At 59.2% G+C, this 115343-nt stretch carries 103 protein-coding genes, 1 tRNA gene and 4 pseudogenes (1 of these 108 running past the window's edge); 34 read left to right on the forward strand and 74 right to left on the reverse strand.

Annotated elements, in window-relative coordinates:
* On the forward strand, positions 1-190 hold a 190-nt coding region (locus BMS17_RS30330; protein WP_175648956.1), incomplete at its 5' end, for an integrase core domain-containing protein.
* A 106-nt stretch (positions 191-296) separates the two neighbouring features.
* On the forward strand, positions 297-767 hold the full coding sequence (locus tag BMS17_RS07270; RefSeq protein WP_077430689.1) for a GyrI-like domain-containing protein: 471 nt from the start codon (positions 297-299) through the stop codon (positions 765-767).
* A 712-nt stretch (positions 768-1479) separates the two neighbouring features.
* Here BMS17_RS07270 and BMS17_RS07275 read toward each other — a convergent pair.
* From BMS17_RS07275 to BMS17_RS07310, 7 genes and pseudogenes are all read right to left on the reverse strand, one after another.
* Positions 1480-1791, reverse strand: a complete 312-nt coding sequence (locus BMS17_RS07275; protein WP_218191581.1) for a hypothetical protein — start codon at positions 1789-1791, stop codon at positions 1480-1482.
* On the reverse strand, positions 1791-4190 hold the full coding sequence (locus BMS17_RS07280) for a hemagglutinin repeat-containing protein (protein WP_077430690.1): 2400 nt from the start codon (positions 4188-4190) through the stop codon (positions 1791-1793). Before BMS17_RS07280 ends, BMS17_RS07275 begins: the two co-directional genes overlap by 1 nt.
* Positions 4191-4221: 31 nt before the next feature.
* Positions 4222-4758 carry a hypothetical protein gene (locus BMS17_RS07285; RefSeq protein ID WP_077430691.1) on the reverse strand — a complete coding sequence of 179 codons (537 nt, stop codon included), beginning with the start codon at positions 4756-4758 and terminating at the stop codon, positions 4222-4224.
* 241 nt (positions 4759-4999) lie between these two features.
* Positions 5000-5620: a hypothetical protein gene (locus tag BMS17_RS07290; protein ID WP_046033347.1), complete on the reverse strand. Its 621-nt coding sequence runs from the start codon at positions 5618-5620 to the stop codon at positions 5000-5002.
* A 381-nt stretch (positions 5621-6001) separates the two neighbouring features.
* Positions 6002-6400: a hypothetical protein gene (locus BMS17_RS07295; RefSeq protein WP_046033346.1), complete on the reverse strand. Its 399-nt coding sequence runs from the start codon at positions 6398-6400 to the stop codon at positions 6002-6004.
* Positions 6401-8421: 2021 nt separating this feature from the next.
* Positions 8422-9121, reverse strand: a pseudogene (locus BMS17_RS30900) (hemagglutinin repeat-containing protein); the annotation flags it as partial.
* Entirely contained in the window at positions 9103-9363 is a 261-nt protein-coding gene (locus BMS17_RS07310) for a hypothetical protein (protein ID WP_046033345.1), read from the reverse strand. The gene BMS17_RS07310 and the pseudogene BMS17_RS30900, both read right to left, overlap by 19 nt.
* 248 nt (positions 9364-9611) lie before the next feature.
* Between BMS17_RS07310 and BMS17_RS07315 the strand changes: the two genes are divergently transcribed.
* Positions 9612-9887, forward strand: coding sequence for a hypothetical protein (locus tag BMS17_RS07315; protein ID WP_046033344.1), 276 nt, complete (start codon positions 9612-9614; stop codon positions 9885-9887).
* Between the two features lie 69 nt (positions 9888-9956).
* Here the strand turns inward: BMS17_RS07315 and BMS17_RS07320 are convergent, their stop codons facing one another.
* Positions 9957-11303, reverse strand: coding sequence for a DEAD/DEAH box helicase (locus BMS17_RS07320; protein ID WP_046033343.1), 1347 nt, complete (start codon positions 11301-11303; stop codon positions 9957-9959).
* A 192-nt stretch (positions 11304-11495) separates the two neighbouring features.
* Between BMS17_RS07320 and BMS17_RS07325 the strand changes: the two genes are divergently transcribed.
* Entirely contained in the window at positions 11496-12794 is a 1299-nt protein-coding gene (locus BMS17_RS07325) for a mechanosensitive ion channel family protein (protein ID WP_046033342.1), read from the forward strand.
* Between the two features lie 137 nt (positions 12795-12931).
* On the opposite strand, the gene BMS17_RS07330 is transcribed toward BMS17_RS07325, so the two are convergent.
* Positions 12932-13576, reverse strand: coding sequence for a hydrolase (locus BMS17_RS07330; protein ID WP_046033341.1), 645 nt, complete (start codon positions 13574-13576; stop codon positions 12932-12934).
* Positions 13577-13734: 158 nt separating this feature from the next.
* Between BMS17_RS07330 and BMS17_RS07335 the strand changes: the two genes are divergently transcribed.
* Entirely contained in the window at positions 13735-14622 is an 888-nt protein-coding gene (locus tag BMS17_RS07335) for a LysR family transcriptional regulator (RefSeq protein ID WP_046033340.1), read from the forward strand.
* A 45-nt stretch (positions 14623-14667) separates the two neighbouring features.
* Here the strand turns inward: BMS17_RS07335 and BMS17_RS07340 are convergent, their stop codons facing one another.
* From BMS17_RS07340 to BMS17_RS07355, 4 genes are all read right to left on the reverse strand, one after another.
* Positions 14668-15180 carry a MepB family protein gene (locus BMS17_RS07340; protein ID WP_046033339.1) on the reverse strand — a complete coding sequence of 171 codons (513 nt, stop codon included), beginning with the start codon at positions 15178-15180 and terminating at the stop codon, positions 14668-14670.
* Complete coding sequence (locus BMS17_RS07345; protein WP_046033338.1) at positions 15177-16055, reverse strand: carboxylate/amino acid/amine transporter; 879 nt, start codon at positions 16053-16055, stop codon at positions 15177-15179. The genes BMS17_RS07340 and BMS17_RS07345 overlap by 4 nt, the downstream gene beginning before the upstream one ends.
* Before the next feature lie 348 nt (positions 16056-16403).
* A complete protein-coding gene (locus BMS17_RS07350) occupies positions 16404-17003 on the reverse strand; it encodes an FMN-dependent NADH-azoreductase (RefSeq protein ID WP_077430694.1) in 600 nt (199 codons plus the stop codon).
* A gap of 231 nt (positions 17004-17234) precedes the next feature.
* The gene (locus BMS17_RS07355; protein WP_046033336.1) at positions 17235-17564 is read right to left on the reverse strand and encodes a hypothetical protein; all 330 of its coding nucleotides are present in this window, start codon (positions 17562-17564) and stop codon (positions 17235-17237) included.
* Positions 17565-17612: 48 nt separating this feature from the next.
* Between BMS17_RS07355 and BMS17_RS07360 the strand changes: the two genes are divergently transcribed.
* From BMS17_RS07360 to aqpZ, 5 genes and pseudogenes are all read left to right on the forward strand, one after another.
* Positions 17613-18536, forward strand: coding sequence for a LysR family transcriptional regulator (locus BMS17_RS07360; RefSeq protein ID WP_046033335.1), 924 nt, complete (start codon positions 17613-17615; stop codon positions 18534-18536).
* A 14-nt stretch (positions 18537-18550) separates the two neighbouring features.
* Positions 18551-19356, forward strand: a pseudogene (locus BMS17_RS07365) (alpha/beta fold hydrolase).
* 3 nt (positions 19357-19359) lie between these two features.
* Positions 19360-19917 carry a peptidylprolyl isomerase gene (locus BMS17_RS07370; RefSeq protein ID WP_046033333.1) on the forward strand — a complete coding sequence of 186 codons (558 nt, stop codon included), beginning with the start codon at positions 19360-19362 and terminating at the stop codon, positions 19915-19917.
* A gap of 93 nt (positions 19918-20010) precedes the next feature.
* Complete coding sequence (locus BMS17_RS07375; protein ID WP_077430696.1) at positions 20011-21843, forward strand: ABC transporter ATP-binding protein; 1833 nt, start codon at positions 20011-20013, stop codon at positions 21841-21843.
* 252 nt (positions 21844-22095) lie between these two features.
* A complete protein-coding gene (gene aqpZ / locus BMS17_RS07380) occupies positions 22096-22794 on the forward strand; it encodes an aquaporin Z (protein ID WP_046033331.1) in 699 nt (232 codons plus the stop codon).
* A 15-nt stretch (positions 22795-22809) separates the two neighbouring features.
* Here the strand turns inward: aqpZ and BMS17_RS07385 are convergent, their stop codons facing one another.
* Positions 22810-23934, reverse strand: a complete 1125-nt coding sequence (locus tag BMS17_RS07385) for a GNAT family N-acetyltransferase (protein ID WP_077430697.1) — start codon at positions 23932-23934, stop codon at positions 22810-22812.
* A gap of 281 nt (positions 23935-24215) precedes the next feature.
* Here BMS17_RS07385 and BMS17_RS07390 point away from each other — a divergent pair, with 281 nt between their 5' ends.
* Entirely contained in the window at positions 24216-25547 is a 1332-nt protein-coding gene (locus tag BMS17_RS07390; RefSeq protein ID WP_046033329.1) for a putative porin, read from the forward strand.
* A 134-nt stretch (positions 25548-25681) separates the two neighbouring features.
* Here the strand turns inward: BMS17_RS07390 and BMS17_RS07395 are convergent, their stop codons facing one another.
* From BMS17_RS07395 to aceK, 5 genes are all read right to left on the reverse strand, one after another.
* Positions 25682-25918: an anti-sigma factor gene (locus tag BMS17_RS07395; RefSeq protein ID WP_046033328.1), complete on the reverse strand. Its 237-nt coding sequence runs from the start codon at positions 25916-25918 to the stop codon at positions 25682-25684.
* Positions 25912-26526, reverse strand: a complete 615-nt coding sequence (locus BMS17_RS07400) for an RNA polymerase sigma factor (protein ID WP_046033327.1) — start codon at positions 26524-26526, stop codon at positions 25912-25914. Before BMS17_RS07400 ends, BMS17_RS07395 begins: the two co-directional genes overlap by 7 nt.
* Positions 26527-26676: 150 nt before the next feature.
* Positions 26677-27798 carry a beta-ketoacyl-ACP synthase III gene (locus BMS17_RS07405; protein ID WP_046033326.1) on the reverse strand — a complete coding sequence of 374 codons (1122 nt, stop codon included), beginning with the start codon at positions 27796-27798 and terminating at the stop codon, positions 26677-26679.
* Positions 27799-28111: 313 nt separating this feature from the next.
* Positions 28112-32023, reverse strand: a complete 3912-nt coding sequence (gene hrpA / locus BMS17_RS07410; protein ID WP_077430698.1) for an ATP-dependent RNA helicase HrpA — start codon at positions 32021-32023, stop codon at positions 28112-28114.
* Between the two features lie 460 nt (positions 32024-32483).
* Positions 32484-34202, reverse strand: a complete 1719-nt coding sequence (gene aceK / locus BMS17_RS07415; protein ID WP_046033324.1) for a bifunctional isocitrate dehydrogenase kinase/phosphatase — start codon at positions 34200-34202, stop codon at positions 32484-32486.
* A 157-nt stretch (positions 34203-34359) separates the two neighbouring features.
* Here aceK and BMS17_RS07420 point away from each other — a divergent pair, with 157 nt between their 5' ends.
* Entirely contained in the window at positions 34360-35253 is an 894-nt protein-coding gene (locus tag BMS17_RS07420; RefSeq protein ID WP_046033323.1) for a DMT family transporter, read from the forward strand.
* A gap of 131 nt (positions 35254-35384) precedes the next feature.
* Here BMS17_RS07420 and BMS17_RS07425 read toward each other — a convergent pair whose 3' ends face one another.
* From BMS17_RS07425 to BMS17_RS07450, 6 genes are all read right to left on the reverse strand, one after another.
* Positions 35385-36965, reverse strand: a complete 1581-nt coding sequence (locus BMS17_RS07425; RefSeq protein WP_077430699.1) for an aldehyde dehydrogenase (NADP(+)) — start codon at positions 36963-36965, stop codon at positions 35385-35387.
* A 21-nt stretch (positions 36966-36986) separates the two neighbouring features.
* Complete coding sequence (araD1, locus tag BMS17_RS07430) at positions 36987-37982, reverse strand: AraD1 family protein (RefSeq protein WP_077430700.1); 996 nt, start codon at positions 37980-37982, stop codon at positions 36987-36989.
* A 52-nt stretch (positions 37983-38034) separates the two neighbouring features.
* The gene (locus BMS17_RS07435) at positions 38035-39210 is read right to left on the reverse strand and encodes an L-rhamnonate dehydratase (RefSeq protein ID WP_046033320.1); all 1176 of its coding nucleotides are present in this window, start codon (positions 39208-39210) and stop codon (positions 38035-38037) included.
* A gap of 341 nt (positions 39211-39551) precedes the next feature.
* Complete coding sequence (locus BMS17_RS07440) at positions 39552-40556, reverse strand: 4-hydroxythreonine-4-phosphate dehydrogenase PdxA (protein WP_077430701.1); 1005 nt, start codon at positions 40554-40556, stop codon at positions 39552-39554.
* Positions 40553-41509 (reverse strand): amidohydrolase, encoded by a 957-nt coding sequence (locus BMS17_RS07445; protein ID WP_046033318.1) that lies wholly within the window; start codon positions 41507-41509, stop codon positions 40553-40555. The genes BMS17_RS07440 and BMS17_RS07445 overlap by 4 nt, the downstream gene beginning before the upstream one ends.
* Positions 41502-42842: an MFS transporter gene (locus BMS17_RS07450; protein WP_077430702.1), complete on the reverse strand. Its 1341-nt coding sequence runs from the start codon at positions 42840-42842 to the stop codon at positions 41502-41504. Before BMS17_RS07450 ends, BMS17_RS07445 begins: the two co-directional genes overlap by 8 nt.
* Before the next feature lie 381 nt (positions 42843-43223).
* Here BMS17_RS07450 and BMS17_RS07455 point away from each other — a divergent pair, with 381 nt between their 5' ends.
* The 4 genes from BMS17_RS07455 to BMS17_RS07470 all read left to right on the forward strand — a co-directional run bounded on the left by BMS17_RS07455 (position 43224) and on the right by BMS17_RS07470 (position 47365).
* Entirely contained in the window at positions 43224-44240 is a 1017-nt protein-coding gene (locus BMS17_RS07455; protein ID WP_046033316.1) for a tripartite tricarboxylate transporter substrate binding protein, read from the forward strand.
* 53 nt (positions 44241-44293) lie between these two features.
* Positions 44294-44827: a tripartite tricarboxylate transporter TctB family protein gene (locus BMS17_RS07460; RefSeq protein ID WP_077430703.1), complete on the forward strand. Its 534-nt coding sequence runs from the start codon at positions 44294-44296 to the stop codon at positions 44825-44827.
* Positions 44824-46353, forward strand: a complete 1530-nt coding sequence (locus BMS17_RS07465; RefSeq protein ID WP_077430704.1) for a tripartite tricarboxylate transporter permease — start codon at positions 44824-44826, stop codon at positions 46351-46353. The genes BMS17_RS07460 and BMS17_RS07465 overlap by 4 nt, the downstream gene beginning before the upstream one ends.
* Before the next feature lie 70 nt (positions 46354-46423).
* Positions 46424-47365, forward strand: a complete 942-nt coding sequence (locus BMS17_RS07470; protein ID WP_046033313.1) for a LysR family transcriptional regulator — start codon at positions 46424-46426, stop codon at positions 47363-47365.
* A 36-nt stretch (positions 47366-47401) separates the two neighbouring features.
* Here BMS17_RS07470 and BMS17_RS07475 read toward each other — a convergent pair whose 3' ends face one another.
* The 3 genes from BMS17_RS07475 to cysK form a co-directional block, all read right to left on the reverse strand.
* Entirely contained in the window at positions 47402-48265 is an 864-nt protein-coding gene (locus BMS17_RS07475) for a DMT family transporter (RefSeq protein WP_046033312.1), read from the reverse strand.
* 475 nt (positions 48266-48740) lie between these two features.
* Positions 48741-49679, reverse strand: a complete 939-nt coding sequence (locus BMS17_RS07480; RefSeq protein ID WP_077430705.1) for an aspartyl/asparaginyl beta-hydroxylase domain-containing protein — start codon at positions 49677-49679, stop codon at positions 48741-48743.
* A 216-nt stretch (positions 49680-49895) separates the two neighbouring features.
* Entirely contained in the window at positions 49896-50870 is a 975-nt protein-coding gene (cysK, locus tag BMS17_RS07485) for a cysteine synthase A (RefSeq protein ID WP_046033310.1), read from the reverse strand.
* Positions 50871-50999: 129 nt separating this feature from the next.
* Between cysK and BMS17_RS07490 the strand changes: the two genes are divergently transcribed.
* Positions 51000-52076: a DUF748 domain-containing protein gene (locus tag BMS17_RS07490; RefSeq protein ID WP_046033309.1), complete on the forward strand. Its 1077-nt coding sequence runs from the start codon at positions 51000-51002 to the stop codon at positions 52074-52076.
* Here BMS17_RS07490 and BMS17_RS07495 read toward each other — a convergent pair.
* On the reverse strand, positions 52073-52576 hold the full coding sequence (locus BMS17_RS07495; protein WP_077430706.1) for a DUF2442 domain-containing protein: 504 nt from the start codon (positions 52574-52576) through the stop codon (positions 52073-52075). The two genes, BMS17_RS07490 and BMS17_RS07495, sit on opposite strands and share 4 nt — an antisense overlap.
* Positions 52564-52795, reverse strand: a pseudogene (locus BMS17_RS07500) (DUF4160 domain-containing protein). Before BMS17_RS07500 ends, BMS17_RS07495 begins: the two are co-directional and overlap by 13 nt.
* A 202-nt stretch (positions 52796-52997) precedes the next feature.
* On the opposite strand from BMS17_RS07500, the gene BMS17_RS07505 reads away from it, so the two are divergent.
* Both BMS17_RS07505 and BMS17_RS07510 read left to right on the forward strand, forming a co-directional pair.
* Positions 52998-53843, forward strand: a complete 846-nt coding sequence (locus BMS17_RS07505; protein ID WP_046033307.1) for a MoxR family ATPase — start codon at positions 52998-53000, stop codon at positions 53841-53843.
* Positions 53844-53855: 12 nt separating this feature from the next.
* The gene (locus BMS17_RS07510) at positions 53856-55034 is read left to right on the forward strand and encodes a VWA domain-containing protein (protein ID WP_027925858.1); all 1179 of its coding nucleotides are present in this window, start codon (positions 53856-53858) and stop codon (positions 55032-55034) included.
* A 120-nt stretch (positions 55035-55154) separates the two neighbouring features.
* On the opposite strand, the gene BMS17_RS07515 is transcribed toward BMS17_RS07510, so the two are convergent.
* From BMS17_RS07515 to BMS17_RS07530, 4 genes are read right to left on the reverse strand one after another with little or no spacing between them, the layout of a single operon-like run.
* Positions 55155-56081 carry a biotin-dependent carboxyltransferase family protein gene (locus tag BMS17_RS07515; RefSeq protein ID WP_046033306.1) on the reverse strand — a complete coding sequence of 309 codons (927 nt, stop codon included), beginning with the start codon at positions 56079-56081 and terminating at the stop codon, positions 55155-55157.
* Positions 56078-56782 carry an allophanate hydrolase subunit 1 gene (locus BMS17_RS07520; RefSeq protein ID WP_046033305.1) on the reverse strand — a complete coding sequence of 235 codons (705 nt, stop codon included), beginning with the start codon at positions 56780-56782 and terminating at the stop codon, positions 56078-56080. The genes BMS17_RS07515 and BMS17_RS07520 overlap by 4 nt, the downstream gene beginning before the upstream one ends.
* Positions 56779-57531 (reverse strand): 5-oxoprolinase subunit PxpA, encoded by a 753-nt coding sequence (locus tag BMS17_RS07525; RefSeq protein ID WP_046033304.1) that lies wholly within the window; start codon positions 57529-57531, stop codon positions 56779-56781. The genes BMS17_RS07520 and BMS17_RS07525 overlap by 4 nt, the downstream gene beginning before the upstream one ends.
* Positions 57532-57575: 44 nt before the next feature.
* Entirely contained in the window at positions 57576-58862 is a 1287-nt protein-coding gene (locus tag BMS17_RS07530) for an MFS transporter (protein ID WP_046033303.1), read from the reverse strand.
* A 146-nt stretch (positions 58863-59008) separates the two neighbouring features.
* Between BMS17_RS07530 and BMS17_RS07535 the strand changes: the two genes are divergently transcribed.
* The gene (locus BMS17_RS07535) at positions 59009-59932 is read left to right on the forward strand and encodes a LysR family transcriptional regulator (RefSeq protein ID WP_046033302.1); all 924 of its coding nucleotides are present in this window, start codon (positions 59009-59011) and stop codon (positions 59930-59932) included.
* Positions 59933-60075: 143 nt separating this feature from the next.
* Here BMS17_RS07535 and BMS17_RS07540 read toward each other — a convergent pair whose 3' ends face one another.
* From BMS17_RS07540 to BMS17_RS07550, 3 genes are read right to left on the reverse strand one after another with little or no spacing between them, the layout of a single operon-like run.
* Positions 60076-60618: a DUF2937 family protein gene (locus BMS17_RS07540; protein ID WP_077430707.1), complete on the reverse strand. Its 543-nt coding sequence runs from the start codon at positions 60616-60618 to the stop codon at positions 60076-60078.
* Positions 60619-60629: 11 nt separating this feature from the next.
* Positions 60630-61406, reverse strand: a complete 777-nt coding sequence (locus BMS17_RS07545) for a class II glutamine amidotransferase (protein WP_034150022.1) — start codon at positions 61404-61406, stop codon at positions 60630-60632.
* Between the two features lie 33 nt (positions 61407-61439).
* On the reverse strand, positions 61440-61937 hold the full coding sequence (locus BMS17_RS07550; protein ID WP_046033300.1) for a hypothetical protein: 498 nt from the start codon (positions 61935-61937) through the stop codon (positions 61440-61442).
* Positions 61938-62039: 102 nt separating this feature from the next.
* Here BMS17_RS07550 and BMS17_RS07555 point away from each other — a divergent pair, with 102 nt between their 5' ends.
* Positions 62040-64094, forward strand: a complete 2055-nt coding sequence (locus tag BMS17_RS07555) for a S9 family peptidase (protein ID WP_046033299.1) — start codon at positions 62040-62042, stop codon at positions 64092-64094.
* 152 nt (positions 64095-64246) lie between these two features.
* The gene (locus BMS17_RS07560; RefSeq protein ID WP_046033298.1) at positions 64247-64720 is read left to right on the forward strand and encodes a cyclic nucleotide-binding domain-containing protein; all 474 of its coding nucleotides are present in this window, start codon (positions 64247-64249) and stop codon (positions 64718-64720) included.
* Here the strand turns inward: BMS17_RS07560 and BMS17_RS07565 are convergent.
* On the reverse strand, positions 64717-65007 hold the full coding sequence (locus tag BMS17_RS07565; RefSeq protein WP_046033297.1) for a hypothetical protein: 291 nt from the start codon (positions 65005-65007) through the stop codon (positions 64717-64719). The genes BMS17_RS07560 and BMS17_RS07565 overlap by 4 nt on opposite strands.
* A 95-nt stretch (positions 65008-65102) precedes the next feature.
* Between BMS17_RS07565 and BMS17_RS07570 the strand changes: the two genes are divergently transcribed.
* From BMS17_RS07570 to BMS17_RS07585, 4 genes are all read left to right on the forward strand, one after another.
* The gene (locus tag BMS17_RS07570; protein WP_046033296.1) at positions 65103-65789 is read left to right on the forward strand and encodes a spermidine synthase; all 687 of its coding nucleotides are present in this window, start codon (positions 65103-65105) and stop codon (positions 65787-65789) included.
* Positions 65790-65837: 48 nt separating this feature from the next.
* On the forward strand, positions 65838-66209 hold the full coding sequence (locus BMS17_RS07575; RefSeq protein WP_007944009.1) for a YajD family HNH nuclease: 372 nt from the start codon (positions 65838-65840) through the stop codon (positions 66207-66209).
* A 188-nt stretch (positions 66210-66397) separates the two neighbouring features.
* Positions 66398-66868 carry an RNA methyltransferase gene (locus BMS17_RS07580; protein WP_046033295.1) on the forward strand — a complete coding sequence of 157 codons (471 nt, stop codon included), beginning with the start codon at positions 66398-66400 and terminating at the stop codon, positions 66866-66868.
* 92 nt (positions 66869-66960) lie between these two features.
* Positions 66961-67338, forward strand: a complete 378-nt coding sequence (locus BMS17_RS07585) for a DUF2892 domain-containing protein (protein WP_046033294.1) — start codon at positions 66961-66963, stop codon at positions 67336-67338.
* 101 nt (positions 67339-67439) lie between these two features.
* On the opposite strand, the gene BMS17_RS07590 is transcribed toward BMS17_RS07585, so the two are convergent.
* Both BMS17_RS07590 and BMS17_RS07595 read right to left on the reverse strand, forming a co-directional pair.
* Positions 67440-68669, reverse strand: a complete 1230-nt coding sequence (locus BMS17_RS07590; RefSeq protein ID WP_077430708.1) for a hypothetical protein — start codon at positions 68667-68669, stop codon at positions 67440-67442.
* Between the two features lie 37 nt (positions 68670-68706).
* The gene (locus tag BMS17_RS07595) at positions 68707-69156 is read right to left on the reverse strand and encodes a YcgN family cysteine cluster protein (RefSeq protein WP_007944020.1); all 450 of its coding nucleotides are present in this window, start codon (positions 69154-69156) and stop codon (positions 68707-68709) included.
* A 167-nt stretch (positions 69157-69323) separates the two neighbouring features.
* Between BMS17_RS07595 and BMS17_RS07600 the strand changes: the two genes are divergently transcribed.
* Complete coding sequence (locus BMS17_RS07600) at positions 69324-69917, forward strand: nitroreductase family protein (RefSeq protein ID WP_046033292.1); 594 nt, start codon at positions 69324-69326, stop codon at positions 69915-69917.
* Positions 69918-70012: 95 nt separating this feature from the next.
* Positions 70013-70333: pseudogene (locus BMS17_RS07605) on the forward strand (transposase); the annotation flags it as partial.
* 271 nt (positions 70334-70604) lie between these two features.
* Here BMS17_RS07605 and BMS17_RS07610 read toward each other — a convergent pair.
* The 6 genes from BMS17_RS07610 to BMS17_RS07635 form a co-directional block, all read right to left on the reverse strand.
* Positions 70605-71537: a D-2-hydroxyacid dehydrogenase gene (locus tag BMS17_RS07610; RefSeq protein WP_046029622.1), complete on the reverse strand. Its 933-nt coding sequence runs from the start codon at positions 71535-71537 to the stop codon at positions 70605-70607.
* A 120-nt stretch (positions 71538-71657) separates the two neighbouring features.
* On the reverse strand, positions 71658-71951 hold the full coding sequence (locus BMS17_RS07615) for a YcgL domain-containing protein (protein WP_046029619.1): 294 nt from the start codon (positions 71949-71951) through the stop codon (positions 71658-71660).
* Complete coding sequence (gene rnd / locus BMS17_RS07620; protein ID WP_046029617.1) at positions 71948-73081, reverse strand: ribonuclease D; 1134 nt, start codon at positions 73079-73081, stop codon at positions 71948-71950. Before rnd ends, BMS17_RS07615 begins: the two co-directional genes overlap by 4 nt.
* Before the next feature lie 123 nt (positions 73082-73204).
* Positions 73205-73867 (reverse strand): class I SAM-dependent methyltransferase, encoded by a 663-nt coding sequence (locus BMS17_RS07625; protein WP_046029614.1) that lies wholly within the window; start codon positions 73865-73867, stop codon positions 73205-73207.
* 70 nt (positions 73868-73937) lie between these two features.
* Complete coding sequence (locus tag BMS17_RS07630) at positions 73938-75587, reverse strand: phosphoethanolamine transferase (RefSeq protein WP_077430710.1); 1650 nt, start codon at positions 75585-75587, stop codon at positions 73938-73940.
* A 155-nt stretch (positions 75588-75742) separates the two neighbouring features.
* Positions 75743-77125, reverse strand: coding sequence for a glutamine synthetase family protein (locus BMS17_RS07635; RefSeq protein WP_077430711.1), 1383 nt, complete (start codon positions 77123-77125; stop codon positions 75743-75745).
* Between the two features lie 413 nt (positions 77126-77538).
* Here BMS17_RS07635 and BMS17_RS07640 point away from each other — a divergent pair, with 413 nt between their 5' ends.
* Positions 77539-78474, forward strand: coding sequence for a LysR family transcriptional regulator (locus BMS17_RS07640; RefSeq protein ID WP_077430712.1), 936 nt, complete (start codon positions 77539-77541; stop codon positions 78472-78474).
* Between the two features lie 3 nt (positions 78475-78477).
* Here BMS17_RS07640 and BMS17_RS07645 read toward each other — a convergent pair whose 3' ends face one another.
* From BMS17_RS07645 to BMS17_RS07670, 6 genes are all read right to left on the reverse strand, one after another.
* Positions 78478-78843: a 5-carboxymethyl-2-hydroxymuconate Delta-isomerase gene (locus BMS17_RS07645; RefSeq protein WP_046029609.1), complete on the reverse strand. Its 366-nt coding sequence runs from the start codon at positions 78841-78843 to the stop codon at positions 78478-78480.
* Between the two features lie 75 nt (positions 78844-78918).
* Positions 78919-79845: a LysR substrate-binding domain-containing protein gene (locus BMS17_RS07650; protein WP_046029608.1), complete on the reverse strand. Its 927-nt coding sequence runs from the start codon at positions 79843-79845 to the stop codon at positions 78919-78921.
* Between the two features lie 72 nt (positions 79846-79917).
* Complete coding sequence (locus BMS17_RS07655; protein WP_077430713.1) at positions 79918-82044, reverse strand: DUF6311 domain-containing protein; 2127 nt, start codon at positions 82042-82044, stop codon at positions 79918-79920.
* Positions 82041-82427: a GtrA family protein gene (locus tag BMS17_RS07660; RefSeq protein ID WP_046029605.1), complete on the reverse strand. Its 387-nt coding sequence runs from the start codon at positions 82425-82427 to the stop codon at positions 82041-82043. The genes BMS17_RS07655 and BMS17_RS07660 overlap by 4 nt, the downstream gene beginning before the upstream one ends.
* Positions 82424-83134, reverse strand: a complete 711-nt coding sequence (locus tag BMS17_RS07665) for a bifunctional 2-polyprenyl-6-hydroxyphenol methylase/3-demethylubiquinol 3-O-methyltransferase UbiG (protein ID WP_046029602.1) — start codon at positions 83132-83134, stop codon at positions 82424-82426. Before BMS17_RS07665 ends, BMS17_RS07660 begins: the two co-directional genes overlap by 4 nt.
* Before the next feature lie 3 nt (positions 83135-83137).
* On the reverse strand, positions 83138-84088 hold the full coding sequence (locus BMS17_RS07670; RefSeq protein ID WP_046029599.1) for a glycosyltransferase family 2 protein: 951 nt from the start codon (positions 84086-84088) through the stop codon (positions 83138-83140).
* A gap of 294 nt (positions 84089-84382) precedes the next feature.
* Between BMS17_RS07670 and BMS17_RS07675 the strand changes: the two genes are divergently transcribed.
* Positions 84383-84574, forward strand: a complete 192-nt coding sequence (locus BMS17_RS07675) for a DUF1508 domain-containing protein (RefSeq protein ID WP_046029596.1) — start codon at positions 84383-84385, stop codon at positions 84572-84574.
* A gap of 185 nt (positions 84575-84759) precedes the next feature.
* On the opposite strand, the gene BMS17_RS07680 is transcribed toward BMS17_RS07675, so the two are convergent.
* From BMS17_RS07680 to BMS17_RS07745, 14 genes are all read right to left on the reverse strand, one after another.
* Positions 84760-85464: an NAD(P)H-dependent oxidoreductase gene (locus BMS17_RS07680; RefSeq protein ID WP_046029594.1), complete on the reverse strand. Its 705-nt coding sequence runs from the start codon at positions 85462-85464 to the stop codon at positions 84760-84762.
* 65 nt (positions 85465-85529) lie between these two features.
* The gene (locus BMS17_RS07685; RefSeq protein ID WP_046029591.1) at positions 85530-86945 is read right to left on the reverse strand and encodes an aldehyde dehydrogenase family protein; all 1416 of its coding nucleotides are present in this window, start codon (positions 86943-86945) and stop codon (positions 85530-85532) included.
* A complete protein-coding gene (locus BMS17_RS07690; RefSeq protein WP_077430714.1) occupies positions 86938-88128 on the reverse strand; it encodes a pyridoxal phosphate-dependent aminotransferase in 1191 nt (396 codons plus the stop codon). Before BMS17_RS07690 ends, BMS17_RS07685 begins: the two co-directional genes overlap by 8 nt.
* A gap of 27 nt (positions 88129-88155) precedes the next feature.
* A complete protein-coding gene (locus tag BMS17_RS07695) occupies positions 88156-89763 on the reverse strand; it encodes a 5-guanidino-2-oxopentanoate decarboxylase (RefSeq protein WP_077430715.1) in 1608 nt (535 codons plus the stop codon).
* 10 nt (positions 89764-89773) lie between these two features.
* Entirely contained in the window at positions 89774-91873 is a 2100-nt protein-coding gene (locus BMS17_RS07700; RefSeq protein WP_077430716.1) for an acetate--CoA ligase family protein, read from the reverse strand.
* Positions 91874-91891: 18 nt separating this feature from the next.
* Positions 91892-93052, reverse strand: coding sequence for an acyl-CoA dehydrogenase family protein (locus tag BMS17_RS07705; protein WP_077430717.1), 1161 nt, complete (start codon positions 93050-93052; stop codon positions 91892-91894).
* Positions 93053-93093: 41 nt separating this feature from the next.
* Positions 93094-93885 (reverse strand): enoyl-CoA hydratase/isomerase family protein, encoded by a 792-nt coding sequence (locus BMS17_RS07710; protein WP_077430718.1) that lies wholly within the window; start codon positions 93883-93885, stop codon positions 93094-93096.
* 348 nt (positions 93886-94233) lie between these two features.
* Positions 94234-95646: an amino acid permease gene (locus BMS17_RS07715; RefSeq protein ID WP_077430719.1), complete on the reverse strand. Its 1413-nt coding sequence runs from the start codon at positions 95644-95646 to the stop codon at positions 94234-94236.
* Between the two features lie 193 nt (positions 95647-95839).
* Positions 95840-98101: an ATP-binding protein gene (locus tag BMS17_RS07720; RefSeq protein ID WP_077430720.1), complete on the reverse strand. Its 2262-nt coding sequence runs from the start codon at positions 98099-98101 to the stop codon at positions 95840-95842.
* A complete protein-coding gene (locus BMS17_RS07725) occupies positions 98098-98871 on the reverse strand; it encodes an ABC transporter substrate-binding protein (RefSeq protein ID WP_077430721.1) in 774 nt (257 codons plus the stop codon). Before BMS17_RS07725 ends, BMS17_RS07720 begins: the two co-directional genes overlap by 4 nt.
* 5 nt (positions 98872-98876) lie before the next feature.
* Positions 98877-99593 (reverse strand): response regulator, encoded by a 717-nt coding sequence (locus BMS17_RS07730; RefSeq protein WP_077430722.1) that lies wholly within the window; start codon positions 99591-99593, stop codon positions 98877-98879.
* 92 nt (positions 99594-99685) lie between these two features.
* Complete coding sequence (locus tag BMS17_RS07735; protein WP_077430723.1) at positions 99686-100333, reverse strand: TetR family transcriptional regulator C-terminal domain-containing protein; 648 nt, start codon at positions 100331-100333, stop codon at positions 99686-99688.
* A 247-nt stretch (positions 100334-100580) separates the two neighbouring features.
* The gene (locus BMS17_RS07740; RefSeq protein ID WP_046029563.1) at positions 100581-101363 is read right to left on the reverse strand and encodes a class II aldolase/adducin family protein; all 783 of its coding nucleotides are present in this window, start codon (positions 101361-101363) and stop codon (positions 100581-100583) included.
* A gap of 73 nt (positions 101364-101436) precedes the next feature.
* Positions 101437-102486 (reverse strand): ABC transporter substrate-binding protein, encoded by a 1050-nt coding sequence (locus tag BMS17_RS07745; RefSeq protein WP_046029562.1) that lies wholly within the window; start codon positions 102484-102486, stop codon positions 101437-101439.
* Positions 102487-102702: 216 nt separating this feature from the next.
* On the opposite strand from BMS17_RS07745, the gene BMS17_RS07750 reads away from it, so the two are divergent.
* Both BMS17_RS07750 and BMS17_RS07755 read left to right on the forward strand, forming a co-directional pair.
* Entirely contained in the window at positions 102703-104664 is a 1962-nt protein-coding gene (locus BMS17_RS07750; protein WP_046029559.1) for an FAD-dependent oxidoreductase, read from the forward strand.
* Between the two features lie 66 nt (positions 104665-104730).
* On the forward strand, positions 104731-105330 hold the full coding sequence (locus BMS17_RS07755; RefSeq protein WP_109787420.1) for a cupin domain-containing protein: 600 nt from the start codon (positions 104731-104733) through the stop codon (positions 105328-105330).
* Between the two features lie 21 nt (positions 105331-105351).
* Here BMS17_RS07755 and BMS17_RS07760 read toward each other — a convergent pair whose 3' ends face one another.
* The 8 genes from BMS17_RS07760 to dapA all read right to left on the reverse strand — a co-directional run bounded on the left by BMS17_RS07760 (position 105352) and on the right by dapA (position 114352).
* Positions 105352-105684: a hypothetical protein gene (locus tag BMS17_RS07760; protein ID WP_046029554.1), complete on the reverse strand. Its 333-nt coding sequence runs from the start codon at positions 105682-105684 to the stop codon at positions 105352-105354.
* 380 nt (positions 105685-106064) lie between these two features.
* Positions 106065-107654, reverse strand: coding sequence for a PAS domain-containing methyl-accepting chemotaxis protein (locus BMS17_RS07770; protein ID WP_077430725.1), 1590 nt, complete (start codon positions 107652-107654; stop codon positions 106065-106067).
* Positions 107655-107699: 45 nt separating this feature from the next.
* Positions 107700-109919: an EAL domain-containing protein gene (locus BMS17_RS07775; protein WP_077430726.1), complete on the reverse strand. Its 2220-nt coding sequence runs from the start codon at positions 109917-109919 to the stop codon at positions 107700-107702.
* 742 nt (positions 109920-110661) lie between these two features.
* Positions 110662-110751: transfer RNA gene (locus tag BMS17_RS07785), tRNA-Ser, on the reverse strand.
* Between the two features lie 84 nt (positions 110752-110835).
* On the reverse strand, positions 110836-111549 hold the full coding sequence (gene purC / locus BMS17_RS07790; protein ID WP_007944067.1) for a phosphoribosylaminoimidazolesuccinocarboxamide synthase: 714 nt from the start codon (positions 111547-111549) through the stop codon (positions 110836-110838).
* Positions 111550-111577: 28 nt separating this feature from the next.
* Positions 111578-112336, reverse strand: coding sequence for an MBL fold metallo-hydrolase (locus tag BMS17_RS07795; RefSeq protein ID WP_077430728.1), 759 nt, complete (start codon positions 112334-112336; stop codon positions 111578-111580).
* A 4-nt stretch (positions 112337-112340) separates the two neighbouring features.
* On the reverse strand, positions 112341-113456 hold the full coding sequence (gene bamC / locus BMS17_RS07800; protein WP_077430729.1) for an outer membrane protein assembly factor BamC: 1116 nt from the start codon (positions 113454-113456) through the stop codon (positions 112341-112343).
* A gap of 17 nt (positions 113457-113473) precedes the next feature.
* Positions 113474-114352 carry a 4-hydroxy-tetrahydrodipicolinate synthase gene (gene dapA, locus BMS17_RS07805; RefSeq protein WP_007979774.1) on the reverse strand — a complete coding sequence of 293 codons (879 nt, stop codon included), beginning with the start codon at positions 114350-114352 and terminating at the stop codon, positions 113474-113476.
* A 328-nt stretch (positions 114353-114680) separates the two neighbouring features.
* Between dapA and BMS17_RS07815 the strand changes: the two genes are divergently transcribed.
* Entirely contained in the window at positions 114681-115241 is a 561-nt protein-coding gene (locus BMS17_RS07815; RefSeq protein WP_027925530.1) for a glycine cleavage system protein R, read from the forward strand.
* Between the two features lie 10 nt (positions 115242-115251).
* A protein-coding gene (locus BMS17_RS07820) for a peroxiredoxin (RefSeq protein WP_046029517.1) crosses the window boundary here: on the forward strand, positions 115252-115343 show its 5' portion. Its footprint extends 382 nt past the window's final position; 92 of the gene's 474 nt are visible here — the first part of the coding sequence; it begins with the start codon at positions 115252-115254; its stop codon lies off the right edge, out of view.

Consider the following 115343-nt stretch of genomic DNA (forward strand, 5'->3'; position numbering starts at 1 on the left):
CTGGGATAATGCGCCGACAGAACGCTTTTTCGGCACGCTCAAGTCAGAGTGGGTGCCTCGTGGCGGTTACAGCCTGATCGAGGAAGCCAAAACCGATATCGTGCGCTTCTTCATGTACTACAACCGCACCAGACTCCATAGCTATAACGACTACCTGTCGCCAATAGCCATGGAGCAAAAAGCGGCATAAACACCGTAATCGGTGTCCGAGATTACTTGACCAGTTCAGCTTGCTCGCGATGAGGCCCGCCCAGCCACCGCCCCCTCAAACGAACCAGACTCCAAGGCCCCAGACAATGAACGTCACCTTGAAAACCCTCCCCCCAGCACGCGTCGCCTACCTGCGCTACACCGGCCCCTACGGCCCGGAAATCGGCACCTTCTGGCGCGAAACCGTCGCCCCGTGGATGATCGAAAACAACCTGCTCAACCGCGTGCGCTACGGCATGGGCCACGACGACCCAAGCACCACACTTGCGCAATACTGCCGCTACGACGCCTGCGTCGAAGTACCCGCCGACTTCGAACCGAAATACCCGTTCGCCGTCACCAATCTGCCCGGCGGCCGCTATGCCGTCGCCCACTTCAAAGGCCCGGCCAGTGAAATTCCGGCGGCATGGGGTGAGTTGTGCGGGCAATGGATGCCGGAAAGCGGATTGGCCTACGACCAGCGTCCGGGTTTCGAGCGGTACCCGGTGGAGGCTTCTTACGATGAGAGCACTGGCGTGATGGAAATGGATATGTGCATTGCCGTAAAAGACCAGTAACCCATAATCCACTGTGGGATCGAGCCTGCTCGCAATGACGGATTAACATCCGTCCCTTATCTATTACGTTTCAGGCAGGCTCATCACCGGAATGCGCTGTTGAGCTTGGGTAATGTCGTAAACATGCTGTTCACAGCGCTCACTGACGGACTGAAACTCCACCAGATACACCTTACTGCTTTCTGGAGTGAATGAACTTTTCAGTGGGCCGCAACGATAAGTACTTCCTATGCTCTCGCCACTCGCGTAACCCGAGACTTTAAAAAGTTCATTTAAATCGGCTTGCGTCTCCGGTCATCCAAACAAATAAATCCGTCCCGTTTACCCCCTTTTCCGTCCAACACATCAGCATTTTCAGACGATGGGAACCGACAGTGGAAAGTGCTTGAGCGAGCGTGCGTAAGAATCGAATGGTCTGCATGGGATCGGGATCTTGTTTTTGTGTGGTGCAATACAAGCTGCCGACCCATGCAGGTCTCTTAAATCCCCAACCTCTTGATTTCTCGTAGGAAAAATCGGTGATTTCTCAGAATCCGTCCCCTTTCCGAACTTCTCCAGGGGTTCCACCCTCAACCGGTTAACCCGCCTTAATCAGAACAATAGTAACGGGACAGATTTATTCTCCTGGCCATTGCTCCATACCAAACAATAAATCCGTCCCCTTTCCGCTTTACCACTTCCCTTTCCGCTTTTCCGGTCTCTCTTGCATCCATTACTTCAAAAGTAAACTTGGTTCCGCCCTTCCCGTTGCCAAATCAACTTCATACATTCCGCCATCCCACCTATACCCTTGAAGCCGACCACCGACACAAATGATCTTAGTAAACGGCCCACCATTAGAATCAAAATCTGAAGTTACCTGCCAAACAACATTCCCTTCACGATCAATCAGAAAAATATTTCTTGCACACTCAACACTCCCGAAAACACCATCTTGACCAAGCCGATCAAACAGAATGACGCTTAGCTCAGTTGAGAGCTCAATGATTTGGGAAGCCACGCTTTTATCGATATATTGGCTCATTATAACGGCCTCGGAACACCAAAATTAGTACTTGGAATCTGATCTAGCAGCTGATACTGAACTCCGCCTTTATTGTTCACGCCAAACTCTGGCTGAGCAGCGACACGCCCAACCTGCATATTGGTTCCCATAGGAACATTAACATCTGCAATCTGAGTCGGGATTTTTGGCAAAGCCAAATGCTGCTGAATTTCCAAAGGGGTCATTCCTGAAATCTCATCAGCTCGAACAAGGAATGCTCCTTGGGGGTTGTCCATAGTAGAAACCCGTACAAACTGAATATCAGTATTCGTTGTAAAGGTTCTGACCTGTGAACCCACATCATATGGTGGGTTCCAGCCTCGTGCGACAAACGGGGCATTTGCCTGATCGGCACTGATCGCTCGCACATTAATAATCGAGCGGTTGGGTAAAAAAGTCCCATTGATAGTATCCAGGTTTTTCGTGGTATTGATTTCAATCGTCGCAACGCGCTCGCCAAGATCAGCACCCTCCTTGACAAGCATCTTACTCAAGGTTTTGCTCGATACCTCAATCCCTATTTTTGCCAGGGTCAGCCCTGCTTTAGCTGCCCCACCGACACCGGTTACCACACTCCCCACGGTGTAAATCAACAGGCCCAAATCGCGTCCCAATTGGACCGCCTGATCATCCCCACCGGTTTCAAACGCGAGCTTCATCCGGTCAATACTGGCCAATAAGCTATCCGTCGCCGCATCGCCTAACTTGGCGCGCACGGCCGGATCACTGACTGCTGACGCGAGACCACTCAAACCATCGATGGGATGAGCCAGGAATTGCGCCATGCCTTCAATGTCTTGCATGCCCCCCTCAGAGAGGCCCTGCCTAAGCCCACCAACGGTGAGAATATCTTGCTTAGCAGAGACACCGATCCATTTGGCATAGACCAATGCTTGGGCTATCAATCCCTTGCTCTTGGCTTCTTCCAACTCCTTTTGCATCTGTACAATTTGTTGCGTCGCCAACCAATTGTTATCGACGTTCGCCGTAGCCGCGTTGTTAGCAGTTGCCGCCCCATTCGGGTTGCTCATTGCCGCAATGCCGGTCACCAGGCTGGTGATAATGTTGCGTTTGGCCTCTCGCTCTATGGCGGTTTCATTCGGGTCGGAGTCTGCGAACAGTCCCGCCAGCAAGCTAGCGGCAGAACCTCCCAAAGCACCGGCCGAGCAACTCTGATTACTGGCCGCCGCGCCGGCACAGCCGAGAATCGCATGGAGTGCCGCGTGTTCAGGACTTCCTTCTTTCAGGCCCTTTTTCACCAGTTCGCCGATGTACGCCGAGCCTTGCTGCTGAACGAAGTTGACCACCATGTTCTGCGCAAACTGGGCGCCGCTGCCGGCGACATTGCCGCTGATACCCGCGACCAAGGCGGTTGCAATTTGCCGGTAGGTGCCACCCGCGCCCCAGTTTTCATCGATGTTCTTGATCTCCTCCTTTAGCGCCTGATAATTCTGAAGGTGCTTGCGCTGATCGGCCTCAGACGCTCCGACCGCAATCATCAGCAGCCTTTCCTTCTCAGCCTGCTCCTTCAAGCGGTCTATTTCCCGCGCACGACTCTCAATGTACTGAGATACGTTCTGCACAAACTTGCCGACAATCTCGAAATCCACGCCGATCTCTTGTTCGTCAAAGATCGGTTTGAGTTTGTGAGTGCCGTCACGATCGCTGGAGACATCGGTATTGATCGCGGCAATGGCTTGCTCGGCCGTCTGACCGGTCAACTCCTGCTGCTTGACGGTATTGGTGATGGTGACGGCTGCGCCACTGATCCCGCTGCGGGTGGTGCTGCGGGAGCTATCATGTTGCTGGGCGATGCCGCCGCTGACGCTGCTGGTGCCAACACAGAACGGTGGAACGCACAGACTCACCCCAATGTTGGCGCTCGACTGCTGCGATTTGTAGGTGCTGGTGTCCTGCAAGCTTTCGATATTGAGGTCGCCGCCCACCTTGACCTTGACCGTCTCACCGCTGGCGACCGCGCCCTTGATGTTGGTGTCACCGCCACTTTGCAGGTTCAGCGTATGGCCGGACTTGATCGACGTATTGATTTGGGTGACATCATCGCCGTCTGCGCTACCGCGTCCCTTGTTGGCGGCAAGCTCAAAGGTGATGCCATTGCTTTCACCAAAGCCGAAACCAATACCGGCGCTCCAGCCGCTGTTGCTGTTGCTGCTTTCCTGATGCGCCGTATTTTGCGCGGACAATAAATTGATTGCGCCGTCGGCCTTGAGGGATACATCGCCCCCGCCTTCGATCCGGCTTCCGACCACATTGATATCGCTATCAGCACCGGCTCCCATGGAGACGATGTTGATGTTGCCTCCGGCAATCACTCCGCTGCCGACAACGTTTCGACTCGGAAAGAGGACCGGACATATTTTCTACCAAAATAAATCAGCTCCCTATCTGTTATGTTTCAGGCAGGCTCATCACCGGAATACGCTGTTGAGTTTGGGTAATGTCGTAAACATGCTGTTCACAACGCCCGCTAACGAACTGAAACTCAACCAGATACACCTTGCTTCTTTCTGGAGTGAACGAGTTTTTCAGTGGGCCGCAACGATAGGTACTTCCTATGCTCTCGCCACTCGCGTAACCCGAGACTTTAAACGGCTCATTGGAGTCGGCTTGCGTCTCCAACTGCGGGAAGTGTTTAAGAGTTGTGCTGTTGGCCACTTCGTTGAGCTTGGCAATCCAGCCGAACACCTTTTCCTGTCCCGAATCCACCACGGTTCCAAGCACCTCGGCACGCTGATCGGGATCCGCTGCGCGGCTGATCGCGAACTCTACAGGGTAGGTGCTGCCCGATGCTTTCATGATAACTTTGGCGTGCTGCGCATCGACAGTCACTGTGTTTTGGTGCAGCTGGATGCCGTCCTTCCACGGGCTGGATAAAGAGACCCTAGCGTTGGAATGGCAGCCTGGCAATATCAGAACCAACGTCACTGTGGGAGCGAGCCTGCTCGCGAAGACTGACTACCATTCAACACAAATACCAGCAGACGCATCGCTTTCTCGAGCAAGCTCGCAACCACGATGGTGTAGTGATTATTGGCTCTATTCATTAACTGACAACAACCTGGCATACGCCCTACAGACCAAGAAAATAAATCCCCTTTTCCTTCTATTCAACCCGTAGGCGGGAGTTTGCTCTCGCTCCTACAGGTCCAAAGTCATACTGACCGGGTCACTTGATCAAGTCTGGCCGAGTGGACTTGAGCATCGCTGCGCTGACCGTGCCTTGAACCGAGCAGGTGATCATACCTTTGCTGGTCTTGGTCACGTCTTGCGAAGCAGGTTCTACCATCAATATCCGTTCTGCCGTATCGGTCACCAACTTGCCTGCATTGTCATCGCCGTTTTCCGGTACCCAGCCTGACTGCTTGTGCGACCAGATTTGCGCGCGGGCGTAAATCCCGTTGGCGCTCTCCAAGTTGCTACCCGGTACTTTATTCAACTGTGCGTAAAGCTCATCGGGCGCCTGCTGTGTATAGAACCCCCAGCCAATGATGCGCGAGCCCATCAGATTCTGGTCTTCCGCAAAAAAGCCGGTCAACGCAACGCCGTTGAGAGTGACCGGCGTGTCGAACACCCAGCGCTGCCCCATTTCGGTTTTGGTTCCGCCACTCAACGTAATCTTCCCGTTGTCCAGCGCACTGGAAATGCGTTCCTTGAGACCGGGCTGATTTACCACTGCTAGGGAGTTTTCGTCACAGGCGAGAAATGTTTGCAGTGCAGGCGAGACGGCGAAGCTGCTGGTGCAAGTAACCAGCGCTGCGAAAGGGATGAGCAGGTAATTCCATTTCATTGAGTTACTCCTAGCCTCAAAACGATGATCGTCTATACGGCACAGTGGGAACAAGCGAGTCTTAGTGTGAAGGGTGACTGCGTGGAGCCGGTGGTGGAAGGGGCAAGTTTTTTCCCTGTTAAGCGGCCAGCGGTTGCCGGCACACGTCTTTGAGGCTTCCAGTTATCACCAGTGTGTCGGCAAGGGAGGTGAAGACATGAGTAAGCGCACATTAAACCTCCTCCACAAATAGATTCGGGTAGCTGTGATGTTGGACTAAAAGGGGACACCCGCCGGTCTCAAGTCAAGGCTAAAACCAAAAATAAAAATAAAAACAAAAACAAACCCTCCTCCCTTTTCTTTTCACTACAGTCAAATATCTTCCTTAGGTAGATCACCAATTTACGAAGCAAAAAACAAACCATTTTCATCGATCCAAATCACACCCGGAATTTCATAAAAATAAATCGTCAATTCGCCATCGCACTCAGACACTACTCCTTCCGGCCAACTTTCCTTTAAACAAGATACGATCTGTTTTGCGTCCAAATCCCAGTGAGACCTTTTATCATCAATAGAAAATTTCGGATGCGGATTATCTGGAGAGATGTAGCAATCAGCACCTGGCTTAATGAACTTTATTTTCCCATTAACGAGCAGATATTCAATCATGTAAAAAAAGGCATCTTTTTGCTGATCAAAAGTCAAACCAGGATTCCATGAACCAATTGCGCTAAAAAGAGCGGACAACCACAAACCAAACGAATCGCGCTCTATTTCCTTAACAAATTTAATATTCATTACGGGTTTCCTATAAGAAATTTTATTTCTGGATTGTATGTAGTACCTGCCGCTGCCTTAGGGATGTCAATAGTCCAAGCAGGACCAGTTTGACCGGATGATGACGAGAAATTTCGTAGAGTAAAATTCCCCTCAGGAGTACTAACAACATATATATCACCCTTCCCAGAAATAGTACGAGGAGGAGGCAAGGAGGTGGATCCTGTTAACTCCGAAAAATACTGCTTAATTTCCACATCAGTCGCACCGGAGAATATTTTAGCATTGCCTGAGTTTGGAAGCTCAATGAGAGAGCGGTTTCCAATTTGAATACCACTTCTAGCGCTGGCAGAGCTAAATAGCTCCGCTAATTCCGTGCGGCGATTTATGTATGGAATGCCTTTTGCTTCATCGATCACTTGTGGTGGCGAATCGCCCTCTTTCGGAGGCATGACGCCATCCTTCGGCGGTGTTACATCGATTTTCGGCGGAGTAACCGTTGTCGGTGGATCAAGCACTGGCACATCCGAATCCCGCACAACGCCCTGCAAATTACTAATCTTGGTTTTGATGACATTGATATCAAACGACGCGCCCATTTTTTTGACGGTGTTGACGGAGACGTCGATCCCCATTTCCGAAAGTCTCAACGCGCTGGCTGCAGAACTGCTCCCCCCGCCAAGCATGAGCTGTGCGACAAGCGCAATCACCTGTCCCATTTGGTTGCCGAGGTTTTCCGCATTGGCATCGCCACCTTCGACGACTGCTTTTGCAATCTGATCAAGTTGTGACTTGAGCGCTGCAGCGACTGCATCACCTAACAACGCTCTAGCTTCCTTGGAGGATGCAAACTCCACGGCGGCATCAAAACTTCGCTCCGGGTCGGCCATGAGCGAAACGGCACTGTCCAGAGTCCCTAAGCCCGCACCGGCCATTCCGTCCGTGAAACCTTTGAGAACACCCGAACCGGTCAGTAAATCCTGGCGCAAAGAAGTGATCTGCCACTTCCCAGCGATAGCCAGTTTTTTGAGGATATTGGGTTCTGCATCAATTTCTTTCTTTGCCTGAACATATTGCTGCGTCGCCAACCAGTTGTTATCGACGTTCGCCGTCGCCGCGTTGTTCGCGGTAGCCGCACCGTTCGGGTTGCTCATGGCCGCAATACCGGTCACCAGGCTGGTGATGATGTTGCGTTTGGCTTCACGCTCTACAGCGGTTTCGTTCGGATCGGAGTCTGCGAACAGCCCCGCCAGTAAGCTGGCGGCCGAACCACCCAAGGCGCCGGCCGAGCAACTCTGGTTGCTGGCAGCAGCGCCGGCACAGCCAAGAATCGCATGCAGGGCCGCGTGTTCAGGGCTACCTTCCTTCAAGCCCTTTTTCACCAGTTCGCCGATGTACGCCGAGCCTTGCTGCTGGACGTAGTTGACCACCATGTTTTGCGCGAACTGGGCGCCGCTGCCGGCCACATTGCCACTGATACCAGCAACCAGCGCTGTTGCGATTTGTCGGTAGGTGCCGCCTGCGCCCCAGTTATCGCCGATTTCCTTGATCTGCTGAGTGAGCGCCCGATAATTTTCGAGGTGCTTTATTCGAACGTCGTCATTCGAATTCCTATCAATCGAGGCAGCCAGTTCCTGATCGGCCAGTTTCTTCTTGGTATCAATTTCCCGCGCGCGACTCTCAATGTACTGCGATACGTTCTGCACAAACTTGCCAACAATCTCAAAGTCCACGCCGATTTCTTGCGCGTCGAAGATCGGTTTGAGTTCGTTAGTGCCGTCACGATCGCTGGAGACATTGGTATTGATCGCGGCAATRGCTTGCTCGGCCGTCTGACCGGTCAACTCCTGCTGCTTGACGGTATTGGTGATGGTGACGGCTGCGCCACTGATCCCGCTGCGGGTGGTGCTGCGGGAGCTATCRCCGGCGAACAGGACGATCGGTGTTGTTGAGCTCACGCCGTTCTTACTGGCAACGACGGGACCACCTCTATTGGCCGTCGCGCTGGCATTACCGTTTGCATCACGGCCCATGTCGCCGCCGTAACCGCCGCTGAGGTTGATGCTGCTGGCGTCGTAATCAGCCTTGTTTTTGATATCGGAAGTGGTCAGTGTCCCGGTGCTCAGGGTGTTTTGGCCGTCGGCAACCGCTTTGTCGGTACTGGCGATGATCGCCCCGACCAGATCGGTATTGCCGGTAACCTCAACCTGGAAACCGCCATCACCGGCCTTGATGCCCGATTGTTCACTGACACTGGCGTAATCGCTTTGCATGTGTTGCTGGGCGATGCCGCCGCTGACGCTGCTGGTGCCAACACAGAACGGTGGAACGCACAGACTCACCCCAATGTTGGCGCTCGACTGCTGCGATTTGTAGGTGCTGGTGTCCTGCAAGCTTTCGATATTGAGGTCGCCGCCCACCTTGACCTTGACCGTCTCACCGCTGGCGACCGCGCCCTTGATGTTGGTGTCACCGCCACTTTGCAGGTTCAGCGTATGGCCGGACTTGNTGTTGCTGGGCGATGCCGCCGCTGACGCTGCTGGTGCCAACACAGAACGGTGGAACGCACAGACTCACCCCAATGTTGGCGCTCGACTGCTGCGATTTGTAGGTGCTGGTGTCCTGCAAGCTTTCGATATTGAGGTCGCCGCCCACCTTGACCTTGACCGTCTCACCGCTGGCGACCGCGCCCTTGATGTTGGTGTCACCGCCACTTTGCAGGTTCAGCGTATGGCCGGACTTGGCTGTACGGGTTTGGCTTCCTTGCCGGGCAATTCCTTGAGTTCTTCGAGACGCCGGCGCTGCTCTTCGAGCAGGCGATCCTGACGTTCGCGGATGAGATCCGTATCACCTGGGGTGGTGACAGCATTAGCAAAATTCAGCGGAGAAAGGCACAGCAAAGCCAGGCACAACCTCGCCACAAGGGCGGGTGAGTACATGTTCGATCCCTCGAAACGGAAGGTGATGGCAAAATAGTGGCGCACTATTAGTGAGCCATCATCCTGACGTCAAATAATGGATCCATTCGAAAAGTATGGGGGACGAACGGTAGAGGTAAAATCGGGCGCTTCCGACCGGTATGCAGGATGTTTCTTGATGCCATGAAGAAAAGTGACGGCCAGAGTGACGGCATTTCCGAATGCGTATTTGTCCTACAGAAGCAACGGTATGAACTTTCCGAACAGTGCAGCCTCAACCGTTTAACCGCCCAACACGGATACCGAGGCCCCCCATGAAAACCCTTCTGACGCTAACTTTCGCCACCACCCTCGCCTGCGCCCTCCCCGTTTGGGCCTGCACCCCCGAGGAAGCCACCGCCAAACGCGAGCAACTGGCTCAGGAAGTGGCCAGGCTCACCGAGCAGAATCCGGCCAAAGCCAAAGAGATCAACGACGAGTTGCAGAAGATGGACCTGGGCACAGCCGCCAAGGATTTGCCGGATAAATGCCAGTTGATTGATCAGCGTTTGAAGGAGTTGCAGACAGCGGACAAGAAAGCCGAGAGCTGATCGGTCGAGGAATTTCGAGCATAAAAAAACCGGACATCCGTCCGGTTTTTTTTGGGTCACGACAACGGCTTATTCAGCAGCCGGCGCTTCCGGCTTGCGGCGCTTGAGCGGCGCCATGCCGTCCTTGCTGACCAGCGACAGGGCGTCGGTCTTCGGGCGGTTGGCGATTTTGCGCTTGGTCGGGGCCTTGGCGCCGGTTTTTTTCTTGTCGCCTTTGGCGTCGACTTTTTTCTTCTTCACGCCAACGGCTTTGCCCGAGGCCTTGACCTTTTTCGGTCCGCCGTAGGTGCCTTTGACTTCCTTGATGGTGCGGCGCTCGAAGCTCTGCTTGAGGTAGCGCTCGATGCTCGACATCAGGTTCCAGTCGCCGTGGCAGATCAGCGAGATCGCCAGGCCTTCATTGCCAGCGCGGCCGGTACGACCGATACGGTGAACGTATTCGTCGCCGCTGCGTGGCATGTCGAAGTTGATCACCAGGTCCAGGCCTTCGACGTCGAGGCCGCGAGCGGCAACGTCGGTGGCGACGAGGATTTTCACGCCGCCCTGCTTCAGGCGGTCGATGGCCAGTTTGCGGTCTTTCTGGTCTTTATCGCCGTGCAACACGAACGCTTTGTATTCCTGCGCCACCAGACGACCGTAGATGCGGTCGGCCATGGCCCGGGTGTTGGTGAACACGATGGCCTTCTGATAGGTCTCGTTGGCCAACAGCCAGTTGAGGATCTGCTCTTTATGCACGTTGTGGTCAGCGGTGATGATCTGCTGACGGGTAGTCGCGTTCAGGTCGCTGACGTTGTTGACCTGCAAGTGCTCAGGGTTGTTCAGCACTTTGGCGACCATGTCGCGTAGGCCCGAACCGCCGGTGGTGGCGGAGAACAGCATGGTCTGCTGACGGTTGGTGCACTCCTCCACCAGACGCTGCACGTCTTCGGCAAAGCCCATGTCGAGCATGCGGTCGGCTTCGTCGAGCACCAGCACTTCCACTTCTTTCAAGTCGAGGTTACCGGCGTTCAGTTGCTCGATCATCCGGCCTGGCGTGCCGATCAGGATGTCCGGCACCTTGCGCAGCATGGCAGCCTGGACCTTGAAGTCTTCACCGCCGGTGATCAGGCCGGATTTGATGAACGTGAACTGCGCGAAGCGCTCGACTTCCTTGATGGTCTGCTGAGCCAGCTCGCGGGTCGGCAGCAGGATCAGGGTCTTGATGCTGACGCGGACTTTCGCCGGGCCGATCAGACGGTTGAGGATCGGCAAAACGAAAGCAGCGGTTTTGCCGCTACCGGTTTGCGCTGTCACCCGCAGGTCACGCCCTTGGAGCGCCAGCGGAATAGCCGCTGCTTGCACTGGCGTTGGCTCGACAAATTTAAGCTCGGCCACGGCTTTGAGCAGGCGTTCGTGCAGGGCGAATTGGGAAAACACGGGTGCTACCTCGAAGAAATACAAAAAAACAGCTGCATAGGGTAACGGTTTCGAGCGCTCAGGCCGAGTTTCTTTATACAAACGACAGTAAACAGTGGCTTTTTGTTGCCTGATTTGTCTTCAAATGTCATCCCAAGTGTCTTAAATGCTCTAATCGCCCCATCGCGTCCTACAGGAAAATCGTTTTAGCCCATGGATATCAAACAGCTCTGGCTCAACGCCCAAGACCTCTGGGGGGCCCTTGATCAGCACCCGCTCCTGCATTCAAGCCTGGGATTGGTGTTGTTACTGGTCATTGCGCTAGTCCTCGGACGAGTGGCGCGCTTCCTCATTCTTCACGCCACCAAAATGCTGGGGCGTCAGCCAGCGCTGCACTGGATCAACGACTTTCTGCACAACAAGGTGTTTCATCGCCTGGCCCAGATAACGCCGTCGCTGGTGATTCAGTTCGGCCTGCACCTGGTGCCGGAGTTGAGCAAGACCAGCCAGAACTTCCTCGGCAATGTGGCGCTGTCCTTCACCATTCTGTTCCTGCTGCTGGCGTTCAGCGCCCTGCTCAGCGCCCTGCTGGACATCTACGCGCGCACCCAATACGCCCGCACCCGCTCGATCAAAGGCTACGTGCAACTGGCGCAGATGGTTTTGTACGTGCTGGGCGCGATCATCATTGTCGCCACCCTGATCGACCGTTCGCCGCTGTTGCTGCTCTCGGGTCTGGGCGCCATGTCGGCGGTGATTCTGTTGGTCTACAAGGACACCCTGCTGTCGTTCGTGGCCAGCGTGCAATTGACCAGCAACGACATGCTGCGGGTGGGCGACTGGATCGAGATGCCACAAGTCGGCGCTGACGGTGACGTGGTCGATATCACGCTGCACACGGTAAAGGTGCAGAACTTCGACAAGACCATTGTGTCGATCCCGACCTGGCGCCTGATGTCCGAATCGTTCAAGAACTGGCGCGGCATGCAGCAATCCGGGGGGCGACGGATCAAGCGCAGCCTGTTCATCGACGCCAGTGGCGTGCGTTTCATCCGCGATGATGAAGAGCTGAAGTTGTCGCAAGTGCATTTGCTGACCGATTACATCGGCCGCAAACAGGCAGAACTCAAAGCCTGGAATGAAGCACAGGGCAATGTGGCGGCCATGGCGGCCAACCGGCGGCGGATGACCAACATCGGCACCTTCCGCGCTTACGCATTGGCGTATTTGAAAAGTCACCCGGGGATCCAGCCAGACATGACGTGCATGGTCCGCCAGATGCAGGCCACTGCGCAGGGAATCCCACTGGAAATCTACTGCTTCACCCGCACCACGGCGTGGGCCGATTACGAGCGGATTCAGGGGGATATTTTCGATTACTTGCTGGCGGTGCTGCCGGAGTTTGGCTTGAGTCTTTATCAGCAGCCGAGTGGTGGGGATTTACGTGCCGGGTTGTTGCCCGCAATGCTGGGCGCAAGCCACATCCCCGGACCCGAAAAACACATCATGTAAACACCACAGAACCCAATGTGGGAGCGGGCTTGCTCGCGAAGGCGGTGTGTCAGTCAATGTAGATGTCGACTGACACTTCGCCTTCGCGAGCAAGCCCGCTCCCACAGGGGTTTGCATTTGTTTCCAAGGTTGGCGGGTTACTTGACCTGACGCTGCGGCGCCTTGTGCACCATGGTGTAAGCGTAATCCACGCCCATGCCATACGCACCGCTGTGTTCCAGCACCAGGCCCATCACGGCTTCGTAAGTGTCTTTGTGTGCCCAATCGCGCTGGTACTCAAGCAGTACCTGTTGCCAGGTCACCGGCACCGCACCGGCCTGAATCATCCGCTGCACCGACATGTCGTGCGCTTCCTTGGTGGTGCCGCCGGAAGCATCCGTGACGATGTACACCTCGTAGCCTTCTGCCAACGCTTCCAGTGCCGGGAAGGTCAGGCAGACCTCGGTCCACAGCGCCGCAATGATCAGTTTTTTACGGCCGGTGGCTTTCACTGCATCAACCAGCGCCTTGTCTTCCCAGGAGTTCATCGAGGTGCGCTCGATCGGCTTCTGATCCGGGTGAACAGCCAGCAACTCAGGCCAGATGTAACCGCTGAAGCTTTCAGTTTCGACCGAGGTGTAGATGGTCGGAACGTTGAAGATCTTCGCAGCCTTGGCCAGACCGATTGTGTTGTTCTTCAGGGTCTGACGGTCGATCGACTGCACGCCGAACGCCATTTGTGGCTGGTGGTCGATCAGGATCAGGGCGGTGTTGGTTGGGTTGAGCAGTTCACGGATAGACATGGCGCGTTCCTTTTGATGTCGATATTCAGGTGAGTAATGAGTGAGTCGACCTTGCCGTCAGAGGCTTTGTTGTCGGCTTGGATGTCACTTTAGGGGCTAGCCACAAAAGGGACAATTACCTAAAATCGAGAATCATTGATTCTAAAATAGGGACAATCATGGATCGCATCGAATGCATGCGCGCCTTCGTCGTCACGGTCGGCGAGAACGGCTTCGCCGCCGCTGCCCGGGCAATGGATGTGCCGCGATCAAAAGTCAGCAAACAGATTCAGGCGTTGGAGGAAGCCATCGGCGTGCAACTGTTGCAGCGCACCACCCGCAGCCTGCACCTGACCGAGGCGGGCGCCGAGTACTTCGACGCGGCACGCGAGGTGCTGGCGTCGCTGGACGAGGCTGAACAGCGAGCGCGTAATGGCATTGGCGAATTGCGCGGGGTGTTGCGGGTCAATGCGCCGATGTCCTTCGGCTTGCGCCGGCTGGGGCCGCTGATTCCGCTGTTTCATGAACAGCACCCGAACATCGAACTGCAACTGGTATTGAGCGACCAGCAAGTGGACCCGGTACGCGGTGGTTTCGACGTGACCATCCGCATCGCCAGCCTGCCGGATTCGACGATGATTGCCCGGCAACTGGCACCGGCACCACGAATCATGGTGGCGTCCCCGGCTTATCTGGCACGTGCCGGTATACCGCAGACCCCGCAAGACCTGCGCGCCCATCAGTGCCTCAACTACGGGTACCTGCAAAGTGGCGTCAGCTTGCAGCTGTGCAATGGCACGGAAACTCAACGGGTCAACGTGACCGGCCCCTTGCATGCCAACAATGGCGACTTGCTCGCTCAGGCGGCCGAGGCTGGAATGGGCATCGCTCTGCTACCCAACTTTATCGTCGAGGATGCGCTGGCCGCTGGCCGCCTGGTGCCGGTGATGTGTGAATGGCAGGCGCCCGCGATCACGATCAACGCGGTGTACCCTTCGGCACGTCGAGTCCCGCAGAAGACCCGGACGTTTATTGAGTTTCTGGTGACGCAGCTGGCGGAGAAATAACGCAGATTCCCTGTGGGAGCTGGCTCGCCCCCACAGGGCAAGTGTCTATTTTCCGAAGAGTCGGCGCACCTGCTCCGCGTCGGCGCTACCGTTCTGCTCAAGCGCGACGAAATACGTCAGCTGCCATTGCTGCGTCTTGATCGCCTGTTTTGCGACGGGCCTGGCCCAGGGCGGGTAGACACGAATTGCGCGTTTGCCACCGTTACCGTCAATCGACATGACCCCTTTGGCGACCAGAATCTTCTGATCGAACACGAACTGCCCGCGGAGCGTGTCATCAGCAACGCTCACCACCACAAAGGCGACGCCATCGCCGGTGTCGAACGGTGCAATCTCGCTGGTCGACGTCGGCCGCTTCCATAGCGTAACGAACTGGCCAATCTTGGTTGGCGTGGTTTTCGCCACACGGAAGACCACTCCCTGATGATCGAGGCCAAGGCGACAGGCTCCGTACTCGGTACTCTCCAGCTCGCGTTGAGCCTGCTGCGTCAATGCCATGCCTGCTGGCTTGTACATCTGCTCAATGGCGGCGGCTAGTTCGTGTGGAAGGTCCGTCACGGTCGCTCCCGCATCGCCTGAATGTCTTGTCTGATGCCCAACCGGCTGACCCACACCGCCAGCAAAATCACCGATCCTCCGAGAAACAACCGACCCAGCTCTTCATGCTGATTCCAGATCAGCAGATTGATCAACAACCCCACCGGCACGTGCAGGTTGTTCATCACCGCCAGCGTCCCGCCATTCACCAGGCAGGCGCCCTTGTTCCACCAATACAAACCCAACGCCGTCGAGACCAGGCCGAGGAACACCAGCACGCCCCATTGCAGCGGCGCTTCGGGCAGGAAGTTTTGTTTGCCAAACAGCAGGAATGCCGGCAATGCCACCGCCAATGCCCCCAGGTAGAAGTAACCGAATCGCCGGTAATGCGGCAGATCGCTCGGATGGCGGGCCACCAGATGTTTGTAAAGCACCTGGCCGGCAGCGTAGGTGAAGTTGGCCAGTTGCAGCAGCAAGAACCCCATGAAGAAATCCGGGTTGATCCGGTCGTAGCGAATCACCGCTGCGCCCATCACCGCCACCACTGCGGCAATCAACGCCCACGGATTGAAACGCCGGTTCAGCGCGTCTTCGATCAAGGTCACGTGCAATGGTGTGAGGATGGTGAACAGCAACACTTCCGGCACGGTCAGTACCCGGAAGCTCAGGTACAGGCACACGTACGTCACGCCGAACTGCAACGCGCCGATCAGCAGCATGCCGCGCATGAACGCAGGCTCCACCGAACGCCAGCGCGTCAGTGGAATGAACACCAGCCCCGCTAGCACTACGCGCACCAGTACTGCGAAATAACTGTCGACGTGACCGGCCAGGTATTCGCCGATCAAACTGAAGGAAAACGCCTGGATCAGCGTGACAAAAAGTAGATAGCCCATGCTCGCCTCATTTCGAATGGCGGCGACGATAGCGGGTTTTTCCCATCACAGCGAATCGTCAGGCAACACACAGCCCTGTAGGAGCTGAGCTTGCTCGCGATGAGGGTGCCACATTCAACATGGATGTCGGCGGGTACACCGCTATCGCGAGCAAGCTCAGCTCCTACAGGGTTATGTGTGTGTGCCCATCAAATCGCAGGCAAAAAAAAGCCCGATCTCGCTAAAGCGTTCAATCGGGCGACAGCACTCAGGAGCAAAAAGTGCAAAGGGAGGTTCGATGCGCGTAAAGCCGTGAAGGGGTTGCGCCAGGTCACTAGACCATCCAGTGATTATCTGGCGATTAAAGGATCAGGCGACCTGAGAAAGCTTGGCGTTGGCCTGGTTCAAGCCCTTCTCCTGGAAGTCGCCGCCCAGGTTCATGCCTTCGGCGTGAATGAAGGTCACGTCGTGGATGCCGATGAAGCCCATGACCTGACGCAGGTACGGTTCCTGGTGATCCGCGGTGCTGCCTGCATAAATCCCGCCGCGAGCGGTCAGCACGTAGGTACGCTTGCCGCTGAGCAAACCTTGCGGGCCGGTCTCGGTGTATTTGAAGGTCACGCCGGCACGCAACACATGGTCGAGCCAGGCTTTGAGCGTGCTGGGAATAGCGAAGTTGTACATCGGTGCGGCCATGACCAGCACATCGGCGGCCAGCAGTTCATCGGTCAACTCGTTGGAGCGTTCCAGTGATGCCTGTTCGATGTCGCTACGTTGCTCAGCCGGTTTCATCCAGCCGCCCAACAGGTTGATGTCCAGGTGCGGCACCGGGTTGACGGCCAGGTCACGAACAGTGATCTGGTCAGCCGGATGGGCGACTTTCCACTGGCTGATGAAGGTCTGGGTCAGCTGACGGGAAACCGAGTCTTGCTGGCGGGCGCTGCTTTCGATGATCAGAACGCGTGACATAGGTTGTAGGCTCCATCTGAGAATGCTGTAAGTCGATGGAGCGAAGATTAAACAGAGTCAAATCGATGAAAAAGCGCAAATAACTGCTATAACCCATCAATTAATTCGTTTATAAGCTGAGCACGCCCTTGTAGGAGCTGAGCTTGCTCGCGATAGCGGTGTGTCAGCCGACATCAAATTAAATGACACACCGCTATCGCGAGCAAGCTCAGCTCCTACAAGAGATTGCAGTCATTTCGGGGTGCAGGTCAGCTCGATACGCAGCTTGATAATGCTGCGGGTGAACTTCGCGGTGGCGTTTTTATGTTTGCCGGCAGGCACATCGATCGTGCGCGTACGCGGTGCTTCCGGGCCATTGCTGAAAACCGCCTTGCAGGTAGCATCGACGTCGCCGTAGTTAGCCACCCGGATGGAGCCGATGTCGTTATCCGTATCGAAGGTCTCGTAATCGATCTTCAAGCCGTTGAGTTTTTTCTGCACATCGATCGGATAAGCAAACGCCGTCAGCGGCAGCATCGCCAGCAGCACACAACCCGATACCACACAGCAAAGCTTTTTCATTCAGCAGTCTCCAAAAGGGCTGCCAGCTTAGGACAAGAGGAGCCATTCATGAAAGCGCCCCGCGTGACCCTTGATCAATGGCGAACATTGCAAGCCGTGGTCGACCACGGTGGTTTCGCCCAGGCCGCCGAAGCGCTGCACCGTTCGCAATCGTCGGTAAGCTACACCGTGGCCCGCATGCAAGACCAGCTCGGCGTGCCGCTGTTGCGCATTGACGGTCGCAAAGCGGTGCTGACCGAAGCCGGCGGCGTGTTGCTGCGTCGCTCCCGGCAACTGGTGAAACAGGCCAGTCAGCTCGAAGACCTGGCCCATCATATGGAGCAAGGCTGGGAAGCCGAAGTGCGGCTGGTGGTCGACGCGGCATACCCAAGCGCCCGCCTCGTCCGCGCCTTGACCGCGTTCATGCCGCAAAGCCGCGGCTGCCGGGTTCGCCTGCGTGAAGAGGTGCTTTCGGGCGTGGAGGAAGTTTTGCTCGAAGGTGTGGCCGACCTGGCGATCACGGGATTGAGCATCCCGGGTTATCTGGGAGCGGAGTTGAGCGACGTAGAATTCGTCGCAGTGGCCCATCCCGAACATGCGCTGCACCGCCTCAACCGTGAGTTGAATTTCCAGGACCTGGAAAGCCAGATGCAAGTGGTGATCCGCGACTCCGGTCGGCAACAACCGCGCGACGTCGGCTGGCTTGGAGCCGAACAGCGCTGGACCGTCGGCAGCCTGGCCACCGCCGCGACGTTTGTCAGCAGCGGCCTGGGGTTCGCCTGGCTGCCTCGGCACATGATCGAACGAGAACTCAAGGAAGGCACGCTCAAGCTGCTACCGTTGGATCAGGGCGGCAGCCGCAACCCGAGTTTTTACCTGTATTCGAACAAGGACAAACCCTTGGGGCCGGCGACGCAGATTCTCATTGAACTGCTGCGCACCTTCGACACCGCACCGCTGGACGCGCCTTTCGCCGCCCCTGAACAAGCCTGATAAGGAGTATCTGCATGGCCTATTTCGAACATGAAGGTTGCAACCTGCACTACGAGGAATATGGCCATGGCACGCCGTTGCTGCTGGTCCACGGCCTGGGTTCCAGCACGCTGGACTGGGAAATGCAGATCCCTGCACTGTCTGCGCGCTACCGGGTGATCGTCCCGGATGTGCGTGGCCACGGTCGCTCCGACAAGCCCCGCGAGCGCTACAGTATTGCCGGTTTCAGCGCTGACCTGATCGCGCTGATCGAACATTTGAACCTCGGCCCGGTGCACTACGTGGGGCTGTCGATGGGCGGCATGATCGGTTTTCAACTGGCCGTGGATCAACCGCAATTACTCAAGAGCCTGACCATCGTGAATAGTGCGCCACAGGTCAAATTACGCAGTCGCGACGATTATTGGCAGTGGTTCAAACGCTGGAGCCTGATGCGCGTCCTCAGTTTGGGTACCATCGGCAAAGCCCTCGGCGACAAGCTGTTTCCGAAACCGGAACAGGCGGACCTGCGACAAAAAATGGCCGCGCGCTGGGCAAAAAACGACAAACATGCTTATCTCGCCAGCTTCGATGCCATTGTTGGCTGGGGAGTCCAGGAACGACTTTCGAGGGTCTCCTGTCCAACCCTCATCGTCAGTGCCGACCGTGATTACACCCCGGTTGCACTGAAGGAAACCTATGTAAAACTGCTGCCCGATGCGCGGCTGGTGGTGATCGCCGATTCGCGCCACGCCACCCCGCTGGACCAGCCCGAACACTTCAACCACACACTGCTCGAGTTTCTCACCGCAGTCGACACCACCCCACTCAGGATCACTGACCCATGCTGAAAAAAATCGCCCTCGTCGCCGGCTCCGTGCTGTTTGCTGCCAACCTGATGGCTGCGACGCCTGCCAAGGCGCCGCACGTTCTGCTGGAAACCACCAACGGCCAGATTGAAATCGAACTGGACCCGGTCAAGGCGCCGATCAGTACCAAGAACTTTCTTGATTACGTCGACAGCGGCTTCTACAACAACACGATTTTCCACCGTGTGATTCCTGGATTCATGGTCCAGGGCGGCGGGTTCACCCAACAAATGCAACAAAAAGAAACCAAGGACGCGATCAAGAACGAACACAAGAACGGTCTGGTCAACGTTCGTGGCACCTTGTCCATGGCACGCACCTCGGCGCCTGATTCGGCCACCAGCCAGTTCTTCATCAACGTCAAGGACAACGATTTCCTTGATCAGGGCGATGGCTACGCAGTGTTCGGCAAAGTGGTCAAAGGCATGGACGTGGTCGACATCATCGTCAACTCGCCGACCACTGTACGTGGTGGCATGAAAGACGTGCCGGCCGACCCGGTCCTCATCAAGTCGGCCAAGCGCATCGACTGAGACTAAGCTGGACAGGGATGTCAGAGCCGTTGCCGGTTTTGCCGGCAACGCTCAAACCGTTTAAAGGAGAGCCCGTTTACGGGCGAGAAACTGATGCTTTATCGCCGTTTTGAACAACTGATCGACGTGTTTCGCGACGCCCCGACGGCCGCTCCGCCGGATCGCGTTCTCCCTTTTTATACCTACTACCTCAAGCAGGTCTGGCCAAGCTTCGCCGCCCTGCTGATCGTCGGCCTGTTCGGCGCACTGATCGAAGTGGCGCTGTTCAGCTACCTGAGCCGCATCATCGACCTCGCCCAAGGCACGCCCGGTGCCGACTTCTTCAAGGAACACGGCATTGAACTGGCCTGGATGGCCGTGGTGGCGCTGATCCTGCGCCCGGTGTTCGTTGGCCTGCATGACTTGCTGGTGCACCAGACCCTGAGCCCCAGCATGACCAGCATGATCCGCTGGCAGAACCACAGTTATGTGCTCAAACAGAGCCTCAATTTCTTCCAGAACGACTTCGCCGGGCGCATCGCCCAGCGCATCATGCAGACCGGCAACTCGCTGCGCGATTCGGCCGTGCAAGCGGTGGATGCGCTCTGGCACGTGCTGATCTATGCGATCAGTTCGCTGGTGTTGTTTGCCGAAGCCGACTGGCGCTTGATGATCCCGTTGCTGAGCTGGATCGCGGCGTACATGGGCGCGCTCTGTTACTTCGTGCCACGGGTCAAGGATCGTTCGGTGGTCGCCTCCGATGCACGCTCCAAACTCATGGGGCGGATCGTCGACGGCTACACCAACATCACCACGCTGAAACTGTTCGCCCACACCAACTTCGAACAGCAGTACGCCAAGGAAGCCATCGAAGAACAGACGGTGAAGGCCCAACTGGCCGGTCGCGTGGTCACCAGCATGGACGTGGTCATCACCAGCATGAACGGCTTACTGATCGTCACCACCACCGGCCTGGCGCTGTGGCTGTGGACGCAGTCGCTGATCTCCGTGGGCGCGATTGCCCTGGCCACTGGTCTGGTGATCCGCATCGTCAACATGTCCGGCTGGATCATGTGGGTGGTCACGGGCATCTTCGAAAACATCGGCATGGTCCAGGACGGTTTGCAGACCATCTCGCAACCGGTCAGCGTGACCGATCGGGATGAGGCCAAACCGCTGGCCGTCGCCCGTGGCGAAGTGCGTTTCGAGCACGTGGATTTCCACTACGGCAAGAAGAGCGGGATCATCGGCGACCTCAACCTGAGCATCAAGGCCGGTGAAAAGATCGGCCTGATCGGGCCCTCCGGTGCCGGGAAATCGACCTTGGTCAACCTGCTGCTGCGTCTGTATGACGTGGAGGGCGGGCGAATCCTTATCGATGGCCAGAACATTGCCGATGTCGGCCAGGAAAGCCTGCGCGAGCGTATCGGCATGATCACCCAGGACACGTCGCTGTTGCACCGTTCGATCCGTGACAACTTGCTGTACGGCAAACCCGACGCCACCGACGCAGAGCTCTGGGACGCGGTCCACAAGGCCCGCGCCGACGAGTTCATCCCCTTGCTGTCCGATGCCGAAGGCCGCACCGGCTTCGATGCGCATGTCGGTGAACGCGGGGTGAAACTCTCCGGGGGTCAGCGCCAGCGTATTGCGATTGCTCGCGTGCTGCTCAAGGATGCGCCGATCCTGATCATGGACGAGGCCACGTCGGCACTGGATTCGGAGGTGGAAGCAGCGATCCAGGAAAGCCTGGAAACCCTGATGCAGGGCAAAACCGTGATTGCCATCGCTCACCGACTTTCGACCATCGCCCGGATGGACCGGCTAGTGGTTCTGGAAAACGGCAAGATTGCCGAAACCGGCACCCACGCCGAACTGCTGGCCCATGGCGGGTTGTATGCACGGTTGTGGCAGCACCAGACCGGAGGCTTTGTCGGCATCGATTGAGTCTTGTTCTCACCACAGATCCTGTCTGATCGTTCCCTCGCTCTGCGTGGGAATGCAGCCGGTGACGCTCCGCGTCACTGGACGCAGAGCGTCCCTTGAAGCATTCCCACGCAGAGCGTGGGAACGATCGGCCCTCGGCTACCTGCTGGAATTCTCTTGAAACCCTGCTGTACTCAGCCAAGGTTCTGGTGATGGTTCTGCAGTCCATCTGCTGGATGCGATAGGCAGTAAAACCTCGAAAGGGCACGCTCTATGTCTCTATTCAAACGTTCAGCGACAGAGTTGGTTGGTACGTTCTGGCTGGTGTTGGGGGGGTGTGGCAGTGCGGTGCTGGCCGCCGCTTTCCCGGAGGTGGGGATCGGTTTGCTGGGGGTGTCCCTGGCGTTTGGGTTGACGGTGCTGACCATGGCGTTCGCTATTGGCCATATCTCCGGTTGTCACCTTAACCCGGCCGTGTCATTGGGGTTGGTAGTCGGTGGACGCTTTCCCGCCAAGGAGCTGCCGGCGTACATCATTGCGCAGGTCATCGGCGGGATAATTGCAGCCGCATTACTGTACTTCATTGCCAGCGGCAAACCCGGTTTCGACCTGGCCGGTGGCCTGGCATCCAACGGTTATGGCGAACATTCTCCTGGCGGCTATGCCATGGCGGCAGGGTTTGTCTGTGAACTGGTGATGACGACGATGTTCATCCTGATCATCCTCGGCGCCACCGACAAACGCGCCCCCGCGGGACTGGCCCCCATCGCCATCGGCCTGGGGCTGACCCTCATCCACCTGATCTCGATCCCGGTCACCAACACCTCGGTCAACCCGGCGCGCAGTACTGGCCCGGCACTGATCGTCGGCGGCTGGGCGATTCAACAACTGTGGATGTTCTGGGTGGCGCCACTGCTGGGCGCGATAGTCGGCGGTGTGCTCTATCGGTGGCTGGGCAAGGAAGACACTTAAGGCCTGGGACGAGGATCAGTCTTGCCGATAAGGCAAGGCGGTCCTCGCCTCCTCGGCATACGCCAACACCCCAACGCGTTCTTGCTGCAGGAAGTCTTTGACCGCTGCTTTCAGGCCGGGATGGCGCAAGTAATGCCAGGAATGCGTGATCACCGGTTCAAACCCGCGAATCAGTTTGTGCTCGCCTTGGGCACCGGCATCAAAACGCTGAAAACCGTTGGCAATCGCATAATCCATACCTTGATAGAAACAGGTCTCGAAATGCAGTCGATCAAACTCGGCCAGACAGCCCCAATAACGACCGTAAAAACTGTCGCCCCCCACCAGACTGAACGCCATGGCCACCGGTCTTGAGCCCTGTTTGGCCAACACCACCCGAATCGATTCCGGCATGCGCTCGGCCAGCAGGCTGAAGAATTCGCGCGTCAAGTAAGGCCTTTGTCGACGTACCGCATAGGTATTGGCATAGCAGGCGTAGACGAAATCCCACTGCGCCTGATCCAGTTGCCGCCCCTCAAGCCATTCGAACGCAATCCCCTGCCCCGCTACCTGTTCACGTTCTTTGCGCATCTGCTTGCGCTTGCGTGAACTCAGGACGTCGAGGAAGTCCTGAAAGTCCCGATAGCCGCGATTTTGCCAGTGGTACTGACAGCCTATTCGCTGCAACCAGCCGGGTTGTTCGGCCAGTGCCGCGTCCGTAAACGCATCGGTGAAATTGATGTGCGCGCTGGAGAGTTCTTCAATCTCCAGATACCCCGGCAAGCTCTTGAGTAACTCGAAACCGTCCTCGACGCTGGCCGCCAGCAGCCGTGGCCCGCTGACCGGGCTGAAGGGCACGGCGGTCAATAATTTGGGGTAATAGTCGATGCCAGCTCGCTCACAGGCATCGGCCCAGGCGTGATCGAACACGTACTCGCCGTAAGAATGCCACTTGCGGTAACTGGGCAGCGCGGCGATCAGCCGATCACCTTCCATGTGCAACAAATGCTCGGGCTGCCAGCCGGAATGCGGCCCCAGACTGCCACTGTCTTCCAGCGCACTGAGAAAGGCGTGGCGCAGAAATGGCTGATTCTCAGGCACCAGGGTGTCCCAGGCCTGGGGTGCGATTTCAGACAGATTTTCCAAACGTTGCAGCGGCATCAACTTCCTCTCCACTTCTTGCGTGAAAGCCTCGCGAGTATCGCTTATCGCCACCGGTTGCACACACGCGTTTCGCCGACAAACGTCCGAAGAAAAAGTTCAAACAGCCTTTTTATCGTCATCTAGACGCCATCACTTCGCCACTGCTTTGTCATAAACCATCGCGATACTGGCGCCTGTTTTTATAGCGCCGGGTTATACCCGGCCACTGTTTTCCGTCCATCAATGGTCGGTTGTGCCCTGGATGGCTCAGTCATCCACTCTCATCTTCGGAGATTGATATGCGTCTTGCTTCCACGAAAACTGCGGCGGCCCTGTGTGGCGGGCTGTTGCTGGCCATGAGCGTTTCGGCCAGCGCCGCAGTCGACGCCAAACTGCTCGACATGCTCAAGGCAAACGGCTCGATTACCACTGCGCAGTACAGTGAACTGCAAGCTGAACTGGCCCGGGATCAGAAAGATCAGCAAATCGCCCGTCAGGCTCAGCAAGAGACCAACGAGCAGATCGCAGCAACCGCGAAGAAAACCACTGAACTGAGCACCTTCGACCAGAAACTGGCGTGGGCTGCCAAGACCCAATTCAAGGGCGACGTGCGCTTCCGTGAGGAAACCGTGCACAACGATGGCGTTCCAAACAACAAAGACCAGGATCGCCAGCGCATTCGTGCCCGCCTGGGTGCCTACAGCGAAATCAACCCGCAAGTCGACACCGGCATCCGTATCGCCACCGGCAACAACGACGATGCCCGTTCCACCAACCAGGACCTGAACAACTACTTCGACAAGAAGTCGATCTGGCTGGACCAGGGTTACGTCGACTACCACCCTGACGCCATCAAGAACCTGCACCTGGTTGGCGGCAAGATGCCACAGCAATGGGTGAGCATGGGCGACATCATCTGGGATAGCGACATCAACCCGGAAGGCCTGGCTGCGACCTACAAATACCCGCTGAGCGGCAGCACCGAGTTGTTCGGTAGCGCCGGTCACTACACCCTCAAGGACAACGTCGACGGTGAAGGCGTGCAGTTCAAGCATGACCTGCGTCTGTACGCCGGCCAGTTGGGTGCACGCTTCGCCATCACCGACAGCATGAAAATGACGTTGGGCGGCAGCATCTACTCGTATGACAACGACAGCAACAGTGCTTGCCCGACCACCGGCACCGTCACCGCGCCGTGCGCACTGGCCGTCAATGGCAACAGCCCGGGCGAAACGTTCAAGCTGTATGAAGGTTTTGGTCAGCTCGACTTCACCAACCTGCCAGTACCGCTTTCGTTGTACGGTCAGTACGTCAACAACAAAGACGCGAGCAACGATCAGGACACTGGCTGGTTGGCCGGCGTCAAGTCCAAGTTCTACGGCTTCGCAGTGGACTACAACTACCGCGACGTCCAACAGAACTCTGTGGTGGGTGCCTTCACCGACTCCGACTTCGCCAACGGCTACACCGGTTCGCGCGGCAGCAAGCTGAAAGTGAGCTACGAGTTGGACAAGAACTTCAACCTCGGCGCCACGTACTTCATGGCTAACTCCGACTACACCAACGCCAGCATCAAGAAGACCGACTCCGACATCAACACCCTGCAGCTGGATGCTGAAGCGAAGTTCTGATTTACCCCGCTACACGACCCGGGCAAGGAAGCCCGGGCCGCTTTTACAGTCTGGCGTGGATGGATTGATCCCCATCATCCGTTCGGTTCATCCACGCGAGCCTGTTTCTTGATCCGCGCGATAAATATCCTCTGCTACGGATTGTCCTTGCGACGCTCGGCAGCGAGACGTTCAGCCAGTGCATCGACGTCTGGTACCGTTTCTTCCGGCATGGCACGCAACGTCGCCTGCATCAGCCGCATCTGACGAATGAACCGCCGGCAATTACGGCAGAACATCAGATGATGGCGAACCATCAACTTCTCGCGAAAGCTCAACTGACCGTCGAGATAATCGCTGGAACGTGCCACTTGTTCCTTGCAGGTCAACATTCCCCTGTCTCCTCAAAATGCTCCACGGTCGCAAATACCTTCAACCGTGCCCGATGCAGCAGCACGCGAACATTGGAGAGCGAGATTTCCAAAAGATTACAGATCTCTTCAAGCTCCAGGCCCTGACGCTCGCGCAGTGACAATACGCTGCGTTGCAGTTCCGACAGGCTGAGCAACGTATGCTCCAGGCATTCGCGCAGCTCGTTTTCGGTCAGCAGTGCTTCCGGGGTGTCCTGGTGCCAGGCAAACGGCGCCACCAGCCAATGACCATCGCCAGACGAGAAACGATCGTCATCAATGGTCCCGTGGGGTGACGGTAGATCATCAAGCAACACCTCGCGGCGATTTTGCTTGTAGCGACCTTTGGCCGCGTTGGCGGTGATGGTCAGCAACCAGGTCTTGAGGCTCGAACGCCCTTCAAACTTGCTCAGGTTGCGCACCACCGACAGCCACGCATCCTGCACTATTTCGTCGGCATGCCGACTGCCGACAATGGCATACGCCACCGCGCGCATGGCGCTCTGGTAGGTGCTGACCAGCTCTTTGAAAGCGCGTTGTTCCCCTGCCAGCAATCGTTCCAGCAATTGCGTGTCATCAGCCGCCATCAAACAGTTTCCTTGTTCTGAACTCGAATTTGACTACAACAGGACGTCACCCAAAGGTTGTCCTGCTGTCATTTCCGAAAGTTACAGCGTCCTGACGGTTTCGAATGTAGGAAATTTCATTACAGCTCAAGGAAAAGGAACACAAACTCTCGCTTAACGCTTACGCAGCAGCACGCTGCCAATCGAGTAACCGGCGCCAAACGAACTGAGCACCGCCAGGGAACCGGCAGGCAGATCATCCTGGTTCTTGTGAAACGCAATCACGGAACCGGCGGAACTGGTGTTCGCGTAAGTGTCGAGAATCACCGGTGCTTCTTCTTCGGTGGCCTCGCGACCCAGCAGTTTCTTGACGATCAGGTGGTTCATGCTGAGGTTGGCCTGGTGCAGCCAGAAGCGCTTCACGTCGCTGACGTTAAGCTGGTTTTCTTCCAGGTGCGTAGCGATCAACTCGGCAACCATTGGGCAAACATCGCGGAATACCTTGCGGCCTTCCTGCACGAACAGTTTGTCCTTGGCACCGATGCCCTCTTCCGCCGCGCGGTTGAGGAAGCCGAAGTTGTTGCGAATGTTGTTGGAGAACTTGGTTAGCAGCTTGGTGCTGACGATGTCGAACTGGTACTTGGACGTCGCCAGGTCTGCACGCTCGATGATCACCGCCGTGGCCGCGTCACCGAAGATGAAATGGCTGTCGCGGTCGCGGAAGTTCAGGTGGCCGGTGCAGACTTCCGGGTTGACCATCAGGATGGCCCGGGCCTGGCCCAGTTGCACGCTGTTGGCGGCCGCCTGAATGCCGAAAGTCGCCGAGGAGCAGGCAACGTTCATGTCGAAACCGAAACCCTGGATGCCCAGCGCTTCCTGGACTTCGATGGCAATGGCCGGGTAGGCGCGTTGCAGGTTGGAGCAAGCGACGATCACACCGTCGATGTCCGCAGCAGTCTTGCCGGCGCGTTGCAAGGCTTGTTCGGCGGCGCCGATGGCCATTTGGCACAGCACCGACCACTCGTCGTTCGAACGCTCCGGCAGGCGTGGTGCCATGCGTTGCGGGTCGAGAATGCCGTCCTTGTCCATGACAAAGCGGCTTTTGATGCCAGAGGCTTTTTCGATAAACGCCGCGCTGGACTCGGTCAGCGCCTCGATCTCGCCACGGGCAATGGCCTGGGCGTTGTCGGCGTTGAATTGCGCGACGTAGGCGTTGAAAGACTGCACCAGCTCTTCGTTGGAGATGCTGTTGGCCGGGGTGTACAGGCCGGTGCCGCTGATGACGACGTTATGCATGGTCGTTTCTCTAATCTGTTCAGGCAGAAAGCATTGGCACCGACGTACCAACACACAAAGGGTCTATTCCCATCCGGGGGACGCAAACCTGGCATCGCTTTATCCCGACCTGCCCGCGGCCGTAGAGGCTCAAAACCGTGGGGCCGGTGTTTATAGGCGCGAAGTTTGCCATAAACGTTAGAATTTGGCGCCTTTTGCTGGATAAAGCACCTTCCTCAAACGCAAGGGCGTATCGGTAGGAGCACGGCTTGCCGGCGATGGCGTCCTTGAGGCCGCCATCGCGAGCAAGCTCAGCTCCTACAACCCGAGGGTTCTACGGTTCGACCTGGGTCCACTGTTTATTCAGGCGCTTGTCGGAGATCGGCACCTTCGTCCCCAATTGCTGAGCGAACAGCGAAACCCGGTATTCCTCCAGCCACCAGCGATAGAGCTCCAGCTGCGGATCGCGTTTGCCTTCCTGGGCATGTTTATTGGCGCGAGTCTGGTACTGGGTCCAGAGGCCGGACAATTCGCCGCTCCACACCCGGTCTTTCTGCACCTGAGCGCCCAGCTTCTCGAAACGCTGCTCGATTGCCTTGAGGTAGCGCGGCAATTCCTTGAGCCACTGCATCGGCGTCTCCCGAACGAAGCCCGGATACACCAGGTGACTGAGCTGCTGCTTGATGTCGTTCAGGGCCACCGCTTGCGCCAGGTCGATCTTGCCCTTGAAGCGTTTTTGCAGGCCATGCCACAGCTTGAGGATTTCCAGTGTCAGCTTTGCCAGACGCTCCGCGTGCTCGGTCCAGCCGCCACGTTTGCGCTCGGCCAACGCCGCCAACCCGGCGCCGTCGCGCGGCAATGGGTCTTCACCGTCGAGAATGCAGCTGTCGAGGCTGGCCAGCAGAATGTCTTCCACCAGGCTATCGACGCGCCCCATGTCGCGGTACATCAGGCCCAGCTCAGTCAGGCCCGGCAACTTACTGCGCAGGAACTTCGCCGGTTCGGCCAGTTGCTGCATCAGCAAACGCTGCAAGGCGCGGCGATGCTGGAACTCGGCTTCGGCCGGCGTCGAGAATCGACCTTCCTTGACCGTGCCGCCCTCTTCCACCAACGCCGGATAAACCGTCATCGACAGCCCGGCGATCTTTTGCTGGGTTTTCTCGGCCACGGCGGCAAAGACTTTCGCCTCCACCGGCTGCTGGCTTTTCGCGGTTTGCGGTACCGCCAACGCCGCCTGACTGGCTTCGGCAAATCGTGCGGTCAGTTCCGCCAGATCACGCCCTTCGCCCAGGAACTTGCCCTGGCCGTCGACGATTTCCAGGTTCATCCGCAAATGGCTGTCGACCTGCTGCGCCGCTTCGGCCCACGCCTCATCGCTGACCCGCGCGCCGGTCATGCGCAGCAATTCACGGCCCAGCGCCAGCGGCAATGAACCCTCGGCGAAGGTCATGCGCTGCAACGCGGCTTTGACGAAGTCCGGCACCGGCACGAAATTCTTGCGTAAAGCCTTGGGCAGGTTGCGCACCAGCGCGATGCATTTGGCTTCGATCACACCCGGCACCAGCCATTCCAGACGTTCCGGCGGCAGCATCGGCAACAGCGGCGCCGGCACCCGCAAGGTCACACCGTCGCGCGGATGATTGGGTTCGAAGTGGTAACTCAGCGCCAGCTCCAGATCGCCGATGTGCAGCGTGTCCGGGTAATGCAGGGCGGTGACTTCGCTGGCCTCGCGAGCCAGCACGTCTTCTTCGCGCATGATCAGCAACTGCGGGTCTTTCTGGCTGTTGATCCGGTACCAGCTGTCGAAGGTCGCCGTCTGGTGGATCTCTGCCGGCAGCCGTGCATCGTAGAAGGCGAACAGGGTTTCTTCGTCGGCGAGGATGTCGCGACGACGGGCCTTGGCTTCCAGTTCGTCGAGTTGTTCCAGCAACTGCGCGTTGGCCGACAGGCATTTGGCTTTGGATTGAATCTCGCCGCGCACCAGGCCTTCACGAATGAAAAACTCGCGCGATACCACCGGGTCAATCGGCCCGTAATGCACCGGCCGGCGACCGACCACGATCAGCCCGAACAAGGTGATCTGCTCGAACGCCACGACCTGGCCGCGCTTCTTCTCCCAGTGCGGTTCGAAGTGGTTTTTCTTGATCAGGTGCCCGGCCAGCGGTTCGATCCAGTCGGCGTCGATCTTGGCGACCATGCGCGCGTACAGCTTGGTGGTTTCCACCAGTTCGGCGGTCATCAGCCATTGCGGGCGCTTCTTGCCGATCCCCGACGAGGGGTGAATCCAGAAGCGTCGCTGGCGGGCGCCGAGGTAATCGCCGTCTTCGGTTTTCTGGCCGATCTGGCTGAGCAGCCCCACCAGCACCGCTTTGTGCAGTTTCGGGTAGTCCGCCGGCTCTTTATTAATGTGCAACTGCATGTCGCGGCAGATCAGGCTCAACTGCCGGTGAGAATCGCGCCACTCGCGCAGGCGCAGGTAGTTGAGGAAGTTCTTGCGACACCAGTTGCGCAACGGGCTGGCCGTCAGCGCCTGGCGTTGTTCTTCGAAACCACGCCACAGATTGACCAGCCCGGCGAAGTCCGAGTCCACGTCTTTCCACTGCGCGTGCGCCTGGTCCGCCGCTTGCTGACGCTCCGGCGGACGTTCGCGCGGGTCTTGAATCGACATGGCGCTGGCGACGATCAGCACTTCCTGCAAACTGCCGAGTTTCGCTGCTTCCAGCAACATGCGGCCCATGCGCGGGTCCACCGGCAAGCGTGCCAATTGACGCCCGAGCGGAGTCAACTGGCTGTTGCGGTCCACGGCCGAGAGTTCTTGCAGCAGGTTGAAACCGTCGCTGATGGCTTTGCCGTCAGGTGGTTCGATAAACGGGAAATCGGTGATCTCGCCCAGGCGCAGGTGCAGCATCTGCAAGATCACGGCGGCGAGGTTGGTCCGTAGGATCTCCGGGTCGGTAAATTCCGGACGACCGATGAAATCGTCTTCGCCATAGAGGCGGATACAGATACCGGGCTCGACCCGACCACAGCGACCTTTACGCTGGTTGGCGCTGGCCTGGGAAATCGCTTCGATGGGCAGGCGCTGGACCTTGGCGCGATAGCTGTAACGGCTGATGCGCGCGGTGCCGCTGTCGATCACGTAACGAATGCCCGGCACCGTCAGCGAGGTTTCGGCAACGTTGGTCGCCAGCACGACGCGGCGTCCGGGGTGCGACTGGAAAATCCGCTGTTGCTCGGCCGGCGACAGCCGTGCGTACAACGGCAGGATTTCGGTGTGCTTGAGCTGGGCCTTGCGCAGCATGTCGGCCGCGTCACGAATCTCGCGCTCACCGGGCAGGAACACCAGCACATCGCCGGGGCTCTTGCGCTCACTGCGTTCGAACGCGGCGATTTCGTCGAGGGTGGCGAGGATCGCCTGGTCCACAGTCAAGTCATCTTCGACGCGGTTGCCCTCTTCGTCCTGCTCCAGCGTCAGCGGGCGATACCAGGTTTCTACCGGGAAGGTACGGCCGGAGACTTCGACAATCGGCGCGTCGTCAAAATGCTTGGAGAAGCGCTCCAGGTCGATGGTCGCCGAGGTGATGATCACTTTCAGGTCCGGGCGACGCGGCAGCAGGGTTTTCAGGTAACCCAGCAGGAAGTCGATGTTGAGGCTGCGTTCGTGGGCTTCGTCGACGATGATCGTGTCGTAGCGTTCGAGGTAGCGGTCATTTTGGGTTTCCGCCAGCAGGATGCCGTCGGTCATCAGTTTGATCAGGGTGTTGGAATCGCTCTGGTCCTCGAACCGCACCTGATAGCCGACCAGCGCGCCCAGCGGCGTCGCCAATTCTTCGGCGACCCGGCTGGCGACGCTGCGCGCCGCAATTCGACGGGGCTGGGTGTGGCCGATCAGGCCATGCTGGCCGCGACCGATTTCCAGACAGATCTTCGGCAACTGAGTGGTTTTACCCGAGCCGGTTTCGCCGGCAATGATCAGCACCTGATGCTTGAGCAGCGCTTCCTTGATTTCGTCGCGCTTGGCGGCGATGGGCAGGCTGTCGTCGTAACGAATCACCGGCAGGCTGGCGCGTCGCGCCAACACCTGATCACAGGACGCCTGCAGGCGCGTCACCCACAGGGCCAGCTTGGCCTCGTCAGGTTTCTTGCGCAGCTCAAGCAACTGCCGCCGCAGCCGGTGACGGTCGGCGAGCATGGCGTGATCGAGGTTTTTCAGCAGTTTGTCGATGGAGGGCGATTCGTCGGTCATCAGGTACGCAATTCAGTCGTCTAGTGGCGCAGGGGGGCGATTGTCGCAGATTTAAAGGACGAACGAGATCCCTTGTAGCGCCGACGTTCGGTTCCGTAGCAGCTGTCGAGCCCCGGCGAGGCTGCGTTCGGCTCCGTAGCAGCTGTCGAGCCCCGGCGAGGCTGCGTTCGGCTCCGTAGCAGCTGTCGAGCCCCGGCGAGGCTGCGTTCGGCTCCGTAGCAGCTGTCGAGCCCCGGCGAGGCTGCGTTCGGCTCCGTAGCAGCTGTCGAGCCCCGGCGAGGCTGCGTTCGGCTCCGTAGCAGCTGTCGAGCCCCGGCGAGGCTGCGTTCGGCTGCGAAGCAGTCGTCATTCGGGCTACCCCGGTTTACCTGAAACACCGCGTGTGCTGATTTTACGACTGCTTCGCAGCCGAACGCAGCCTCGCCGGGGCTCGACAGCTGCTACGGGCGTGCAGGTCTGGTTATTCGTTATCGAGGCCTTTGCGTCGATACGGGAACACATCAATCACCTTCCCCGCCCGAATCGCCTCTTGCAGGCTTTTCCAATAGTCGGCGTTGTACAACTCACCATGCAGCTGATCAAACAGGCGCCGCTGCCCCCAATCTGCAAACAGGAACGGCGGAAACTCCTCGGGAAACACATCCAGCGGCCCGATCGAATACCAGGGCTCGGACGCCATTTCGTCTTCCGGGGTGCGCGGCTGCGGGATGTGCCGGAAGTTGGCTTCAGTCAGGAAACAAATTTCGTCGTAGTCATAAAACACCACGCGACCGTGCCGGGTGACGCCGAAGTTTTTCAGCAACATGTCGCCGGGAAAGATATTCGCCGCCGCCAGTTGCTTGATCGCCAGGCCGTAATCCTCCAGCGCCTCATGCACCTGCGCCTCGTTGGCGTTTTCCAGGTAGAGGTTCAACGGTGTCATCCGTCGTTCGGTCCAGCAGTGGCGAATCAACACGGTGTCGCCTTCGAGCGACACCGTAGAGGCTGCCACGTCGAGCAATTCCTCCAGGCACGCCGGATCGAACTTGCTCAGCGGAAAACGGAAATCGGCGAATTCCTGGGTATCCGCCATACGCCCGACGCGGTCAACGCTTTTGACCAAACGGTATTTCTCGATCACCGTGGCGCGGTCGACGTTCTTCGAGGGCGAGAAGCGGTCCTTGATGATTTTGAACACGGTGTTGAAACCCGGCAGGGTAAACACGCTCATGACCATGCCGCGCACACCGGGGGCCATGATGAATTGGTCGTCGGTGTTGGCCAGGTGATTGATCAGCGCCCGGTAGAACTCGGACTTGCCGTGCTTGTAGAAACCGATCGAGGTGTACAGCTCGGCGATGTGCTTGCCCGGCAAAATGCGCTTGAGGAAACCGATGAACTCCGCCGGCACCGGCACATCGACCATGAAATACGAACGGGTGAACGAGAAGATGATCGACACATCCGCTTCATCGGTGATCAGCGCATCGATCTGAATCCCGCGGCCTTCACGGTGCAGCAGCGGAATCACCAGCGGCCACTGTTCGTCCTGGGTGTAGATGCGCCCGACCAGGTACGCGCCTTTGTTGCGGTAGAGCACCGAGGAAAACAGTTCGACGCTCAATTCCGGGTCCTTGCACACCCAGTCCGGCAGATTCTCGCGCAACTGCGCTTCGAGGCGGCTCAAGTCGCCGGCCAGATCAGCGTAATCCTCACTGAAACGGTAGTCGGCAAAAATGCTCGCGAGCATGCCGGACAACTGGCCCTGGGGTTTGTAGGTGCGGGTTTGCGCGGCGCGAGCCCGGCGCAGGCTTGGGCGGGTGGTGTGGATGAACATGCAGCCGTCGCTGATCAGGTCATGGCTGAACAAGCCGCAGAAGATCGAGTTGTACCAGGTCTCGGACAGTTCATCGTCGAAACGCAGGTCGATCAGCGTGATGTACGCGCTTTTGACCAGCGGCCAGCAACTGACGTCCAGCGTGTCGGCGTCAAACGCGATGCGCAGGCGCTCGACCGTTTCGCCGACTTTCTCTTCGTAAAGATTGATCCGCGCCGCCGACGCGATTTGCGTCTCCTGCCACTGGGCCTGTTCGAAGCGGGCCCGGGCGCCGTCGGTAATCTGACGGAAATGCTCGCGGTAATCGTCAAAGCCATCGAGGATCATTCGGGCGATATCGGCGGCTGGCCATTGCTGCGGCATGGTGAGACCTCTGCGGGAATTTGCGAGCCCTGAGCTTAGCCAGTGAACCGGGTCGAGGAGAAGCGTAATTTTCGGCCCGGATTGATTGCTCGTTTTTCGGTTGCCATCAATCGGGCGCTCGGCAACACTCTCGTCCCGATCAAGGAAGGAGTGCACCGTGAGCCCCGTCGATATCGTTCGTTTACTGTCACTGGCGGCCATTTGGGGTGCGAGCTTTCTGTTCATGCGCATCATCGCCCCAGTGATTGGCACAATCCCCACGGCTTTTTTCCGTGTGTCGATTGCCGCCGTCGGCCTGCTGGTGATTGTCGCGTTGATGCGCATCAGCTGGGATTTCAAAGGCAAGCTCAAGACCGTGATGCTGCTCGGGGTAATCAACTCCGGGATTCCAGCGACCCTGTATTCCGTGGCCGCCCAAGTGTTGCCGGCCGGGTACTCCGCAATCTTCAACGCCACGACGCCGCTGATGGGCGTGCTGATCGGCGGGTTGTTCTTCCATGAAAAGCTCACCGCGGCCAAGCTCGGCGGGGTGTTTCTCGGGCTGCTCGGAGTTGGCGTGCTGACCCGTGCGGGCCCGGTGGCGTTCGACATGCAATTGCTGATGGGCGCCCTCGCCTGCCTGATGGCCACGACGTGCTATGGCTTCGCCGGCTTTCTCGCCCGCCGCTGGCTGGACCAGGCCGGTGGTCTCGACAGCCGTTTGTCTGCGTTGGGAAGCATGCTGGGTGCGACGCTGTTTCTGTTGCCGTTGTTCGGGTACAGCGCGATCAGCCAACCGCCGGCGAGCTGGGGTGGCTGGAATGTCTGGTTGTCGTTGCTTGGGTTGGGGCTGGGATGTACCGCGCTGGCGTACGTCATTTACTTCCGGTTGCTGAGCTCGATCGGGCCGGTGAGGTCGATGACCACGACCTTCCTCATCCCGCCGTTCGGGGTGTTGTGGGGCGCGTTGTTGCTGGATGAGCCGCTGTCCATGGCGCATATCTATGGCGGGGTGTTGATTGCGGCGGCGTTGTGGCTGGTGTTGAAACCGGCCAAAAAGGTAACCCAGTAATTTTGTGGTGCTGCTGATGACGCCATCGCGGGCAAGCCCGCTCCCACAGGGTTGGGTATTGAACACAGAATCTGTGCACGACACCCATCACTGTGGGAGCGGGCTTGCCCGCGATGGCGTCAATTCAGACACTACAGAGGTGAATCGCTAACCTCCCCATCCACCAACCGCCGAATCCCCAGCGGATTGGCGTTCTGCAACGGCTCAGGCAGCATCGCATCCGGGTAATTCTGGAAGCACACCGGCCGCAGGAATCGATCGATCGCCAGCGTCCCCACTGACGTTCCCCGCGAATCGGACGTGGCCGGGAACGGCCCGCCATGCACCATCGCCTCGCACACCTCGACCCCGGTCGGATAGCCGTTGAGCAAAATCCGCCCGACCTTTTCCTGAAGCGACTCCGCCAGCCAGCGGTACTCCAGCAACTCCCCGGCCTCGCCAATCAGCGTCGCCGTCAATTGCCCGCGCAATCCGTGCAACGCCGCCGCCAACTGCGCCCGATCTGCAACTTCAATGACGATAGTCGTCGGCCCGAAGACTTCTTCCTGAAGCAATCCATCGCCCTTGAGCAACAGACTGACATCCGCCTTGAATATCTGCGGCTGCGCCTGATTGCCCTCTTGCGGTCGGCCCGCCAGATGCATCACCCCCGGATGTTCATGCAACTCTGCGAGCCCTCGGCTGTAGCTGACCAAGGCACCGGCATTGAGCATGGTCTGCGCCGGTTGCTGGTTCATGCTCGCGCAAAAGGTTTCCAGGAAGGTGCTGAACTGCGGCGAACGCAGGCCAATGACCAGGCCGGGATTGGTGCAGAACTGACCGCAACCCTGGGTCACCGAACCGGCGAGTTGTGCGGCGATTTGCTCGCCGCGTTCCGCCAGCGCTTCGGGCAACAGGAACACCGGGTTGATGCTCGACATCTCGGCAAACACCGGGATCGGTTGCGGGCGGGTCGCGGCCATGTGGCTCAGGGCATTGCCGCCCTTGAGCGAGCCGGTGAAGCCCACCGCCTGAATCGCCGGGTGCTTGACCAGCCACTCGCCGACGCCCCCGCCGTAGATCATGTTGAACACGCCGGCTGGCATTTCGGTGCGTTCGGCCGCCCGGATGATGGCGTCCGCTACCCACTCAGCCGTTGCCATGTGACCGCTGTGAGCCTTGAACACCACCGGGCATCCGGCGGCCAAGGCCGACGCGGTATCGCCGCCGGCCGTGGAGAACGCCAGCGGAAAGTTACTCGCGCCAAACACGGCGACTGGCCCTAAAGCGATGCGGTACTGACGCAGGTCCGGACGCGGCAACGGCTGGCGGTCCGGCAGTGCCCGATCAATTCGCGCACCGTAGAAATCCCCGCGACGCAGGACCTTGGCGAACAAACGCATCTGCCCGCTGGTGCGCCCCCGCTCCCCCTGAATGCGCCCGGCCGGCAGCGCGGTTTCGCGGCACACGGTGGCGACGAAATCATCGCCAAGTGCATCGATTTCGTCGGCGATGGCGTCGAGGAAGCGAGCGCGCTTTTCAGCGCTCAGGTTGCGGTAGACCGGGTAAGCGGCGGCCGCAGCGTTGGCGGCGGCGTCCACTTCGGCTTCGGATGCCTGAAAGAACGTGCCCGGCAGCGGTTCGCCGGTGGTCGCGTCGAGGCTTTGCAGTTGCAACGTGCCGTTGGCGCTGCGGCGACCGCCGATGTAGTTGTGTCCCAGTGGCAATGTCATGAAGGGTTCCTTTTGAAAGGCTTAAAGCGCACGCACCTGACCGATGGCCAATGGCTGGGCACTTTCGCCGATACCGTTGACTAAAGGCGCGCCAAACTCGTCGAGGCTGATCTGGAAACGATCCCCCGGCCGGGTTTTGACCCCATCGGCAAACGACAACGTGGCGGTGCCGAAGTAATGCACATGGACATCGCCAGGGTGCAAAAACTGCGCATATTTGAAGTGGTGGAATTCAAGGTTGGCGAGGCTGTGGCACATGTTGTCTTCGCCGCTGAGAAACTCCTTCTCCCAGATCGTTTCGCCGTTGCGCTTGATCCGGCTGGTACCTGTCAGGTGTTTGGGCAGCTCACCGATGCGCAGTTCCGGCCCATAAGAACAGCAACGCAACTTCGAATGCGCGAGGTACAGGTAATTGCGCCGTTCCATCACATGGTCAGAGAACTCGTTGCCCAGCGCATAACCGACGCGATACGGCTGGCCGTCATCGCCGATGACATAGAGGCCGGTCAGCTCCGGCTCCTCACCGGCATCTTCAGCGAACGGCGGCACCGGGAAGTCCGCCCCGGGGCGCACGACGATGCTGCCGTCGCCTTTGTAGAACCACTCCGGTTGCGCGCCCACCTCACCGGCCGCCGGTTTGCCGCCCTCAAGACCCCACTTGAAGATGCGCATGGTGTCGGTCATGCCGGCTTCGACTGCGCCGTCATGCTGGTGCATTTTGTCCCGCGCCGAAGCACTGCCCAGGTGAGTCAGGCCGGTGCCGCTGATCAGGCAATGGGCCGGGTCTTCGTGGTCCAGCGGCGGCAGGACGCTGCCTTGGCGCAATAGCTGCGCATAGTCCGGGCCGGGCTCGGTGCCGCGCAGGGCCACTTCTTCTTGCAGGCTGCGCTGGCCGCGGATCGCCGCGAGCGCCAGTTCGCGAGTGTTGCGGGTGTCGCGCAGCACCTGAATCTGTGCCCCATCAACCAGGCCAACCTGGCGCTGCCCGGCGGTGTTTTCAAATTGAATCAGGCGCATGACGGCCTCCAGAAAGTCGGGGATGGCGCCGCAGGCATGCGACGCCTCAAGGTCACTCGATGATGTTGAAGTCACTCAGGTATTCATCGGAGATTTCCAGGCCCAGGCCCGGCGTGTTGTCGTCGAGCTGGATGTAACCGTTGACCGGTTGAGGCTCGCCCTTGAATACGTAGTAAAAGAGTTCGTTGCCGACTTCGACGTCGAATACCGGGAAGAACTCGGCCATCGGCGAGGCGGTGGTGGACATGGTCAGGTGATAGTTGTGCATCTGCCCGGCATGAGGAATGACCGGCACCGACCAGGCTTCGGCCATGGCGTTGATTTTGCGTGCGGCGGTGATGCCGCCAACGCGGTTGGTGTCGTACTGGATCACGTCGACGGCGCGGCGTTCCAGCAGGTCTTTGAAACCGTAAGAGGTGAATTCATGCTCGCCGCCGGAGATCGGCATGATCCCCATTTTTTTCAGCTCGATGTAGCCTTCGATGTCGTCGGCGATCACCGGTTCTTCGAGCCAGCGCGGTTCGAATTCGGCGAGTTTGGGCAACATGCGCCGCGCATATTCCAGGGTCCAACCCATATAACACTCAAGCATGATGTCGACATCGGGGCCAGCCAGATGACGCAACGCGCGCACTTGCTCGATGTTCTTGCGCATGCCCGCCGGGCCGTCTTTCGGGCCGTAGCCAAAGCGCATCTTCAGCGCGGTGAACCCCTGATTCAGATAACCCTGGGCTTCTTCGAGGAACAGGTCGAGGTTGTCGTTGGCGTAGAGCTTGGAGGCGTAGGTCCAGATTTTTTCCTTGGTGCGTCCCCCGAGCAACTTGAACACCGGTTTGTTCACGGCTTTGCCCATGATGTCCCAGATGGCGATGTCGATCGCCGAGATCGCCGCCATGCCGATGCCTTTGCGCCCCCACGCGTGGCTCTGACGGTACATTTTCTGCCAGATGTATTCGTTGTCGAACGGGTCTTCGCCGATTGCAATCGGTGCCAGGTAGGTGTCGATGATTTCCTTGGCCACACGTGGCGCGAGGGCGCAGTTACCGATGCCGACCAGACCGGTATCGGTCTCGACTTCCACCACCAGCCAACCGTGAAAACGGAACGAGCCCATGGCATCGCCACGCTCGAACAGGATGTCGCTGGCGTTAGTGCAGAAGTGCGCCTGAGGCGGAACGACTTTGCCTTTCCACTCAAAAACGCGGGTACGGATTGCTTTGATTTTCATGAATACAGTTCCTTGCGCTGCCGGCTTCTTGTAGTTGTCAGGTCGTGTACGCAGAGCCGCTCGGGGGCGGGTTCCGGGCATTCGATGGAGCGACTTTAGCCAGCGCTCGGGGGGCGCGGATAATCACTTATGCGTATCCGGCGATAACCTGGGGTGATCGCTAAAAGTGTTTTTCAGATAGATAAAGTTATCGACCACACACAAACAACTGTGGGAGCGGGCTTGCCCGCGATAGCGGTAGTACAGACACTTTGGTAGTGACTGTCAGACCGCCATCGCGGGCAAGCCCGCTCCCACAGGGTCCAGGGTGGACAGGGGATTTATGATGTTGAGATCAGGGATCAGTAGTTGTTGGCGCCCATCCGGCACGCGATCTCGAACGCCTGCCGAATCGCCCCGACATTCGCCTTGCCCTGCCCCGCGATATCAAATGCGGTGCCATGCGCCGGGGTGGTAATCGGAATCGGCAAGCCGCCCTGCACCGTCACGCCGCGGGAGAAGCCCATCAACTTGATCGCGATCTGGCCCTGGTCGTGATACATCGTGACCACCGCGTCGAAGGCACTGGCATCGCCCTGCACCTTGAGGAAAATCGTGTCCCCCGGGTACGGCCCTTCCGCCGCAATCCCTAACGCCTGAGCGGTCCGCACGGCGGGGCCGATGATGTCCAGTTCTTCGCGTCCGAACGAACCGTTGTCGCCGTTGTGCGGGTTCAATCCACACACGCCGATGCGCGGCTTTTCCAGGCCATTGCGCTTGAGCGCGGTGTCGATCAACTGAATCGCTTCCACCACCCGCGCCTGGCTGAGCAGGCCCGGCACATCGGCCAAGGCGACGTGGGAGGTCACGCGTGACGTCCAGAGATTGTCGAGTACGTTGAACTCGCAGAACGGCCCGTGAAAATCCAGCAGTTCGGCGAACCAATGCAATTCATCGCTGTGGGCCATGCCGGCCATGTGCAGCGAGGTCTTGTTCAGCGGCCCGAACAGCACGGCATCAGTGATACCGGCCTCGGTCAGGCGCAAGGCTTTCTCCAGGGTATCGAGGCTGTAGCGACCGCCGATGTCACTGGCTTCACTGCGTGCGAATTCGCCGACCGTGTCGCCGCGATAGTCATAGAACAGCGGCGTGTCATCGACGAACGACAGTTGCTCCAGCGACTCCACGCGACGGTAAGGAAACTCCATCCCGGCGATGCGCATGCCGCGACGCATTTCTGCCTCGTCGGCGATCAGGATCACATTGGCCTGACTGCGCACCTGGGGTTCGGCGAGCAGGCGTGCGATCAGTTCCGGGCCGATGCCCGCCGGGTCGCCCAGGACCATCGCGATGGTGGTTTTGTTCATGCTTCACTCCTCAAGGGTTCGGGCCATGTCCGGTCAATGGCGCAAGGCTCGCAGCGATAAACCTGCTGCGCATTGCTGTAGAAAAGACGTTGCTGATCGGCACTCGGAAAATCGGCAACGATGGATTTGAAACCGCTGTAGATGTCGTCGAACGAGCCGCACAGGCTGTCCACGGGGAAGTTGCTGGCGAACATCGCGCGGTCGCAGCCGAACATCGCTATGACTTCGCGCACGATCCAGGCGTTGTCCTTGGCGCGCCAACGCTGACCGCCCTGCCCCAGGCCGGAAATCTTCACCCGCACGTTCGGCCACTGCGCCAGCCGCGCCATCGCCAGGCGCCAACCCGCCAGGCCTTCGGCACTGCGGTCGTTGGGCAATCCGGCGTGGTTGAGAATCAGCGTGGTGCCGGGAAAATCCCGGGCCAGGCGTTCGGCTTCATGCAAATTCCACCAAGGCGTCTGTAAGTCGAAATGCAGGCCCAGGCCTTCGAGCACGGCGTAGCTGCGGCGCCAGTGTTCGTCGCTCATCAGGCTGCGCACGTGCCCAACCTGCTCCGGTGCGATAGGACCGCCAGGCTTGTGGCGTACGCTGCGCACACACTTGAAACCCGCTTGTTCGGTCAGCACTGCGATGGCGTCCGGATGGTCGAGCCAGGCTTGTGCGACGATCGCGTTCGGCACGCCATAGCGAGCGGCCAGTCCCTCGATGAAACGGGTTTCGCCAATCGGGTCTTGCGGGTTCCATTCGGTCTCGACATACACCGTTTGCACGACGTTATGGGCACCGGCATCGGCGAAGTAGTCATCGGGAAAATAGCGACGCTTGATCGCGCTGTAATCACCGTAGCGAAATGGGATGTTGGCCTCAGGCGCCAACCAAGGATGGTCATTGATCGCCGGGTCCCAGAAATGGTGATGCGCGTCTACGATCGGGCCGTCCCACAACTTAGTCATGACGCACCTCATCCAGGCTGATAAACAATGTGGCCAACACGAAGACCGCCGAGCACGCCGCAAAGAACCCCAGCACCGGCGCGAAACCGCCGGCCATTTGCACAATGACGCCCACCAGAATCGGCACCGCGATACCGCCCGTGCTGCCGGCCATGTTCATCACGCCGCCGATCAAACCGACCCTGGCCGGGGCTGCCAGCAATGCCGGAAAGCTCCAGTAAAGACTGCCCCACATCAGGAAATACGCCGTCATGGCCAGCAACGCCACGGCGGCAAAAGGATCGCTCAGGGTCGGCAGCAACAGGAACGCTCCCAACGCCACGACACCGGAAAACGCCAGCAGACTCTTGACCGCCACACCGCGGCTCACACCTTTGCGAATCAGACCGTCGCAGAGGAAACCACCGGTCAACGACCCCAACGCACCGCAGATGAAAATCACGAACGTCGCCTCGCCAATGCCCTTGATATCGAAGCCGCGAGCCTGCGCCAGGTAACTCGGGCCCCAGGTCAGCAAGCCGAAATAGACCATCGCCCAACTGGCGCGACCGATCAGCAGCCCCGTCAGTGAACGGGCCGCGATGCCCAGGCCCTTGACCGGCGCACGGGCGGCTTCGGCAGCCGGTGTGGCGCGTCCGGCGTTGATCTTCTCCAGCTCCTGGGCATTCACTTGCGGATGTGTGGCCGGGTCATCGCGCAGATAACGCCGCGCCAGCCAGGCCAGTACCAGAGTGGCGATGCCGGCAATCACGAAGGCCAGGCGCCACGAGTCCAGCGAAGCAATCAGGTAGGCAATGATCAAACCGCCCAGGGCCACGCCCAACGGGCTGCCACTGTCCATCAATACCGCGCCGCGACTGCGCTCACTCGGCGCCAGCCACAGGGAAATCAGTTTGCCACCCGAAGGAAATAGAGGCGCTTCGGCGGCGCCCAACGCCACCCGGGCAAACAACAATGACAAGCCGCCCGTGGCAAACGCCGCCAGCACCTGAAACGTGCCCCACAAACCGGTGGACCAACTGATGACCCGGCGCGGGCCGAAACGGTCGATCAGCCAGCCGCCAGGTATCTGCAACAGCGCATACGCCCAGAAAAAGCTGCTGAGGATCAGCCCTTGCAGGCTCGGCGACAGGGAAAATTCATGGGCAATGGTCGGCATCGCAATGGACAGCGACACCCGGTCGATCAGGTTGACCATGGTCAACGCAAAAATGATCGCAAAGATCCGCCAGCGCACGCTACTGGCTTTGATGGTGCCGGTGAGCGGAGTTGCGGCTGCCGGTGACTGAGCACCTGCGCCGGGCAGATGCAGGGAAGCACTGGAACGAGCCATGGTGCGTACCTCGATTTTTTATTTTTGTGGTGACGACATTGCCGCTGCCTGGCGGCGTTGGTGAGCACTATCGAAGGCTCAGTGATAACCGTCTAATCAAAACTTGAAATCAGGCGATAGCCTTGAGTTATGGCATACCCCTGCTTTCAGACAGCTTTCAATGAGTATCGCCTTTTCGACTTTTCTCGAAAAAGGCTCTGGCGCAAAGTCTTGTGCGATAGTCGCCACTTTCATTGACCGGACCTATAACCCCAGGCTATCGGTGTATGTATTGTTTTGACTAGACGCGGAGCCGGAGGCTTCCCACACTCGGGCCAGGCTTGCAGCTTTACCGCTCCGACAAGTCACTCATAACAACTACAAAAACGAGGCCCTTCCATCATGCGAAATGCATTCGTCCGTCGCACCTCCCGTTTGTTTCTCGGCTGCACACTGATCGCCGCAGGCGCCCTTCCCGCTCTCGCCAACGCTGCCTGGCAGCCGGACAAGAACGTCGAAATCGTCGTCGCGGGTGGTCCCGGCGGCGGCACTGACCAACTCGGTCGCCTGATCCAGTCGATCATCACCACCCACAAGTTTCTCGATGTGAATACCATCGTCCTGAACAAGGGCGGTGGCAATGGTGCCGAAGCCTTTCTCGACCTGAAAATGAACAAGGGCGACCCGGAAAAACTGGTGATCGGCACCAACAACATCTACCTGTTGCCGCTGGTGTCCAAGCTCGGTTACCAATGGCAGGAACTGACGCCCGTCGCCGCCGTGGCCGAAGATGACTTCATTCTCTGGAGTTACAAAGACGCCCCCTGGAAGGACGCTAAAGGCTTCTACGCCGCAGTCAAGGCCGACCCATCGAACCTGCGCATGGGCGGCAGTCAGTCCAAGGACGTCGACCAGACCCTGACTTTGCTGCTGAACCAGACCAACAACAGCAAACTGGTGTACATCCCGTTCAAGAGTGGCAGTGAAGCCGCGACCCAACTGGCCGGCAAACACATCGCCGCCAACGTCAACAATCCCAGCGAAAGCATCAGCCAATGGCGTGGCGACCAGGTCGAGCCGCTGTGTGTCTTCAGTAAAGAACGCATGAGCTACACCGAGAAAGTCGCCGGTGACAAATCCTGGGCCGACGTGCCGACCTGCCACGAAGAAGGCCTGGGCATCGATCAGTACCGCTTCCCGCGCACCGTGTTCATGCCGGGCGACGTCACTGCCGAACAGCGCGCGTTCTATGTTGAGCTGATGCGCAAAGTCACCGAGACGCCGGAGTTCAAGGCGTACGTGAAGCAGAACGCGCTGGTACCGACCTTCCTCGAAGGTGAGCCACTGACCGCCTACATTGAGAAGGACACCGCCCGCGTGACCCCGGTGTTTAAAGAAGCCGGCTGGCTGAAAAACTGAGTCGCCAACGGCCGTCCGCACGCGCACGGCCGTCATCTGCTGGAGGTGTTTTCATGTCCCAAAATTCGGATTCACCGGCGCTGGTCGGCACCCGCTGGGTCGAACTCGGCCTGACACTCTTCACCACGCTGATCGGCGTGGTGGTGATGTTCGGCAGCGTCGAACAAGGTATTGGCTGGGGCGATTCCGGCCCCGAGCCGGGTTACTTTCCCTTTTACATTGGCCTGCTGTTGAGCGCCGCCAGCGTGGGTAACGGCGTATTGACCGTAATTCGCTGGCAAGCCCTGAGCGTTTCATTCGTCAGCCGCAGCGCCTTCAAACAAGTGCTGTCGGTGTTCATCCCGATTGCGCTATTCGTCGCGGCCATGCCGTTCACCGGCATCTACGTGGCCTCGGCCTGTTTCATTGCCTGGTTCATGTGGCGTGACAAGGTCCGCGTCAAACCGTACGGCAAACTGATGATCGGCACAGTGTCGCTGGGCGCTGTACTTGCCAGCTACCTGATTTTCGCGCTGTGGTTCAAGGTCCCGCTGGATGCCGGCCCGATGGGCGACTGGATTGCCCTGGCCGGGAGAAATTTCAAATGAGCGAGTTCGATTCCCTGCTGCAAGGCATGAACCTGATCCTGACACCGGGCCACATCGGCCTGATGGTGATCGGCGTACTGCTGGGCATTCTGGTCGGTGTCTTGCCGGGCCTCGGCGCCCCCAATGGCGTGGCGTTGCTGCTGCCGCTGACGTTCACCATGTCGCCCGTGTCGGCGATCATCCTGTTGTCGTGCATGTATTGGGGAGCGCTGTTCGGCGGCTCGATCACCTCGATTCTGTTCAACATCCCCGGCGAACCCTCATCGGTGGCGACGACATTCGACGGCTACCCGATGGCTCGCGAAGGTCGCGCCGCCGAAGCCCTGACCGCCGCCTTCAGTTCGGCGCTGATCGGTGCCTTGGCCGGGGTGTTGTTGCTGACATTCCTGTCGACAAAAATCGCCGCGTTCGCCATGTCGTTCAGCTCACCGGAGTTCTTCGCGGTGTACTTGTTGGCGTTCTGCACCTTCATCGGCATGAGCAAGAACCCGCCGCTGAAAACCGTGGTCACGATGATGATCGGCTTCGCCATGGCGGCGGTCGGCATGGACACGGTTTCGGGCAACCTGCGCCTGACCTTCGACCAGCCGATCCTGATGACCGGCATCAGCTTCGAAGTGGCAGTGATTGGCCTGTTTGGCATCGGTGAAATCCTCTGCACGGTGGAGGAAGGCCTGGTGTTTCGTGGCGAACATGCGCGCATTACGCCAATGGTGATCCTGCGCACCTGGGCCAAGCTGCCGCGCTACTGGTGGACGATTGTGCGCAGCACACTGGTCGGTTGCTGGATGGGCATTACGCCCGGCGGCCCGACCGCCGCATCGTTCATGAGCTACAGCCTGGCACGGCGTTTTTCGAAGAACCGCGACAACTTCGGCAAAGGTGAACTCGAAGGCGTGATCGCCCCGGAAACCGCCGACCACGCGGCGGGTACCAGCGCCCTGCTGCCGATGCTGACCCTGGGCATTCCCGGCTCGGCCACGGCGGCGGTGATGCTCGGTGGCTTGATGATCTGGGGCCTGCACCCCGGGCCGACACTGTTTGTCGAGCAGCATGATTTCGTCTGGGGCCTGATCGCCAGCATGTACCTGGGCAACGTGGTCAGCCTGATCGTGGTGTTGGCCACCGTGCCGCTGTTTGCCTCGATCCTGCGGATTCCGTTCTCGATCATTGCGCCGATCATCATCATGGTGTGCGCCATCGGCGCCTACTCGGTACACAACTCGTTCTTCGACGTGGTGCTGATGCTGGGCTTCGGCGCGCTGGGTTATCTGTTCAAGAAGCTCGGCTATCCGATTGCGCCACTGGTTCTGGCCGCCGTATTGGGGGACAAGGCTGAAGATGCGTTCCGTCAGTCGATGCTGTTTTCCGATGGCCATTTGGGGATCTTCTGGTCCAACCCGCTGGTGGGCAGCCTGACCACGGCGGCGCTGCTGATGCTGTTCTGGCCGCTGATTTCCAAGGCGCTGGGCGGCCTGATGGGCCTGCGCAAATCCCACGTCGCCAAACCCAAATCGGTGCTGTGACACAGCAATGCTGGCAACGCCTGACATTTGTTGTCAGGCTTGCCGCAGACTTCCTTGCGAGCCACGGCCCATGACCCGAATTCCTGCTGCCAATGTGATCCACAGTCGACTGCGCCTGCGCCAACTGCGGTTGATGCTGGCATTGCAGGAATTCGGCTCGTTGCGCCGCGCCGCCGACCATATCGGCATGACTCAACCGGCTGCGACCAAGATGCTCCACGAAGCCGAGGACTTGCTCGGTGTCGAACTGTTCGAACGACTGCCACGGGGCATGCGCTCTACCGCGTTTGGGGAAACCGTTATCTATTACGCGCGCATGGTGTTTGCCGAACTCAGCGGCATGCGTGAGGAACTGGTGGCACTGGAATCCGGCAACCTGGGGCGAGTCGCGGTCGGTGCGATTCCGGCACTGGCGTCGGGGCTGTTGACTCGCACCATCGCCACGCTGAAACAAAGCCATCCCCGACTGTCCATGAGCATCCAGGTCGATACCAGCGACGTGTTGGTCCAGGCGCTTTTGCAGGATCAACTGGATATCGTGCTGGGGCGGATTCCGGCCGGTGCACGCGCCGAAGAGTTGCTGTTTGACAGCCTCGGTGAAGAAGCGTTGTGCGTGATCGCCGGCGCGAAAAACCCACTGGCGCAGGAAAAACAACTGAGCTGGGCGGAGCTGCAGCACATGACCTGGGTACTGCAACAGCATCCCAGCCCGATGCGCGCCATCATCAATCAGGTGTTTCACAACGCGCGGGTCGATATCCCCAGCAGCATCGTCGAAACCACGTCGATCATGACCTTGCTCTCCCTGGTCCAGCAAACCGACATGCTCGGCGTCACACCGGTGTCGGTGGTTGAGGATTATCCCGGTCGTGATCTGCTCGCCATACTGCCGATCAAGTTCGAAGCGCGGCTGCCACCCTACGGGCTCATCACCCGCCGCCATCGCATTCAATCATCGGCGATGCAGGCGTTCATGAATTCGGTACGGGCCGAGCATGCGCTGGCCAAATAAAAAGACCCGGAGCCAATGCTCCGGGCCTTTGGGTGTTTACGCTGTCTTACGGAAGACGAAGACCAAGCCGACGATGATCAGCAGCATGCCCAGCAGGCTCAACGCCGCCAGCCTGTTGCCGAAAATCAGATAGTCCATCACCGCCGTCACCGCCGGCACCAGGTAAAACAGACTGGTGACATTCACCAGATTGCCCCGCGCGATCAGGCGATACAGCAGCAACGTCGCCAGCACCGACACCACCAGCCCCATCCACAACACCGGCACGATAAAACCTGTGCTCTGTTCGAAATGAAACGGCTGGAACGGCACAAAGATCCCGCACAGCAACAGCCCCGCCAGGTACTGCACCGGCAAAGTGCCCAGAGGATTGTCAGTGATGCGCTTCTGCATGATCGAGCCGAACGTCATGCTCGCCAGCGCCAGCAAGCCGTAGAGCATGCCGGCCAGTGACATGCCGGCCAGACCGATGCCCTGATACACCACCATGATCAATCCGGTCAGGCCCAATGCCAGACCGAACATCCGGCTGATGGAGCGCTGACGCTCCATGATGACCACCGTCAGAATGGGCTGTACACCCATGATGGTCGCCATCACACCCGGCGTGACTTTCAGGTCCAGGGCCAGCAGATAGAAAATCTGATAAGCCCCCAGCAACACCATGCCCGTGGCCATCGCATACAGCATCGGCTTACCGCCCTTGGGCAACTTCAGCTTGAGCAACGGCACCAGCAACACCAGACCGCACAAGGCAATCACGAAGCGAAACAACAGAAAGGCAAACGGTGACGCGTGGGCCAGGCCCCATTTGGAGAAGATCGCCCCACTGCTCCACAGCAGGACGAACAGGCTCGTGGACGCCGCCGCGAGCGCGGTTTTTTTCGAAAGGACAAACATGAAAACCACCTGTAGTCAGGCAAAAAGCCAACTCAGCCGAAGCTGAAATTCAGTTGTTTTTTCTGGGGGCACAGGGGAACAGCAAAGAGACGCTGATCAGCCCGAAATGCCAACACCCGGCGGCGATACGACTGCACACACCGGTGTGTTACTGACAGGTGGGGGGTAATGACTGATCTGCACAGGCTGCTGATTCCCGCACGGCACCACGACAGCGTTGACCGCTGAATCGACTACCGCGTTGATGTGGGATGCAGGCATGGGCTGATCTTTTTTGATGAGGTTGACGGTGGGCTGGAAATCACCGTGCGCCGACTATAACCAGCGACTGACATAGATTGCAATGACCTGGACAAAGGGCCAGTAACGACAGCCATCGCTGTGCTGCTCACCCTGGGAGCCTGCTCGCCGGACGCCCTTGAAAAAGGCGAAAAAAAACCGCTCCAGGGAGCGGTTTTTCATTTCTTGACGGGGCTCACCCAAACAACCAATACCCCAACAACGTCAGCACCACCACCGCCAACACCGGCCGCAGCACGCGGTAGGCCTTGGGGTTGCGACGTTTCCACTTTTTGATCACGCCGCTGAACTTGTCGCTGGAATTCTTGCTCCAGGCATACGCCCGGTTAATCCCGCCGACGCGTTCATCATCAAGGTTTTGAGGTGCTGTGGCGCGACCGAGCTGACTGCTGATCCAGCGGTTAATGCGGGTCATGACGCGGTTGCTCAACGGACGTTCGATATCGCAGAAAAGGATCACCCGGGTTTTCTCGGTTTCGTTCTTGACCCAATGCACATAAGTCTCATCGAACATCACGTCTTCGCCATCGCGCCAGGCGTATACCTGGCCATCCACAAAGATGCGGCAATCATCGGAGTTGGGGGTCGACAGCCCCAGGTGATAACGCAAGGAACCGGCAAACGGATCACGGTGCGGATTGAGGTGACTGCCACCCGGCAACAGCGCGAACATTGCACCCTTGACGTTGGGAATGCTGCTGACCAACGCCACGGTTTTCGGGCACAGGGTTTCGGCCGATGGCAGTGGTTTGTCATACCACTTGAGGTAAAAACGCTTCCAGCCTTTCTTGAAAAACGAACCGAAACCGGCGTCGTTATTCTTCTCGGCAGCGCGAATGTAACCCTCGTCGAACAGGTGCATGGCCTCGTCGCGGATGACTTCCCAGTTGTCCTTGAGTACGTCAAGTTCCGGAAACTTGCTGCGGTCCAGATAGGGTTTGGATGGCACGCCGGAAAACAGGTACATCAAGGCGTTGTAGGGCGCAAACAAAGCCGAGTGGTTGACGAATTGACGCAAGACCGGCAGACGCGCCTTGCCACGCAAATGGACATAGAGCGTGCTGCAGAAAAATAGCAGCAACACCGACGTTTTCGCGGCAAACGAAAAACTCATCAACGACTCCTTGAGAATAGGCTCATTGCTCAACGCCTTTTACCCGACGTGGCAGTCGGCCATGATAAACATTCCCGACCTTGGGAAATACCCGCCCGTCGCAACATTCAGTATTAAAGATTGCGCAACAAAGCCCTTCTTAGCATAAGTTCCCTGAACGGAGGCTGACCTGAAGTCCTCTGTCCATTATCAATGGCTACTTAGCCGCAGCCGCTGTTACTGCTGATTCTCCTGCTCGGTAAACAGATCGCTGAACAGCATGCTCGACAGGTAGCGCTCACCGGAGTCCGGCAGGATCACCACGATGGTCTTGCCCTGCATTTCCGGGGTTTCCGCCAGACGGACAGCGACCGCCATGGCAGCGCCGCACGAGATACCGCACAAAATCCCTTCTTCCTGCATCAAGCGCAGGGCCATGGCCTTGGACTCGTCGTCAGTGGCCAGCTCCACCCGATCAACCATCGACAGGTCCAGGTTCTTCGGTACAAAACCGGCACCGATACCCTGAATCTTGTGTGGGCTCGGCTTGATTTCTTCACCGGCGATGGCCTGGCTTATCACGGGTGAAACAGCAGGCTCCACGGCCACCGAGATAATCGGTTTGCCCTGTGTATTCTTGATATACCGCGAAACACCGGTGATGGTTCCACCCGTTCCTACCCCAGCCACCAACACATCGACCGCGCCGTCGGTATCGTTCCAGATTTCCGGACCGGTGGTCTTTTCATGAATGGCCGGGTTGGCCGGGTTGTCGAACTGCGCCGGCATGAAGTACTTGGCCGGATCGCTGGCAACGATGTCGCCCGCTTTTTCAATCGCGCCTTTCATGCCCTTGGCCGGTTCGGTCAGCACCAGTTCGGCGCCGAGTGCCTTGAGCACTTTGCGCCGTTCGATACTCATGGACGCCGGCATGGTCAGCATCAGCTTGTAACCACGTGCTGCGGCAACAAATGCCAGGCCGATGCCGGTATTACCAGAGGTGGGTTCGACGATGGTCATGCCAGGCTTGAGTTTGCCGCTGCTCTCGGCATCCCAGATCATGTTCGCGCCAATCCGGCACTTGACCGAGTAACCGGGGTTGCGCCCTTCGATCTTGGCCAGGATGGTCACGCCGCGCGGGGCGATGCGGTTGATCTGCACCAAAGGCGTATTGCCGATGGAGTGGGCGTTGTCAGCGAAGATACGGCTCATGACTGGGTCCTTAGCTACAGCATGGAATTAGCGCATCAAGGTAAGCCTCTTGCCCTTGGGCGTCCAGTCAGGTCGAACGTCCGGCTGTCAGCGCAGTCAATGGTTTTACATCGCCAGAGATTTGCCACCATGAAACGTCGATACAGCTGGCCCCTGTGGATCTTCGTCGGCCTCGTTGTGCTCCTGATTGCCCTGCACATCGCCCTGCCCTACATGGTGCGCAACTACCTGAACGACAAACTGGCGAATATGGGTGACTACAGCGGGCAGATCACGGACGTAGACCTGGCCCTGTGGCGCGGCGCCTACAAAATCAACGGACTGAAAATCGTCAAAGTCGACGGCAAGGTCCCTGTGCCTTTCGTTAACGCACCTTTGATCGACCTCGCGGTCAGTTGGCACTCGCTCTGGTACGACCACGCGGTGGTGGCCCATGTGCAGTTCTTCAATCCCGAGGTGAACTTTGTCGATGGCGGTGCCAATAAGCAGAACTCTCAGACCGGTCAGGGCACCGACTGGCGCGCACAACTTGGCAAATTGTTACCCATAACCCTGGATGAGGTGCAGATCCACGACGGCAAGCTCAGTTTTCGAAACTTCAACTCCAAGCCACCGGTGAACATGAACGCCACGCAGGTCAACGCCAGCATCTATAACCTGACCAACGTGGTCGACACTAAAGGCAAGCGAGACGCCCGCTTCGACGGTAAAGCCCTGCTGCTGGGGCATGCGCCACTGGAAACCAGCGCAACGTTCGACCCATTGAGCAATTTCGAAGACTTCCAGTTTCGCCTGCGCGCCAAGGACATCGAACTCAAGCGCATGAACGATTTCGCCGCGGCCTACGGCAAATTCGATTTCAATGCGGGCCACGGTGATGTGGTCATTGAAGCGCAAGCCAAAAAAGCCCAATTGACGGGCTATATCAAACCATTGCTCAAAGACGTCGACGTGTTCAACTGGCAACAGGACGTGGAAAACAAGGACAAAGGGATCTTCCGGTCCATCTGGGAGGCCATCGTCGGCGGCTCCGAAACCGTGTTGAAAAACCAGGGCAAAAACCAGTTTGCAACCCGAGTGGAACTGCGCGGCAATGTGCATCGGCAGGATATCAGCGCGTTTCAGGCGTTTTTGCAGATTTTACGCAATGGTTTCATCCAGGCATTCAATGCGCGCTATGAGCAGCCGAAGCCGGAAGCGGGCTAAGGTTTGCGTGTGACGGTATAGCGCCCCGTTATTTCTGCGGCCCGTGTAGACGTTGATTGCTGTTGCAAGAAATCCCATCCCAGACAGGCCAAGGCTAACGATCGTGGCACCGCTTCACGGCCACTACTATATCGGGTGATGCTCCGCGCACTCACCCCAAGCGCCTCCGCTGCCTGATTGAGTGACAAACCGGTGCGAGCGCGCCATTCAATGAACGTTCGCGTGTTTTCATCGGGAGAGTTTTGAGCGAGCGCATCCAGATACAACGTATCAGCCCCTATCTGAATGTCCAGGTCAGGCCACTCGACGCTCCAGCCATCATCGCCCAACGCGGCGCCTTCAAACGCATCCTGCGCCTGCAATGGCTGCAACCCTGGATAGGCTTGCAGGTCACGGCTCAAATCGAGTGTGAGTTGTTGGCCATCGATAAAGGTCAGCGCCAGACGGTTTTCCGGCAATGCCTGAACGGCCAACAGCCGCGGTCGCTTCATGGGTAACATCGTTTCCAATCCTCCAATAACGGCACTTGATGGGCGCTGACCCACTCGAGCGCTTCCTTGATTATCAGCGGCGGTGCCTTGCCCACCATGACTTCTACGGTTTCAAGGCTGAGCATTACATCCAGCCCACCCCCTGTCAGGTGGACATGGGGGTGGCGGATGATCCTTCTCGCGCAACTGAATACGGTACGTGTCGCGAAATCGATATTTAGTAGACATGCCCCGCAAGCTATCGCCAAAATGGCGATAGCTCAATACTGGCCAGCAGCCGAGACTGAGTCAATATGTGACGTGCCATTCAGAGACTGAATAAGTCGTCTGCGTTCACAGTCGACCGGACAGCGCGGTATAGTCGGGCATCACAATTATTGCGTCCCGGCCTGCATTACTCAGGTCGGCGTCACCGTTCGAGGATTAGCAGATGAAGTTCGAAGGCACCCAGGCCTACGTCGCCACCGATGACCTGAAGCTGGCGGTCAACGCCGCCATTACCCTGGAACGTCCACTGCTGGTCAAGGGCGAGCCAGGTACAGGCAAAACCATGCTGGCCGAGCAATTGGCCGAGTCGCTTGGCGCCAAGTTGATCACCTGGCACATCAAGTCCACCACCAAGGCGCATCAGGGCCTGTACGAGTACGACGCGGTCAGCCGCCTGCGCGACTCGCAACTGGGCACGGAAAAGGTCCATGACGTTCGCAACTACCTGAAAAAGGGCAAGCTCTGGGAAGCCTTCGAATCCGAAGAGCGGGTGATTCTGCTGATCGACGAAATCGACAAGGCTGACATCGAATTCCCGAACGACCTGCTGCAAGAACTCGACAAGATGGAGTTCTACGTTTACGAGATCGACGAGACCATCAAGGCCAAGAAGCGCCCGATCATCATCATTACCTCCAACAACGAGAAAGAGCTGCCGGACGCCTTCCTGCGTCGCTGCTTCTTCCACTACATCGCCTTCCCGGACCGCACCACGATGCAAAAGATCGTCGACGTGCACTACCCGGACATCAAGAAAGACTTGGTCAGCGAAGCGCTGGACGTGTTCTTCGACGTGCGCAAAGTGCCGGGGCTGAAGAAGAAGCCATCGACGTCCGAACTGGTGGACTGGCTCAAGCTGCTGATGGCCGACAACATCGGCGAAGCGGTACTGCGCGAACGCGATCCGACCAAAGCCATCCCGCCGCTGGCCGGCGCGCTGGTCAAGAACGAACAGGACGTGCAACTGCTTGAACGCCTGGCGTTCATGAGCCGTCGCGGCACCCGCTAAGAGGCTGATGCCATGTTGCTCAACCTGTTCAATGAAATGCGTGCCGCCAAAGTGCCGGTTTCGGTGCGCGAGCTGCTGGACCTGATCAACGCGCTGAAACAGCGCGTGACCTTCGCCGACATGGACGAGTTCTATTACTTGTCCCGGGCGATTCTGGTGAAGGACGAAAAGCATTTCGACAAGTTCGACCGGGCGTTCGGGGCTTACTTCAATGGCCTGGAAAAACTCGACGATCACCTTCAGGCACTGATTCCCGAAGACTGGTTGCGCAAGGAATTCGAACGTTCGCTGACCGACGAAGAGCGGGCGGCGATCCAGTCCCTCGGCGGCCTGGACAAACTGATCGAAGAGTTCAAGAAGCGCCTCGAAGAGCAGAAAGAACGCCATGCCGGTGGCAACAAGTGGATCGGCACCGGGGGCACCAGCCCGTTCGGCTCCGGTGGCTTCAACCCGGAAGGCATTCGGGTCGGCGATGCCGGCAAACGCCAGGGCAAGGCGGTCAAGGTCTGGGATCAGCGCGAGTACAAGAACCTCGACGATTCTGTCGAGCTGGGCACGCGCAACATCAAGGTTGCCCTGCGCCGCTTGCGCAAATTTGCGCGTCAGGGTGCAGCAGAAGAACTCGATATCGACGGCACCATCGACCACACCGCCAAGGATGCAGGGCTGCTGAATATCCAGATGCGGCCGGAGCGGCGCAACACCGTCAAGTTGTTGCTGCTGTTCGACATCGGCGGCTCGATGGACGCCCACGTAAAGATCTGCGAGGAGCTGTTTTCGGCCTGCAAGACCGAGTTCAAGCACCTGGAGTACTTCTACTTCCACAACTTCATTTATGAATCAGTGTGGAAGAACAATATGCGTCGCACCTCCGAACGCACATCGACCCAGGACTTGCTGCACAAGTACGGCGCCGACTACAAAGTGATCTTCATCGGTGATGCCGCCATGGCGCCTTATGAAATCACCCAGGCCGGCGGCAGCGTCGAGCACTGGAACGAAGAAGCCGGTTATGTGTGGATGCAGCGGTTCAAGGAGAAGTACAAGAAACTCATCTGGATCAACCCGTATCCGAAAGATACGTGGGGCTATACGTCGTCGACCAACATTGTGCGGGACTTGATTGACGACCAGATGTATCCGCTGACCCTTCGTGGGTTGGAAGAAGGGATGCGGTTTCTTTCCAAGTAATCTTCGCTGTCCGTTCGGGCCTCATCGCTGGCAAGCCAGGCTCCTACAGGGATTTAAGTGGTTCACATGTTTTGTGAGCGACCTCAATCCCTGTAGGAGCCTGGCTTGCCAGCGATGCTTTTAGCGTTTTGAAAACCGCCGCAAATACTCGACCTGCTCCCGATGCGCCACATCCTGCACCACCGGCCGCAGTCGCACCTTCGCTCCCGGCAGGCACTGCGCCAATCGTGCCAGCGCCAACGGCGTCAACGCGCCCAATCGTGGATACCCGCCAATGGTCTGCCGATCATTGAGCAACACAATCGGCTGCCCATCCGGTGGCACCTGCACCGCGCCGAGCGGGATGCCCTCGGAGATCATTGGTTTGCCCTGGTACTGCAACGCCATACCCAACAGGCGAATGCCCATCCGGTCGGCGCGGCTGTCGAGGGTCCAGGCGTTGTTGAACGCGTCGAACAGACTCTGCCCGCTGAACTCGCCGATCTGTGCGCCCAGCACCAGATCCAGCGGCGAATCGTTGGTGAGGTCCGGTCGATGCTCCTCCGGCAATTCTCGCAGCAGTAGCAATGCACTCCCGGAGTAACTCAATTGCGAACCTTTGGCCAAGGCCCGACCCATCCCATCCAGGCCGCCAAGTTCCTCACGGACCACCGTCGAACGGCTGCCCAGTACGTTTGGCGCATCAAACCCACCGGGTGCCGCAAGATAAGCCCGAGCCCCGAGCAGCGGCTGGGTGAAGTGCAATCGCTGGCCCTTTTGCAGCCTGAAACTGCGCCACGGCGCCAGTGCCTCGCCCTGCACCTGTGCCCCCAGATCCGCCCCGACCAGTGCCAGCACGCAATCCTCTTCGGCCACCACCGTGAACCCGCCGAGGGTGATTTCGATCACCGGCGCGTTCAGGTCATTGCCCAGCAGCCAGTTGGCCCAGGACATCGATCGCCAATCCAGCCCGCCCCCCTGGGTCACGCCCAAGTGCCGCACGCCAAAACGACCGGCGTCCTGCAACAGGCACAGCGGCGTACTCGCTTCAATGGATAAGCGGCTCATGCCTGCGCCTCCAATGGCGTATCGTCACCGCCCAGATTGATGAATTCGGCATGGTCGACCGCTTCGAAGCGCACGGTGTCTCCCGGTTGCATCAGGCTGTAGCCGTCGCGCTCACGGTCGAACAGTTTGGCCGGGGTGCGCCCGATCAGGTTCCAGCCTCCGGGCGAAACCACCGGATAAGCCGCCGTTTGCCGCTCGGCAATCCCGACACTGCCCGCCGCCACCTTCTTGCGGGGCGTATTCAGACGTGGAGCCGCCAGCACTTCTTCTACCAGCCCCATGAATGCGAAACCTGGCGCAAAGCCTAGCGCGAACACCTGATATTCACGCTCGATGTGGCGGCGGATGACGTCGCCCACCGCCAGCCCACTGCGCCTGGACAACAGGCTCAGTTCCGGGCCGACGCTCAGGTCGTACCAGACCGGCAACACATGGCATTTGCCACGGCTACGGGCGTTGGGCGACAAATCGATCAAGGCTTCGGCAATCAGTTCCCGAGCCTGAGCCGGGGTTAATGCCAGCAGATCGTAATGCACCATCAGCGTCGTATAAGACGGCACCAGGTCAATCAGTTGCTTGCCAAAGGCTTCGCGCAAGCGCTCGCTGGCGGCGAGCATCCACGGCATGTTGGCCTCGTTGATCTCGTCGAACAGACGCAGCATCAGGCAATCCAGCGCCACCACTTCCACGCGCGGTTTCATGGTGCGCTCTGCTCATCGAGGGCTTGGCGAATCCGGCGCACGGCAGCCACGGAACTGGCGTTGTCGCCGTGCACACAGAGGGTGTTGGCCTGCAAGTGCAAGGCACTGCCGTCGCTGGCGACAAGGTGATCGCCACGGGCAATGGTCAGCGCCTGCTCTATGATTTTTTCCGGGTCGTGATGCACCGCCCCCGGCAGTTGTCGAGAGACCAGCATCCCCGCGCTGTCGTAGGCACGGTCGGCAAAGGCTTCGAACCACAAGGTCACGCCATATTCATCGCCCAGTTGTTGCGCGGCGCTGTTGTCGCGGGTGGCCATCAACATCAGCGGCAACGTCCGGTCATAAGACGCCACGGCCTGAAGCACCGCGCGCAATTGTGCCGGGTTGGCCATCATGTCGTTGTACATCGCGCCGTGAGGTTTGACGTAGCTGACACGTGCGCCCTGAGCCCGGCAGATGCCGTCGAGAGCGCCGATCTGGTAGTGCAGAATGTCTTGCAGTTCCTGGGGGGTGTAGGCCATGGAGCGACGGCCGAAACCGACCAGGTCTTGATAGGCCGGGTGTGCGCCAATCTGTACGCCATTGCCAAGGGCCAGGCTGACGGTCTTGCGCATGATGCTCGGGTCGCCGGCGTGGAAACCGCAGGCGATATTGGCGCAATCAATGAAGGGCATGACCTCGGCGTCCAGACCCATGGTCCAGTTGCCGAAACTCTCGCCGATGTCGCAGTTCAATAGCAGGCGGCTCACGGTGAACACTCCTGTAGGCATTGTTCTTTTCAGATGCAGGCAGATTACTGCGCATCCAGTTGTTTGCCACGGGTTTCCGGCAGGCTCAGCGCTGCAAGGATCACCACCCCATAGGACACTGCCGCAAAAGCCCCGATGCCCACGCTCAGCGGCACACGCTGGCTAAGCAAACCAATCAGCAGCGGGAACAATGCCGCCAATGCGCGGCCAATGTTGTAGCAAAAACCCTGGCCCGAACCGCGAATCCGCGTCGGAAACAACTCGGTCAAAAACGCGCCCATGCCGCTGAAAATCCCCGAAGCGAAGAAGCCCAGCGGGAAGCCCAGCCAGAGCATCACAGCGTTGCTGACCGGCAGTTGGGTGTAGAGCAAAACGATGGTGAACGAGCCGACCGCGAACAGGATGAAGTTCTTCTTGCGCCCCAGGAGGTCGGTCAAATACGCGCTGATAACGTAACCGACGTAGGAACCGACAATCACCATCGCCAGATAACCGCCTGTGCCGAGTACGCTCAAGCCCCGCTCGTTCTTCAGAAACGTCGGCAACCATGAGGTGATCGCGTAGTAACCGCCCAGTGCGCCCGTGGTCAGCACCGAAGCACGAATCGTGGTGAACAGAATGCCGGGGGCAAAAATCTCGTAGAACTTCGCCGGGTTGCTCGGTTCCTGTCTGGCTTTGGCTTCACGATAGATTTCCGGGTCTTTGACCAGACGACGAACGAAGATCACGAAAATCGCCGGCACAATGCCGAGAATAAACAGGGCGCGCCAGGCGTCTTCCGGCGGCAACACTGAGAACAGCAGCGCATAGAGAATCGCCGTCAACCCCCACCCCAACGCCCAACCCGATTGCACCATGCCCACGGCTTTGCCCCGGTCCTTGGCGCGAATCACTTCGCCCATCAGTACGGCGCCGGCGGTCCATTCACCCCCAAAACCGAATCCCATCAGGGTGCGACTGATCAACAGTTGTTCATAGTTTTGCGCGAAGCCACAGAGGAAGGTGAAGAAGGCGAACCACAGCACCGTCAGTTGCAAGGTGCGCACACGACCGATGCGGTCAGAGAGAATCCCCGCCACCCAACCGCCGATGGCCGAGGCGATCAGGGTGCTGGTGTGAATCAGCCCGGCCTCGCCGGTGGTAATGCCCCACATTGCAATCAGGGTCGGCACCACGAAGCTGAGCATCTGGGTGTCCATGCCGTCCAGGCCGTAACCGATCTTGCAACTCCAGAAGGTGCGACGCTCCTGCTGATTGATGTTGCGGTACCAGTCGAAAGGTCCCGGGCGGGCCTTGGCATTGGGGATGTCGAGCGTGTCGGGCGCACTCATGGCAACTCTCCGTGCAAATTTTATTGGTATTGTTCTAAGCCCCGACGACGCCTATCGTGGGAACCGGATACGTCGATTTTTGGCGCGTGGCCCTGCTGCGTCCAACTAATAAAAACCCGGTTTAGGCATAAGAAAAAGTTGATCCCATGAACCTGAAGTTTCTCGAGACCTTTGTCTGGGTCGCTCGACTCAAAAGTTTTCGTCTGACCGCCGACAAACTCTTCACCACCCAGGCCTCGATTTCCAGCCGAATTGCGGTGCTTGAAGGTGAACTGGGGGTGAAGCTGTTTTTGCGCGATTCCCGCGGCGTCAGCCTGACGCCTGAAGGCTTGAAAGTGCTCGACTATGCCGAGCAGATGATGGACACCATGCAGGCACTCAAACAATCGATCGAGACCCGATCGAGCAAGGTCGGACGGGTGCGGATCGGCGTCATGGACACGGTAATCCACACCTGGCTGAGCCCGCTGGTGGCGCAGATGACGGATCTCTATCCGTTGGTGGAAATCGAACTGGTGGCCGATACCTCGCTCAACCTCTGCGATCAGCTGCAAAAAGGCTTTCTCGATCTGATCCTGCAAACCGACCTGATGCGTCAGGAAAGCGTGCGCAGCCTGGAGCTGGCCAGCCATCCCATGGGTTGGATCGCGGCGAGTAATTCGCTCTACAACCGCGAATATTCGGGCATCGCCGATCTGGCGCGCGAGCGGATCATTACCTACTCGAAAAACTCCCATCCACACCAGGAAGTGCTGGCCCTGATGCAGGCCAATGGCGTAATGGCCCCGCGCCTCAACTGCGTGAATTCGGTGTCGGCGATAACCCGCTTGTTGCGTGATGGTTTTGGCATTGGCGCGCTGCCGCCGGTGCTGGTGGCCGAGGAATTGGCGCGCGGGGAATTGACGCTGTTGGCCATTGATCAACGACCGCCGGATTTACAGGTGGTGGTGTCGTGGCGCACAGGCGTTGAGTGGGTCGAGGAGATTGTGGCGTTGTGTCAGCAGGTGCTGAAACGGTATGCGCAGGAGATGGGCGAGGATTACATCGTTCTGGCGCGCCAACCTATGTAGCAGCTGGCGTAGCCTGCGTCCGGTTGCGCAGCAGTCGTAAAATCAGCCTCCGTGGTGTTTCAGGTAAATCCCGGTCGCTGGATTGACGACTGCTGCGCAGCCGGACGCAGGCTGCGCCAGCTGCTACAGGGGGCCGATTCGGCCTAGAGGCCGCGCACATCGCGGTCTTCAATCGGTCGGCTCTGGCGCAGGCGTTTGCCGCCCAGCACCACCCAGTCGATCAGGCGGAACAGGCATTCAATCCCGAACGACAGCAACAACGCGCCGCTCATCCCCCAGATCATCGCTTCGGGCGTCAGCAGGATCTGATAGCTGTAGCCGTTCCAGGTTTCCTTGCGAATATCCGGGTCAGCCGCCAGTACCACCTGCAGGAAGCGGATGTACCACGGGCCTTGCATGGCCTGGAATTGTTTATCCAACGCCAGCTGACGGGTCAGCAGGTTGCTCAGGCTGTCGGCATCGCTGCGAAAGATCGGGTCTTCGCTGGCGCGGTAATGGGCGACCAGTGCCTGCATATCCCCCTTGAAGAACTGATTGGCGGTGCCCTGAAAACCGCTCAAGCCTGTTTGCGCCTCTATCAGATGCGCCTCGACCCGCTTGGCGTAATCATTGATAAACCCCGGCACCTGAACACCGACCAACAGACCCGCCGCAAACAACACCAGGCGTAGATAACTGAGCAACATCGGGGAGATCCTTATTCGGTCTTGCCCTGGCTGACGCATTCGCCGCGTCGCCAAAGGCTCCATTGGCCCGGTTCGTAGCGGGTCCAGGTTTCGTTTTCGGTCAGGGGTTCGGTGGCAATCACCGTGACCACGTCGTTGGGCGTGGTTTCGGCCTGGAAGTCGACAATCACATCGACATCCTTCAAGCGCGCAGGGCCGAAAGGTGCCCGACGAGTGATCTGGGCCAATTTGGTCGAGCAATAGCAGAACAGCCAGTCGCCGTCGCTGAGCAGGCAGTTGAACACGCCTTTGCTGCGGTATTCGGCGCAGGCCGCCACCAGGTCGGGTAGTAATTCTTCAACCTCGACCGGTTCCGGGAAGGCTGCGCGCACACGGTTGAGCAAATCGCAGAATGCCGCTTCGCTGTCGGTGTCGCCGACGGGGCGGTAGAAACTGGCGGTCGGTTGAAAGTCAGCGAGTTGGCCGTTGTGCGCGAAACACCAGTTACGCCCCCACAGTTCGCGCACGAACGGGTGGGTATTGGACAGGCAGACCTTGCCGACATTGGCCTGGCGGATATGCCCGATCACCACTTCACTTTTGATCGGATAACGCTGCACCAGGTTCGCCACCTCAGACTCGCAGCTGGCAGCCGGGTCCTGAAACAGGCGCAGGCCGCGCCCCTCATAGAACGCGATCCCCCAGCCATCGCGGTGCGGCCCGGTACGGCCGCCGCGCTGCATCAGCCCGGTGAAGCTGAACACGATATCGGTCGGCACATTGGCGCTCATGCCCAATAACTCACACATGCTCGGGTTCTCGATGAAAAGGCAGGGGCAAGGTTACAAACGTGGCTCGACCCGCAATCGCTGAGGATTGCTCGGGACCGGCGGTCGGCCGTAACGATCATCGCCGGCACCGCCGAAGGGATGATCATCGTCAGGGTCTTCTGCCTTGGCAGCAGCCTTGGCGGCAGCCGCCTGTTCCTTGCGAGCGTTGGAAGCGCGCTCGATCGGGAAGCGGATCGCCACCATCACCAAGTAAAGTCCGAAGGCGATCATGCCGTACATGAACAGATCGGAAATTGCCCGCCAGGCGTTGTTGCCGACCTTGAATAGCAGGTCGAGCGCCGTGATGGCGATGGCCGGTGCGACTTTGTCCTTCACCGGGTCGATGATCGTCGGGCTAAACAGCAACACCGCCACCAGCAGCCGCAACGGCTCGCGCAGCCAACGCCACATCCAGCGGGTCAATCGCATCCACACCAACAGGCAGCCCAAAGCGGCGAAGGCGTAGAGGCCCCAAGCGATCAGATAGTCGTTCTCGGTCATGGTGTCCATGGCAAGGCAGGCAAAGAGGCGCTTATAGTAACGACTTTTCGCACATCAGGCTTGCCCGCTGTCTGCGACCCGCCAATTTCGTACAACGTTCGAGAGTCTTTCATGCCCCTATCCGCCAACGTTTCCGACGCGCCCATTGCCCACAAGGCGGAAGGCGATGACCCGTATGCCTGGCTACAGGAGCGCGACACCAACGCGGTGCTCGACTACCTCAAGGCTGAAAACAGCTATCAAGAGGCACAAACCGCCGATCAGGCCGGCCTGCGCGAGACCCTGTTCGAAGAGATCAAGGGGCGGATTCTCGAAACCGATTTGTCGCTGCCCTCCCCTTGGGGGCCGTACCTGTATTACACGCGCACCACGGCCGGTGACGAATATGCCCGGCACTACCGCTGCCCGCGCCCGGCCGATGACAGCCTGCAACTCGACGAAAGCCAGGAACAGCTGCTACTGGACCCGAACGAATTGGCCAACGGTGGCTTCTTTTCCCTGGGGGCGTTCAGCATCAGCCCGGACCACCAGCGCCTGGCCTACAGCATCGACTCCACGGGTGATGAGATTTACACCCTGTTCGTGAAGGAATTGTCGGACGGTCGCGTCAGTGAACTGGAGTTCCAGGACTGCGACGGCAGCATGACGTGGGCCAACGACAGCCTGACGCTGTTTTTTGGCGAGCTGGACGACACCCATCGCCCGCACAAACTGTTCCGTTATCGGCTGGACGGCACGGCGGCCGAAGAAGTGTTCCACGAGCCGGACGGCCGATTCTTCATGCATTGCTACCGTTCAAGCTCCGAGCTGCAACTGCTGCTGTCCCTGGGCAGCAAGACCACCAGTGAAGTCTGGGCGCTGGACGCCTCCCTGCCGCATCAGGCCTTCACCTGTCTGGCGCCACGGGTTGAGGACCATGAGTACGACGTCGACCACGGCGCCCTCGATGGCCAATGGGCCTGGTTCATTCGTACCAACCGCGACGGCATCAACTTCGCGTTGTACAGCACCGTCGATACCGGCGTGGCGCCCACCGAGGCCGAATGGCAAAACCTGATCCCCCACAGCGACACGGTGATGATCGACGGCATGAGCCTGAACACTGGCGCCATGACCCTGAGCCTGCGCGAAGGTGGCTTGCCGATCATCGAAGTCCACCCACAAGGCCAGTCGCCTTATCGCGTGCAATTGCCGGACGCGGCCTACAGCCTGCACGTACAGAACAGCCTGGAGTTCGCCAGCGACAGGATCCGCCTGCGCTACGAGGCATTGAACCGTCCGGCGCAAATCCGTCAGCTCGTACTGGCGAGCGGCGAGCAAAAAGTCCTCAAGGAAACGCCGGTACTCGGCCCGTTCGACGCCGATGCCTACGTCAGTCAGCGCCTGTGGGCAACGGCACCGGACGGTACGCAGGTGCCTATCAGCCTGGTGGTCAAGCGCGAGCACCTCGGCAAACCGGTGCCGCTGTATCTGTATGGCTACGGCGCTTATGGCGAAAGCCTCGACCCGTGGTTCTCCCACGCTCGCCTGAGCCTGCTGGATCGCGGCATGGCCTTCGCCATCGCGCACGTGCGTGGCGGTGGCGAATTGGGTGAGGCCTGGTATCGGGCCGGTAAACAGGAACACAAGCACAACACGTTCAGCGACTTCATTGCCTGTGCAGAGCATTTGATTGCCAACGGTTTCACCAGCGCAAAACAATTGGCGATCAGCGGCGGCAGCGCCGGTGGCTTGCTGATTGGCGCCGTGCTCAATCAACGGCCGCAATTGTTCGGCGCGGCGATTGCCGAAGTGCCGTTCGTCGACGTGCTCAACACCATGCTCGACCCCGACCTGCCACTGACCGTCACGGAATACGACGAGTGGGGCAATCCTGAAGAGCCGGACGTTTATGATCGGATCAAGGCCTACGCCCCGTACGAAAACGTCACCGCACAAGCCTACCCGGCAACGCTGGTGATTGCCGGCTACAACGACAGCCGCGTGCAGTACTGGGAAGCGGCCAAGTGGGTGGCTAAATTGCGTGCGACCAAAACCGACGCGAACCCTCTGCTGCTCAAGACCGAATTGGGCGCCGGACATGGCGGAATGAGCGGTCGTTACCAGGGATTGCGTGACGTAGCGCTCGAATATGCATTTTTGTTCAAGGTATTGGGTATTGCCTGAGGAACTTGGCCCGGTGTGTCGGTCTTAAGACCAGACACTTGGCCCCAAGGCGCACACATCCCCTGTAGGAATCGTCGCACCGCCGGCTCCTAGAAGGGGTTGGGGATCTCCCGAAAACCGGAATCAGACACAAGAAAAAAGACCGTGACGACATGTCAGAACCGACCTTACTGAACAACGAAATTCGCGACTGGCTGATGGATTGCGGCCTGTTCGATCAATTGCTGCCCGCAGACTTCGCGGCCGCCTCGGGCTATTTCAGCATCAGCACGGTGGCGCAAGGTGAGGAAATCTTCCACGAGGGCGATGCCGGCAGCTTCATGTGCATCATTCACACCGGCCAGGTGGCGGTGCAAAAAACCAATGGTGACGGGCAACTGGTGACCATGGCTACATTGCGCAGCGGCCGCTCGTTCGGCGAGATGGCGGTGCTGGACGGTGAACGACGCTCCGCCAGTTGCGTGGCCGCCAGTCACTGCCAACTGCTGAACCTGGGCAAGGACTCGCTGGAAAAGATGATCAACGACGCACCGAAAATCGCCGCCAAGATCATCCGCGCCCTCGCCGTCTCCCTCTCCAAACGCCTGCGCATGGCGGATGGACAACTGCTTTCGCAACAGGTTTAGCCGCCCGGCGATTTGGCTTTCGTCGGGGTGGGCTCGATCCCCGGCACAGGCTGGTCCTTGGTCGGCGGGCTCGGCATTTCAATCGGCACCAATGGCGGACCACTGCTGCCCGGCCCCGTTTTTGGCAAGGAAGGCGCGGTGATTTGCGGGTACGGCGTCGGCGTCGCGGTGCCGGGCGAACCGGGCATGGTTGGGGGGCTGACGGGGATGGATTGCAACTGTTGCGCCTGCACTGCAGTAATCGAGAGCGCGGCCAGAGCAATGGCCGTTAGAATGGTGCGCTTCATCAATGGCTCCGTTGGCGATTTCGTCACATTCAGGCTACTCCCAACTGCGCCCGTTTGCCCTCCCAGTTTATGCAAGACTTTCTCAAGAGAGCCCCATGAAACGTTTCGTCCTGCTCGACACCACGCCCATTCCTGAAAACGGCGGTGCCCTGTGCCTGTTCGAATACGGTGAGGACTTCGTCATCAAGATCCAGGGTGGCGACGGCGGGCAGTTGATGAACACGCGCATGCACGGCTCCGAGGATGCACTGGCCGAGATCCCCTGCCGCAAAGTGGCCGGCCGGCCGAATTCGCGCGTGCTGATCGGCGGCCTGGGCATGGGCTTCACCCTCGCCTCGGCGCTCAAGCATTTGGGCAAAAGCGCGCAAGTGGTGGTCGCCGAGCTGGTGCCGGGCGTCGTGGAGTGGAACCGTGGGCCGCTGGGCGAAAAAGCCGGCAACCCGTTGCTCGACCCGCGTACCGTCATCCGCATGGAAGATGTCGCCCACGTCCTGCAAGCCGAACCACAAGGGTTCGACGCGATCATGCTCGATGTCGACAACGGCCCCGAAGGCCTGACCCAGAAGGCCAACAGCTGGCTCTACTCCGCCGGCGGCCTCAGCGCTTGCGCCAAGGCCCTGCGGCCCAAGGGCGTATTGGCGGTGTGGTCGGCGAGTGCAGACCGACAGTTTTCCGACAAATTGAAAAAGGCCGGTTTCAAGGCCGAGGAAGTCCAGGTCTTCGCCCACGGCAACAAGGGCACACGCCACACCATCTGGATTGCCGAGAAGCTCAAGGGCTGAGCTAAACTCTGAACATAACCGTCATTAGTCTTTTACAAAGGTGAACCCATGAGTTCGTCCACCCCGACCAACACTTCGAAGCTGGATCGCATCCTCGCCGACAACCAGCGCGACAAGGAAATGGGCTACCGCGACAAAGCCCTGAAGATGTACCCACACGTGTGCGGCCGCTGCGCCCGTGAGTTTTCCGGCAAGCGCCTGAGCGAACTGACCGTGCACCATCGCGATCACAACCACGACAACAACCCGCAGGACGGCTCGAACTGGGAATTGTTGTGCCTGTACTGCCACGACAATGAACACTCGCGCTATACCGACCAGCAGTATTTTGGCGAAGGCTCGCTGAGCACGCCGAAGATCGCCAAGGCGACACACAACCCGTTTGCGGCGTTGGCGGGGTTGATGAAGAAGGAAGACTGAAGGTCTTCGGCGCCCTTACTGGCCTCATCGCGAGCAAGCTCGCTCCCACAGTTATTGTGTACACCACGAATCCTGTGGGAGCGGGCTTGCCCGCGATAGCAATTGTCCAGACACCACCAATCTCAAACCAAACACCCCTCCCCCAATCCCCGTATAATCGCCGTTTTTTCCCCGAAGGCACCCCGCTCGTGGCAGACAAACGGTACAGCTGCATTGGTTTGTATAACCCCAAATCACCCGAAAACGTCGGTTCGGTCATGCGCGCCGCCGGCTGCTATGGCGTGGCGTCCGTGTTCTACACCGGCAAGCGCTATGAACGCGCTGCCGACTTCGTCACCGACACCAAGCGCGTGCACTACGACATCCCGCTGATCGGCATCGACGACCTGAAAAAAATCCTGCCTCTGGGCTGCGTGCCGGTTGCCGTGGAACTGGTCGATGGCGCCCGTTCCCTGCCGGAATACACCCACCCGGACCGCGCCCTCTACATCTTCGGCCCGGAAGACGGCTCGCTGGATAAAGACATTCGCGACTGGTGCGAAGACGTGGTCTACATCCCGACCACCGGTTGCATGAACCTGGCGGCCACCGTCAATGTCGTGCTCTACGACCGCATGTCCAAAGGGCTCAACACCCGTTCCGGTGCGAAATTTCGCTGAATCAATGCACATCCAATGGAACAAGCCGCCGGCCTCGGCAGTCAGCTTAACTATCCACGACTGAATCAGTGATTTCTGCCAGGAGAAAGATCATGAGCGAACTCAAACGTGTAGAGCGTATTGAATCCACCCCGTTCCAGACCCCTTCCGAGCAGAACGTTCACGGCTGGGAACGCGCCGGCTCCGTGGCCGGTGGCGTGGTGATGATGGGCAAGGGCCTGCGTCGCGGCGGTATTTTCGGCTTGATTCAGGTGGCGATCGGCGGCGTGGCACTGGCTCGAGGGATTACCGGGCACAGTTCGCTCAAAAGCATGATCGAGAAAAGCCGCCAGGACATGGACATCGTGCGGGCGAAGATCGAGCGGGCCGGGGAAGAGTTGAGCAAGCTGAAGGCGAATGCCGAGGCGGCGACCAAAACCGCTACGGTGACGGGTAATGATTCGTTGAAGTCGCCGAAAGCCGGGGTTTGATCCTCAAGATGTACTGAAGCTGAGGGCCTCATCGCGGGCAAGCCCGCTCCCACCTTGGAATGCGTTTCCCTGTGGGAGCGGGCTTGCCCGCGATGGCTGTGTTACTGAAGCAACGCGGTATCAAGGACCTTGGAAGGTTCACCAATGACGCTCTCGGCCAACTGAACAAACGCCTTGGTATCCACACTTCCCAGATGCATCGCCTCGCGCAGTACATCATCCAGCGAACGCTTGTTGCGGGTTTTCAAGCGTATCTCGCGATCCAGCTCCTGTAACAACACCACGGCTTTCGACACTTGTGCCGAGTTGACCTGTTCGCCGCGCAGGGTCGTGACTTTCTGGCTGTCCTTGATCAGCTTGCCGTGCAAGCTTTCATACCGCTCATCGCTCATGCCGCCGGCGCGGCGCACCAACTCAATGGCGTAGTACTCGGCGAACCCTTCGCGGATCCAGTCGCTGCGCTGAGTATCGTTGAGCCGTGCGAACACCTGCACCAATTCACGCACCAACGCACTGCTGCCGCTTTCGCTGACCAGCGGCAGACGCGTATTGAGGTAGATCGATTCATGCGCCGCGAGGCTACCGCGCCACATCGGGTCGTTGGCACCGACAATCAGCAATTTGCCTGGATGGCTCGGGAACACGGCTTGAACTTGCGGCCAGACAAAGGTCAGCAGCGTCAGTACGTCCATGCGATGCATGCCCTGGCCCGGAGGCGAAGCGACGGTGACTTCGGTTTCCCCCAACCGCGTGCGGCGGCTGCCGAGGTGGCCGGCGAGCATCCACCCAGTCGGCCGGTCGAACAGCCGGGACACGTTGTCGATGCGGAATTTGTTTTTGCCGATCCGCGGCCAGGCGGTTTCGACGCTTTTCCAACCGGTGGGCAACTCGAACTCAAGGCGTGATACCAGCTCGACGCCGTCCTGTTGATCGAGCTTGGCGGCCGGCACCAGATCGTCACCGCGCATCAGCGCCCAGGTCGGCGTCATGCGCGTGTCGAAACTGCCGCTTTTGCGCCCATGGCTGATGCGCACGCGGTAGGTCAGGCTGGCCTTGTCGGCGGCGGGATGCCAGACACCCCGCGCCACCTTGCCCGGCGTGAGCTGCCACTGGCCATCAGCCTTGAAGTCGCTGTAGCGGCTGCCATCGCCCAGGTCAAAATCCAGGCTGCGCACCGACGAACCCTGCGTCAGCGTCAGGCGCACCTCAGCCTGATCACTTTGCGGCAACAGGCGCACGTGATAATCCAGATCGACTTTCATCGCCGCCCACACGGACGAATTCAGGGCCAGTAGCCCAACGACCAACGCCAGCCGCAATCCCACAGCCATACACACTCCTTCGTGAAACGTTAAAACCCTGGTGCGATCAGCCCGCCCGGAAAATCAGGTGATCTTCCCAATCATCTTCAGGCACGCTGCCTTCGGCCAGCATGCGTCCGGATTGTGAAATACGTTCGTGGTGCACCGCATCGCGGTCGCCGCACACCAGATGGTGCCAGAGCGGCAGGTCCTTGCCTTCACTGACCAGGCGATAGCCGCAGGTCGGTGGCAGCCATTTGAATTCGTCCGCCTTGCCCGGCGTGAGCTGGATGCAGTCCGGAACGAAGTCACGCCGGTTCGGATAATCGGTGCACTGGCAGGTTTTCAGGTCGAGCAATTTGCAGGCGATACGCGTGTAGTAGACGCTGTTGTCGTCTTCATCTTCGAGTTTTTGCAAGCAGCACAGGCCACAACCGTCGCACAGCGACTCCCATTCCTCTTGATCCAGTTGATCGAGGGTTTTGCGTATCCAGAACGGTTCGACTTTGGCGGCCATGGCTCAAGCATCAACATCAGGTGGTGAAAAGGCCGCCAGTCTAGTGCCAAGCCCCCTGTGGGCCAAGCATTGGCGACTGCCGGTAGAAACGGGCTTGTCAGTTTTTGCGCCGGCCAGTAGGGTTTCGCCTCGCCCCCTCACTTTCAAACGTAGCAAGGAATCTCTTGATGAGTGCTAATCCACGCGTTGCCGACTATGCCATCCACCCTCAGTTCACTGATCGCTGGTCGCCCCGCGCCTTCACCGGTGAAGCGATTCCAGAAGAGACACTGCTGAGCTTCTTCGAAGCAGCACGCTGGGCGCCGTCGGCCTACAACTCGCAGCCTTGGCGCTTTCTTTACGCGCGTCGCGATACGCCAAACTGGCAGCGTTACCTGGGGCTGCTGAACGAATTCAACCGCAGCTGGGCCCAACATGCCTCGGCTCTGGTGATCGTGATCTCGAAAACCACCTTCGCCGTGCCGGGCGCCACCGAAGAAACCCCGGCCCTGTGGCACACCTTCGACACCGGTTCAGCTTGGGGCCATTTGGCGCTGCAAGCGAGCATCAGCGGCTGGCACACCCACGGCATGGCCGGTTTCGATCAGGAATTGACCCGCAAGGAGCTGAATATTCCTGAAGGTTATGCACTGCATGCGGCGGTCGCCGTCGGCAAGCTGGGCGACAAGGCATCGCTGGCCGATTACCTGCAAGCGCGTGAAGAGCCGAGCCCGCGCCGCCCGTTGAACGAACTGGCGGCTGAGGGCGACTTCACCCTCTAAGCCCCACTGAAGATCTACTAATGAAATGGCTACCCCCGCTGCCCCCTGTGATCGCCCACTGAGCTTTCACAGGGGGCTCATCGGAGATCATTGCCATGAACAACGTAGCTATTGCCGCCATCGACCTCGGAAAACACTCCTTTCATCTGCATGCCCAAGATGATCGCGGCCACGAGGTTCACCGCAAAAAGTTTACGCGGGCAGCGCTCACCCAATATCTGGCGAAACTGGARCCCTGCACCGTCGTGATGGAAGCCTGTGGCGGCGCCCATTTCATGGCGCAGGAAGTCGCCAAACTGGGGCATACGCCCAAGCTCATTGCTCCTCATCTCGTGCGCCCTTACGTGAAAAGCAACAAGAACGACTTCGCTGATGCCGAAGCGATCTGCGAGGCGGCGTCTCGCCCCACGATGCGACCTGGTTTTGCGATGCTGGATAACTGATGACGTGAACGGCCAACCGGCCTGACGACAACCCTGAGCTCCTACACGGCTGTAAGGCCGTTCCACTAATTAGGGTCGTTGGGCATCGATTCTCATCGAGGCGCGGGGTGACAGCCCCACTCAGACGCCGGATAGATGAAAGCAAGCCAAACACGACATCAAAAACAGTATTGCAGAAAAGGGGGTAACCATAGATGTAGGAGCCGCCCGGACCAAGCTCGGCTCCTACAGTGTTTTTGCATGTTTAATAACCGCGTTCGAAATCCACTTCCCCGCGCAATGCCTCACCGGCCTGATACGCCCGCAGGTTCTCGACAAACAGGTCCACCATCATCGAAGGCGACGTCGGTGCCGAGCTGTGGCCGGTCAGCAGCAAGCCCCAGGCGGTCCAGAATGGATGGCGCTGCGGCAGCGGTTCCTGACGGCAGACATCAATCACCGCGCCCGCCAGATGCCCTTCTTTCAAGGCTTCTACCAAGTCAGCATCGACCACGGCCACACCGCGCCCGACGTTGATGAACAACCCCGTCGGCTTGAACTGCTTGAACAGCGCCGCGTCGTACAAGTCATGGGTTGTGGGGGTGTTGGGCAGCAGATTGACCACGTAATCCACTTCACCGACCAGTCGCGGCAAATCGGCCAGCGAACCCACTTCAACAAACGGCGCCAGCTCGCGAGCTTCGCTGGCGATGCCGTACAACTTGACCCCAAACGGCACGAGGAACTGCGCCACGGTCTGACCGATGTCACCGGTACCCACGATCAACACCTTGCGTCCGGCCAGGCTTTGGCCGTGGCGGCTGTCCCATTTGCGCTCGACCTGGCTAACCAGCCGCGCCAGTACTTCACGCTCGTGGCCAAGCATATAAGTCAGCACATACTCGGCCATGACCTGACCGAAAATGCCTACCGCGCGAGTCAGTCGATAGTGCCGGGGCAAGCCGTCGGCCAGCAGCGGCGTGATGCCCGCCCAGGTCGATTGCAGCCACTGTGGCTGGTGGCCCTGACGCAGGAGTGTCGCGAGTAAATCCGGCTGGCCCAGCCACACCGGGCAGTCCGCCGCCTGACGGGCCAGCTCGGCGGAGTCGCCACTGGTCAGCACTTCCAGCTCTGGCGCTGCCTGACGCAACAATTGGGCGTACACAGGGTGATCGTGTTCAGCAATCAGAACGCGCATGGTTAAACCTTTCAAAAACAGTGCAGACGGCCACCGAAGGCAGGTCGCGCCCTCGCTATAGCCATCATCAAAAATTGTTCCAGTGTTTCATGAAGGTCCTGAACAGAACCTGTCAGCCCCTCACATCGGGTCGTTGCGTCGCAGCAATTCTTCCGGCAAGTGCTCGATGTACTCGTCCTCGGCGGGCGGCATTTGCAGGTGATAACCCTGCGTGTCGAGATTTTCCAGAACCACGGCGATGTCTTCGCGCGACAACTTGCGCTCGGGGGTCAGCACCAGGTCGAACGCATGGATGGCTTTGCCGAAGGCCGCCATCAATGAGTCCGGGACGCGCTCCAGTGCATCGCTTTTGAGCACATAGAGGTACATTTCACTTCTTTTCGAGCTGCGGTAGATCGAGCAAATACGTTTCAAGGCTGTTCTCCGGCGGTGGCCAGGCTGTCGAGCAGCGCCTGGCCCATTAATTCGCGGCGCCAGCCACGCAGCGAATCAGGCAATTGGTAAGGACCATTGGGGAAGCCGCTCTTGAGCAGCGCTTCCAGGGTTTTCTTGCGCAGCATCAGTTCCGGCGCGATGTTCAAGCGTTCGGCTTCGGCCTGGCCGATAGCGCGCAATTGTTTGACCAGTGCGGCGGCATCCACCGGCAACGGCTCCGGCACGGTTGGCGGCCATTGATCAGGCGACACACTGCCGGAACGCTTGATCAGATCAAGCAGAAACTCGCCATCCTGACGCACGGTACGCGGGTGCATGTCTTCGATTTTCGCCAGCGCGCCGAGGTTGTCCGGCTGAGTCCGCGCCAGCGGCCACAACGAATGCTCACGAACGATACGATTGCGCGGCAGATCCCGGGCGCGGGCTTCGCGCTCGCGCCAGGCGCACAGTTCACGCAACACGGCGAGTTGGGCGCGAGACAGCTTCCAGGCCAGTTTGGCGTCGCGGTAGACCTCGTAAGGGTCGACCTCGCGGCGCAGGTTGGCCACCAGTTCGGCGCCGTCTTCCAGGACCCAGGCATACTTGTCGTCAGAAAGCTTCGGACGAAGCTGTACGAAAACTTCCGCCAAATGCAAAGCATCTTCGGCGGCGTAGCTGATTTGGGTGTCGGAAAGCGGACGTTGCAGCCAGTCGGAACGGGTCTCGCCCTTGGGCAGGTCGATGCCGAGCACCTCTTGCACCAACCGCGAATACCCCATGGAAAAGCCCAGGTTCAGGTAGGCCGCCGCCAGTTGCGTATCGAACAACGGCGCTGGCAGGCTGCCGGTCAGGCGCAACAGCACTTCGAGGTCTTCGCTGCAGGCATGGACGACTTTGACCACGGCCGGGTTTTCCAGCAACGCGGCCAAGGGCTGCCAATTGTCGATGGTCAGCGGGTCTATCAGGTAAGCGCGTACGCCATCGCCGATCTGCAGCAGGCCTGCGATCGGGTAAAAGGTGTCGACCCGCATGAATTCGGTGTCGAGGGCAACGAATGGCAACTGCTGCCACTCGGCGCAAAACTGACCGAGGCTATCGTTGTCGCGAATCCAGTGAATATCGATGGCCACACGGCTCTCCCTTGAAGAATGGCGCGCAGTATATATCGCCCCCGGCGATTTCCGCGCATCCACTGAACAAGAGCTTTAGCGAAAAGACCTACCCGACGGCAAGAAAAGTCTGACAAGTGGAGACTAGCTGGTCTTACTCAGTACGTAGACCCGCATCCACGTGCAGCCCGGGAGGAAATCTTTATGACGCAACACGCGAAAACCCGCCTGTTTGAATTCGGCTTCAATCTCGACCTTGCTGACCAGCTGTGGAGCGTTAGCGGTCGCTATTTCGGGTAGCCGCAGCTTGAACAATCCGTCCACCCGCACTGCAACAATGACCGTATCGCGACTGACCCGATGGAACTCCTCAAGCATCGCCAATCGATGTTCGGCGCAGGTGATGTGCTGAAACAGGTGCATGCAAAAAATGCAGTCCACTGCATTCGCCGACAGTCCAAGGGTGAAGGCTGAACTCTGGAAGGTCTTGATCCGCTTGAGCAAGCTCTGCGGATGATGAGTCTGCGCATGGTTGAGCATGTCCTGAGACGGGTCCGACGCGAGGATCACGCGGTTCGCATGCTCCGCCAGCACCGGCCAGAAACGCCCGGCGCCGCACGCCACGTCAAGGATCAACCCCGGCTCGCCCGCAACCTTGAGCGCATTGCGCACCAGGTTTTCCTCGCGCCAGAACGCCAGACGCCCCGTCAGGCTACGCGGTTGCGGCTGCTGGCAGACGCGGGCGTGTTCCTGATCGTAGCGCCGGGCGAACTCAAGCTCGATGGCGGATGTGGGTTGCGCAGACATGTGCAATGACTCTTGGTAGTGACTCTACCGGCTGCCTGTTAGCGGCCGGTGCGTAAAAAGCTTGAAGCCTTCATTTCTTGGCCAGCACACCGTCGCCAGCTGCACCACGACACCCGGCGAACATATCCAGGTCCGGGTTGTAGACCTTGCTACTGACTTCCAGCAGCCCCAGCATCGAATGGAACAGGTTGTCCTGGCTCAACGGTTTGTCGCGAGTCAGCTGCAGGCATTGGGTGTCCACCGAGAACGATTTCTGAAAGCTGTCGGAGAACCACGCCAGCATGGCCACGTGCTTCTGTTGTTCCGGCGCCAGCATGTAAGGCGTGCCGTGCAAGAACAGGTTGTATTCACCCAACGACTCGCCGTGGTCGGACAGGTACAGCATCGCGGTGTCGACTTTTTCCTGGTTCTTGCGCAACAGATCGATCAGGCTCGACAGTACGTGGTCGGTATACACCAGCGTGTTGTCGTAACCATTGACGATACTTTCGCGACTGCAATTGTTCAGTGCGTTGCTTTCGCAAACCGGGGTGAAGCGCTCGAACTCCTTCGGGTAACGCTTGAAGTACTCAGGGCCATGGCTACCCATTTGATGCAAGACCAGCACGGTGTCTTTATCGAGTGTGTCGATAAAATGTTGCAAACCTTGCAGCAGGATTTCATCGCGGCATTCGCTGTTGGCGCACAGTACCGGGTCTTTCAAGTTGCTCACGTCGTCGAGGGTGACCCGATCGCAAGTGCCTTTGCAGCCCGACTGGTTATCACGCCAGATCACTTCCAGGCCGGCACGTTTGAGTACATCCAGCAGGCCTTCTTCATTCTTCGCCTTGCTGGCGTTGTAGTCCTTGCGGCCCATGTTGGAGAACATGCACGGCACGGACACGGCGGTTTCCGTGCCGCAGGAATGCACATCGGTAAATGCGATCAGGCCGGCTTCTTTACTCAGCTTCGGGGTGGTGTCGCGGTCATAGCCCAGGATGCCGAAGTTCTCGGCCCGGGCGCTCTCGCCCACCACCAATACCGTCAGGGATTTGCGATCGCGGCCCTGCCAGGTCGGATTCTTCTGCGCGTCTTCGCCGATTTTGACAAAGGGTTGATGGGCCGAAGCAACCTGTTCGCGCAAATAGCCAGCGGAGGCACCGATGTAGTTGCTCGGCACGACCATCAGGCGCAACTCGTGATGATTGCGGAACAATGAGGACAAGCCCTGATAGTTAATCAGTGCCACACCACCGATGACGGTAGCCGACACAACACTCACCAGAACTTTACTTAATAACTCATGGTGCCAACGGCGATAATTAACCGGGGTTTTCCATAATAACCATGACGGCAAAACACCCAGGAACAGGATATAAGCCAACAACTTCAACGAGAGTAAGTCTCGTACTTCCGTCGCATTGGTTTGTGCGAAGTTACGCAACATGCCGGTGTCAATCAGTACACCGTATTGACTCATGAAATACGCCACCCCGGCGCTGATCATGAAGATCAGCATCAGCACCGGCTTCAACACACGTTTGAACGCCAGCAAGGTCAGCACAATGTTGAACGCCGCCAGAATCATCGCCCCGAATGCCACGCGCATGACGATGCCTTTACCGTCGGACGTCGTGATTTCAAACAGGTGTTGCCAGAGCACAAAATTGAAGGCGGCTAACAAAAAGGCACTGGCAATCAGTGTCACCCATTCCGGGCGCACGGCTTTAATCTTCAACATGGTGATCGGCTGTTCCTAAAAAGAAGTGCCTACGGCAAATGTGAAAATTTCATTGACCGTGACAACACTTATGTTAGGTACCCAACCATCAATTTTTTGTGAAAAAGAAGCCAACGAATAGTTGGCTCCTGATATCACGACTGTTTGAGAATGATTCAGGCCTGGTTCAGGTACCAGCGCCAATCCTGTTCACCGACCTCGCCCATGAATTGTCGGTACTCGGCGCGCTTTACGGCCAGGTAAACGCCAAGGAAGGGGCCGCCGAACGCTTCACGTGCCCAGGTCGAACCCTCAAGCGCACGTAACGTGGTCAGCCAATCGGTCGGCAACAACTCCGTGGCCTGGGCGTACCCGTTGCCTTCCACCGGCGCACCCGGGTCCAATCGTTCGCGGATACCGCGATGGATGCCGGCCAGGATCGCCGCGGCGGCCAGGTACGGGTTGGCGTCGGCACCGCAAATACGGTGTTCGATGTGCCGGGAAAACGCAGGCCCGCCTGGCACGCGCAAACTCACCGTACGGTTGTCCACACCCCAGGTCGCCGCCAGGGGGGCGTAGCTGTTGGTCTGGAATCGGCGATAGGAGTTGGCATTCGGGCAGAACAACAGCAGTGAATCGAGCAAGGTGCTGAGCATCCCGCCGACGGCTTGTCTGAGCAGTGGTGTGCCGTCTGGCGCTTCGCTGGCGAACAGGTTGTTGCCCTCTTTGTCCGCCAGGCTGACGTGCATGTGCATCCCGGTGCCCGCCAGGTCATCAAAGGGTTTGGCCATGAAGCACGCCGTCATCCCGTGTTTATGGGCCACGCCCTTGACCAACCGTTTGTAACGCACCGCTTCATCCATTGCCTGTAGGGCATTGGTGCGGTGTTCGAGGGTAATTTCCACTTGCCCCGGCGCATATTCGGAAATTGCCGTGCGCGCCGGAATTCCTTGCAGCTTGCAGGCACTGTAGAGATCGGCCAGAAACGGCTCGATCTGCTCCAGTTCACGCAAACCGTAGACTTGAGTCGTGCGAGGTCGCCCGCCGTCGACATCGCGCGCCGGTTGCGGTCGCCCCTGACTGTCGCGCTGTTGGTCCAGCAGATAAAACTCCAGCTCTGCCGCCATGACCGGGTAATAGCCATCGGCCTGCAAGTCTTCGATCACTTTCGCCAGGAGGTGCCGAGGATCAGCGATCGTCGCCGGCATGCCTTCTTTGGGGTGCATGCTGACTTGCACCGCCGCTGTCGGAATCAGCCGCCACGGCATGCGCGTCAGACTGCCGCTGACCGGGTAGGCGCGGCAGTCAATATCGCCGACATCCCAGACCAGTCCGGAGTTTTCCACGTCATCGCCATTAATGGTCAGGCCGAGAATGGTACTCGGCAATGGCCGGCCACTTTCGTAGACCGCCAGCAGCTCATCGCGATGCAACAACTTGCCCCGTGGCACACCGTTGTTGTCGAGAATGAACAGCTCGAACATTTCGATATCCGGGTTCTGTTCGAGAAAGGTCAGGGCTTCTTGCAAGGTGGCGAACGATGTCGTGGCACTACTCATGAGCATTCTCTTATTTCCGCGTCAGGCGAACGCGCAGGCGTCGCCGATTTGATCCAGCGCCGGGCGCGGGACCTGTCAGAACAATCAACGGGAAATGCAGGAATCCGGTGGGCGTGCGTGACGACAATGCCACAGCGCCCAGAAGGCCAACTCGGAGGGAAGTGCGACGGGACAATCGCCCATAGAAAAAACCGCAGAGAACAGATGAGCAGCAGCGTCACACGGGCGGTTGAGTCTTTAAATCTGGATTTGAAGAACCTTGGTTACGGATTGGCTAAACAATCATTCGCGCCCTACCCCACGCCTTTCAATGAAACTTCCTACAAGGCATTCTCCTGGTACGGTCGTTCCGTTAGGATCGTTCGCACACGTTTGCGCACTGTCAGCGCAAGGAGCACAGCGAGTCAGAATGGATGCTGAACAGTAATTTGCTTAGAAAGCTCGACATGCAAGACCTCATGGTATTTGTCGCCGTGTACGAGCAAAGCAGCGTCACCGGTGTGTCGGCGGCACTCTGCGTCAGCCAGTCCACGGTAAGTTACTGCCTGAAAAAGCTGCGTATCAGTTTTGAAGACGAGCTCTTCACCAATACCCGCACCGGTATGCGCCCTACCTACAAAGCCAGCACCATGTACACGCATGTGCAGAAAATTCTCGAAAGCATCAACTTGTGTCACGTCAGTGCCCCGGCGTTTAACCCGACCTTGCAAGCGGTGACGTTCAATATTTGCGCGCCGGAGTATTTCGAGCAGCTGATTCTGCCGCGCCTGTTGAAGCGCTTCGACTTCGCCGACCTGCCGGTGATGGTCAACCTGCACACATTCGAAACCGATATTCCGGTCGAAGAGTTGCGCGATGGCAGTCTCGATCTGGTGATCTGTTTCGGCCCAAACTTCCATCGCAGCCACACCGACTTCAAATCCCGAATGTTGCTGGAAGATGACTTGGTCTGCGTGTTCGACAAACGCGCCACACCCCTGGAACCGCGTTTAAGCCTGCAAGCCTTTGTCGAACGCCGACATGTGTTCCCGACCCCATGGACGTCCACCGCCAACAGGGTCGACGGCTGGCTGGCGCAACAGGCGCACAAACGGCAGATCGTCGCGCGCGCCAACAGCTACAGTGCGGCACTGAAAACCATCACCGGCACAGACTTCATCCTGACGTTGCCCCGTCGCATCCAGCAATTGCTGGCCAACAAAGCGATCTTCAATCACTGCGAAGCCCCCAACGGGCTGCCGGGTTTCACCCTGGACATGCAGTGGAGTCAACGTGCCGATCAGGACAATGCCAACACCTGGTTGCGCGAGCAGGTGATCGAGGTCTGTGCCGAGCAGGCAATGGCTTGAAGCTCAGCGGCTGATGGCGGTCTTGGCGTAGGACTCGCGATCAATGTCGAGAATCTCGACACACAGTTGCACTTCAACCTCCGCCGGCCACTCGCAAAGGTCCTGTACCACCGCCAGCAAGCTTTCAGACAGTTGCTGCTTGATCTGCGGCGAGCGACCGCTCAACAACGCCAGCTTCACATGGACGAACCCCCGTTCAGCCAACGCGGTACCCACCTTGAAAGTCTCGACCTTCATCGCTCGGCTCTTGATGTCGAACTCCGCAGCAAACTGACCGGAAGCCACCAGGGTGTTATTGAGCCGGATCAACGCCACGTCGGCGTTCAGCCCGGGCAGGTTGGCGGTGTATTCCATGTGCAGGTGTGGCATGACGCGGCTCCAGAAAGGGTGTGCAGAAAGAGTGTGCAGAAAGGTCCTACGTATAACACAGCGTTGACCGACGGCTCACTGGGCCAACGGCAGTGACGAACGTTCACTCATGAACCCCTCAAGACGCGAACGCAACCAGCGTTCAGCGGGGTCGGTATCGACATGGCTCAGCCAGACCATCGACAAGTCCAGCGTCGGGGTCTTGAACGGAAAGGGTTCCTTGAACAGCAAGCCAGAGGCGGCCATGGCTTCGGCGGTGTAGTCCGGCAGGCTGGCAATCAAATCAGTGCCGGCGAGCAAGGCCGGCAACGCACTGTATTGCGGCACGGAAAGGACGACCTGGCGCGTGCGGCCAATCTCCGCCAGCCACTCATCGGCGTAACCACTGACGTTCGCGGTGTGGGAAACCAGCACATGAGGGCGTGAGCAATATTCATCGAGCGTCAGCGGTGTGTCGGACGCATCGGCGCGCAAGATGCTCGGTTGAATGTGCCGCAACAGCTTGCGCTTGGCATTGGCTGGCAGGCCGCGGGTCTGGCTGATGCCGACGGTGATGTCGCCGGACGCCAACAAGTCCGGTATGCGCCAGTAGTCGACGTGCTGAACCACGAACACCACCTTCGGCGCTTCCTGGCGCAAGGCCCGCAACAGCGGCGGCAGCAGGCCGAACTCGACGTCATCCGACAACCCGATGCGAAAGGTCATGGTGCTGCTGGCGGGGTCGAAATCGTGGGTCAGGCTCAGGGCCACCGACAGCGAATCCAGCGCCGGCGACAGGTACTGAATCAGTTCCTCGGCGCGGGCCGTCGGCTCCATGCGATGGCCGACGCGAATGAACAACGGGTCATTGAACATCGTGCGCAGGCGATTGAGCGCGGCACTGATGGTCGGCTGCCCGAGAAACAGCTTCTCCGCAACCCGCGTCACGTTGCGCTCGAGCATCAACGTTTCGAACACCACCATCAGGTTGATGTCCGCCTTGCGCAGTTCATTGCGATTCATTCATTGCCCCCGGTCCCCGACACTCACGGCAGTGTAGAAAGGCGCGAGGGGAGCGTCTACGTGCAACGGCCATCAATTGACCGTCAAGGCCTTCAATCCGAGTGCAAGTTGTCGCACGTCCTGGCCCATTGCGAACTGTTTTGGACTGACGGCATCGGCAAACTGAAATTGCAGCCTCAGTACACCCTGACTCGCTACCCGCGCTTGCATCTCGGTGGTGAGCGGCATTTCGATAACATTGCCATCGGCCTGCTCAAGCAGAGTATTCATGGCCGGCAGGTCATTGATGCTGATGGCGACACGTTGGCGAGCATGCCCGGGAGGAAGGAACGCCGTGGCCTCCAGACGCAAGGAATGCACGGGCGCCGGGACCCGGAACATGACTTCAGCTTCAGGCTCCTTGGACCAGGTCCCCCAAAGTTCGGTATCGGACCACCCCTTGGCCAGCAGCGCCCCGCCTTTGCTGCCAGTGTTGAACGGCGTTTTTTGTCCGGGCTCCAGCGATGGAACCAGCTCCAGCGGATTGATTTGCGAGGTAGCCTGTGTGCAGGCGCTGCACTGTTTCCAGCCCGGAGCAAGCACCGTGAACCCGTCAATCCTGGCGAACAGATCCGTTGGGGTATTCACGTTTCTCACGGCCTGCATCCAGGCACGGTCATCGAACAGGTACAACGAATCAGCGTCGTACTTGCCCGACGCCATTTCACGCGCGGTGTCCTGCCCGGACTTTATCCAATTGCCCGTGTCCACCCGCCCCAGGTAAACGGCATTCGTGGCAAGGCCATGGGCGCTGGCAAAATCGGCCACTGCCATCCAGTTTGGGGACTGGTTTTGCGGAACCACCCAACGAATGTTCCGGTAATGAGCCGCTGCACTGTTCCAGAAGGGATCGACCATGGGCGAGGCCCACTTCGATGCGGGTTCAACCATCAATTGCTTGCGAACGCCGGTCCAGCCGGCATGGGTGTCCAGCACCTGTATCAGCAATGCCAGGGACAACAGACTCACGGCGGTGCGGGAGGTATTGGCGCGGATCACCAGGAAAATCATGGCGAAGATAAACGCGTAGTACAGCGGCCAGAACATCCGCCCGGAAGCACGGAAGACGTTGGCGATTGAAATCACCCAAGGCGGCAGTGGAAAGGTTATATCGAGCGAGCCTAACGCCACATGGTTGGAAATCGAGAACAGGCCCAGTCCCACCAACGCTACCAGCAATAACGGCCAGCGCCGCAGTCGCTGGAAAAAACCTGTACGGCCTTGAAGTAACCCCACCAGTGCGCAAATGCCCAGCGTCATCAGCCCAAGGCCCAGGAAAAGAAATCCTTCAACCTCACCGAGCCCTTGAACACCGGGTAAATCCTTCAGCACATAGGACCACTGCCCCGCCCAGTTCCCCGGATCGATCAGCGACAGCAGGTTCATGGCGTACAGACCAAAACCGGCCGATATCGCACCCTCGCTGCCCACCGAAAAATAGCCCGCCTGCCAGCAGCACACAGTGACCAGCGAAAACAGCCCTATCAATTCGATGGCAGCAGACTGCAGCGGCAGTTTTTTCTTGAAATAGCCGCTCGTGAGATCGGCGATCCAGATCACTGCAACCATCGCCAAAAAATACGCATGGATCAACGCGGCCGCCGCTAGCAACGCCCCCCAGGCCAGGCGTCGACGACGCAATTGCGGGTGCAGCGCCAGATACAACGAGGCCAGCACCAGAAAATGCCCACCCAGGGACAAATGGAAAGGCATGCGCATGAGCATGGGCGGAACAAACAGGAACAGTGCCGTACTCACGGCACGCACACCCATGTGGGTCGACACCAGCCCTACCAGTTTCCAGGCAAACCAGGCCTGCAAAACGAAGCAGGCCAGGAACCAGAGTCCGAAATACTGGAAAGGCGTTGGCAACAGAGAGGCGAACGGTTTGAACAAGAATGCCAGCAGTGGATTGGAGTCAGAGAAAATGATGCCATTGCTCAATTCCAGCCCATAGGAAGGATTGAGTCCGATGGGAAAGGTCCAGGGCGACTGTCGGAAAAACACCCAGCCCAGGTAATGCGTCGCCGGATCACCATTACCCAGCCATGCAATGTTTTGAGGGTTCATCGCCCTTGGCCCAACGACGATGAAAAAGGCCAGAACACCGATCAACACAGGTAACAGGTTGATCGGCAACTGCTTAACCAAGTCCTTCATCGATACGTCCAGAAGTTATGCAGTACAAAGGTAAACGCCGGAATAGTCAGCGCCACCGCGCCAATCCCCAGCAAATAATGCAGCCCGGCCATTTGCGCGGCCCACGCCACCAGCATCGCCAGCAGAAAACCGGCACCGGACACCATCATGAAACGCAGCAGCGTTCGGCCGTGCAACCGTGCGGAAAAACTCCAGGTGGTGTTGATCACGTAAGACACCACCGTCGCCACGGCAAAAGCCACGCCGTTGGCCAGTGGTGGCTGCGCCACCACGAAATTGATGAACAGCACGGCCACCAGCGCATGCAGCGCCGTGACGAACAATCCGGTCACGGCAAAACGCAGGCCACGCTTGATCAGGGCGGATTTTTCGGCCGACGTCACGGCTTCTGCGCCAGTACAAACACCGTCAGACCCGCCCAGCGATTGGCGCCCATAAGCGGCAATTCGAGGCGGCACAGCGTCTTCAGGATCGAATTGACCAACGGGTGATGTCGCTTGAGTTGCGAGCGCGGCGGTGACGGTTGCGCGCCTTTGGGCAGCAGCCGCAATGTGGCTGCTATCGGGAACACCAGGCCGAAGTAGTAAGCACCCTGCTTCACCGTCAGCCCGGCATCGCGCGCCACGGTTTCCAGCTGCGCCAAGGTGTATCGGCGTTTGTGTTCAAGAAAGTCGTCGTGTCCGCTCCACAGAAACTGAAACGCGGGCACCGTCATCAGGAATCGACTGCCGGGCGGGACTTTATCCACATACGCCTTGAGCAAACCGACGTCGTCATCGACATGCTCCAGCACGTCCATCAGCAGCACCAGGTCGGCATCCAGCGCGTCGACTGCGCGTCGGTAATGCACGGGTTTTGCGGCGGTGGTCGTGTCCGAGTCAGCTTCATAACTAATGTCTACGCACCACGCCTCGGTGGCCGGTGAATGCTTGAGCAAATGGTGAGTAAAGAACCCGGAGCCTGCGCCCACATCGAGAATCTTTGTGAAAGGTGTGTTCCCCAACAAGCGCATGGTCGCCGCCGCTTTGGAGGCGTAATACCAATGCTGGTCAATGCTCGAACCGAGGATGTCGGTTTCCTTGAGGTCCATGCTTCAGTCCTTGGGGTCGTAGACACGACGCACCAAGAAAACCGGGCGGCGCTTGGATTCGATGTAGGTCCGGCCCAGGTATTCACCCAGCACGCCGATGCCGATCAATTGCAAGCCACCCAGAAAAGTCACGGCGACCATCAGCGAGGCGTAACCCGGCAGGTCAATTCCGGAAATCAAGGTGCGCAGGATGATGAAAATGGCGAACGCGAAAGAAATCAGCGAAACAACCAGACCAAGGTAGGTCCAGACCCGCAGCGGTTCAGTGCTGAAACTGGTGATGCCTTCCAGGGCGAAATTCCACAAGCGCCAGCCGTTGAACTTGGTCGCCCCCGCCACCCGTTCGGGGCGCTCGTAGTTCACGTAAGTGGTGCGAAATCCGACCCAGGCGAACAGGCCTTTCATGAAGCGTCGGGACTCGGGCAGTGTCTGCAAGGCATCGACCACGCAACGGTCCATGAGCCGGAAATCACCGACGTTTTCCGGCAGGTGTTGTTCGGCAATCTTGTTGTGCAGGCGGTAGAACCAGTTGGCCGAGGTCTGTTTGGCCCAGGAGTCGGTGTTGCGACTCAGACGATGGCCCAGCACCACTTCATAGCCTTCACGCCAGCGGGCGATCATTTCAAGAATGACTTCAGGCGGGTCCTGCAAATCGACATCGATCGGCACCACGACCTGTCCGGTAGCCGTCTGTAAACCCGCAGTCAGCGCCGCTTCCTTGCCGAAATTACGGCTCAGGTCGACGATGCGCAGGCGTGGATCTGTCTGCTGGCGTTCCAGCAGCAGGTCCAGTGTGGCGTCGGTGCTGCCGTCGTTGACGAAAACCAGCTCCAGACCAATCAGCGTCTCTTCGTTGAAAACGTCATTGATCCGCGCGATGAACAAATCGACGGTCGCTGCTTCATTGAACACCGGGATGACGAGTGACAACGCCAGTGGCCCGGTCAGATGCATTCCGTGCTGAGGAGTCAATTGATTGCTCTTTTTTATAGTGGTTTTACGACAATCCGGGGGCATCGACAGGTGCTCGACGCATGAACCGAATCGTATTAAGCAGGACCGAGGGAGGCGATGCAAGGGCGAATCCGAGGGGGTTTTGGCCATTCCCACCCGCCTGCTGGCACCGGCAGAAATATTTTCAAATGCCTGGAAACAAATGCTGGATGGCCAAAAAAGCCAGCTCCGCTAGGCTTGCCCCCGATGCGTCACACTGGTTGTCGCTATAACCCATCGCATGGAGCGAGCAGTATGTATTTCGAGATCTACAGGCAGTCCAAAGGCACCCCGAGCACCGGCAAAGGACAATGGCGCTGGCGGTTGAGGGCGGGGAATCACGAGACGATTGCCAGTGGTGAGTCGTATGTGAACAAAGCCGATTGCCTGCACGTCATCGGGTTGATCAAAGGGGTCGAGGGTGAAACGCCGGTGAAGGAAATCTAGGCCTGGTAGCCAGTGCCCGAGGCAGATAGCTGATTCTTGGGCTGATTTCACTGGCCTAATCGCGGGCAAGCCCGCTCCCACAGTGGATTGCATTCGTTCAGGAAGAATGCGGTCTACTGTGGGAGCGGGCTTGCCCGCGATGGAGCCCGAAAATGCACCATCAAATTCCTGGGTAACAATCCCCGTCAGACAGGCAACGGATTCAGCGCCTCATCAAACTGCGACAAGCGCGGAAACTGCATCGGCAGGTCATCGCTCAAGTGTTCCAGACGCTGCTGATAACCCTGCAGGAACTCCTTGCGCGCTTCATCGCTGATGTACGGCACATGCCAGGCCACGAACGGTTCCAGCACCTCGAAGCCGACATACGCCAGCGTGCCGCGCAGAATCGGTCGCAGCATGTCTTCCAGCGGACCGTGAATCGCGCCGTCACCGAACATGTGCTCGCGCCCGCCCAGGGTAACGGTCACCAGCGCTTTCTTGCCGCTCAAGCCACCCTGGTCGTAAAAGCGTTTGCCGCCGTAGCAAATCCCCGACACCAGCACCCGGTCAATCCAGCCCTTGAGCATGGCCGGGGCCGAGAACCAGAAAATCGGGAAATTGAGGATCAGCAGGTCAGCCCACAGCAGTTTGTCGAGTTCTTGCTGGATGTCCGGCGCCAATGACTGGCTCTTCACCCCAAGACGTTGCTCCAGCGCATACACCAGATACTCCGGATTCTCTCGCGAAGAAAAGTCATCGGCGCTTGCCACCGGGTTCCAGTTCATCGCGTACAAATCGCTGACCTGAACTTCATGCCCCTGGGCTTGCAGGGTTGCGACGGCCTGGTCACGCAACGCGGCGGTGAAGGACTTCGGCTCCGGGTGGGCGTGGACGATCAGTACTTTCATGGCAATTCCTTAAACGTTTACACACGTTGAATTTGAAGGCGGTAACGCGCGGGGTCATTGGACGATTACACCTGAATCGCCTTCACTTCAACGAACTCGTTGAGCCCTTCCTCGCCCCACTCGCGGCCATTGCCCGACTGTTTGTAGCCACCAAACGGCGCCTGATAATTGAACGCTGCGCCGTTGAGGAAACACTGCCCGGCACGCAACTGCCGCCCCAGGTGCAAGGCGCGTTCAGCACTGCCGGCCCAGACACCGCTGGACAGGCCGAACGGCGAATCGTTGGCGAGCTGAATCGCCTGTGCTTCATCGGTGTAGGGAATCAGGCACAGCACTGGGCCGAAGATTTCTTCCTGAGCGATGCGCATACGGTTGTCGACATCGGCGAACAGCGTCGGGGTGACGTAGAAACCACGCTCGAACTCGCCCGCCGTGTCCCCGCCATACACCAACCGTGCGCCCTCTTGCTGGCCGACCTTAATGTAATCAAGCACGGTACGACGTTGCGCCGCCGAGCACATGGGCCCGAGGAAACTGTTCGGTTCCAGAGGATCGCCCATGCGCAGGCTCCGGGTTTCGGCGATGGCCAGTTCCACGGCTTCAGCGTAACGACTGGCCGGCAGCAACATGCGGGTCAATGCGGTGCAGGTCTGGCCGGAGTTGATCATCACGTCCTGCACGCCGTAACGCACGGCGGCGGCGAGGTCCGCGTCTTCGGCAATCAGCAGCGGCGACTTGCCGCCGAGTTCCAGGCACACTCGTTTTACCGACGGCGCGGCCGCTTGCGCCACGCGAACGCCGGCACCGGTCGAGCCGGTGAACGAGACCATGTCCACGTCCGGGTGTTTGGCCAGCGCTTCACCGACCTTCGAGCCGGGCCCGCTGACCAGGTTGAACACCCCCGGCGGCAAGCCGATGGCTTCGATCATCTGCGCCAGCAAAAAGGCGTGCAGCGGCGTTTCCTGACTTGGCTTGACCACCACCGTACAGCCAGCGGCCAGCGCCGGGGCGAGCTTGCCGATCAGTTGATGCAGCGGGTAATTCCAGGGATTGATGAAGGCGCACACGCCGACCGCTTCACGCATCACCAGCGAGTTGCCGACCTCACGCACTTCGTCCATCAGGCCTGCGAGTTCGACGTAGTGCTCCAGCCCGATGATCGGCCCGTCGACTTGCACCGAGCGGCACCATTGCACCGGCATGCCCAGTTCAGCGGTAATGACCGAAGCCATCTCGTCAGCCCGCGCGCGCAACTGCTCGGCGAGGGCGCGGACGTAACCGGCACGCACGCTCGACGGCGTGCGTGACCATGAATTGAACGCCTTGCGTGCGGCGGCCACCGCGTTGTCGACATCGCGCTCATCACCCAGCGGCACTACGCCGGCGACTTCTTCTGTGGCCGGGTTGATCACTTCGGCAATGCCCCGCCCCGACGGGGTTTGCCAGCGACCATCGATAAACAGCGTGGTGTGGTTATGCATGAATGGGGGACTCCAGCAGTTCAATGGCGCAGCGGGTAATGCGCTGGCAGGCGTCACGCAACGGTTCCGCACCCAACACCAGGCCCAGGCGAATGTGCCCTGCGGCGCTCGGACCGAAGGCTTCACCGGCCAAAACTGATACGCCATGGCGGTCGAGCAAGCGGTCGGCAAACGCCTGGGCACTGAGGCCTGTGTCGCGGATATCGACCATCACGAACATGCCGCCATCGGGTTTCAAGGCGCGCACGCCGGGGCAATCAGCCAGGCATTCGCAGACCAGATCACGGCGTTGGCGATAGGCTTCGCGCATCGCGTCCAGTTCCGGCAAATGGCTTTCGAGGGCGACGACGGCGGCGTCCTGCACGAAGTCCGGCAAGCCGTACAGCATGCACAGCGCAAGGTTTTCCAGATGTGCCGCCAGGGCCGGTGGTACGACAGCCCAGCCGATTCGCCAACCGGTCATGGCGTGGGATTTCGACAAACTGTTGAGTGTCGCGGTGCGCTCGGCCATGCCCGGCAAACTCGCCGGGCTGACATGCTCGCCGTCAAACAACAATTCGCTGTAGACCTCATCGGAAATCAGCCACAGGTCGTGGGCGATGCACAGGTCTGCCAGCGCTTGCCAGGTGGCCCGCGATAAACTGGCCCCGGACGGATTGTGCGGGCTGTTCAGTGCCAAGGCCCGAGTGCGCGGCGTGATGCGGGCGGCGACGTCTTCAGGCAACACGCGAAAACCGTTTTCGGAACGCACCGGCACCGGCACCACCACCGCGCCACACGCACCAAACACGGCTTCATACGTCACGTACATCGGTTCGGCGACAATCACTTCATCACCGGGGTTGAGCACGCATTGGGCAACGCTGAACAACGCGCATTGCGCGCCGGCCAGCACGATGACTTGATCGGCCGAAACCTGTTGGCCGCTGCGGCGCCCGTAGTGCCGGGCGATGCTTTCACGCAGGGCACGCTTGCCACGCACGTCGGCGTAGTGAGTATGGCCGGACAACAGGCTGTCGATGGCGGCTTGCACAATCGGCGCCGGCGTATCGAAATCCGGGTCGCCGACCGACAGCAGCAGGATATCTTCACCCTGCTCCTGCAGCGCCAGCGCGCGGTAATGAATGTCCCAGGCGGCAGCGCCGTCTCCGGCGATGCGTTGTGTCAGATCAGAAAAGCGCATGGCGATACCTCTGCCAAAAAATGAAAATCAGTGCGCGCACGCATGCTTGAGTTCGATCAGGGTCACGCCGTTGCGCTTGAAGCCGTGGCGCAAATCGGTTTGCAGCTCGGCCAGGCTTTGCGGCTGGCTCACTGTGCAGCCGAACGCGCGACCGAGGGCGGCGAAGTCCGGGTTGCGCGGCAGTACGCCAATCGGTTCGATGTCGAGCCCGAGCATGTCGTCGCGAATCTGCCCCAGCGCGTCGTTGTTCCACAGCAACACCACCAGCGGGCTGTCGAGTTCTTCGACGGCGGTCGCCAGTTCTTGCGCGGTGTAGAGGAAACCGCCGTCGCCGACCAGCACCAGACCCGGCCGCTGCGGCGCGCCGAACTTGGCGCCGATGCCCGCCGGCAAGCCATACCCCAACGTGCCGTAGCCGGTCGGGTGCAACCAGCTGCGGGTTGCCAGGCTGTTGAAGGCGTAGTTGCCGGTGTAGGCCAGCTGGGTCATGTCGGTGCTGATGAACGCGTCGTCCGGCAGCTCGGCGGCGATACGTTCGAGTATCGCCTGGTGAATCGACTGCAACGGGCCGTGGCCCTGCTTCACCGCTTCACGCATTGCCGCGACGGCGGCAATCGCCGCGCTGGCATCGCGCGTGGCGGGCGACAGGCGTTCCAGCAACGCTGCAAGGGTTTGTTGCGCGTCACCGTGCAACGCCACCGCACAAGGGTAAAAGTCGTTGAACTTGCGCGGGTCGATGTCCACGCGCAGCAGTTCGGCATTCAGCGGCAGACGCTCGCGCCAAAAGTCGGTGTCGGCCATTTCGGTGCCGACCGCCAACACCACGTCGGCCTCGGCGATCAGGTTCCAGCCAGGCTCCACGCACAAGGTCGAGCCCGCATTGAGCGGCGCATCCGGCGGCAACAAGCCTTTGCCGGCGACGCTGGTGAACAGTGGCGCGGCGAGTCGGTTGCTGATGTCTTGCACTGCTTGCTGCGCGTTCAATGCGCCACCGCCCGCAATGATCATCGGCCGCTTGGCGTTTTGCAGCTTGGCCACGGCTTCTTCCAGCGCGGTGGTTGAGGCGGCGCCACGACCGGGACGACGGACCACGTCGCTACTCCAGTCGCGGCTTATTTTTGCTGACAGCACGTCCAGCGGCACCGAAATGTGCACCGGGCGCGGACGTTCGCTGTCGAACACCGCGTAGGCGCGGGCGATCAGCTCCGGCAGGTCCTCGGCGCTTAATGCGACCGCCGAGAACGCGGTGATCGGTGCGGTGATCGAGCGTTGGTCCTGGGTTTCGTGCAGGCAACCCCAGCCCTTGCCGAGGCTGGCGGTGTGGTTGACGCTGGAAATCACCAACATCGGAATCGAGTCGGCATACGCCTGGCCGATGCCGGTGGCGGCATTGGTCACGCCCGGCCCGGTGATGATGAAGCACACGCCCGGTTTACCGCTGACGCGCGCATAGCCGTCGGCCATAAAACTGGCGCCCTGCTCGTGGCGGGTCAGGACGTGGCGAATGCCGCTGCCGGGCAAGCCGCGATACAGCTCCAGCGTGTGCACGCCGGGAATGCCGAACACGGTGTCGACACCGTAGTTGGCCAGCAGACGCACCAGTGCCTGGCCGCCCGTCAATGTTGTGGTTTGCATGTTCACATCCTCACTCGTGGCCAAGGCGAATCAACGCATCGACCGCAGTCGTGCCAGCGGCACCGACCAACAATGGGTTCACATCGAGTTCCAGCAGTTGACCGGCGTTCTCACAGGCGTAATCGGCCACCGCGCGGATCGCCGCGACCAGCGAGTCCAGGTCCGCTGTTTCGCGCCCGCGAAACCCTTGCAGCAATGCAGCACTGCGCAGGCTCGACACGGCCTTGCGAATGGCGCCGTCGGTGGTCGGCAGCAGCAGGCTGCGACTGTCCTTGAGCAACTCCACCAGTATCCCGCCCGCGCCGATGACCAAGGCGAGGCCGAAGTCGTTTTCGCGTTTGATGCCGACGATCAATTCGGCCAACGGTGGCTTGGCCATTGGTTCCAGCAGCACCTGATCGAACGGCACGTGCGGCGCATAATCGGCAATGCTCGCACGCATTTTTTCCAGCGCGGCGCTCAGGGCCGCGGCGTCCTTGAGGTTCAGTGCCACGGCCCCGGCTTCGGTTTTGTGGGGCAGTTGCGCGCTGACCGCTTTGAGCACCAAGGGGTAACCCAGTGCATTGGCATCCGTCAGAGCGTTGGCTGGCGTGCTCAAGACACCGTTGGGCGTCGGCAGGCCAAAGGCGCGCAATGCCGTTTTGGATTCCCACTCGTTGAGCAGGTGACCATCACTTTCTAGCGCCTGTGGGCACAGCGGCACCAGCGCCGATTCACCGAGCGCCAGCAGTGCCTGACGATTGCGCTGATAACCGGCAATGCGCCCCCACGCGGCCAAGCCGTCTTCCACGCCTTGCAACGCTGCCACACCTTGCGCATGCAGGCGTTCACGAGCGTGGGCCGGTAGCAATTCGGGAAACGCCGAGGTGACAAAACCGGTCTTGCCGTGGCGCACCAGTGCGGCGCAAAACAGCTCCAGCAGCAGGTCGCATTCTTTGCGTTCGCCGGTGGATTCAGACGGGTAATCCAGCACCAGCATCGCCGCGTCCGCTTCGGTGCGCAGGGCGCTGTCGAGCATGCGGTTCAACGCTTCGCCGTCACCCCAAATTGCAGTGGTGAAATCCAGCGGATTGACCAGGTTGGCGTAGCTGGGCAACACCTGCGCCAGTTCGTTGATTTGACCGGCATCGAGCTTGGGCAAGCTCAGGTCATTGCGTTCGGCATAGTCAGCAATCAGCCCGGCATCGCCGCCAGAACAGGCGAGCGCGATCAGGCTGTTGCCTGCTGGTAGCTTGCCGCACGCAGCAGCCTTGAGGGTTTCGACAAAACTCACCGGGCCACTGACGCGGATCACGCCCAGACGCGCAAACAGGCTGTCATACAGCGCATCGGAACCGGACAGCGAACTGGTGTGGCTGAGCGCCAGTTCGGCGCCGATCTGCGACACGCCGGTTTTCAGGGCGATGATCGGAATGCCCTTCTCCAACGCCTTGTGCGCGGCGCGGGCGAAACCCGGCACGTTTTTCAGGCCTTCGAGGTGCAAGCCGATGGCGGTGACGCGCGGTTCATCGAGCAGCACGTCCATCAATTCGGCGATGCCCAATTGCGCCTGATTACCGACCGACGCCATGTAGGCCACCGGCAGCGAGCGGTCGCTCATCGACAGGTTGTAGGCGAAGTTGCCGCTCTGGGTCAGGACGGCGACGCCCTTCTCCACCGGTTTGCCGCCATGGGCCACCGGCCACAACGCGGAGCTGTGCAGGTAATCGAGCAAGCCGTAGCAGTTAGGGCCGAGCAACGCCATGCTGCCGGCCGTTTTCAGCAACTGTTGCTGCAAGGCCTGGCCTTCGGCGCCGGTTTCGGCAAACCCGGAGGCGTAGCAGATCGCGCCGCCCGCGCCTTTGGCGGCCAGTTCGGCCACGCAGGTCAGGGTCAGTTCACGGTTGGTGGCGATGAACACCGCGTCCGGGCCGCACGGCAGTTCGGCGATGCTGCGCACACACGGCACACCTTCAAGGCTTTCATGCTGCGGGTTCACCAGCCACATCTGCCCCTGGTAGCCACCTTCGGCGCAACGCTTGAGCGCGCGGGCCATGCTGCGGCCACCGACAAACGCCAGATGACGCGGCGCGAGCAGGCGTTTGAGGTTGTCACGAATCGTCTGCGACATAGAAATTCTCCGGGGCGATCAGCGCAGCAGCGGCCGCAGTAATTCGCGGGAAATGATGTGCCGCTGGATCTCCGAGGTGCCTTCCCAGACGCGCTCGATCCGGGCGTTACGCCAGATGCGTTCCACCGGGCATTCATCCATCAGGCCCATGCCGCCGAAAATCTGCACCGCTTCATCGGCGACTTTGCCGAGCACCTCACTGGCGAACAGCTTGGCCATGCCGGCCTCGCCATCGGTCATGGTGCCCTGGTCCATTTTCCAGGCGGTGTGCAGGGTCAGCAGTTCGGCCGCGCGGATCTGCGTGACCATGTCCGCGAGCTTGAACGAGATGCCCTGATAGGTGCCGATCGGCTGGCCGAACTGCTTGCGATCCGCCGCCCATTGCAGCGACACATCCAGCGCGCGTTGCGCCTGACCGACGCAGTTGGCGGCGACCATCACCCGCCCGGCGGTGAGCCAGGCGTTGGCCACGTCCCAGCCCTTGCCGACTTCGCCCAACACTTTGGAAGCCGGTACGCGGCAGTCGTCGAAGAACATTTCGAAGGTGTGATAACCGCGATTGCTCACGCATTTCGGACCACGGCGAATGGTCATGCCCGGCGTGTTGCGATCGACCAGGAACGAGGTCACGGCGTTACGCTTTTTGCCGTTGTGTTCGTAGGTGTCAGTGACGGCGAAGACGATGGCGAAATCGGCGTGGCCGGCGTGGCTGATGAAGTGCTTGCTGCCGTTGAGAATGAAGTCATCGCCCTCGCGCACGGCGCGGGTCTTGATCGCATTGGCGTCGGAGCCGGCGCCCGGTTCGGTCAGTGCGAAGCAATCAATCTTCTCGCCCTGAATGCACGGCAACAGGTAATCGTTGATCTGGTCGCCGGTGCAGGCCATGAGGATTTTCGACGGGCGAGCGACGAACACGTGCAGCGCCCAGGAAACCTTCGACAGCTCACGCTCGATCAGCGCCTGAGACAGGTAATCCAGACCGCCACCGCCCACCTCCTCCGGCATGTTGAAAGCATAGAAACCGGCGGCGATGGCCTTGCCGCGAATCTGTGCCGCCAGCTCTGGGGAGACTTCGTCGGCACGGTCGACCGCTTCCTCATGAGGCAGCAGTTCCTTGGCGACAAAGCTGCGTACCGCGTCCACCAACATTTCTTGTTCTTGGGTCAGTTGGAAATTCATGGGGCTACCTGTTGTTCGTGTGCTGAAGGTGGTGTTCGGGCTTAGCGGCCGATGAAACGGGCCGGGCGTTTTTCAATGGAGGCGCGCAGGGCTTCGTTGCCGTCTTCGCTGCGACCGCACAGCAGGCCGGCAGCCAACTCGGCTTGCAGTTGCTCCGGCAGGTTGCGCTGGGCGCCTTCACGCATGAGTTTTTTGGTCTGGGCAAACGCGAAGGTCGGGCCGTTGGCCAGGCGTGTGGCCAGTTCGGTGGTCACCGCCAGCAGTTGTTCATCGGCGCAGACTTCACCGACGAGGCCTGCGGCCAACGCGCGATCGGCGCCCCACAACTCGTCGAGGAACAACAGGCGTTTGGCTTGTTCAGTGCCGATCAGCCGTGGCAGGTGCCAACTGGCACCGGCGTCCGGCGAGTAGGCCATGCTGGTGTAGCCGGCCTTGAAGCGTGCCGATTGCGCAGCGATACGCAGGTCGCAGCACAGCGTCAGGTCCATCCCGGCGCCGACGGCGGTGCCGTTGATGGCGGCGATGGTGGGTTTTTCCAGGCTGTACAAACGACTCATCAAGGCGTGGGCCGTTTCCGTCCAGCCGTAGGTTTCGAGGGCGCCACGGGCTTCGGCGTCGGCCCACTCGGCGAGGTCGGCGCCGGCGCAGAAGCTGCGACCGCTGCCGGTCAGGACCACCACTCGCACGGCGGGGTCGGCGTTGAAATCATCCAGCAACGCGTGGAGGTTTTTCAGGGTCGGGATGTCCAGCGCATTGCGCTGGGCGGTGCGATTGAGGGTGATCCAGGCAACGCCGGCTTCAACCTGACTGAGCAGAGAAGATTGAGTAGTCATGCGAATCCTCGAATTATTGTGATTGGTCTGAGGTGATGCGACTTGAGGCCATACTAAACGAGTGTTCAGTAAGGCGGCAATTGGCAAGGAAATGAGCTGTAACAGCTTAAAAATGTGTCTATCTATTTGTATTTAAATGATTTATTTGAAAACACCGGCACTATGAGGATAGCGCTGTTACAACTTCGAACAACTGCCTACAGCCCGCCGCAAAACAACTGTGGGAGCGACGGTGCGACGATTCGACTTGCTCGCGAAGAGGGCTTCACATTCAACATCTCTGTTGACTGATCTACCGCTATCGCGAGCAAGCTCGCTCCCACAGGGAATGCGTTTTGAATCAAGGAATTAAACAGTCGGCAAGCTCGGTGCCAGCACCGCTTCGCGCTTGCGATGGATCAGGAAGTACGCGCCATAGCACAGCGCAATAAATCCAAAGCCCCAGTACAACGAAGGCCGTTGCGTTTCATCCAGCGCCAGGAATACGAACAACGAGCAGCACAACGCGATGCACGTCAGCGGCAGCAGCGGGAACCATGGCGCGCGGTATTTCAGATCGCTGAGCTTGCCGCCATCACGCAGATACGCCTTGCGGAATTTGTACTGGGCCAGCGCGATGACAATCCAGGTCACGGTGCCCGACATGCCGCTCACCGCCATCAACACCATGAACAGCGTGTCTGCCGCGACGAAGCTGGTCATCAGCGACACCAGCGCAAAACACAACGTGATGCTTAGTGCCCGCAGCGGTACGCCGCGCTTGCTCAACGGCGACAGGCTTTTCGGTGCCATGCCGGTTTTCGACATCGCCCACAGAATGCGCGTCGAGGCATACAGGCCGGAGTTGCCCACCGACAGAATCGCCGTGAGGATCACGAAGTTCATCAGGTCGGCGGCGTACGGAATGCCGACCATGTCGAACACCTGAACGAACGGACTTTCCATCAACCCGGCCTGCTGCCACGGCACGATCGCCGACAACACCACGATCGCCAGCACATAGAAAATCAACACGCGAAACACCACGTTGCGCACCGCGCGCGGGATGCTTTTTTCCGGCTGATCGGTTTCGCCGGCAGCCACGCCCATGATCTCGCAGCCCTGGAAGGCGTAGACCACGGTCATCATTACCGCGAACACCGCTGACAGGCCGTTGGGGAACAGTGAATCGCCGATCAGGTTGTTCATCATCGGCGCCGGTGCACCGCTGGTCAGCGGGATAGCGCCGAAGATCACCAGCACGCCGACCACGATAAAGCCAAGAATCGCCGCCACCTTGATCCCGGAGAACCAGTATTCGGCCTCACCGAAGGCGCGAGTCGCCAGTGCGTTCAAACCGAACAGCACCACCACAAACAGCGCCGACCAATACCAGATCGGCACCGCCGGAAACCAGCGTGTCATCAACATGCCCGCTGCCGTGAACTCCAGGCCCACGGTGGTCGCCCAGCTCATCCAGTACACCCAGCCGATCATGAACCCGGTGGCCGGGCCGATGAACTTGGTGGCGTGGGTCTGAAACGAACCGGACACGGGCATTTGCACGGACAGTTCACCCAGGCAAACCATCACCAGGTACATCAGGAAACCGGCCACCAGATACGCCAGGATTGCTCCCACCGGCCCGCCCTGATTGATGGTCACACCGGAGCCCATGAACAGCCCGGTACCGATCACGCCGCCCAGCGACAACATGAAAATGTGCCGGCTCTTCAGGGCGCGGGTCAGTTGGATGCCTTTACGTTCGATAGATTCGCTCATGTGCGCACCTCAATAGTCAGCAAGGTGCGCGGCATGGCGCGAGGAAGGATCAGCTTTACGGCAGTTCATTATTATTATCTCCAATAAGCTTCGAAGACCGCGCTGTGGCGGTTGCCTCGATTATTGGAAGACCTTGTAAGGTCCCGTTGACCGTAAAGATCAAAGATGTAAAAAGTCGTAACGAACTTGTACGTCAGCTGCGCAAAAGGTCCGCCAGCGTCTGTTGCGCGTTGTGCAGTTGCGCCTGAACCTTCGGCGCCATGGCGCGCAATGCCGACTCGTCGTTGACCAGCGCGGCCTCCTCCAGGGCCCGCAACACATTGGCCAACGCGCGAAAGCCCAATGAATCGCTGCTGCCGGCCAGTCGATGGGCCAGCTGTGCGACTTCGGTGCAGTCGTCGGCTTCGATGGCTTCGGTGAGTGCTTCGCGATGCTGACTGATCGAGTCGAGCAGCACTCGCAACAAGCCCCGAAGTTTCTGTTCACCCAGCAACGTGCGATGGGTCTCTAGCAACGGCCAATCCATGGCCTCGTCATCCGGCTGTGGCGCGGATACCGGCAACTGCCCGGCCAACGCTTGTCGCAAGTTTTCGAGTTTCAGAGGCTTGGCGAGAATGCCATCCATCCCGGCATCCAGATAACCGCGCATCAAGGCCGGCTGTACGCTGGCGGTCAGGGCGAAGATGCGGGTGTGACGGTTCGGCCCGTTGTTGCGCCGGATCAGTTTGCACAGCTCGACGCCGCTGATACCCGGCAGGTGCACATCGAGCAGGATCAAATCAAAGGTCTGTTCGGCACATTGCGCCAGCGCCTGCTCGCCTTCTTCAGCGAGCCAGACCTGATGCCCGTCACGCTGCAACAAGCCGCTGACCACTTCGCGGTTCAGCGCCACATCCTCGACCACCAACACCTTCAACGCCTCACCCGGCGCGCTGCTCAGCGCACTCGCCGCCACGCCGATTGCCGGCTGCAACGTCAACTCGAACCAGAAACAACTGCCGCGCCCGACGTCACTGTCGACGCCAATTTGCCCGCCCAACTGCTCGACCAGATGTTTGCTGATCGCAAGGCCAAGCCCGGTGCCGCCGAAGCGTTGCGCCACTTCTTCGCTGGCCTGGGTGAAGCGCTCGAAGATCTTTGCCTGCATGGCAGGAGCGATGCCGATGCCGTTGTCCGTCACGCTCACGCGCACGTGTTGCCCGGTCTGTTTCGCAGCGTGAGCCAGCAGCGTTATCTCCACGTTGACGTCGCCGCCCTCAGTGAACTTGATCGCATTGGCCAGCAAGTTGCTCAGCACCTGACGCAGGAATTGTTCGGCGCCGTGATGGCGCTCGGCGACGTGCGGATCGATTCGACAGCGCAGCGTCGTGTCGTTGCTCAGCGCGCGCGGTTCCAGCAGTGTCAGCACTTCGTCGAGCAGTTGCCGGATTGAAAAGTCCACCGGTTCCGGGTGGCTGACGCCCTCTTCCAGTCGGGCGAAATACAGCACTTCGTTGAGAATCGACAGCAAGCCTTCGCCGGCCTTGTACAGCGCATCCAGACGTTTGCCGTCGCGCTCATCCAGACTCGCGCCGCGCAGCAGTTCGGCCATGCCGAGAATGCCGTTGAGCGGGGTGCGCAACTCGTGGCTCATGGTCGCCAGAAAACGCGACTTGGCAAGGTTGGCGGCCTCGGCTTCATCCTTGGCGCGCATCAGGCTGGCGGTGCGGCGTTCGACCAGCCTGAGCAACTCGTCGCGATTGTCTTGCAGGGCCAGCCGATCGGTTTCGCGACGGTCAATGTCGCTGAGAATCGCCCGGCGCATGTCGTCCAGTGCATGCGCCACGGTGTCGATTTCGTCTTGCTGAGCGTGGCGGCGCTTGTCCAGGTGCAGGGGCTCGTGCCAGTCACCGGCGGCGATGCGCCGGGCAAACTCGGCCATCACTTGCAGGTGCCGCGTGACCAAGCGGTAAAACAGCCCCGACAACGCCACCGCCAGACCGCACAGAAACACACTCATCCACAGCAGGCTGGTCAAACCGGTGGCGAACAGGCGCTGATGCACTGCGCCCAAATCGGTGCTGACTTCCAACTGCCCCAAGTGCCGTGAAGGCCCGGTCGGTGGCTGATAATCCAGTTCAAAACGCTCGATGCGCAACGGCCCGACCGGGTCCGAACTGCCGTGCAGCAGATCGAAATCGGGGCTGATCAGATGAACCCGCGCCACGTCGGAAAAGTCCACCAGCCCTCGCAGCTGAACGTTCAATTGTTCCTGGTTCAAGTCCCAAAGACTGCGCTCCAGACTGGCCAGGTAACCGGCCCGAATCAGCTCCATGCGCGAATCGATGTCGCGCATTTCGCGGCGGTATTCGAAGTACAGCTGCACGGTGCTCGCCAGCACGGTAAAGCACAGGCTGAACAACAGAATGAACAGCAACAGACGCCGTAACAGTCCACCGGGTCGGGCGCGGATCATTTCGAGTTCGCCGGCAGGTTGATCATGTCGCGGTACGTGACCTCGCTTTCGCTGAGTAAACGATCGACCTCCCCGGAATCGACCATGCGCTTCAATTGCGCGTCGATCTGCGGCATGCGCGTGGCCAAGGAGGATTTGCGCGAGACGGCCACTCGCAAATAGTCGACGCTCAAGGCATTGGGTAGCGCGACGATGTCTTGCGCGCCCGGCAGGTTCTCGACGTAAAGCTGCCCGGTGCGACGTTCCGAGGTGATGAAATCGATGCGCCCGCGAATCAGTTTGCCGAAATTCTGGCCACTGTCAGACACCCATTCAATGTTCTGATGCTCGGCCACCAAGCGGTCGAAATCCACGCCGTAACTTTCGCCGAACAACAGCCCGCCACGGTAATTTGCCAGGTCTTCCAGGCGCTCGAATTTCACCGGGCGCTGACGGTTGATGAACAACGCCACCTCCTCGCGCAACACCGGCACCGTCGAAAACACCATGCTCTGCTCGCGTTGCGCGGTGCTGTAGGCCAGCACCACATCGACCCGGCCTTCGGCGGCGTCGAGCAGGCAACGTTTCCAGTTGCCGAGCACGACGATGTCGACGTCGTAACCCAAACGCCCGAAGAGGTTTTTAACGACGCTGGGGGCGAGGCCGCGAACCTGTTTGCCATCGCTCCAGGAAATCGGCGGGTACACCGGGTAATCGCAGTAGCGAACTGTTTCCGCCGCCATCGCACCGTTCGCGACCAGCGCCAACAGCAAGCCAAACACCCGCCGCATGGTATTCAGGCCGCCACGCTGGCGGTGAACAGGTAACCGGCACCGTGAATGGTAATGATCAATTGCGGTTCGGCCGGGTCGTCGTGCAACTTGCGACGCAAGCGTCCGACCAGCACGTCGATGGAGCGATCATTGGGCACCCATTCGCGGTTGCGGATCTGATCCATCAGTTGATCGCGGCTCAAGGTGTGGCCGCTGTTGCGCAGGAACACGCTGAGCAACTGGTACTCGCCGTGGGTGAGCAGGGTTTCGGCGCCGGTCTGGTCGATCAACCGTCGACGGTCAGTGTCCAGCGCCCAGGCGGCGAATTGCTTGACCGGTTTGGCGATGGCCGCTGCAGGTTGCGGTGTCTGCGCGTGGCGAACCCGGCGTATCAGATTTTTCGCCCGTGACACCAGTTCGCGTGGGTTGAGCGGTTTGATCACGTAGTCATCGGCGCCGCATTCAAGGCCGACGATGCGGTCGATTTCGTCGTTGCGCCCGGTGATCAGAATGATCCCGACTTCCGAACGGACCCGCAGCTCCCGGGTCAGGGTCAGGCCGTCCTTGCCCGGCAGGCGGATATCGAGCATCACCAGGTCGACCGCCTGGCTCGCCAGGAAGGTTTCGGCCAGCTCCGCCGTGGCGGCGCAATGCACCTCATAACCCTCTTGGGACAAGTAGGCCTGCAGCAGTTCGCGAATCAGCGGATCGTCGTCGACGATCAATACCCGAGGAGTCATCGCATGGTGTCCCGCGTATGCCCGAAGGCGTGTTTCTTATTAGAGTGTTTTACTGCTTTGGCGCCAGAGAGTATCGACAGCTGAACGACCGATCAACAGCCCGTCGTCTGGACGCAAAACCGTTGCCGGCCGCCCGCCTGCAATCCGTCGACCCAGGCTTCGCAAATCTGGATGCCCTGTTCCGGGGTGAACGTACCGGGGTTGAGCCCCGACTCCAGCCACAAGCCGTCGAGCAAGGCGCTGAGGCTGATGGCGGCCAGATCGGCGTCGAAGTTTTCCCAGCTTTCTTCCTGCGCCAATTCGGTCAGCACCTTGCGCAAAATGCCGCGGTACTCGCCATAGGAATGCTCGTGCGCAAGGTTGATCGACTCCGCCGTGCGTACCGCGCCCCAGAACGCCAGCCAGGCATCGATCAATTGCGGGTCGAGCAATTCGGCGGAAAACGAACCGCGGAAGAACGCAGACAATCGCTCGCGAGCAGTCGGAGCCGCCTGCGCCATGGACTCGCGCAACAGGTTCATGACCCGACCGGTAATCGCCCGGTAGGCCTCGGCCACCAGTTCATCCTTGCCGGAATAGTGATGGCTGATCAGCCCGACCGAGACGCCCGCCTCGGCGGAAATCTTGCGGATCGAGGCACCCTGGAAACCATGGCGCTTGAGGCATACCAGCGTCGCCTCGATCAGATTGGCCTTGCGCAACTCCGGCTCCATGCGGGAAAAACGGGCTTCCTGACTCATGCGCGACACTCTCTGTGGATCAATCGTTGGGGATGCGGCTGGCTAAGCCGCGCGCTGAACGACTGTACAGCAAGAGGGTGGCAAGTCTCTAGTCGGTTGCAGGGTTCTGGGACCGTGTCGCGCCCATCGCGGGCAAGCCACGCTCCCACATTTGATCTGTGTGTTTTCATTGTTTGCGTCCAACACACAACCCTGTGGGAGCGAGCTTGCTCGCGATGGGGCCAGCCGATTAATACATGAACATCGGTCAATCCCGATAACCCGGTGCCACCCGATCAAGCAATCGCAGCATCGCAGCCCAAGCCAATTGCATGGCATCCGGGTCGCTCAACTCGCCTTCGTCCAGTGGTCGGCCAGGGTCGTTGAACTGGCGTTCGGTGTGTTCACAGACCTCGGCAGGCGGCAACAGCAACTCACCGGCAGCTTGTGCGGCGAGCTGGATTTCGCAGGCCTTTTCCAGGTAATACATGCGCAAAAACGCCTGGCTCACGGTGTCACCCACGGTCAGCAAACCATGGTTGCGCAGCATCAACACCGGTTTGTCACCGAGGTCCTGCACCAAGCGCTGTTGCTCGCTCATGTCCAGCGCCACGCCTTCGTAGTCGTGGTAAGCGACCCGGCCATAAAACTCCATGGAAATCTGGTTCACCGGCAACAATCCGCACTTCAACGCGGCCACCGCACAACCGGATTTAGTATGGGTGTGCAGCACGCACTGCGCGTCTTCACGAGCCCCGTGAATCGCGCTGTGAATCACAAACCCCGCCGGGTTGACCGGGTACGGCGACGCCTCGACGGCCCGGCCATCGAGGCCGATTTTCACCAGATTGGACGCGGTAATTTCATCGAACATCAACCCGTACGGATTGATCAGGAAGTGATGCTCAGGCCCCGGTATGCGCACCGAGATGTGAGTGAAGATCAGATCGGTCATGCGAAAGTGCGCGATCAATCGATAACAGGCGGCCAACTCCTCGCGCAGGCGCTGCTCGGTGGCGCTGCGCTGAGAAAACGTGGCGATATCGTTCATTGTTTTAGTCTCCAGGCTGATCGGCTGCGCAGACAGTAAGGCTGGACGCCTTGAGGCGTCCAGCCGCGTGCGATTACTTGCTGGCCCAGGCGTTGAAGCGCTCCTCAAGTTCTTCGCCATGATCGACCCAGAACGCCACGTCCATCGACAGCGCGCCCTTCAGGTTTTGCGGCGCGGTGGGCACCCATTGCGCGAGTTGGCTATCGAGTTTGGCGGCCGCTTCGGTATTGGTCGGGCCGTAAGGAATCTGCTCGACGTACTTGACCTGAGCGTCCGGCTGATTGGCGAAGGCGATAAAGCGCTTGGCCTGATCGACATGTTTGGAGCCCTTGATGATCGCCCAGTAATCCATGCCATACAGGCTGCCCGGCCAGACCAGCCCGAGGTGACTGCCGCTTTGCGCGGCGGCGGCCACCCGTCCGCTGTAGGTTGAAGTCATCACCACATCCCCGGCGGTCAACCATTGCGCCGGTTGCGCGCCGGCCTCCCACCACTGGATGTAAGGCTTGAGTTCTGTGAGTTTGGTGAATGCACGGTCGACGCCTTGCGGAGTGTTCAGCACGGAATACACGTCTTCGACTTTCACGCCGTCGGCCAGCAGGGCGAATTCCAGGTTGTACACCGCGCGTTTGCGCAGCCCGCGCTTGCCGGGGATTTTCTGCACGTCCCAGAAATCCGCCCATGACGTCGGGGCCTGCGCCAGCTTCTGCGTGTCGTAGGCAATCGCCACGCTCCACACCAGCGCCGCCGAACCGCACGCTTGTGCCGCATCGGGAATCAATTGCTCGACGCGGCCGAGTTTGCTCCAGTCGAGTTTCTCGTACATGCCCTCATCGCACCCGCGCATCAAGTCCGGGCCTTCGATCTGCACCACGTCCCAATCGGCATTGCCGGTGTCGACCATCACTTTGATTCGCGCCATCTCGCCGTTGTATTCACTCTGGATCAGCTTGCTGTGATCCGCGACGCTGAACGGCTGGAAAAACGCCACATCCTGGGCTTTCTGGCCGGCGCCGCCGTAACCCACCACGACCATGTCCGGGGCGGCCTGAGCGCTACCGAGCCCCATGGCGAGGGACAGGACCAAGGGATAAAAACCGTGCTTGAGCGTATTCGATTTCATCGGTGGTTCCTCTTGCAGGTGCCACGCGACCCACGCCGCCGTGACCCATTTTTATTGTTGTGAGGTTCGCCCCAGGTGCGGGCGCCAAATGAATCTACTGCGAGCACCAGTAAAAAAACAAGTTGATTTTTTACTGAAGGTAAATTTCTATAGGCAAATAATAACAACGCCGAAAACCCGGCCTTTCGGCTTCAGCCTGCCTGGAGTACCCGCACCATGCCGTCCTCTTCCGCCGCTTTTGCACACCTGTTCGAACCCTTGCAGTTGCGGGGCAAACGCCTGAAAAACCGCATCATGTCCAGCGGTCACGACACCTCGATGCCCACCGACAACCTGGTCAATGAGCAGCTGATCGCCTACCACACCGCACGAGCCGAAGGCGGTGTCGGGCTGATCGTGTTGCAAGTGGCCGGGGTGCATGACAGTGCGCGGTACACCTCGCACGTGCTGATGGCCACTGACGATGCCTGCATCGAGGGATATCGCAAAATCGCTGAGCGTTGCCATGCACATGGCACCGTGGTGCTGTCGCAGATCTTCCATCCGGGTCGGGAAATCATGGAGTCTAGCGATGGTCTGCTGGCGGTCGCCTACTCGGCTTCGGCGGTGCCTAACGAACGATTCCGGGTGATGCCGCGTGCGCTGGATCAGGCGATGATTGACGAGATTGTCGCCGGTTATGCCGCCGCCGCCCGGCGTTTGCATCAGGCCGGGATCGACGGAGTGGAAGTGGTCGCCAGCCATGGTTACCTGCCGGCGCAGTTCATCAACCCGCGGGTCAACCGTCGCACCGATGGCTACAACGGCGACCTGGAGCAGCGCCTGCGCTTTTTGCGCGAAGTGATTGCCGCCGTGCGCGCCAGCACCGATGAACACTTCATTATCGGTCTGCGCATCTCCGCCGATGAGCGCGATCCCGAGGGGCTGACTGAAGACGAGTCCTTGTCGGCCGTGCAATTGCTGCAACCGAGTTTGGATTACGTGCACATCGTCGCGGGCACCTCGGCATCCTTGGGTGGCGCGGTGCATATCGTGCCGCCGATGGCGATCGAGGCCGCGTATCTGGCGAAGGAAGCCGGAACGTTCAAGGCCGGCCTGTCGATTCCGCTGTTCGTGACCGGGCGCATCAACCAGCCGCAGGAGGCCGAGTTGATTCTGTCCCGCGGTCAGGCCGACGTTTGCGGCATGACCCGCGCCCTGATCTGCGACCCGCAAATGCCCAACAAGACCGACACCGGCCACCTCGAAGATGTGCGCGCCTGCATCGCCTGCAATCAGGCCTGCATCGGCCACTTCCACAAAGGCTTGCCGATCTCCTGCATCCAGCACCCGGAAACCGGGCGCGAGCTGATTTTCGGCCAGCGGCAAATGACGGGGCAACGTAAACGCATCATGATCGCCGGCGGCGGCCCAGCCGGGATGAAAGCCGCTGCCGTGGCCGCTCAGCGCGGACACGACGTGACCCTCTACGAGGCCAGCTCACAACTCGGCGGCCAGGTCTTGCTCGCGCAACTTTTACCGAAACGCGCTGAATTCGGCGGCGCCAGCACCAACCTGCAACGTGAAATGGAACTGGCCGGCGTGCGCGTCGTGCGCAACACCCGCGTCGACCGCGCGCTGGTGGAACGCGAACGGCCGGACGTAGTGATCGTCGCCACCGGCGCCGAGCCGTACTGGCCAGCGTTCGAGCGCGGCGGCGAATTGCAGGTGGTCGACGCCTGGCAAGTGCTGCGCGAGGAAGTGCCAATCGGCCGCTCCGTGGTGGTGATCGACTGGCGCTGCGACTGGATCGGCCCCGGCATCGCCGAACGCTTGGTACGCGCCGGGCATCAAGTGCAACTGGCGGTCAACGGCACCCATTGCGGGGAAAACCTGCCGCTGTACGTGCGCGACCAACTGGCCGGCGAACTGCACAAACTTGGCATCCCGATCACCCCCTACGCCCGCCTGTATGGCTGCGACGACAACACCGTCTACCTGCAACACACCGCCAGCGGCGAACCGATGATCTTCGAAAACATCGACACCCTGGTGCTCTGCCAGGGCCATCAACCGGTCGACACCCTCGGCGCAGAACTGCAAGGCCTGGTGGAGTTTCGACGCATCGGCGACTGCCTCGCCCCGCGCACCGCCGAAGAAGCCATTTACGAAGGTTTGAAAGTCGCCTGGGAGCTTTAAGGCTGTTTATACTCCGGGGTTTTGACAGATCCCGGTTTGGAGCACGCCATGAGCAACAGCAGCAAGATGCAGCCTGCCACCGGCGCGTCCACACCGGACAGCGCCAGCGCTGAGCCGCACTTCCTCGGCACGCGAATTCGTGGGTTGCGTAAACGCCGGGGCATGACCCTGGCCGAATTGGCGCAGATGAGCGAATTGACGGCGGGGTACATCAGCCAGCTCGAACGCAACCTCGCCTACCCTTCCATTCCGGCCCTGTTCAACATCGCCCGGAGTCTGGGCGTGACCATTCAATGGTTCTTTGCCAGCGAAACGCAAACGGCGCCGGAGGATGACGGCATCGTGGTGCGTAAAAACTCCCGGATGAGCGTGCATTACGAAGACGGCATCGTTGATCACCTGCTGACACCACAGCCGAATCGACAATTGGAAATGCTGCATTCGCGGTTTCCCCCTGGGACTTATAGCCAGCAGAGTTATAGCCATGAAGGGGAAGAAGCAGGGTATTTGCTGTCGGGGAGTTTTGAGTTGTGGGTCGGGGAGCGGCACTTTTTGCTGGGTGAAGGCGATAGTTTCAGCTTTTCCAGCCAGGAACCGCATCGGTATGGGAACCCTGGAGATGTGGATGCGGTAGTGATTTGGGTGGTGACGCCGCCTACGTTCTGAGAGGGGCTGAATAACACCCTCTCACCGTTGTTTCTGCTGGGTTGAATCACCAGCGGGCAGTATCAACGTTTGTTCCTCAGTCAGCGCCACATCGTTCTCATGCTCCGCTTGAGGCGCGGGCTTGGCAGGGACAAAACGGGCCACTAAACGCTTCACCGTCCTTTCAATCAGTGAAAGGAATCCAAAAATGATGAAGCCGAAGATCAGCCCGGTCACCAGAATGCTCAACGGATGTATTCCCGTGGCGTCAGGGCTGTCCAGCATGTAGTAAAAAGCCTGGAAACCAGCAGCCGCACAGGCCGCTACGGCTGCAGCCAGCTTCACTCCCAACCAAAACCGTTGCCATTTGTTCATGCACTCCCCCGCTATCCGGTGATTTGCTCTGTGTGCATGATAGCTAATGACGTGGAGGTGTCTTGTTTCTGTTGTCGTCAGGCATGCGCCTCACGATCTGGAACGTCCCGGGTTAGCCCTAGATATAAACGACATCTTCGCTCGGTACCCAATGCAGGATGCGGGCAAGATCATGCCACGGGTAGTGCTGGGGGTCCGCGCGAAGACAACTGCTCTCATGGGGGAATGGCAAGTTGGCTTCACTGGCTTTTTGCCCGCTGCCACAGGACGTACAGCGCAGATAGACACCACTCAAATACCAGTGACGGGAAAACTTCAATACTTGGTTATCTAGCCCTGTCAGTCTTGGCGGTGGGAGCTTTTCAGCCAACTCGAACTCGTCATTCATTACGTGAACGTCCCCAGAATTGCGCCGCCAGCAGTTGAAGGCGCTCGGCCAGTTTGGCGACATGGGCAGCAGTCGTGTGGCTCTGGCTACTGGCAAGCACGTTACTTTGGGTGGCTTGACTGATACTTTTCAGGTTGCACTGGATACTGTCACCTACCGCGCTCTGCTCCTCCACGGCGGTGGCTATTTGCACACTCATGTCGCTTATTTCACCGACTCGTTGGGTGATCCCATCCAGCGCCCGGGCGGCAAACAGTGCCTGTTCAACACTGGTTTCGGCCTTGCTGTGGCTACGCTGCATCGCGACCACCGCATCCCCCGTGGAGCGCCGTAAGGTATTGATGGTTCCCTGGATTTCTGCGGTGGATTGCTGGGTGCGCGTAGCCAGCCCGCGCACCTCGTCGGCGACCACGGCGAAACCACGCCCAGCCTCGCCGGCGCGAGCGGCCTCGATAGCGGCGTTGAGGGCGAGCAGGTTTGTCTGTTCGGCGATGCTTTGGATGACCTCGACTACACGGTTGATTTCCTGGCTATGTTGTTCCAATTGATAAATCACCGCGCCGCTCTGTTGCACCTCGCTGGCGAGGCTGTCGATGTGCTGGCGGGTTTGCTCGACCAGTTGTCGACCTCGGTCGGTTTCTTGATTGGCCAGACTCGCGGCGCTGGCGGTGAGCTGAGCGTTGCGCGCCACTTCCTGCACACTGCTGGCCATCTGGGTTATGGCGCTGGACACCTGAGCAGTTTCCCCTTGCTGCTGTAGGGTCGCGCAGTTGTTTTTGTCCACTGCGGCGACGAGTTCTTCGGCTTCTTTGTTCAGTTGACGGGCCGAGTCGGCAATGCGGCCGACGACTGCCAGCGTCTCGGCTTCAAGCATTTTCAGGGTGAAATCGATCTGTCCAAATTGGTCGCTGCGGCCGCTGTAGAGCATTTGGCTTAACGGGTTATCGGCGATATTTTTAGCTTTTCTGGCAAGGGCGTCCAAGGGGCGCAGGCTGTAGCGCAGCATGCCTGCGAGCAACAAACTGAGTAGTGGCGCAGCGATAACCACCATGTTCCAGGCGAGGGCACCGACCATGCCCAGGACGGTAAAGCCGAGTAGGTTCAGCCCAGTGCCGGCGAGTGCTACGCGCATGCCGACAGACAGTCGTGACGGCGTCAGGTAGCGTATTTTTTTACCGTTGCGCAACTGTGCATAGAGATGTTCGGCGGCGACTACCAGTGCTTTCGGCGGGAGCGTTCGAACCGACTGGTACTCGACTATTTCACCATTGCGCTGCATCGGCGTGACGTAGGCGTTGACCCAGTAGTGGTCACCGTTTTTACAACGGTTTTTTACAAGGCCCATCCACGAGCGTCCGGCCTTGAGGGTCTGCCACAGGTGTGCGAAGGCTTCTGGCGGCATATCCGGATGACGCACGATGTTGTGATTGACGCCGACCAACTCGGCCTCACTGAAACCGCTGATGTTGATGAAATCCGGATTGACGTATGTGAGGGCGCCCTTGGGGTTGGTAGTTGAAATAATGTTCGCATCGACACTGAACTCGACAGCACGACCACTGACCGGAAGATTGATTTTCATTATTTGTCTCCTTAGCTGATGGATACCGCTGGGTGCCTGCTGTGCTTACTGCAACGGGCACCCAAGCCCCTCAAAACTGTCTTCGCCGCTGAATAACCGTTGCATCTGCGCAGCCGGTCGTGGTCGGCTGAACCAGTAGCCCTGGCCGTAGTGGCAGCCTTCACTGATCACAAAGTCGAGTTGTGCCGGGCTCTCGATGCCCTCAGCCACCACTTCCAGGCCCAGGCTACAGCCGAGGCCGATGATCGCCTGGCTGATCGCGCTCTTTTTGTGGTCGTACGGGATGCCGCCGATGAAACTTTTATCCAGCTTGAGGATGTGCAGCGGAAAGCGCGTGAGATAGCCAAGCGAGGAGTAACCGGTGCCAAAATCGTCCAGCGCCAACAACACGCCAAGGCTGGCCAATTCGTTCAGACAGGCCAATGTGTCCTCGTCGTCGTGCATCAGTTGGCTTTCAGTAATCTCCAGGATCAGGCTGGCGGGTGGCAGGCCGCTTTCTTGCAAGATGTCGATTAGCCGGAGGGTGAAGTCGACTTGTTGCAATTGGAGGCTGGAGATGTTCACCGAACAACGCAGGCTTTCATGACCGGCCAGTTGCCAGAGGCGGGTCTGCTGACAGGCTTGGCGCAATACCCATTCGCCGACGGGGATGATTTCCCCCGACTCCTCCAGCGCCGGGATGAACTCCAGTGGTGAGATCAAGCGTTCGCCATGGCGCCACCGCAACAGCGCTTCGACCCCTGACACGAGGGGTGCCCCTTGATCAAGACGATAGATCGGCTGGTAGTGCAGTTCGAATTCATTGTGTTTCAGCGCCTGGCCCAGAGCGGACTCCAACTCCAGATGGTGCTGTGCGGTGTCTTGCAACGCCTCGCTGTAGTGGGCGAACCGCGCCTTGCCGGCAGACTTGGCTCTGTAGAGGGCCAGGTCGGCGGCCTGGAGGACATCCAGCGCCTTGCCGTTATCATGTAATGGCGCGATCCCGATGCTGGCACTGACCACCAGGGTCCTACCGTCCATGTGCAGCGGTTGATGCAGGTTGTCGAGAATGCGCTGGGATATTTGCTCGGCGTCGCGGCCGCAAGTGAGTTCATGAAGCAATACGATGAATTCATCTCCACCGAAGCGGAATAGCTGATCACTGGGGCGCAGAGAGTCTCTCAAGCGCTGTGCCACTTCTACCAGCACTCGATCACCGACGTTGTGGCCAAGGCTATCGTTGATCAACTTGAAGCGGTCGAGGTCGATGAACAGCAGCGCCTCCTGGACACCTCCCTTGCGCTGTTTCATGAAGGTTTTCTGCATTTGCTCATCAAGGCGCGTTCGGTTGGCCAAGCCGGTCAGCGGGTCATGGTGGGCGGCATGTTTAAGGCGCTGCTCGGCATCCTTTTTTGCACTGATATCGGTCTGTGAACCGGCCATGCGCAGTTGGCCCGGTGTCGTCGCTTCGGCGACCCCACGCACCAGTACCCAAATATAGCCACCGTTGTTTTGGCGGATGCGGTACTCATGGTGAACAAAGGAAGTCTGCCCCTGTAAATGGGCATCGATGGCTTGGCGAAAATCCGGCAAGTCGTCCGGATGCACACGACCGAACCAACTGGCGCTACTCTCGCCGACGCTGTCGCGGCTGAGGCCGAGCATGTTGGCCCAGCGTTCGGAAACATACAGTCGATCCAGATCGACATGCCAATCCCAGATACCGTCGTTGGCACCGCGTAGCGCTCGGGCGAAGCGAGCCTCACTGTCCTCCAGAGCCTTGTGCTGGGCCGCACTGTAGGTGTCGATGGCCAGAGTCATGTCGAAAAAAACCGCTTTCAACAGACTTGAATAGAGCGTGGTGTTTTGGCAGTCGCCGAACACACTTGCAAGCATGTCGTTGAGGTATAGACGATAGGCGCCCAGATACCACTTCAACTCCAGGCCGACCTGCTGGTGGATCACACCGATGCGCAGTCGGCCGTTGACGTACTCGTCATCGTAAGGCCCGCCCCACAAACACTGGTAATACTCGACCTGGCTGTGCTTCAGTCGGGCGGTGACGTCCGGCGCGCGAAGTAGCACAGACGGAGTAGGAAATTTCGCCAAGTGACCGTACAAATGATCAACGAAAGCCTGCTGAGCCGAGGCCATATGCGGGGCTGCTGCGCCGAGACGTTCGCCATCTTCGGCACTCCAGTCGAGAAAGCGGAAACGCTCGACGATCTCCTCGTGATCGAGACGGATGCGCCTGAGCAACTCCGTCAGATCTTTTGTCACCTTCATTCTCACTCCCCGGTGTTTGTACGGATGACTTTTTGCTGACAAAAAAAAACGCCGTGACAACCAGTTCTTAACCAGAACTGGTTGTCACGGCGCTTCGTCTTCCAGGCCCATTGTCCTGCTCGGCAAAGCCGGCCCCCGCCTTGGGCGGAACCTACTAATGGCATATTTACATCATTCTGGGCTGTCTGACAATTTATCTAGCAATGCCTGCAATCGTCGTCGTAGCAACCCCAGTTCGCGAGATTTGAAGGCATGTCTTGTCTGCTCTAAAACCTCTGTAGCTTCGAGCAAAGCGGACTGTATCCGCCCGGTTGGTCCCAATTGCCCTTCACCGAGCCAGCGGCAAAACGGCGCGGCAGTGCAATTACCCGGCGCGCTCAGCACTTCGCAATCTGGTGCTATCTGAACCAAGAGAGGGCGCAATTGATCGGCTAGTTCACGATCATTGCAGATAACTCTGGCTGTCTGGTTGGACTCGTACATAACACATCATCCCCATAAGGTTGATGTGCTGTTTACAGCACTGTTCTTGTCATTTTATTGACTAAAATCAATGTTATAGCCGTTGCTTTGGATTCTCTATTTACCCTGTGAAACTCATCACTCTTCATTCCATTCAGGGAGCCCGGAGGGGAGTCCGCGAAAGCACAAAGCCATGCGGGTCCAAAGTATGGGCCGGGATTTTTTCAGAAACACAGAAACGAAAAAGCCCTGAATAATCAGGGCTTTTTCGTATATGTAATGGCGGAGAGATAGGGATTCGAACCCTAGGTACCGGTGAAGGTACAACGGATTTCGAATCCGTCCCATTCGGCCACTCTGGCATCTCTCCAACGGCGCGCATCATAACAACACTTTCGCCGGAAGCGAACCCCCTTTTGCGATTTTTTTCCGTGCTATCAGATGCTTGCGTCGATTAAAGCGGTACGCCCAGACGATTGGCGACTTCTTCGTAGGCTTCGATGACGTCACCGAGGCCCTGACGGAAGCGGTCCTTGTCCATTTTCTTGCCGGTGGCCTTGTCCCACAGGCGGCAGCCGTCCGGGCTGAATTCGTCGCCCAGGACGATGGAGCCGTCGTGGAATACGCCGAATTCGAGTTTGAAGTCGACCAGCAGCAGGCCGGCGTCGTCGAACAGTTTGCTCAGGACTTCGTTGACCTTGAGCGACAGTTCTTTCATGCGAACCAGTTGCTCGGCGGTGCCCCAACCGAAAGCCACAACGTGGGATTCGTTGATGAACGGGTCGCCCTTGGCGTCGTCCTTCAGGAACAGTTCGAAAGTGTAAGGGTTGAGCTTCATGCCCTCTTCGACGCCCAGGCGCTTGACCAGGCTGCCAGCGGCGTAGTTACGCACGACGCACTCGACCGGGATCATGTCGAGTTTTTTCACCAGGCATTCGTTGTCGCCCAGCAGTTTGTCGAACTGGGTCGGCACGCCGGCGGCTTCGAGTTTCTGCATGATGAAGGCGTTGAACTTGTTGTTCACCATGCCTTTGCGGTCGAGCTGCTCGATGCGCTTGCCGTCGAACGCCGAGGTGTCGTTGCGAAACAGCAGGATCAAGCGGTTAGCGTCGTCGGTCTTGTAAACCGATTTGGCTTTGCCGCGGTAGAGTTCTTCACGTTTTTCCATGATGGGCTCCGCTTGCTAAGTAGGTGGGCTAGGCGATGTGTCGCCAGTCGAGCCCTGAATCTTGATCGGCCAGTTGCAGCCAGTCCGGGTCGCACCCGAGGGTGTCGACAAAACATTGCCGGGCCAGCTGCGGCAGGTTGTTCTTGCTGCTCAGATGGGCCAGGACCAGGTGTTGCAGGCCTTGCCAGCCCAACTCAGACACCAGGAATGCCGCCTGGTGGTTGTTCAAATGTCCCAGTTCACCGCCCACCCGCTGCTTGAGGAAGTACGGGTAGTGACCGCGAGCCAGCATGTCACGGCAATGGTTGGACTCGATCATCAACGCATCGAGGTCACGATAGCCGTCCAGCACCTTGTTGCAATACGAACCCAGGTCGGTCAACAGGCCGAAGCGCCGCTCACCGTCGCTGAAGACGTATTGCGTCGGTTCCTGTGCATCGTGGGCCACGGCAATGACGCCGATGCTCAGTGCGCCGATCTGCAGTTGCTCGCCGCCAGCCAGAAGGCCAGCCGGTTCAATTGGTTTGCGCATCCCGCGCAGGGTCCCGCGACTGAGGTAGACAGGCAGATTGTAGCGCCGAGACAGCAAACCCACGCCATGCACGTGGTCGGCATGTTCGTGGGTCACGAGTATCGCGCTCAACTGCGCCGGGTTCACACCCAGGCGCAGCAGGCGTTTTTCGGTTTCTCGCAGGGAGAAACCACAATCCACCAGCACATACGTGTCATCGCTGGCTACCAGCGTGCCGTTCCCTTGGCTACCGCTGCCGAGAACGGCAAAACGCATGTGATCAGCCCAGTTTGTCCTGAATCTCACTCAACACTTTACGCGCCACGTCTGCCGGCGCCACGGTGTTGATGTTTTTCTCGACGGTAACCTGGACGTTTTCACCGACCTTGCTCAGGCGAACCTGATAACGCTCGGCACGGGCTTCAACTTCTTCCTTGCTCGGCGCGCTGCCGAACAGGCTGCTGAAGAAGCCGGGCTTCTCGTCTTTCTTGTCGGCTTTTTCGGACAGGTTGATGTAGTACAGGCCCAGGCTGCGGTTGATGTCTTCAACACGCCATTCGCCCTGTTCCAGCGCACGACCGACGCTCGACCAGGCACGATCCAGGTCTTTGCCGACGTTCAGCACCGGGTTACCGCTGCCGTCTTCGCTCAGGCTGACGCGACTTGGTGTATCGAAATCACGCGAAGCCAGCATCGAGACCGAACCGCCCTTCTCCGAGATGCGGCTCATGCTGGCGAGCATGTCGTCGACCAGCGCCGCGTCCAGGCCGGTGTTGACCGAACGGTTGGTGAAGTCCACGTCGGCTGTGCTGCCGGCAGGACGCTCGGCGCTGACCACATAGACTTCACTGGTGTTGCGCTGCACGCCCGGCTCGATACGCACCCGCACGCGGGTTTGGCTTTCGGTGCTGACACCGGCTGCGCTCAGACGCTTGGCCATCGCGGCGGACAGTTCGTCGGAATGTTGCCAGGTGGTAGTAAATTCGCCGGTTTGTGGACGCTGTTCATCCAGACGGAAACCGTTGTCCTGGAAGAACTGCACTGCCACTGGCCAGACTTCAGCCGGCGGGTTCTGCGCCAGGATAGAGCGCGAATCGCCGGTTTTCTGCAAGGTGTAGGCACTGGCTTCGACAGAGGCCGACAACGGCTGCGGACGAGGAACAATGTATTCGCCCTTGACGGTGTCATCGGCCACGTTACGCGGGATCGGCAGCAGCGGATCCAAGCGTTTGGCGTCGGTGATATTCGGTGGCAATTGCATTGGTGCAGTCTGTTGCGCTTCCAGGTAATCGCTACCACGGTCACGGAAATAACCTTCCGGGCCCCAGACCCATCCACAGCCACTGGTGCTGGAGATAATCAAGGCAAGTGCGGAAAGTCCGGCCATTCGCTTCATGCGTTGTACTTCCTCAATTAAACCAGGACGCTGCACTGGCGCAGGGCCGTGCGAAGCGTTTCATGACAAGGTGCGCTCAGCCAGGTCAGCGGCAGGCGAATGCCTTCGTGCATCAGGCCCATCTCCACCAAAGCCCACTTCACCGGAATCGGGTTGGCTTCAATGAACAGGTCCTTGTGCAGCGGCATCAATTTTTCGTTGATAGCCCGTGCGGTTTCGGCGTCGCCCTTGAGCGCGGCCTCGCACAGGTCGGCCATTTCGCGCGGTGCGACGTTGGCGGTGACGGAGATGTTGCCCTTGCCGCCCATCAGGATCAGCTCGACAGCAGTCGGATCATCGCCGGACAGCACGATGAAGTCCTTGCTCACGCCATCAAGGATTGCCTTGGCACGCTTCAGGTCGCCGGTGGCTTCCTTGATACCAATGATATTCGGCACGGTAGACAGGCGAATCACGGTCTCGGCCTGCATGTCGCAGGAGGTGCGGCCTGGAACGTTATAGAGGATCTGTGGAATGTCGACCGCTTCAGCGATGTGCTTGAAGTGCAGGTACAAGCCTTCCTGGGTCGGCTTGTTGTAGTACGGAACGACCAGCAGGCAGGCGTCGGCGCCGGCTTCTTTGGCATTGCGGGTCAGTTCGACGGCTTCGCGGGTCGAATTGGCGCCGGTGCCGGCGATAACCGGAATGCGACCGTTGACCTGCTTGACCACTGCCTTGATGACAGCGATGTGTTCATCGACATCAAGGGTTGCCGACTCGCCGGTCGTACCGACCGCGACAATGGCATGAGTGCCGTTTTCAAGGTGGAAGTCCACGAGTTTGCTGAGGCTGTCCCAGTCAAGACGCCCTTGTGCATCCATGGGTGTGACCAGTGCCACCATACTGCCCGCAATCATGAAACCGCTCCTGCCGGAAAAAGAGAGCCGTAATGGTACTGGCGCCAAGATGCTTGCACAAGCAAAGTACTGCGCTGCCGCCATTCCCCTTGGCGTTGCTTTTCGCTACCCTTCAGACTTTGATCGGTACTGACTAAGGTCGTACGCCAGATTCCAGCCTCCAGTTACGACATCACAAGCCCTGATCCAGCGTTGCCGCCCCGCGCTCCTGCCACACTGGAGCATATTGCAACCTTGGGCCCGGGCCTTTTGAATTCGCATCCGCAGGCTCGTTCCCGGTAAAAACCCTCTTGGACGTATCGACCGCTCATCGCTTTAGGAATGCTGCATGTCCACCCCCACAGTTCGCGAACAATTCCTTGTCATCAGTGCCCTCGGCGCCAACCCCATGGAGCTGACTAACGTCCTGTGCCGCGCCAGCCATGAAAACCGCTGCGCCGTAGTCACGTCCCGCCTGACCCGTCATGGCGAGTGCAGTGCGTTGATCCTCGAGATCTCCGGTAGCTGGGACGCCCTGGCACGCCTGGAAGGCAGTTTGCCGAGCCTCTCCAAAAAGCATGCGTTCACCGTCAACGTGGTGCGCAGCGCTGCCCTGGAGAACCGTCCTCAGGCCTTGCCTTACGTGGCTTATGTCAGCTCAGCCTATCGCTCGGACATCATTAACGAGCTGTGCCAATTCTTCATGGACCACAACGTCGAGCTGGAAAACCTGACCTGTGACACGTACCAGGCACCGCAAACCGGTGGCACCATGCTCAACGCCACGTTTACCGTAACCTTGCCGGCCGGCGTGCAGATCAGCTGGCTGCGCGATCAGTTCCTGGATTTCGCCGACGCGCTGAACCTGGATGCCCTGATCGAGCCGTGGCGCCCACAAAACCCAATGTAAGGAAGCTTTCATGGCCGTTGCCATCGACCAACCGGTTGCCGACTTCGAAGCACCCGCCACCAATGGGCAGACCGTCAGCCTCGCGGGCCTGAAAGGCAAGCA

The sequence above is a fragment of the Pseudomonas sp. C9 genome, from assembly GCF_002000165.1.
GTDB lineage: Bacteria > Pseudomonadota > Gammaproteobacteria > Pseudomonadales > Pseudomonadaceae > Aquipseudomonas.

Bases quoted from the DNA above. Each gene is read 5' to 3' on its own strand.
- BMS17_RS07270 (WP_077430689.1), top strand. From the start codon at position 297: ATGAACGTCACCTTGAAAACCCTCCCCCCAGCACGCGTCGCCTACCTG.
- BMS17_RS07275 (WP_218191581.1), bottom strand. From the start codon at position 1,791: ATGAGCCAATATATCGATAAAAGCGTGGCTTCCCAAATCATTGAGCTC.
- BMS17_RS07290 (WP_046033347.1), bottom strand. From the start codon at position 5,620: ATGAAATGGAATTACCTGCTCATCCCTTTCGCAGCGCTGGTTACTTGC.
- BMS17_RS07295 (WP_046033346.1), bottom strand. From the start codon at position 6,400: ATGAATATTAAATTTGTTAAGGAAATAGAGCGCGATTCGTTTGGTTTG.
- BMS17_RS07315 (WP_046033344.1), top strand. From the start codon at position 9,612: ATGAAAACCCTTCTGACGCTAACTTTCGCCACCACCCTCGCCTGCGCC.
- BMS17_RS07325 (WP_046033342.1), top strand. From the start codon at position 11,496: ATGGATATCAAACAGCTCTGGCTCAACGCCCAAGACCTCTGGGGGGCC.
- BMS17_RS07330 (WP_046033341.1), bottom strand. From the start codon at position 13,576: ATGTCTATCCGTGAACTGCTCAACCCAACCAACACCGCCCTGATCCTG.
- BMS17_RS07335 (WP_046033340.1), top strand. From the start codon at position 13,735: ATGGATCGCATCGAATGCATGCGCGCCTTCGTCGTCACGGTCGGCGAG.
- BMS17_RS07345 (WP_046033338.1), bottom strand. From the start codon at position 16,055: ATGGGCTATCTACTTTTTGTCACGCTGATCCAGGCGTTTTCCTTCAGT.
- BMS17_RS07350 (WP_077430694.1), bottom strand. From the start codon at position 17,003: ATGTCACGCGTTCTGATCATCGAAAGCAGCGCCCGCCAGCAAGACTCG.
- BMS17_RS07355 (WP_046033336.1), bottom strand. From the start codon at position 17,564: ATGAAAAAGCTTTGCTGTGTGGTATCGGGTTGTGTGCTGCTGGCGATG.
- BMS17_RS07360 (WP_046033335.1), top strand. From the start codon at position 17,613: ATGAAAGCGCCCCGCGTGACCCTTGATCAATGGCGAACATTGCAAGCC.
- BMS17_RS07370 (WP_046033333.1), top strand. From the start codon at position 19,360: ATGCTGAAAAAAATCGCCCTCGTCGCCGGCTCCGTGCTGTTTGCTGCC.
- BMS17_RS07375 (WP_077430696.1), top strand. From the start codon at position 20,011: ATGCTTTATCGCCGTTTTGAACAACTGATCGACGTGTTTCGCGACGCC.
- aqpZ (WP_046033331.1), top strand. From the start codon at position 22,096: ATGTCTCTATTCAAACGTTCAGCGACAGAGTTGGTTGGTACGTTCTGG.
- BMS17_RS07385 (WP_077430697.1), bottom strand. From the start codon at position 23,934: ATGCCGCTGCAACGTTTGGAAAATCTGTCTGAAATCGCACCCCAGGCC.
- BMS17_RS07390 (WP_046033329.1), top strand. From the start codon at position 24,216: ATGCGTCTTGCTTCCACGAAAACTGCGGCGGCCCTGTGTGGCGGGCTG.
- BMS17_RS07395 (WP_046033328.1), bottom strand. From the start codon at position 25,918: ATGTTGACCTGCAAGGAACAAGTGGCACGTTCCAGCGATTATCTCGAC.
- BMS17_RS07405 (WP_046033326.1), bottom strand. From the start codon at position 27,798: ATGCATAACGTCGTCATCAGCGGCACCGGCCTGTACACCCCGGCCAAC.
- hrpA (WP_077430698.1), bottom strand. From the start codon at position 32,023: ATGACCGACGAATCGCCCTCCATCGACAAACTGCTGAAAAACCTCGAT.
- aceK (WP_046033324.1), bottom strand. From the start codon at position 34,202: ATGCCGCAGCAATGGCCAGCCGCCGATATCGCCCGAATGATCCTCGAT.
- BMS17_RS07425 (WP_077430699.1), bottom strand. From the start codon at position 36,965: ATGACATTGCCACTGGGACACAACTACATCGGCGGTCGCCGCAGCGCC.
- araD1 (WP_077430700.1), bottom strand. From the start codon at position 37,982: ATGCGCCTGATTCAATTTGAAAACACCGCCGGGCAGCGCCAGGTTGGC.
- BMS17_RS07435 (WP_046033320.1), bottom strand. From the start codon at position 39,210: ATGAAAATCAAAGCAATCCGTACCCGCGTTTTTGAGTGGAAAGGCAAA.
- BMS17_RS07440 (WP_077430701.1), bottom strand. From the start codon at position 40,556: ATGAACAAAACCACCATCGCGATGGTCCTGGGCGACCCGGCGGGCATC.
- BMS17_RS07445 (WP_046033318.1), bottom strand. From the start codon at position 41,509: ATGACTAAGTTGTGGGACGGCCCGATCGTAGACGCGCATCACCATTTC.
- BMS17_RS07450 (WP_077430702.1), bottom strand. From the start codon at position 42,842: ATGGCTCGTTCCAGTGCTTCCCTGCATCTGCCCGGCGCAGGTGCTCAG.
- BMS17_RS07455 (WP_046033316.1), top strand. From the start codon at position 43,224: ATGCGAAATGCATTCGTCCGTCGCACCTCCCGTTTGTTTCTCGGCTGC.
- BMS17_RS07460 (WP_077430703.1), top strand. From the start codon at position 44,294: ATGTCCCAAAATTCGGATTCACCGGCGCTGGTCGGCACCCGCTGGGTC.
- BMS17_RS07465 (WP_077430704.1), top strand. From the start codon at position 44,824: ATGAGCGAGTTCGATTCCCTGCTGCAAGGCATGAACCTGATCCTGACA.
- BMS17_RS07470 (WP_046033313.1), top strand. From the start codon at position 46,424: ATGACCCGAATTCCTGCTGCCAATGTGATCCACAGTCGACTGCGCCTG.
- BMS17_RS07475 (WP_046033312.1), bottom strand. From the start codon at position 48,265: ATGTTTGTCCTTTCGAAAAAAACCGCGCTCGCGGCGGCGTCCACGAGC.
- BMS17_RS07480 (WP_077430705.1), bottom strand. From the start codon at position 49,679: ATGAGTTTTTCGTTTGCCGCGAAAACGTCGGTGTTGCTGCTATTTTTC.
- cysK (WP_046033310.1), bottom strand. From the start codon at position 50,870: ATGAGCCGTATCTTCGCTGACAACGCCCACTCCATCGGCAATACGCCT.
- BMS17_RS07490 (WP_046033309.1), top strand. From the start codon at position 51,000: ATGAAACGTCGATACAGCTGGCCCCTGTGGATCTTCGTCGGCCTCGTT.
- BMS17_RS07495 (WP_077430706.1), bottom strand. From the start codon at position 52,576: ATGTTACCCATGAAGCGACCGCGGCTGTTGGCCGTTCAGGCATTGCCG.
- BMS17_RS07505 (WP_046033307.1), top strand. From the start codon at position 52,998: ATGAAGTTCGAAGGCACCCAGGCCTACGTCGCCACCGATGACCTGAAG.
- BMS17_RS07510 (WP_027925858.1), top strand. From the start codon at position 53,856: ATGTTGCTCAACCTGTTCAATGAAATGCGTGCCGCCAAAGTGCCGGTT.
- BMS17_RS07515 (WP_046033306.1), bottom strand. From the start codon at position 56,081: ATGAGCCGCTTATCCATTGAAGCGAGTACGCCGCTGTGCCTGTTGCAG.
- BMS17_RS07520 (WP_046033305.1), bottom strand. From the start codon at position 56,782: ATGAAACCGCGCGTGGAAGTGGTGGCGCTGGATTGCCTGATGCTGCGT.
- BMS17_RS07530 (WP_046033303.1), bottom strand. From the start codon at position 58,862: ATGAGTGCGCCCGACACGCTCGACATCCCCAATGCCAAGGCCCGCCCG.
- BMS17_RS07535 (WP_046033302.1), top strand. From the start codon at position 59,009: ATGAACCTGAAGTTTCTCGAGACCTTTGTCTGGGTCGCTCGACTCAAA.
- BMS17_RS07540 (WP_077430707.1), bottom strand. From the start codon at position 60,618: ATGTTGCTCAGTTATCTACGCCTGGTGTTGTTTGCGGCGGGTCTGTTG.
- BMS17_RS07545 (WP_034150022.1), bottom strand. From the start codon at position 61,406: ATGTGTGAGTTATTGGGCATGAGCGCCAATGTGCCGACCGATATCGTG.
- BMS17_RS07550 (WP_046033300.1), bottom strand. From the start codon at position 61,937: ATGGACACCATGACCGAGAACGACTATCTGATCGCTTGGGGCCTCTAC.
- BMS17_RS07555 (WP_046033299.1), top strand. From the start codon at position 62,040: ATGCCCCTATCCGCCAACGTTTCCGACGCGCCCATTGCCCACAAGGCG.
- BMS17_RS07560 (WP_046033298.1), top strand. From the start codon at position 64,247: ATGTCAGAACCGACCTTACTGAACAACGAAATTCGCGACTGGCTGATG.
- BMS17_RS07565 (WP_046033297.1), bottom strand. From the start codon at position 65,007: ATGAAGCGCACCATTCTAACGGCCATTGCTCTGGCCGCGCTCTCGATT.
- BMS17_RS07570 (WP_046033296.1), top strand. From the start codon at position 65,103: ATGAAACGTTTCGTCCTGCTCGACACCACGCCCATTCCTGAAAACGGC.
- BMS17_RS07575 (WP_007944009.1), top strand. From the start codon at position 65,838: ATGAGTTCGTCCACCCCGACCAACACTTCGAAGCTGGATCGCATCCTC.
- BMS17_RS07585 (WP_046033294.1), top strand. From the start codon at position 66,961: ATGAGCGAACTCAAACGTGTAGAGCGTATTGAATCCACCCCGTTCCAG.
- BMS17_RS07590 (WP_077430708.1), bottom strand. From the start codon at position 68,669: ATGGCTGTGGGATTGCGGCTGGCGTTGGTCGTTGGGCTACTGGCCCTG.
- BMS17_RS07595 (WP_007944020.1), bottom strand. From the start codon at position 69,156: ATGGCCGCCAAAGTCGAACCGTTCTGGATACGCAAAACCCTCGATCAA.
- BMS17_RS07600 (WP_046033292.1), top strand. From the start codon at position 69,324: ATGAGTGCTAATCCACGCGTTGCCGACTATGCCATCCACCCTCAGTTC.
- BMS17_RS07610 (WP_046029622.1), bottom strand. From the start codon at position 71,537: ATGCGCGTTCTGATTGCTGAACACGATCACCCTGTGTACGCCCAATTG.
- BMS17_RS07625 (WP_046029614.1), bottom strand. From the start codon at position 73,867: ATGTCTGCGCAACCCACATCCGCCATCGAGCTTGAGTTCGCCCGGCGC.
- BMS17_RS07630 (WP_077430710.1), bottom strand. From the start codon at position 75,587: ATGTTGAAGATTAAAGCCGTGCGCCCGGAATGGGTGACACTGATTGCC.
- BMS17_RS07635 (WP_077430711.1), bottom strand. From the start codon at position 77,125: ATGAGTAGTGCCACGACATCGTTCGCCACCTTGCAAGAAGCCCTGACC.
- BMS17_RS07640 (WP_077430712.1), top strand. From the start codon at position 77,539: ATGCTGAACAGTAATTTGCTTAGAAAGCTCGACATGCAAGACCTCATG.
- BMS17_RS07645 (WP_046029609.1), bottom strand. From the start codon at position 78,843: ATGCCACACCTGCACATGGAATACACCGCCAACCTGCCCGGGCTGAAC.
- BMS17_RS07650 (WP_046029608.1), bottom strand. From the start codon at position 79,845: ATGAATCGCAATGAACTGCGCAAGGCGGACATCAACCTGATGGTGGTG.
- BMS17_RS07655 (WP_077430713.1), bottom strand. From the start codon at position 82,044: ATGAAGGACTTGGTTAAGCAGTTGCCGATCAACCTGTTACCTGTGTTG.
- BMS17_RS07665 (WP_046029602.1), bottom strand. From the start codon at position 83,134: ATGGACCTCAAGGAAACCGACATCCTCGGTTCGAGCATTGACCAGCAT.
- BMS17_RS07670 (WP_046029599.1), bottom strand. From the start codon at position 84,088: ATGCATCTGACCGGGCCACTGGCGTTGTCACTCGTCATCCCGGTGTTC.
- BMS17_RS07675 (WP_046029596.1), top strand. From the start codon at position 84,383: ATGTATTTCGAGATCTACAGGCAGTCCAAAGGCACCCCGAGCACCGGC.
- BMS17_RS07680 (WP_046029594.1), bottom strand. From the start codon at position 85,464: ATGAAAGTACTGATCGTCCACGCCCACCCGGAGCCGAAGTCCTTCACC.
- BMS17_RS07685 (WP_046029591.1), bottom strand. From the start codon at position 86,945: ATGCATAACCACACCACGCTGTTTATCGATGGTCGCTGGCAAACCCCG.
- BMS17_RS07690 (WP_077430714.1), bottom strand. From the start codon at position 88,128: ATGCGCTTTTCTGATCTGACACAACGCATCGCCGGAGACGGCGCTGCC.
- BMS17_RS07695 (WP_077430715.1), bottom strand. From the start codon at position 89,763: ATGCAAACCACAACATTGACGGGCGGCCAGGCACTGGTGCGTCTGCTG.
- BMS17_RS07700 (WP_077430716.1), bottom strand. From the start codon at position 91,873: ATGTCGCAGACGATTCGTGACAACCTCAAACGCCTGCTCGCGCCGCGT.
- BMS17_RS07705 (WP_077430717.1), bottom strand. From the start codon at position 93,052: ATGAATTTCCAACTGACCCAAGAACAAGAAATGTTGGTGGACGCGGTA.
- BMS17_RS07710 (WP_077430718.1), bottom strand. From the start codon at position 93,885: ATGACTACTCAATCTTCTCTGCTCAGTCAGGTTGAAGCCGGCGTTGCC.
- BMS17_RS07715 (WP_077430719.1), bottom strand. From the start codon at position 95,646: ATGAGCGAATCTATCGAACGTAAAGGCATCCAACTGACCCGCGCCCTG.
- BMS17_RS07720 (WP_077430720.1), bottom strand. From the start codon at position 98,101: ATGATCCGCGCCCGACCCGGTGGACTGTTACGGCGTCTGTTGCTGTTC.
- BMS17_RS07725 (WP_077430721.1), bottom strand. From the start codon at position 98,871: ATGCGGCGGGTGTTTGGCTTGCTGTTGGCGCTGGTCGCGAACGGTGCG.
- BMS17_RS07730 (WP_077430722.1), bottom strand. From the start codon at position 99,593: ATGACTCCTCGGGTATTGATCGTCGACGACGATCCGCTGATTCGCGAA.
- BMS17_RS07735 (WP_077430723.1), bottom strand. From the start codon at position 100,333: ATGAGTCAGGAAGCCCGTTTTTCCCGCATGGAGCCGGAGTTGCGCAAG.
- BMS17_RS07740 (WP_046029563.1), bottom strand. From the start codon at position 101,363: ATGAACGATATCGCCACGTTTTCTCAGCGCAGCGCCACCGAGCAGCGC.
- BMS17_RS07745 (WP_046029562.1), bottom strand. From the start codon at position 102,486: ATGAAATCGAATACGCTCAAGCACGGTTTTTATCCCTTGGTCCTGTCC.
- BMS17_RS07750 (WP_046029559.1), top strand. From the start codon at position 102,703: ATGCCGTCCTCTTCCGCCGCTTTTGCACACCTGTTCGAACCCTTGCAG.
- BMS17_RS07755 (WP_109787420.1), top strand. From the start codon at position 104,731: ATGCAGCCTGCCACCGGCGCGTCCACACCGGACAGCGCCAGCGCTGAG.
- BMS17_RS07760 (WP_046029554.1), bottom strand. From the start codon at position 105,684: ATGAACAAATGGCAACGGTTTTGGTTGGGAGTGAAGCTGGCTGCAGCC.
- BMS17_RS07770 (WP_077430725.1), bottom strand. From the start codon at position 107,654: ATGAAAATCAATCTTCCGGTCAGTGGTCGTGCTGTCGAGTTCAGTGTC.
- BMS17_RS07775 (WP_077430726.1), bottom strand. From the start codon at position 109,919: ATGAAGGTGACAAAAGATCTGACGGAGTTGCTCAGGCGCATCCGTCTC.
- purC (WP_007944067.1), bottom strand. From the start codon at position 111,549: ATGGAAAAACGTGAAGAACTCTACCGCGGCAAAGCCAAATCGGTTTAC.
- BMS17_RS07795 (WP_077430728.1), bottom strand. From the start codon at position 112,336: ATGCGTTTTGCCGTTCTCGGCAGCGGTAGCCAAGGGAACGGCACGCTG.
- bamC (WP_077430729.1), bottom strand. From the start codon at position 113,456: ATGAAGCGAATGGCCGGACTTTCCGCACTTGCCTTGATTATCTCCAGC.
- dapA (WP_007979774.1), bottom strand. From the start codon at position 114,352: ATGATTGCGGGCAGTATGGTGGCACTGGTCACACCCATGGATGCACAA.
- BMS17_RS07815 (WP_027925530.1), top strand. From the start codon at position 114,681: ATGTCCACCCCCACAGTTCGCGAACAATTCCTTGTCATCAGTGCCCTC.